The organism is Rathayibacter sp. VKM Ac-2856 (genome assembly GCF_013205055.1).
Taxonomy (GTDB): domain Bacteria; phylum Actinomycetota; class Actinomycetes; order Actinomycetales; family Microbacteriaceae; genus Rathayibacter.
In genome coordinates this window covers 224,013-335,822 of sequence record NZ_JABMLF010000001.1, presented here as the reverse complement: position 1 = coordinate 335,822, position 111,810 = coordinate 224,013, and the positions used below count along the sequence as shown (strand labels likewise).

Sequence of the window (111,810 nt, the reverse complement as noted above, 5' to 3'; positions counted from 1 at the left end):
GAGGCCATGTCGATGACGCCGGAGAAGGAGAGCGAGGCGGTGACGCCCACCCCGACGCCGACGAGCGCCGTGACGATCGGGAGCGCCGCGGCGACGAGCGAGCCGAGCATCACGATGAGGACGACACCGGCGAAGACGAGACCGACCGCCTCGCCGACGCCGAAGATCTGCGGGACGCCCTGAGCGAGGTCGGTCGCGAAGGTGACCTCGGCGCCGGCGACGGGCGCGGACTCGAAGTGGTCGATGACGCCCTGCTTGACCTCCTCCGGCAGCTCCAGGCGCGGCTCGGTGAAGGAGACGTTGACGATCGCGGTCGAGCCGTCCGCCGAGACGACGCCGATGCCGTCGGCGAGGGCGAGGAGCTCCTCGCCCTGATCGAGCGGGGCGACCCCGGCCTCGAGCTCCGTCCGGGAGGCGTTCAGCTCCGCCTGCTGCGCGTCGAGCTCGGCCTGCTGGGCGTCGAGCTGGGCCTGCTGCGCGTCGAGCGGCGCGAGCTGCGCGGGCCCGGCGCCGGCGGCGACCGCCTGCTCGCGCGCCGCGGTCAGCTGCTCCTGGCCTGCCGTGAGCTGCGCCTGCCCCGCGTCGAGCTGCGCCTGACCGGCGGCCAGCTGCTCCCGCCCGGCCTCGAGCTGCGCCCGCCCGTCGGTGAGCTGCTGCGCGCCGTCGAGCTGCGACTGCCGGGCGGCGAACGGATCGACGACCGCGGCCACGCCCTCGAGGTCGGCGGCCGAGGCGGCCAGCGCGGAGATCGCCGCCTCCTGCTCGGCGGTGAGGGCGGCGCCGTCGTCGCCGCGATAGACGACCGTGCCGGTGCCGCCCGCGGTGTCGGGCAGCTTCTCGGCGAGCTGGTCGGTGACGGCGCCGGAGGCGGTGCCCGGGATGTCGAAGCTGTTCGTCAGCGTGCCGCCCGCCGCGAGGAACGCGCCGACCGCGACGCCGAGGATCACGACCCAGGCGACGATCACCGCCCAGGCGCGGCGAGCGGCGACGGTGCCCAGTCGGAAGAGCAGGGAGGCCAAGGGGAGCTCCTATCGGGGTGCGCCTGACGAGAGGCTGCGGGCACGCGGGGTGCACGGCGGGGGCGGCGGTCCGTAGATCATACGGTACGTCTCGTCTACCGTCGCTGTACGCTCGACGCATGACGGAGCATCGGAGCGGACCGGTCCGCAGTGCCGCGGCCCGCGAGTCGGTCCTCGAGGCGACCGCGCGGCTGTTCGTCCAGCGGGGCTGGGACCACCTGACGATGGAGGGCATCGCCAAGGAGGCGGCCGTCTCCAAGCAGACGGTCTACCGCTGGTGGCCCTCCCGCGGCGCGCTGATCGCGGACTGCATGATCGAGGGCAGGCTCGTCGCGGTCGAGGTCGAGCTGCCGGACACCGGCGACCTGCGCCGCGACCTCTCGGGCTGGCTCGCGCCGATCCTGGAGCTGGCGGGCACGGAGCCCGGTGCGTCGCTCGTCCGGTCGCTGATCGCCGCCGGCGCGGAGGACGACGCCGTGGGGGAGCGGCTGGCGCGGGCGTTCGGGGTCGATCAGACCCTCGCGGACCGCTTCGCCAAGGCCGTCACGGCCGGTCAGCTCCCGGCCGACGCCCCGGTCGACGAGCTCGGGCTGTCGATCCTCGGGACGATCGTCCTGCCCGTCGTCGGCCGGCGGCCGCTCGACGCGGCGTCCGTGCTCGCGCACGTCGACTTCCTGCTGCGGCCGCGGGGCTGACGGGACGCGGAGGCGGGGCGACCCGCTCCGCTGTGCGCGGGAGCGGGTCGCCGAGGGGCCTGCGATCAGGCGCCGCTTGCGATCAGGCCCAGGCCCAGGAGGCGAGGACGGACTCGGCGACGGCCTCGCGCTGGTCGTCGTCCACGGTCGGGCTGAACGAGAAGGTGACGACGTAGGTCTGACCCTCGTCGGTCACGTAGTACTGCTCGACGGCGTAGGTCGCTCCGGACGCGGTGAGGTTCGCGCTCAGATGCGCTGACTCGGCGCCGGCCACGACGACGCGGTCGTTCGCCTCGACGTCGGTGGCACCGGCGCCCTCGAGCTCGTCCACTCCCGCCGACTCGACCTGCTCGGCCGAGACCTCGCCCGACGGGCTGAGCACGACGTTGACGTTGTCGGCGAAGCCGTCGGTGTCGGTGAGGTCGGCGGCGAGGGTGTCGGCGCCCATCGTCGCGGGGTCGGCGTCGGGGGCGCCCCAGCCCTCGGGGACGGAGTAGGAGTAGCCGTCGCCGGTGATCGTGTCGCCGGTCGCGGCGGCGGTGTCGATCTCGTCGGCGTCGCTGCCGGAGTCGGTGGCGCCGGGGGAGGAGCAGCCGGCGAGGAGGACGAGGACGGCGGCGGTGGCGCCGAGGCGGGCGGGGGCGCCGAAGCGCGCGAATCGAGACATCCCGCCAAAGTAGCGACGGCGATCGGGCCGCCGCATCCCCCGTGCCGGGGATGCGGCGGAGGGGTCCCGTCGGACCGGGGCCGCCGCCGACTACGCTGGGAGGCCATATGGCATCCGACAGCGAACCCTCCGTCACCCTCACCGATCCGCTCGAGGAGCGCCTGCGCGCCCAGGTCGCCCGCGAGGGCGAGCGCGCGGTCGCCCTCCGCTCGGCCGCGCTGCTGACCGGCGGCTACGAGGGCGAGGCGTTCCTGCTCACCGTCGGCGGCGAGCACGCGGCGGGCGTCCTGCAGGGCGCGCCCTCGCTCTACTGGCCCGAGCTGTGGGGCGCCCGCGCCCTGCTCTACGTCTGGGACGACACCGCGGCCGACGCGGTGCTCGCCGGGCTGGCGAACCCGGCCTGGCGCGTCCGCGAGATGTGCGCGCGGGTCTGCGCCGAGCGCGTGCTGGGCGGGCAGAAGAAGCTGGCGCGCCTCACCACCGACGAGCACGCGCGGGTCCGCGCGGCGGGAGCGCGGGCGCTGGTCGCCGCGGCGATCGCCGGGATCGGCTCCGGGCGCGACGCGAAGGGCGAGTTCGCGGCGAGCGTCGAGCAGACGCTGACGTCGATGGTGCGGGACCCGGACAAGGACGTGCGCCGCGACGTGCGCGCCTGCCTCGACCAGCTGCGCGACGCGCGCCGCTGACTCCGGGCGCGGCCCCGCCTCTCCGACCCGAGTCGAGGGCCTGCTCGCGCCTCAGCCGCCGACGTGGGAGCCGAAGCCGGACTTGCCGGTGCCGCCGAAGCCGCCCGCGAGGGTCGCCTTCGTGCCGGGCGCAGCTCCGGCGGGCGCCTTCTGCACCACGTCGGGCTGGGTGGCGCCGCGCGCGGCGAACCCACCGGTGGTGACCGGCGCCCAGCTCGTGGCGCGCGTGGAGTTCCAGCGCGAGGACGCGAAGATCAGCGGGCCCAGCCACAAGCCGCCCGCGTAGTGCCCGCGGTACTCGTCGGTCGCCTCGCAGAGCTGCTCGGGATCGTCGCCGACCTCCTCGCCCTCGGCCTGCAGCTGCGCGATCTGCTCGCGGACGTCGGCGAGGCAGTCCTCGCGGCTCGAGTACACCGGGCGCTCGGCGTTCTCCGGGATCACGTAGTCCTGGCCGTCCGCGCCCGTGGTGACGACGCCGTCGGTCGAGGGGTTCGCGGAGTTCAGCGCGGCCGCGAGACCGAGCACGCCGACGGCCACGACTCCGCCGATGACCAGGCCGCGGCGCTTCGAGGCGATGCCGCTGATCCCGACGTCGCCCGAGCGGCGCCGGGTGCGGGTGGTGCCGGCTGCGCTGTCCGTGCCGGCTGCGCCGTCGGCCGGGGCGTCCTGGGGACGGTCGGAGCGGTCGTCGGGGGTGGTCATCGGATCTCCTCGTCCTGCGGGCGGTTCTCCCGCGAGTCTTGGGGGCGGCCGGGCTCGGGGCGGCCGAACACGGGGCTGCCGGTGTCGGGGTCGTCGGCGGCGGCGCGGCCCTCCTCGATGAAGTGCGGCACGAACTCGGCCAGATCGCCGGTGATCGGCCCGCCGGTCTCGCGGACGTCGATGCCGGCCGGGGTCTCGCCGACGATCCAGCTGCCGATGACGACCGTGCGGCCGTCGAGGCGGGCCAGGTCGGCGAGGGCCTGATGCACGAAGCCCTCCTCGCCGTAAGCGCCGCCGTTCTCCGCCACGACCGCGCCGTCCGCGTCGAGGATCGTGACGTTCGCGCCCTCGCGGCCGAGCCGGGGCTTGCGGACCTGCGCCCGGCCGACGAGCGGCTCGACGGAGGCGGACAGCAGATTCGGGTGGTCGGGGAAGAGCTCCCAGAGCACCACCAGCAGCTGCTTGTTGCTGAGCAGCAGCTTCCAGGCCGGCTCGACCCAGCGGGTGCGCTCGCGGCGGTCGAGCAGGAGCCCGCCGAACTGCTCGCCGAGCATCCACTCCCACGGGTAGAGCTTGAAGATCCGCCGGATCGGCTCGCCGTCGGCGTCGACGAAGCCTGCGCCGTCGAGCTCGTAGCGGATGTCCTCGACGAAGATCAGCTTCGGGTCGAAGCCGGCCTGCGACGCGGTCTCGGCCATGTAGGCGACGGTGTCGGCGTCCTCGACGATCAGCTCGCCGTCGCCGGAGTCGTGCAGCGACGCGAGATGCAGCCGGGCGCCCTCGTCGACGCGCCAGCGGTCGACGCGGAGGTGACGCCACTGCTCGACGAGCTGCTCGTGCAGGCTGTTGAACTGGTCGGCCATCGGCCCGTGCGTCTCCTCGAGCCACTGCCACTGCGCGGCGGCCGTCTCGACCAGGGAGGTGGGGGTGTCGGCGTTGAACTCGAGCAGGGTCACCGTGCCGGCGCCGTCGTAGGCGAGGTCGAAGCGCCCGTAGACGGTGGGGTCGTCCTCGTCCCACGAGGTGCGGACGAGATCGTGGAAGCGCTCCGGGATGCCGAACTCGGCGAAGCGGCCGGTGCGGACGACGTGCTCGCAGGCCTCCATGCAGCGGTCGAACAGCTCCTGGGTCGCGCTCTCGAGCAGCTCGATCTCGGCGGCGGTGAAGCCGTACGCGGCGGACTCGTTCCAGTACGGCCGGCCGCCCTCGGAGGGGAGGTCGTAGAAGCTGAAGCCGACCTCGTCGCAGCGCGCACGCCAGTCGGGACGCGGGGTCTGGCTGTGTCTGCGCATGTGCGTCCAGTCTACGGCGAGGTCGCCCGCCCGACCCGGGCCGGGGCCTGGGTCGCGGGCGCCTCAGAGGTAGTCGACCCCGTAGAGGTCGTCGTAGTCGGGTGCCGCGTCGGTGTGCGGTGCGGTCGGCAGCGGGGCCTCGTCGTGCAGCTCCAGCACCACCGAGCTCGACGCGGTCAGCAGCACCTCGACGTGTCCGCCGAGCACCGTCCGCAGCGAGAGGAAGGCCGGGGCGGCGCGCATCGCCTCGAGGACGGCGCGCTTCGTCTCCTCCATCGTCGCGTCCGCGGCGAGCAGGTAGGTCCGCTCGGACACCGTCACCTGGAGCATGGTTCCCCCGTCTCGTGCGGCCTCGGGGCCGGAGTCCTCAGAGTACGGAGCGGAGCGGATCGGGATGACAGCGTTGACCGGCGGTCGGCGGTCGGGTAGGGCGCGGGGGTTCGGGCGGTGCCAGCGGGGGCCCGCCGGTGGCGGCCTCATGCGCTGTCCCGCCACTCGGGCCAGGGCGTGACGACGGTCATCGGGCCGCGGCCGATCGGCTCGCCGCCGCTGAGCAGCTCCGACAGCCGCTGGGCCGCTGCGCGGGCGATCGCCGCGCGGTCGATGGTGAGGGAGGTGAGACTCGGGATCATGGCGGCGCCGAGGCTCAGGCCGTCGATGCCGGCGATGCGGACGTCCCCCGGAACCTGCAGCCCGAGCCGGCTCGCCCGCTGCAGTGCGCCGAGCGCCATCATGTCGTTGAACGCGACGACGGCGTCGACCTCGGGGTGGTCGGCGATCAGCGCGCCGAACGCCTCGGCGCCGCCCGCGATGGTCTCGTCGCCGGCGGTGATCAGCACCGGCTCGCCGGGGGTGAGGCACTCCTCGAAGCACCGCCGCCGAGCGCTCGGGGTGTATGTGTCGGGATCTGCTTCGTCAGGATCTGCGTCGTCGGTATCCGCGTGGTCGATCATCGCGAGTCGGCGGGCCCCGCGCTCCCGCAGGCCGCCGACGAGCTCGCGCATGCCGGGGGCGAAGTCCACGGCGATCGCGTGCACGCCGGGCAGCTCCGCTGCGCGCTCGATCAGGAGGACCGGCACTCCGCGCGCCGCCCTCCGGATCGACTCCAGGTCCTCGCGGGCCAGGTAGCCGACGATCGCGTCCACCTGGGTGGCGAGGTCGGCGACGATCTGCCGCTCCGATTCGTTCGTCTCGGCGACCACGACGACCTGCCAGCCGCGGGCGGCGAACTCCTCCAGCAGGTCGGCGGCGAGGTCGGTGTAGTAGGGATTCCGCAGCGACCTGATGACCAGGCCGATCGCGATGCTCTTCTGCCGGGCCATGTTCGCGGCGAAGCGGCTGGGGACGTAGCCGAGGGCCTCGCTGACCGCGAGCACGTGGTCCCGCGTCGCCGCGCTGATCTCGGTCATCCCGTTCATCGCGCGGGTGACGGTCTGACGGGAGACGCCGGCCTCGCGGGCGACGTCGCGGATGGTGGCGCGGCGGGCGAGGGCGTCGGGTCGCGGAGGGAGGTCGGGCGACGACGGTGGGGCCGGCGACGGTGGGGCATCGAGGTGGTCCACGGTCGTCTCCTTCGGGTGATCGGCGGCCAGCGGAAGGCGGCGGGCGGCGCACGGGTACGGCGTGCGCGGCGCGTGCCTGGACCTGCCGACGGCGGCCAGCTTAGCGGGCAGGTGAACGGCGCCGTGACCGTTCACGGAAACGACGATGGAGTGCGCTGTCGAGGTCGTCGTCGCGTGGATCTCGATACGCGCTGCGCGCTACTCGACCAGCATGGAGCGCGTCGCGCCTGCTCTCACAGCACGGGGTGCGGCGCATCATGCTGATCGAGTAGCCCGCGGAGCGGGCGTATCGAGATCCACCGTCGTGCCGAGCGTGGGTCTCAATACGCGCTGCGCGCTGCTCGACCAGTAGGGAGGGGGCCGCTCGCATGGCGCGGCGCTACGCGCGGTGCGGGTACAGCGCGACGGCCGCGGGGTCGACCGTGAAGTCGACCTCGTCGCCGATGCCCGCGCCGAGAGCCGCGAGCTGCGCGGGGGACAGGTCGGCCGAGATCGCGGCGGCGCGCACGCGGACGAGGTCGCCGCGCCGCTCCAGGTCGCGGATGCGGGCGCGGAGCCGGTCCGGTCCCGGTGCTCGCGTGTCCGCCGGCCCGACCGACACCGCGGCGGGGCGGAAGGCGGCCGCGGCGCGCGCGCCCACCGGGACTCCGCTCGCGTCTGCGACCCGCAGCTCCAGCCCGTCGTCGGTGCGCAGTCCGGTGCCGGTCGCGACGCCGGTGAGCAGGTTGAGCGCGGCGAGCTCGGCCGTGAACGGGCTCTGCGGCCGCTCCAGGACCTCGTGGGTCGGTCCGTCCTCGATCACCCGCCCGCCGTGCAGGACGACGACGCGGTCGGCCAGCGTGTAGGCGTCGAGCACGTCGTGGGTGATCAGGATCGTCGTGCGCCCGGGCAGGACCCGGCGCAGCATCCGCCGCAGCAGTGGGGCGACCGAGACGTCGAGGGCGGCCATCGGCTCGTCCAGCAGCAGCAGCTCCGGACTCGGGGCCAGGGCCCGCGCGAGCGCCACCCGCTGCGCCTGGCCGCCGGAGAGCTCCGCGGGTCGGCGGCCGGCGAGGTCGGCGGCCTCCACGGCGTCGAGCCAGGTGCGCGCGATCGCGGCCGAGGCGGAGCGGCTCGCACCGGTGCTGCGCGGACCGAAGGCGACGTTGTCGAGGACGCTGAGGTGCGGGAAGAGCAGCGGGTCCTGGGCGAGCAGCGCGACGCTGCGCCGGTGCGGCGGCAGGTGCAGGCGCCGCTCGGTGTCGAAGAGAATCCGCTCGCCCGAAGCCGGCGTGCCCAGGGTCGCCCGGCCCTCGTCCGCGCGGAGTAGACCGGCGATCAGACCGACGAGCGTCGACTTGCCGGCGCCGTTGGGTCCGAGCACCGCGGTCGTCGTCCCCTCCGCCACTCGCAGCTCGACGTCGAAGTCCCGCGCGGAGAGTCGGGCGCGCACGTGCAGACTCATCGACCGGCTCCGACCCGGGCTCCGACCCGGGCTCCGACTCGTCCTGCGACCCGGGCCCCGCGCGGCCGCCGGTACGCCAGCCCGATCACGAGCACCGCGACGGCGACCAGCACCAGCGACAGGGCGACCGCGGCGTCCGGGTCGGTCTCGCGCTGGAGGTAGATCTCCAGCGGGAGCGTGCGGGTCACCCCCTGCAGGCTGCCGGCGAAGGTCAGGGTCGCGCCGAACTCGCCGAGCGCGCGCGCGAAGGAGAGGATCGCGCCCGAGAGCAGCCCGGGCAGGATCAGCGGCAGGGTCACCCGGCGCAGCACGGTCGAGGGTCGCGCGCCGAGCGTCGCCGCGACGCTCTCGTAGCGGTCGCCGGCCGAGCGGAGCGCCCCCTCCAGGCTCAGCACGAGGAACGGGAGCGCCACGAACGTCTGCGCGAGGATCACCGCGGCGGTGGAGAACGCGATGCGGATCCCGAGCGCCTCCAGGGTGCCGCCGAGCAGCCCCAGCCGCCCGAATGTGGCGAGGAGGGCGATGCCGCCGACCACCGGCGGCAGCACCAGCGGCAGCAGGACGAGGGCGCGCAGGAGTCCCTGGCCGGGGAAGGTCGTGCGGGCGAGCGTCAGCGCCATCGGCACGCCGATCAGCACGCAGAGCAGGGTGGCGGCCGCGGCGGTGCGCAGACTCAGCAGGAGCGCCGCGATCGAGGAGTCGGACGTGATCAGCGGGACGAACCCCGCCCAGTCGACGCGCGAGAGGATGCCCGCCAGCGGCAGAAGGACGAACGCCGCGCCGACCGCAGCGACGACGAGGACCCAGCGGGGGACTCCCGACGAGAGGGTCACGCCTTGCCGTTCGGCGTCTCCACGACGACCATCGTCGCCTTGACGATCGCGACCGCCGGCGTGCCGGGCTCGAGGCCGAGCTCGCGGACGGCCTCCGCCGACATCAGCGACACCACGCGGTGCGGGCCGCACTGCAGCTCGACCTGGGCCATCACGGTGTCCGAGACGACCGAGGTGACGATGCCGACGAAGCGGTTGCGGGCCGAGCGGCCCACCTCGCTGGGGTCGACGGGGAGGATCGCGTTCTGGCGGGCGAGGCGGGCGAGGTCGAGGCCGTCGACGACGCTGCGGCCCGAGGCGTCCTTGGTGCTGGCGAGCGTCCCGTTCTCGATCCAGCGGCGGACGGTGTCGTCGCTCACGCCGAGGTAGGCGGCGGCGTTGCGGATCCTGATCTGCGGCATGGTCAGGGGGCTCCGAATCCTGCGGCGGCGAGCACGGTCCGGCCCTCGTCGCCGGCGACGTAGGCGGTGAAGGCCGCGGCGAGCTCGGGGGCGGCGGAGCCGGCGACCGGGGCGATCGGGTAGGTGTTGACGGTCTGCGCCGACTCGGGGAACGGGATGCCGACCACCGCGTCACCGGCGGCAGCGACGTCGGTCACGTAGACCAGGCCCGCGTCGGCCTCGCCGAAGGTGACCTTGCCGAGGACGTCGGTGACGGAGGACTCCTCGCTGACCGGCTGGAGATCGACTCCGGTCGCGGTCTCGACCGCGGTGGTCGCGGCGCCGCAGGGTACCTGGGGGGCGCAGACGACGGTCTTCACCCCGTCGCGGGCGAGATCGGCGAAGGAGGCGATGCCCGCGGGGTTCGCCGGGGGGACGGCGATCTCGAGGGTGTTGGTCGCGAAGTCGACGGCGTCGCCCGCGATCAGACCCGCGTCGGTGAGCTTCGCCATGTTCTTCTCGTCGGCGGAGGCGAAGACGTCCGCCGGGGCGCCGTTGCTGATCTGGGTCACGAGGTCGGAGGAGCCGGCGAAGGTCAGCTCGACCGTGCTGCCGGGGTGCTCCTCCTCGAACGCGGTCGCGATCTCGGTGAAGGAGGCCTTCAGAGACGCGGCGGCGAAGACGGTGATCGACCCGGACGGCTCGGTGGACGGCGCGGCGGGTGACGCGCTGGTGGCGGCGGAGGCGGAGCAGCCGGTGAGGGCCGCGAGCACGGCCCCGGCGGCGAGGGCCGCGGTGGCGGCGCGGGGGAGTGGCATGGGGGACCTTCCGGCGGGCGCAGGCGGGGCGTTTCTCCGCAGGCGCGTGTGACTGCCCATGCTACAGCCGCAGATCCGGACGTCCATGCTGATCGAGTAGCCCACACAGCGGGCGTATCGAAATCCCGTGACCGGCAGGGGTGGGTCTCGATACGCCGCCTGCGGCGGCTACTCGACCAGCATGTCTCCGGGCCGCTTACGCGGGGAGGAGGTCCGCGTAGCGGGTGGCGGGGTCGAGGGCGAGGCCGGGCTTGACCGTGCGGGCGGTGTCGTCGGCGAGGACCTCGGTGGCGCCGGACTCGAGGCCGTCGAGGGCGGCCGTCACGATCGCCGCGGGGCTCGACTTGGCGGCGTCCGACCAGGAGGCCATGTCGGTGTCGACGAGGCCCATGTGCAGGCCGAGCACCTGGGTGCTCTGCGGGGCGAGGGCGAGGCGCAGCCCGTCCGTGACGCTCCACGCCGTCGCCTTGGACATCGAGTACGACTCCGCCCCCGGGAACGAGACGAAGGACGCCACCGAGAGGACGTTCAGCAGGGCGCCGCCGCCGGCCCGGCGCAGGCTCTCGGCGAAGGCGCGGGCGATCATCAGCGGTCCGTAGGCGTTGGTCTCGACGGTGCGGCGGATCTCGTCGAGGTCGCCGGTGAGGAAGTCGACGGTCGGCGCGATGCCGGCGTTGTTGACGACGATCGAGACGTCGCCGAGGGTCGCCGCGAGCTCGGCGATGCGCGCCTGGTCGGTCACGTCGAGCGCGATCGGCACGACGCCCGGCGCCGCCTCGATCGATGCGACGTTCCGCGCCGCGGCGTAGACGGTGCGAGCGCCGCGGGCCGTCAGCTGCCGGACGAACTCGGCGCCGATCCCGCGATTGGCGCCGGTCACGAGCACGACGGAGTCCTGGATCTGCATGGTGTGCCTTTCTGTAGCGGTCGATAAAGAACTGGTGCGACGCACGCTAGCACGTTCCGTAGCGACTGTTATAGATTGGGGGCATGGCAGGACGACCGAGGAGCTTCGACCGCGACGAGGCGCTGGACACGGCGATGCGCCGCTTCTGGAGCGACGGCTACGACGAGACGACGGTCGCCGTGCTGACTCGCGAGATCGGCATCTCGGCGCCGAGCCTGTACGCCGCGTTCGGCGACAAAGACGACCTCTTCCGCGCCGCCGCCGGCTGCTACGCCGATACCGCGGACGCTGCGCTCGCCCGGCTCCTGGACGCGCCGACGGCCTGGGAGGCGATCGCCGCCGTGGTGCGCAACAGCGCCCAGGGCTACTCCGACCCGGCCACGCCCTCCGGCTGCTTCGTGCTGAGCGAGCCGCGACTGGCGGAGCGGCGCCGGGCGATGGAGGGCGTCATCGCCGCGCGGATCGAGCGCGGCGTGGAGGAGGGCGACGTCCCCGCCGGCACCGATGCGGCCCGGACGGCCGCGTTCGTCGTCACCCTCCTCGGCGGCATGTCGACGCAGGCCCGCGACGGCGCGAGCGCCGAGCGCGTCGCCGGGATCGGCGAGCTCGCCCTCGCCGCGCTGCCCCGCCCGTGAGCCGAGTCCTCGAGGGCAGCCCCGCGCAGGAGCACCTGGCCGCCGCCGCCGAGCTCGCGCGCCGGCACCTCGGGCACCCCGAGCGCGCCGCGGCGCTCGACCTCCGCCTGCACCGCGTCACCGCGCCGACCTCGCTGGTCTACACCCGCTTCCCGCCGACGCTGAGCCTCGTGCTCTCCGGCCGCAAGCGCTCGATCGTCGGCGAGTCCGACGAGCAGTGGGGTGCGGGACGCTTCCTGATCACCCCGGTCGACCTGCCGGTGATCGCCGCCGTCGTCGAGACCGGCGAGCAGGGCGACTTCGTCTCGGCCAACTGGCATCTCGATCCGGTCCTCGTCGCCGAGGTCGCGGGACTCGTCCCGCGGCGACCGGCGCAGGAGCTCCCGCAGCGGATCGGCACGATCACGGTGGAGCTGGCCGACGCGCTGCACCGGTTGTTCCGGCTCCTCGACGCCCCGGAGGAGATCCCGGTGCTCGGGCCGGCCGTGTCGCGCGAGGTGGTGCTCCGCCTGCTGCAGAGCGATCAGGCGCCGCGCCTGCTCGCGGCGTCCTCGTCGATGCGCTCGGCCGCGGTCACCCGCGCCGTCGACGCGATGACCGGCTCCCTCGCGCACGGCTGGACGCTCGAGGCGCTGGCCTCGACCGCGCAGACGAGCGTCCCGACGCTGACCCGCCGGTTCCGCGAGCTGACCGGGATGTCGCCGCTGGGCTACCTGCGCCGGCTGCGGCTGGGCGAGGCGCGGCGCCTGCTGCTCGTGCGCGGCGAGACGGCGGCGGGAGCCGCGGCCGCCGTCGGCTACGCGAGTGCGTCGCACTTCGGCCGCGACTACCGCCGCGCCTACGAGACGACCCCCGCCGCCGACGCCGCCCTGCACCCGGGCAGGCTGGTGCAGATCGACTGACGCGCGCGGCGTCGGCGATCGGGTGTCAGCGCCGGGCGCCGACGATGCCGCCGTCGACCAGCAGGGTCGTGCCGTGCACGTAGGACGCCTCGTCGGTGGCGAGCCAGCGCACGGCCTGCGCGATCTCGTCCGGGCGTCCGGGGCGGCCGGCGGGGGTCGGGGCGGTCATCGCCTCGAGGATCGCCGACGCGTGCTCGTTGCCGGGGGTGAGGGTCGCGCCGGGTGCGACCGCGACGACGCGCACCCCGCTCGCTCCGTACTCCGCGGCCCAGGCGCGGGTCAGGTGGTCGAGCGCCGCCTTCGTCGCCGGGTAGAGGGCGGTGCCGAGCGTGCCGACGTGCCCCATCCACGAGGTGATGTTGATGATCACGCCGGTGCCGCGCTCGGCCATTCCGGGGGCGATCGCGCCGACCAGCTGGTGCGGGACGCGGATGTTGGTGACGAGCAGGGCGTCGACGTCCTCGTCGCTCAGCGCGGCGGTGGGGCCGACGGGGAAGACGCCGGCGTTGTTGACGAGCAGGTCGATCCGCCCGCCGAGCAGGCGCAGCGCCTCGGCGGCGGCGGCGCGGGTCTCGTCGGGCGTGCCGCCGAGGTCGGCGACGAGGGCGGAGGCGGTGCCGCCGGCCGCGGTGATCGCCTGCGCGACGGCCTCCGTGCGGGCACGGTCGCGGCCGTGCACGAGCACGTGGGCGCCGGAGGAGGCGAGGCGGTGTGCGACGGCAGCGCCGATCCCGCTCGAGGAGCCGGTGACCAGGGCGGTCCGGCCGGCGAGGCGGGTGTCGGTGGTGAGGTGGTCGGAGGGGGAGGAGACGGTGGTGTCGGTCATGGATCCAGCGTCGCGGCGCGGCCGGTCGGCGGGTGTCCCGATCGGATCGAGGGCTGTCGTGATCCGATCACGGCGGCGGACCTGCTGACGGCGCCGGATCTCGATGCGCCCCTGGCGGGGCTGCTCGACCGGCATGGTCGGGCGGCGCGGATCGATGGCGCTCAGAACGGCGCCGGCACATCGACGGAACGAGGTCGCGGGGGCGGGTCGGGCGGACGGACGGGCATCGGCGGCGGCAGGGTGCTGATCCTGCGTCCGGTCGGGGTCGTCCAGGTGACCGTCCCGTCCGCGGCGCTCTCGTACCTCCACCTGTCCCCGTGGCGCACGTGGTGATGCGCGGTGCAGAGGGTGACGAGGTTCTCGAGGGATGTCTCTCCGCCGTGGCGCCATTCGAGAGTGTGGTCGGCCTCGCTGGTGGCTGCCGGGCGGGTGCAGCCGGGGAAGCGGCAGGTCTGGTCGCGCAGCTGGAGGTGGAGGCGCATCTGCGGCGGCGGGACGCGCCAGGTCCGGCCGACGGAGGTGACGGCGCCGGTGTCCGGATCGGTGAGCACCCGGGTGAACGACGCCGCGGTGCGGATCAGCTCGCGGGCGATCACCGCCGGAACGGGTCCATAGCCGTCGAGGTCTGCGGGCTCGTCGTCGAGACCGGCGGCGGTGGACGCGGCGAGGGTGAGTCGCACCTCGGCGCGGACACCGGGGACGAAGGTCGGGTCCGGCGCGTGCCCGGTGTCGGGGGTCGTGTCGGGGGTCGTGCCTGGGGTCGTGCCGGCGATGTCGCCGTCGCAGAGCAGATCGATAGCCGCATCGGCGCGGAGGTGCTGGAGCGTGCGCCGGTCGCCCCCGTCGCGCAGGGTGCGGGCGATGCGGCGCAGCCGGTCGTAGGCGCCGGAGATGAGGGGTGCCGGGGCGTGGACGCAGAGCGTCGCCATCCCGTCGATGTCCGGCGTGACCCAGACGGCACGATCCTCGCGAGCACGGGCATGGCGTTCGGCGAGGGGCTGCTCGTGCAGCTCCTCGCGCCAGCGGCGGAGGGAGCGGCGCAGCTGCGTCGTCGTCATCGAGACGGCCGCGCGGGCGGCGCGCTCGTCCAGTGCCGCGCGGGACGCCTCGGGGAGGCTGCTCGCCGCTCTGCAGATCGCCTCACCCGCCTCCCAGAGGATCCGCGCGTCGCGCAGGAGGGCGCGGGTGAGCGGCAGGTGCTCCATCAGCAGCTGCGCGGTCTCGAGGCGGCGTGAGATCTCCGGCTCGGACACGCCCATCGCGGCCGCGAACTCGGCGCGGATGGAGCGCTCGACGAGGTCGCGGGTCTCGCTGCGGGACGCACCGCGGGCGAAAGCCTCCGGGACGGTGCGAGCGAGGCGGTGACCGCGGTGGAGCAGTTCCGCCGCCCTCAGGCGCGTGGGCGACGCCGCGCGCTCGGCGGCCGCGGCGTCGTCGCAGCAGTCGCGCACCTCCGCCAGTGCCGCTGCGTTGTCATCCTCTATCATACGCGTATTGAAGCAGGGACCACCGACGCACGGGCGGGGGTGGGGGCTGGTCGGGGACAGCGCCAGGAAGTCGGGGGCTGTGGAGGGGGCTTGCTCGAGAAGTTCGGCGGTGGTGGGTCTCGATACGCCGCCGGAGGCGGCTACTCGACCAGCATGGAAGGGGCCACTGGACGGGGTCGCTCGTTCAGCAGGGGTGCTGAGCGGATCCGGTGGACCGGAGCGGGCCGTCCGGCCGCGCGCTGTTGCGGCGTGCGAGGATGCGGCGTGCAGTGCGACGAGAGGCGGTGACGGCGATGACCGATCATGAACGTGCCGAGCCGGAACCGCAGGAGGTCCTGCACCGAGACGGCAGTCTCCGTGCCCGCGGGGCGACGCTCGAGGGCGAGATGCACGGCTACTGGGAGTGGTTCCGGCTGGACGGCAGCCGGATGCGGAGCGGATCGTTCGACCGCGGGCGCCAGGTCGGGGTCTGGACGACCTACGACCGCGCCGGCGCGCCGCACAAGGAGACCCGCTTCGGCGACTGACCGCTCCGGTCAGCGACCCGATGCCGCGGGTCCACCGCCGCGGTCGTCGTCCGCGGGTTCGGCGACCCGGATGATGCTGACGATCGGCATCGTGCCGGTGCGGACGAGCGGCTCCTCGGGGGTGGCGTCGCTGGAGAGGACGTCGATCGGGCGCGTGTCCGTGGAGGGGGCCTGCATCGAGTCGAGGTCCGCGGACGGCGCCTCCGTCGACCGCGACTCCGAGGACCGCGACTCCGAGGACCGCGACTCCGACGGCACTGCGTCCGGCGACAGCGCCTCCGACGACAGCGCTTCCGGCGACAGCGCGCCCGTCGACAGCGTGCCCGCCGACAGCGCCTGCTCGAGCCCGCGGTTCCGCACGCGGCGCGCGCGCACCGGCGCCACCGCCCGGACCACGGGGTTCCGCAGCCGCCGGTAGGCGATCCGCCCGAGCGTGACGCCGCCCGCGAGGCCGATCGCGATCATCCCCGCCTGCAGCAGCAGGTCGATGCCGCCCTCGGGGCCGCCGCCGGAGGTGAGGTCGAGCACGCCGCGGTAGAGGGTGAGGCCGGGCAGCAGCGGCACGATGCCGCAGGCGGTGGTGACCACCGCGGGCACCCGCCAGCGGTCGGCCAGGGTCTCGCCGAGCAGCCCGATCACGATCGCGGGCACCGCGCTGGCGATCAGCGGCGTGGCCCCCAGCCCGCCCAGGGTGTCGGAGGCGACCCACGCCCCCGCCCCGGTCAGCGCGGCGACCAGCGCCGGCCGCGGGGGAGTGTGCGAGGAGAGCGCCCAGGCTCCCGCCGCGATGCCTGCGCCGAGCACCTGCACGGCGGCGGGCCACGGCCGGGCGTACGAGTCGACCAGCAGCAGCTCGACGCCGAGGGTGCGCGCGCCGTCGAGCACCGCGGCGATGCCGACGACAATGCCCAGGGTGAGCAGCCCCACCTCCAGCAGTCGTCCGCCGGCGGTGATCGGGAACCCGTTGATCGCGTCGTCCGCCGCGCCGACGAAGGAGAGCCCGGCGAGCAGCACGACGACCCCCGAGGCGACCACCAGTGCCGGCGGCAGCACCGCGAACTCGACCGGCAGCCGCGGCACGATCGCGAGCAGCAGCACCGCCACGCCCGTCGCGATCGCGGCCCCGGCGATCTGCTGGAAGAACGCGGGCAGCCCCCAGCGCCCGAGCAGCTGGTTGACCGAGTCGATCGCGGCGGCCGTCAGCGCCGCCAGCAGGACGACGAGCGGTCCGCCGCCGAGCAGGATCGCCACGCCCGCGGCCATCACGGCGAGCGTCAGCGTGACCACGCCGCGCCGGTAGCGGTGCGGCTGGACCAGGATCGCGTCGAGCCGCTCGTGCGCGGCCTCGAACTGGTGGCGCGCCTCGTCCCGCGCGGCGGCCGACTCGACGGTGTCGGCGACCCGCACCTCCGGCGAGCCCTCCGTGATCGCGCCGACCAGCGCCGTCACCCGGGCCAGCCGCTCGTAGTCGGCGCTGCGGGAGGCGACCACCCGCAGCACGCTGACGCTCGGCGAGTCCTCGCTCCCGTCGTGCACGACCAGGATCGAGGTGAACGTGAGGTCGACCTGGACCTCGATGCCGTACGCCCGGCAGACCCGCTCGATGGTCTCGGTGACCTCGGCGGCCGCGGAGCCCAGCGACAGCAGGGTCTCGCCGAGCCGCACCGCGAGCTCGAGCACCCCGCGGACGGTCTGCTCGGCCAGGACGGCGCGCTGCGAGCGGCGGCTCACCGGCGCCGCGGGGCGCTGCCCGCTCAGCTTGCCGACGACCTGCTGGATCAGACGAGGAGAGCGCACCCTGAGAGCGTAGAGAAGTCCGGCGTCCTCGGGGGACCACCGCGTCCGGATCGCCTCGCCTGTTACCGGCCGGGAGGCCCGCCGGTCCGGCCTGCGAGGAGGCTCAGGATCGGCGTCGTGGCGACGATCCAGCCGTCACGTCACGCCATCGGGGCCGCTCGCGGCATCCGTTCGAGAGGGTGCTCCGAATGATGCATACACATTGACCTCACGACCGGAGCCCGCATGCTCGCCACCACAGCCCCCGCCGCCCGCCGCGCCGCCGCCCACCCGCGCGTCCTCCCCGCGCCGGCCCTGCCGCTGCTCCCGACCGACTCCGACCGGATGCTCGTCATCCGCTCGTCCTCGGGCGACGACCGCGCCTTCGCCGAGATCGTCCGCCGGCACACCTCGCTGCTGCGGGCGACCGCGATGCGGATCCTGCGCGCCTCGAGCGACGTCGACGACGTGGTGCAGGAGACGTTCGTCGCCGCCTGGACGCACATGGACAGCGTGATCGACGGGGAGACCATCGTCGGCTGGCTGCTCACCACCGTCCGTCGGCGCTGCTACGACAGGCTGCGCTCCGCCGATCACCGCCGCCGCGCGGAGCTGGAGCAGGACCTGCCCGAGTCGTTCGACCACTGCCCCACGGCGGTCTCGGAGCGCTCCGCCCTCGTCGCCGAAGCCCGCGCCGTGCTCGACCGCATGCCCGAGCTCCAGCGCCGCTGCTGGGAGCTGCGTCAGCTGCAGCAGCGCAGCTACGACGACATCGGCGCCGAGCTCGGTGTCAGCGCGACCGTGGTGCGCGGCCAGCTCTCGCGCGCCCGCCTGCTGATGGAGGCGACGCTCGCGCACTGGCGGTGATCAGCGGCGCGGCACCCGGCAACGAGGGGTCTCTGCCGCGAAGGACCCGGCGGCTAGCGTGGAGCGCATGGAACCCACGTCCTTCGCCGCCCTGCTGACCGGACTCCTGCTGAACCTCTTCTGGTTCGCGCTCGTGCTCGTCGCGATCTTCTTCGTCGTGCGCGCGGCGGTCACGAGCGCGCTGAGGCGGGCCGGGATCATCACTCCGGCGAGCGCCGCGAAGCTCGCCCGCGAGGACGAGGCGAACCGACGCGCGATCGACGACGATCGGCGCCCGGAGGCCTGACCGCCACCGCAACCCCGGCCATCGAGCGGGCTCAGGAGCCGAGGACCGCCAGCAGCGTCGACACGATCGCGCAGACCGCGCCGGTGCCGAGCAGGATCAGACCGGTCAGCCGCAGCGCGCGCACCGGATCCGCGCGGCGGTGCAGCCGGATCCGCTCCGGGTCCTCCTCGCGGTAGTAGACCTCGCGCTGATCCGAGCCCACAGGCGTCAGCGGATCGTCCGCGCTGAGCGGCCTCGACCGGACCTCGCCCGCGCGGGTGACCCAGTGCAGCGCGCGGGGCGGACCCTCCTCGAGGTAGGCGGTCGTCGTCCACCAGCGGCCGTCGATCAGCAGCCCGACGAAGGCCGCGAACAGGAACAGCAGTCCCAGCGGGATCGTGATGAGGGAGAGAGCCTCCAGGATCGTCTCCAGCACCGGGCGCCTCCCTCTCGGATCCGCTGACGAGCGTACCGGGCGCGGGCCCAGCCCGGCCGCCTGCTCGGCCGCGGGGCGCCGGCGACGTCGCTGAGCACGGATCCGGCGCCAGGGGGACCCCCTTGGAGGACGCGCCGGGCTCTTGCCACCCTGGAGCGCATGACCTCCCTCGCCTCGCGCCGCCGCCGTGCCCACCGCGGGTCCGCCCCGGTGGCCCTCCTCCGCGACGACTCCCTGTCGCTCCTGCTGCACGGCTACGGCTTCGGTGCACGCCTCTGGGCGGGCACCCGGGACGGGGCGCGCGCGGTCCCGCTGCGACTGCTCGGGCGCGACGCTCTGCTGGTGCGCGGCGCCGAGGCGGTCGACCTCTTCTACGACGAGTCGCGGATCGCCCGCCACGGAGCGATGCCCGGGCTCGTGCAGCGGACGCTGTTCGGCACCGGGTCGGTGCACAGCCTCGACGGGGACGAGCACCGGCACCGGAAGGCCGTCTTCGTCGACGTGGCGTACGAGGACGCGCAGGTCGAGCGGCTCGTCCCGCTGCTGAGGCGCGAGTGGCAGGAGGAGGTCGCGGCCTGGACGGCGGGCGGCACCCGGAGCGCGTACGACGCCGCGGTCGGGGTGTTCGGCCGGGCGGGCATGCGCTGGGCGGGCCTGCCCGGCAGCCGGGCCGCGAAGACCCGGTGGGCCGCGCGGCTGGCGCAGATCGTCAACGGCTTCGGCGCCCCCTACTCGCCCGAGTACCTCCTCGCCGCAGCGAACCGCCTGTGGTCGGACCGGCACGCCCGCCGACTCGTGGCCGCGGTCCGCGCCGGGGTCCTGCCCGCCGAGCCGGGCACCGCGCTGCACGAGTGGTCCTGGCACCGCGACCGATCGGGGAAGCTGCTGCCGGCGCGGATCGCGGGGGTCGAGCTGCAGAACAGCATCCGGCCGCTGATCGCCGTCGCCCGCTTCGTCGCCTTCGCCGCGAAGGAGCTGCACGAGCGGCCGGAGTGGCGGCGGCGCATCGCAGCGGAGGCGGAGGCGGAGAGGGCGGAAGCGGCCGCGGCGACCGGTCCCGGCCCGCTCGCGACCGCGTTCGCTCAGGAGATCCGCCGCACCGCCCCGTTCGTCCCGATGCTGCCCGGCTGGGCCCGGGAGGACGTGGAGCTCGACGGGCGGCGGCTCGAGGCCGGCGGGCGGGTGCTGCTGGACATCATCGGGACGGACACCGACGAGCGGTCCTGGAGCCGCGCGGACGACTTCGCCCCGGAGCGCTTCCTCGACGTCGAGGAGTACGAGGCGATCCCCGTCTTCGTCCCGCACGGCGGGGCGGGCGTCGCCACCGGCCACCGCTGCCCGGGGGAGAAGCTCGCGATCGCGGGGCTCGCACTCGCGATCACCGCGCTCAGCGACCCGCGCGTCGAGATCGCGGGCGAGGGACTCGACGTGAACCGGCGTCGCCTGCCGACGAAGCCGTCCTCGGGCGGCCGTGTCCGCGCGGCGGGCTCCGGGCCGCGCTGCCCGTTCCACTGACGCCGGTCCTGCCGAACCGCGATCCCCGGATCTGTCAACGTCCTCGACAGCATCCGCGGGCACTTCTAGCGTTTCCCCGATTCGAACGCGATGCCCGAACGCCGAGACGGGCCCGGTCAGGAAGGGAGCCGCCGTGAGCGATCCCGCCGACCCCGTCATCGACGAGCTGCTCGCCGCCCTCGCCCCGCCCGGCGGGATCCACGCCGGACTCGCCCGGCACGTCGGTCAGCAGCTGCGGAGCCTGCGCCCTGCGCCGGTGGACGGCGCCGCCCTCATCGCGCCGTACCTGCGCGGCGTCCCGGTCGACGGCGTGGCCGTCTCGACCCTCGGCAGCCCGTTCGGTGCCGAGACCGTCGCTGCCAGCGACAGCACCGCCGCCCGGCTCGACGCGATCCAGCTCGAGCTCCGCGACGGTCCGTGCTGGGCCGCCATCGCCGAGGGCGCCCCGGTCGCGATGATCGACTCCGCGACCGAGGACCGCTGGCCCGTCTTCAGCGAGGCCGTCGACGACATCGACGTGCGCGCGGTGTTCGCGTTCCCGCTGGTCTTCGCCGGCCTGCTGATCGGCGCCGTCGACCTCTACTCGCGCACGGCCGGGCCGCTCGGGGCCGGGGTGATCGAGGAGCTCTCCGCCGCGACGGCGCGCACGGCGCTCGGCGTGCTGAGCGCCGTGGTGCCCGCTCCGTCGCGCGCGGACAGCGGCGACGGCACTTCGCCGCGCACCCTCCACCAGGCGACGGGAGTGGTCGCCGCCCGCTATCACGTAGCGCTGCCGGACGCCCTGCTGCTGCTGCGGGCGCATGCGCTCGCGGATGCGCGGTCCGTGGTGGAGGTCGCGGAGGACGTCGTCTCGAACGCGGACGTCTGGGACCGCGCGCGCTGACCGGACTCGGCGATCATCCCGGCGATCCGGGCGCGCCGTCCCGCACGTTCCGGACGACGCGTGCCGGGGCCCCGACGACCACCGCGCCCGCTGGGACGTCCTTCGTGACGACCGCGGCGGCGGCGATGACGGCGTCGTCCCCGACCGTCACACCCGCGAGCAGCGTCGCCCTGGCGCCGATCCAGACGTTCGACCCGATGACGATCGGAGCCGGGTGCAGGTCGCCGCGCTTCGCCGGGTCGAGATCGTGGTTGAGCGACGCGAAGACCACGTCGTGCCCGACGAGGCAGTCGTCGCCGATCGTCACCCCGCCCTGATCCTGGAAGGAGCAGCCGGAGTTGAGGAACACCCTCTTGCCGATCCGGAGGTTGCGGCCGAAGTCCGCGTGCAGCGGCGGGAAGAGCGTCACCGACGGATCGATCGGGCGGCCGGTCAGCTGGGCGAGCAGCTCGCGCACCCGCTCGGGCTCGTGATAGCCGCTGTTCAGCTCGGCCGTGGTGCGCAGCGCGTCCTGACTGGCCGCGTGCATGACGGCGTGCAGCGGCGAGCCGCCCTCGATGGTCCGCCCCGCGTCGAGGGCGTCGAGCAGGTCGGAGAGATCCAGGGGCATGGCGTCGTCCTCACGTCGAGCGGATGGGGCGCGGTCGGCCCCGGTCGGCCCAGGCTAGGGGAGCGCGCGTTGCACCTGAGATGCCCCGGCAGGGCACCTCACGGGAGGCCTCGGTCTGCCCCTACTGTGGAGCGATGAGGCACCGTTCGGTCAGCGCAGCAGCAGGTCTCGTCCTCGTCGCGGCTCTCGCCGGATGCACCCCGCTTCCGGGCGAGGACCCCCGCATCACCCAGTGGCGCGCCGAGCGCCAGGCGGAGGCGGAGGCGGACGCAGACGCGGACCGCGACGTCGTAGCGGTCCTGTCCCTGCAGGCGGACGCCGCTGCCGACGGAGGCCGCGTCGAGGCCGTTCTCGCGCGCCCGGCCCTGCCGACCGCGATCACCCTCGAGTGCGTCGGCGACGGATCGATCGATCTCGAGATCGGCTCGCTGTCCACGGGATCCGGTGCGACGACGAGGACGACCACGACCCTCGACGCGATCGACTGCGCCGACGGCCCACTCGAGATCGATCCGGCATCCCTCGGTGAGAAGCCGATCTCGAGCGTCGACGCCATCGTGTCCGACGCGGACGGCGACGCGGTCTGGTTCCTCACGATCCGCGGGGACGTCGCCGCCTCCTGAGGTCGCCGCGGCTCCTCCCCAGGCCGCGCGTGATGCGAGGATGAGCGCATGGGGCGACGCGTGGGGTGTCTGGCAGGTCTGGCGATCGTCGTGCTCGCGGTGACCGGCTGCGGATCCGGCGGCTCCGATCCGTCTGCTGCCGGTGAGCTGATCGGCTGGGGAACGGTGATCGAGTCCGGGCCGGGCTCCGGAGTGCCGCAGCTGTGCCTCTCCGGCGTGGCCGAGTCGGCACCTCCTCAGTGCACGGGTGACGCGGTGGCCCTGATCGGACTGGACTGGGCCGCCCTCACCGAGGTGCCCGAGGTGGGCGGGACGCGCTGGTTCGACGGGACCTTCCACGGCACGTGGGACGGGTCCGCGATCACCCTGACCCGGCCCTTCGCGGTGGGGGACCAGACGGGCCTCGATCAGGACGATGCGGTCGCGTCCGCGGTCGGGTCGGCCGACTCCGCGACCCTCGCGCAGGCTCTCGAGGCGATCCGGGCGCGCTCGTCCGACGATCCGAACTACGTGAACACTGCGGAGTACGACGGCACCCTCCATCTCGTCGTCGTCCACGACGACGGCTCGATCCAGGCCGACCTCGATCGGGAGATCGGCCCCGGAGTCGTCGTGGTCCACTCCGCCCTGCGCGCAGTCTGAGGGGCGGCCGTCGCCCGGTCCTCCGCTGACCGACCACCGGAGTGCTGACCGACCACCGGAGTGTCGTGGGTTCTCCTAGGTCGCCAGCAGCGCCCAGCCGCCGGCCGCGAGGACGACGGCGACGAGCGCCACTCCCGCCCAGGCCCCGTCGACCGCTCCCGATGTCCCCCTCGAGAGTCGGATCGCTCCGAGGAGCAGGATCAGCCCGCCGCTGACGAAGGCGATCGAGAAGGCCAGCCGGTAGAGCTCGACCGCCGCGTCGGTGGTCGTCGAGCCGCCGTCCTGGAGCCGGACGCCCGACGCCGTGGCGAGGAGGAAGAACAGGAGGGGGAGGACGAGGAGCCCGGCCAGTCCGATCGTGTGCAGCAGGATCGGGACGGAGAGGACGTCCGAGGCCGGCCGCCGCTGGGGCAGCACCGGGTGAGGGTCCTCCGTCCGCCCCATCAGCGCGCGACGCTCTCGCCGAGCGGAGCTCCCCGCCGGTTCCGCCGGTCCTCGCGGATCAGGCTGACGACGCCCACCGCGAGCAGGATCCAGAGGACGACCTCGATCGTGGCGATGAAGGGGTCGCTCGAGCCCGTGTGCTCCTGGGGGACGGAGGTGGCGGGCACGTCCGCGCCGCTGCCGAGGTAGAGCACCCAGTCGGTGAAGGCGTGCACCAGCGCCGCGACCCAGAGCCGTCCGGTGACGCGGCGGATCCAGTAGTAGCCGGCGCCGACCACCGCGAGTCCGCCGACCTGGATCGCGAGGACCGCGGGCGGCGCTCCGGCGGCGATGCTGCCGGGGAGATGCGCGAGGGCGAAGACTCCGGCGGTGACGAGCAGCGTCACCAGCTCGCCGTGGCGGCGACGGACGGCGGTGAGCAGGACACCGCGAATGAGGAGCTCCTCGCCGAGGCCGACCAGCAGGGTCCCGAGGGCGACGACGGCGACGAGTCCGAGGGCGACGTCCGCCCAGGGCACGTCCGCGAGCTCGACGAGCGGCTCCACGATCGCGATCACGGGGATCGCGATGAGCCAGCGGCGCGGCGGCACGAGGGCGGGGGTGGGCCGCTCGCGCCACACCGCGGAGCCGAGCCCGGCGCGGTGCACGTAGAGCAGGAGGAGCGCGATGCCGATCGGCAGCGGGACGAGGTGGCCGAGCGCGAACTGCGCCGCCGGCTGGTCGTCGCCGACGAGGTCGCTGAGCACGGTCCCGAGGCCCCAGGCGAGCAGGACGTAGACGACGACGAGGAGCAGCGCCGCGCGCACGGAGCCGGCCCTCATGCCGTGCCTCCCGCGGGCGTTGCGCCGATCCGCTCCCGCGCCCCGCGGATCGCGAACACGACCAGGAGGATCGCGAGCACCCCCGCGAGCGGCTCGAGCAGGTTCGCGAGCCCGGACAGGGCGCCCGGCGTCCCCACTCCTCCGGCGAAGACCGAGAAGTCCCACAGTCCGTGCAGCAGCATCGGCCAGAGGAGCGAGCCCGTCACGCGGCGGAGGATGTAGAAGACGGTGCCCGTGCTGAAGGCGAAGCCGACCTGGAGGAGCGTGCCGCCCTCGTCCGCGCCGAGGGCCACGTTGGCGAGGTGCGTCAGGGCGAACAGTGCCGTCGTCAGGAACCACACCCAGCCCTCGGCGAGCCGCGTGCGCAGCGCCACCAGCAGGATGCCGCGGTTGACGATCTCCTCGGTGAAGCCGACCAGTGCGAGCACCAGGGATGCCGCGAGGAACGCTCCGCTGTAGGCGGGCCAGTCGGTGCCCGCGAGGTTCATCACCGCGGCGAGCGCCACCAGGGCGGGGAGGACGATCAGCCAGCGATGGCGGCTCCGCTCGCGCTCGCGCATCACCGGACGCCACCAGCCCAGCAGTGTGACGGTGACCGCCAGCAGAACTGTGGCGAGGATCAGCGACAGCCCCGCGCCGAAGAACAGGTTGCCCGCGCTGTCGCCCCACTCGTCGTAGGGCACTCCACCGGCGGCCTGCACGGCGACGACGAACGCGAGGTACCCCGCCCACACCGCCAGTCCGATCCAGAGGCGCGGGCGCACCCGCCCTGTCGTCGTGCCGTGTTCCGTCATCGTTCCGTCCCCCCGGGCGTGGCGCCGTACCCCGCACCTGCGCTCAGTCTCCCGCAGGACGGGCCCTTCCCGCGGACGACCGCGCGGTGGAGTCAGTGCAACGGGACGGCGGACGACCCTCCCAGGATCATCGACTCGCGCTCGAGACGCGCGGCTCGGCGCGCGGCCAGGGTGAGCAGCGCCAGGACCGCGGCGATGACCACCAGCGGCAGGAGGACGCGCAGGGCGGGGAAGCCCATCAGGACCGTCGCGCAGAGGACCTCGATCCCGATCAGCACGGCAGGCAGGCCCACGAGCAGGAGCACCGAGACCGCCGCCGCCGCACGGCCGCGCCAGGGGACGACGGCCAGGACGCCGAGTGCGGCGACCGGCCCGGCGGTCGTGAGGCCCGGGCCGAGCCAGCCGGCCGAGACAGCGACGAGCGCGATGCTCAGCTCGGCCGTCGCGGCGAGCAGGGCGGCGATCCGCGCGGCGCCTGTGCGGCCCGAGAGCGCGAGGCCGAGCGCCAGGACGAAGAGAGTGCCCGCGACGGGGACGGCGGGATTGGTGAACGGACCGATCGCACCGGGGTAGCTGACGCCGGGCGACCAGTTGACGGTGGCGTAGAAGACGGAGAACGCCGTCGCGAGTGCCAGGGGGACGATCGTCGCCGCGGATCCGCCCGGCGTCCGGCCGAGGCGGCGGCGCACCCCGCCGACGGCGAGAGCCAGCCGCTGCCCCGGACCGGGTCGCGACCGGCCGTCGGCGTCGGCCTCGTCGAGCAGGATGCCCAGCAGCACGTCGCCGTGCTCGCGTCGCCAGGCGGCCGGGTACCAGCGCAGCGCCCGGCGGAAGCGCTCGGCGCGCTGTCCGTCCTCGTTCGGGGTCATCCGGTTCTCCTCCGTGGGTCATCGAGTGCGGGGTCGTGGAGTGCGGGGTGGGCGTCGGCGGGGTCTCGGTCAGCGGTCGATTCAGGTGGCAGGGGCGGGTCTGACGCCGAGGCTGAGGTTCCTCCGCGCTCGTGCCGCACCCGCCTGCATCCGGGCGACCTCCGCGCCGAGGGCGGAGCGGCCCTCCTCCGTCAGCCGGAAGTAGCGCCGTACGCGCCCGTCCACCCGCTCGTCCCCGTCCGGGGTGATGAGCCCCTCCGAATCCAGCCGCTCGAGCGCCGCGTAGAGCGTGGTCACCCGGAGGTGCACGCGGGACTCCGACTGCATCTCGATCTCCTGCAGGAGCGCGTAGCCGTGGCGGCGCCCGAGTGCGAGCACGGTCAGGATCCAGAAGGTGCTCTCCCTCATCTCCGCTGCCATGACGGCGACGATACTCCCGCCAGTGGAGTATCTCGATCGAACCGGCCGATCGATGGAGAGAGTGTCGCGAGGCGTCCTGTGGAGGACGTCGGCTCAGTCGTGCCGACCGTCCGCCGCCGCTGTCGGAGCGGCGAGGAAGACGCCGCGCTGGACGATCAGTCGCCGCAGGTGGCGCTCGAGGACGAGCCGCTCCGCGAGGCGCCCGAGCACGCCGAGAGGAGCGCTGAAGACGAGGCGGTCGATCATCACGGAGCCGGAGCCGTCGGACTCGAAGCGGTGGTCGTGCCGGAAGGAGCGGAACGGTCCGCGGGTCTGCTCGTCCGTGAACGAGTGCGGCGCGTCGACGGCGGTGACGGCGCTGGTCAGCCGGAGCGGGACGCCGAAGTGCCGTGCCCGCCAGGTCACCTCCTCGCCGAGGCCGATCCTGCCGCTGACCACTCCGCCGATCGCGCGCTCACGGGACGCCGCCTGCGACTCGGTGTGCAGATCGATGCTGCGCGCGCGGTCGAACAGGTCCTGCACGGATCGCGGGGAGCGGGTGACGACCTCGAAGGACACGACCATGCGTTCGATGATGCCCCAGGCGATCCGCGGCGGCGCCCTGGCAGGATGCAGCAGATGGACGAGCCGGAGCGGGACGAGCAGGAGCAGAGCGAGCTGGACGGGCTGCGCCGGCGGGCGTACGGGCGGGGCGCCGGTCCCGCTCTCGACGCGCCGGGGTGGGCGCGACTGCGGCTGCTGGAGGAGCGCGCGGCTCCGACCGCGGTGTCGCGGCCCGCGGATCGCACGGCGGAGCCGGAACCGATGCCACCTGTCGAGTCGGCGTCCGCCGAGCCGACCTCCGCTGAGTCGGCGTCCGCCGAGCCGACCACCACTCCGCCTGCCGCCGTCCCCGTCCGCTCGGGCATGCTCCTGGCCGTCCTCTGGGCGCTGTCCCTCGTGGCGACCGCGGTCCTCGCCGGTTTGACGACGGCGTGGGCCACGAGCTCCACCGCCCGCGACACCGCAGTGCTGCCGCTCAGCGCGTCGGACCGCTGGACGGGCAGCGGCTTCGCCGACGTCGTCGCCACCGAGGACTTCTACGGCCTGACCTTCCTCCGCAGCTCGGGCGGCGGGCCGCCGGACGACCTCGACCTCTGCCTCGTCGCCGTCCCGACCGAGACGAGCGGCGGCGGGCTCGTCATCAACGGGTGCAGCGCCGGCTCCTTCCCGGCCGTCGCGCAGACGACGGTGCGGGCCGGCATGCCGGAGCCGCTGGTGACCGAGTTCGGCGAGGGGACCGGACTCCGCTTCACCCTGGACGGCGACACCGTCCGGGTGCGGCGGGACTGACGCACGCAACGGGCCGCGATGCCGAGGCTGCCGGGCCGTGAGTCAGGCGGTCCGCCGCCAGGCGTCCTCGCCCTGCGCGCGGCGCCACTGCTGGCGCGGGGCGTCCGCCTCGCGCGCCGCGTCGGTCAGCCACAGCGTGCTGTCCGGAGCCCAGCCGCCGATCACGGTCGCGTGGTCCTCGTCGATCGGGATCAGCCGGGTCGCGCCGGAGAGGTACCCGAGCGTGGTGAGGTGCGCCGCGTCCCAGTCCGCCGCGACGCGCTGCCAGTCCGGGACGAGCCAGCGGCCCTCCCAGCCGGTGACCCGGTACCAGTCGTGCCGGCGGGAGGCGGTGACCTCCGCCGGGCAGGCGCGGCAGAGTTCGGCCCAGTCCTCGGCCGACCCGATCTCGAGCGTGCGTCCGGCGCCCGAGACGGGGATCACGGTCGCGGCCTCGGGGCCGAGGGAGTCCTCGTCGAGCTCGAGCAGGTCGTCGATGCGGGAGCGGGTCTGCAGCAGGCGGAGGGGGAGCGACCACCAGGTACCCGACCAGTTCGCGGTCGGGTCGAGCGGGCGCTCGCGGACGGCGCGCTCCTCCTCCTCGCGGAGGGCGGTGCACCACTCCTCGAGCAGGGCGGCGGCGTCGGTCGGCAGCGCTCGCGCGGTGTCCGGGCGCCACTCGACGGCCCACTGCGTCGCGGCCGGCGGAGCGGACCGGTCGGCGATCAGCGGCGAGCGGAGCAGCAGCTCGGCGATGCCGGTCAGCGCCGAGCGGATCTCGGGGTGCCCGGCGAGGACGTCCTCCTCGTCCGGCTCCTGCCAGTACCGCGCGGCGTCGACGCTCCGGCGGAGCGCGCCGCGGACGGCGGCGTCGGACGGGATCGACGCGGTGCTCGGACTGGACGCCGCTGACCGAGCCTCGATCATCGCGGCGACGTCCTCCGCTGCGAGCTCTGTTCGCTCGTCGGTCTGCTCGTCTCCCGCAGCACCGTCCTCGTACAGGCGCACCACGGACGTCCCCTCGCGGGGCTCGGCGAACGCGACGCGGAAGGCCGCGGTGTGCAGCTCCTGATCGACCGCCGTCGCGTACTCCAGGCAGAGCCGTCTGCCCCGAGGTCCGTCGAGAAGGGTCTCCGCCGCTGTTCGCACGTCCCCACTATGCCGCGGCCGGTCGACGCAGCCCGGAGCGCGGCCGCGGCTCAGGCCGGGTTCATCCAGAACGGGGAGTAGTGGTAGCCGTCGGGGTCGTCGAACTGGCGCTGGTACATGAAGGGGTACTCGTCGGTGTCGCCGATCCGGCCGCCCGCCGCGCCTGCCCGCTCGGTCAGCTCGTCGACGGCCTCGCGGCTGCCGAGATCGAAGGACACCGTGATCTTCGAGGGCGTGTCCGGCCCGCCGATCAGCTCCTCGGTGCCGCCGACGCTCGCGTACATCTCGCGACTGCTGAGCATGACGAACTGACCGGGGGCGATCGCGAAGCAGGCGACGCTGTCGTTGGACATCTGCTCGTCGCGGGTCCAGCCGAGGGCGGTGTAGAAGGCGGCCGCTCGCTCGACGCTCGCGACGGGACAGGAGAGGTAGAGGCTCATTCGGGCAACACTGCCCAGGCGCGCTCGCCACCACAAGAGGCACGGGCGGAACGGCCCCGCCCCGCCCGCTGCCGCCGTCTGCGAGAGTGTTGACATGCCCTCGCCGCAGACCCTGACCGAGGAGGACCGCCGCCTCGTCGCCGCCTGGGCGGCCGACTGCGCCGAGCGCGTCCTGCCGCTGTTCGAGGCGGAGGCGCCCGCGGACGGCAGGGCTCGCGACGGCATCGCCCGGGCGCGGGCGTTCTCGCGCGGCGAGCTCGCTGCGGCCGGAGAGATCCGCCGCCGCTTCGAGGCGGGCCGCTCGGCGCAGTCCGCGACCTCGCCGGCGGCGAAGGCGGCCGCCTGGTCGGCGGGGCAGGCCTCCGGAGTCGCGCACATGGGCGCGCACGCCCTCGGTGCCGCTGCCTACGCGGCGAAGGCGGCCGAGCTGGCTGACCCGGGCCGCGGCGGCGCGGCCGAGATCGCCTGGCAGCGGGCGCAGATGAGCGCTCCGGTGCGGTCCGCCCTCCGCCGTCTCCCGCTGCTCGGCGAGGACTCCGCGGGCCCCCTCGGCTCGGGCCTGCTCGCCTCCGGCGCGCTCGGCGCCGCCATCCGAACCCTGCAGGAGGCTCTCGCCGAGCCCGACTAGCGCGCCCCGCGGCGCGCCGCCCTCCGCCCCGCGACCGGACCTGAACCGGCGTCCGATCGTCCTGCCGAGCCCGTATCGCGTCTCCTCACCAGCGGCCCTCCCGCGACTCGACGCGAGTGGGCCTCCGGCCGCCGTGCAGACCCCGCCCCGCGTCCACTCACGAGCATGTCTCCGTGAGTGGACGCGAACCCCTGCTGGTCGAGTAGCCCCGAAGGGGCGTATCGAGACCTACGCTGCACCGACCTCAGGAGCACCGCTCCGTCGCCGGCACCGACGCCACCGACAGGGCGAGGGCCGCGAGGATCTCGCGCCCGCCCGTCAGGCTCGCGTCGAGGACCACCTCGACCGCCGGCTCGCGTCCGTACGTGCTCGCCGTCACGAGGGCGGGATCGCTGTCGTCGATCGTCCAGTCGACGTCGCCCTCCGTGAGGCACTGTGCGGAGGGGGCGGGATCGGAGACACCGCAGCGCAGGAGGACCTGTGCCGGATCGCCCCACGCGCCCGTGCCCTGCGCATCCGTCTCCCGCTGGGGGAGTCCGGTGACGTCGGAGGGGAGCCGCGCCACGATCCCCGCGCAGCCGACCGCCGACGCGGTCGGAGCGACAGCCATCGGAACGGCGCCGCTGCAACCGGCTGCCGACAGGGCGACCAGTACGGCCACCGGCAGCAGTCGGCCGGGGCGAGCGGGGGAGCGGCGGTGCGGCGTCACGGCGTGAGCGCCGACCAGGCGCGGTTCCGGCATCTCGGTCCCCGGATCAGGAGACGGACGCGGTGGCGTCGACGGGCGGCAGGAGTCGCGCGCCCGAGTCGAGCACGCGATCGAGCCAGTCGCGCAGCAGCTCCCGCTCGGCCGGACGCAGATCGGCCAGGCGCGGTGCGAGCGCACGGACGGCCACGACGGCGGCGAGCGATGCGTCCTCCGCGGGTGACGGCTGCTCGGAAAGGATCCGGGCGAGGACCGCCTCGAGCGCGGACTCCGCGAGTCCGGGGTCCCGCTCGTCGTCCGGCTCGGACAGCAGAGTGGTGACGACGCCGACGCCGGCCGTCTGGATCAGCCCGACGGCCCGCTCCTCCGGCACGCGCAGGCGGCCCGCGGCGGCGACCCGGCCGACCCTCGCCTCGAGCACGCGCTTGCCGGACCGTGCCGCCGCTGAGGTCCCGGCGCGCGACGGGTCGCTGAGGAGCCGGAAGAGCGCGGGGTTGTCCAGCCCGAACTCGACCTGCGCGGCCCAGCCTGCGCGGAGATCGTCGATCGGATCGACGTCACCCGCGGCAGCCTCCGCGACGACGGCCGCCTTCTCCGCGACCCAGCTGGTCAGCACGTGCTCCGCGACCGCCTCGAGCAGGCCGTCCTTGTCGCCGAAGAGGCGGTAGATCGCGGGCGCCTGGAGACCGGCGGACTCGGCGACTCCGCGGGTCGTGACCGCGGCCGGGCCCTGCTCGCGGAGCAGGCGGGCGGCCGCGTCCACGATGCGGCCGCGGGTGTCGAGGGGGGTGGGAGCGTCGCTCATGGATCCACGGTATCGCACTCTTGCTATCGGCGATACTCCAGCGTTACTGTTCTCGAGGTATCACCGATACCACCGCTTCCTCCCCGCGAAAGGCATCCCATGATCATCGTCACCGGCGCTACCGGCGCCCTCAACGGAGCGACCGTCGACCATCTCCTCGATAGCCTGCCCGGCTCCGAGATCGCCGTCGTCGCGAGGGACACGGCGAAGGCCGCGCGCTTCGCCGAGGCGGGGGTGGAGGTGCGCAGGGGCGACTACGCCGACCCCGCGTCGCTGCCAGCCGCCTTCGACGGAGCGGACCAGCTGCTGCTCGTCTCCGCGAGCGACCCGCGCGCCGACGCCGTCGCTCTGCACCGGGCCGCCGTCGCGGCGGCGGTCGAGGCCGGGGTGGGGCGCATCCTCTACACGAGCCACCAGGGTGCGGCCGACGACACGCCCTTCGGGCCGGGTCGGGACCACGCCGCGACCGAGCGGATCCTCGCAAAGTCCGGCGTGCCGTGGACGTCGCTGCGCAACGGGTTCTACGCCCACAGCCTCGTGTTCTTCCTCGGCGACTGGCGCGCCACGGGCATCGTCGAGGTGCCCGCGGACGGCCCGGTCTCGTGGACCGCGCGGGAGGACGCGGCGGAGGGCGCCGCCCGCATCCTGCTGTCGGACGGCGCGCACGACGGACCGGTGACCCTCACCGCCGCGGCAGCGCTCACCTTCGAGGAGGTGACGGCCCTGGCCGCCGACGTCGTCGGTCGTCCGGTCGAGTTCCGGGTCCTCGGCGACGACGAGTGGCTGGCGCGGCGAGTGGCGGGCGGAGCCCCGGAGCCCCAGGCGCGCTTCCTGCTCGGCATGCACCGGGCAGCGGCGGCGGGCTTCTTCGCGGGGACCGATCCGACGCTGGCGCGCCTCCTCGACCGCGACCCCCGCACCGTCCGCGACCTCCTCGCAGATGACGCCCGCTGAGGCCCTCCCCGTCCGCGAGATGCCACCTGTGTGCCCGACACGCCGAGGAAGGCGAGCACAAGTGGCATCTCGCGGAGCGGGGGGAGAGGGAGGGGAAGGGGGTGCGGGAGTGGTCAGATGCGGACGAGCGTCCAGGCGTACTGCTCCAGGTGCACGGACTCGACGGGTCGGCCGGTCTGGAGGTCGGTGCCGGAGACGGTCACGTCCACCGGCTCGGTGCCGTGGTTGATCACCGTGAGCACGTCGCCGCGGCGGGCGGCCTCGACCCACGGGCTCGGGGTGCGCAGCACCGGCTCGATCCCCGCCTCCCGAGCCGCCCACTCCGTCACCGCGAGCATGCCGGCGTCGTCCGGGATCGTCGCCAGGTACCAGGCGGCACCCGAGCCGGTCCGCCGCTCGGTCAGTGCCGGCGTCCCCGCAGCCGGTCCGGAGGCGTACCGCCCCAGCACCTCGACGGGCCGCTCGTCCGAGGGATCCACGAGCACGCCCAGCTCCTCGGCGAGCAGCTCGCCGCGGACATTCCCGAAGGGAGTGTCGACCACGGCCGCAGAACCCTCCGCGACTCCGGCGAACTCCTGCACCGCCACACCGAGGATGTCGCGGAGACCCACCTGGAAACCGCCCTCGCGGAAGGCGTCGTCCTCGTCGACCACGTCGCTGAACACGGTGACCAGCAGTCGGCCGCCGCGCCCGACGAAGGCGGACAGGTTCTGCGCCGCCGCGTCGGTGAGGAGGTAGGAGTGGGCGAGCACCACCAGGTCGTACGCGGCCAGGTCCGCGGTCGGCAGCACGAGGTCGACCGCCAGGTTCTGCCGGTGCAGCGCCGAGTACCAGCGCTGGACGAGCTCGAGCAGGTCGAGCACCACGGGGTGGTCGGGGTTGCCGATCGCCCACCAGTTCTCCCAGTCGAGCACGAGCGCGATGCGGGCTCCGGAGCCGGTCGGCCCGGCGTCCGGCGACGACGCCCCGGACAGGTCCGGCAGCTCGCCGAGCACCCGGCCGAGTTCGACGACCTCGCGCCAGGTGCGCGTGGCGACGCCGGCCTGCGGCAGCATCGCCGAGTGGAACTTCTCGCTGCCGCGGCGCGACTGGCGCCACTGGAAGAAGAGCACCCCGTCGGCGCCGCGGCCGACCGCCTGCATCGAGAGCGCGGCCATCCGACCCGGCTCCTTCACGGCGTTCGACGGCCGCCAGCTGACGGCGCCGGTCGCCTGCTCCATCAGCAGCCACGGCACGCCCGGCTTGAGCGAGCGCATCAGATCCCGGGTGAACGCGGCCCCGCGGAAGGACTCCGGGTCGGCCGGATCGAAGTAGTTGTCGTCGCTCACGACGTCGACCTCGGCCGCCCACTTCCAGTAGTCGAGCGGCGGGAAGGCGCCCATGAAGTTCGTCGTGATCGGCTGGGTCGCGCCACTGGCGCGGATGATGTCGCGCTCCATCGTGTACAGCTCGAGCAGGGCGTCCGAGGTGAAGCGGCGGAAGTCGAGCAGACCGGTCGGGTTGTGGCTGTACGGGGCCTTCCGCGGAGGCACTATCTCGGCGAACGAGCCGTAGCGCTGCGACCAGAAGAACGTGCCCCAGCGCCGGTTCAGCGCGTCGATGTCGCCGTACTTCCGCTCGAGCCAGGCCCGGAAGGCGGCGGCCGCGTCGTCGGAGTAGTCGTAGTGCAGGTGGCAGGCGTACTCGTTGTTCACGTGCCAGAGCACGACGGCGGGGTGGTCGTGGTAGCGCTCGGCGATCGCCGTGACCAGTCGGGCGGCGAGTCGGCGGTAGTCGGGGGAGGTGGGGCGGTAGGCCTGTCGGCTCCCCGGCCAGTAGGTCGCGCCGTTCTCGTCCACCGGCAGGATCCCCGGATAGGTCGTGGTCGCCCACGGCGGGGGAGAGGCGGTCGCGGTGGCCAGATCGACGGCGACACCGTGCTCGTGCAGCAGATCGAGGACGCGGTCGAGCCAGTCGAAGTCGAAGGTCCGCTCGTCGGGCTGGATCCGCGCCCAGGCGAAGATTCCGAGGCTGACCGTCGTGACGCCGGCCTCGCGCATCCGCCGAGCGTCCTCCGCCCAGACGCTCTCATCCCACTGCTCGGGGTTGTAGTCGCCGCCGTAGTGGATCATCCGAGCAGGGGTCCTTCCGCGTTCGTGGAGCAGGTGGTGGTGCAGGTCGTCATCGAGCGCCCCCGGGCGATCATCGAGGGCTCGCCGTGCGGGAGAGCCGCACGGCGAGGGCCGCGAACACCGTGCAGCCGAGCGCGGGCACGACCAGCGGCGCGAGCTGCCAGGTCACCACGCCGGCGAGCAGCAGCGCCACCAGGAGGGCACCCGAACCGCGGAGATCGCGGCCGGCGAGGGCAGCCGCCTCGCGCAGCAGCGGCACCCAGTGCGACTCCGGCCGCCAGAGCGCCGACGCCGTCAGCACGACGACCAGCGCCGCGGCGAGCAGGGCCCCGCAGACCACGGCGACCGCGGTCGCTCCGGGCAGCGCGCCGCTCGAGGCGACCAGCAGGTCGAGACCGAGCACCGCCGTCAGCGCCAGGAGGGCGAGCCCGACCGGCAGTGCGCGGACGAAGCCCGTGCGGGCCTCCGCCAGCGCGGTCCGGACGGGCGACGGCTCGTCGAGCACGAAGCGGCGCAGGTGCCGGGCACCGACCGCGAGGGCGAGCGGCAGCGTCACGAGCGGCAGCGCGAGCAGCGTGACGAGGAGCCCGGTGAAGAGCACCTCCGCGAACAGCGCGAAGCGGTTCGCCGCACCCGGCCAGCGCAGCGCAGTGCCGTCGGCGGCGGCGGCGCGCGCCTCGCGCTGGGCCCGTGACGCCCGGCTCATCCCTTGAGGCCCTGGGTCGCGACCCCGTCGACCAGGAACCGCTGGAAGACGATGAAGAAGATCAGCACCGGCAGCAGCGCGAGCACCGAGACCGCGATCGTCGCTCCGTAGTCGGACGCCGAGGTCTGGTCGTTGTAGACGCGGAGGGCGAGCGGCAGCGGCTGCTGGTCCGGGGTGTTCAGGTAGAGCAGGGGACCGAGGAAGTCGTTCCAGCTCCAGATGAAGGCGAAGATCGAGGAGGTGATCAGCGCCGGGCGGATCAGCGGGATCGTGATCGAGCGGAAGATGCGCACGTGGCCGGCGCCGTCGATCCGCGCGGCCTCGTCCAGCTCGCGGGGCAGGTTGCGGATGAACTGCACCATCAGGAAGACGAAGAACGCCTCGGTCGCGAGGAACTTGCCGATCAGCAGCGGCCAGTAGGTGTCCATCATCCCGAGCGTGCGGAAGATCGTGTACTGCGGGATCAGCAGCACGTGCATCGGCAGCAGGAGCGTGCCGATCATCAGCGCGAAGTAGAGCGGACGGCCACGGAAGTCGAGGCGGGCGAAGGCGTACGCCGCCATCGACGACGAGATCACCACTCCGATGACCGAGCCGACCGCGAGGATCGTCGAGTTGAGGAAGAACCGCCAGAGCGGGACTCCGCCGACGCCGGCGAGCACCTTCACGAAGTTGTCGAGCGTCGGGTTCTGCGGCAGCAGCGAGGTCTGCCCGCCGAACTCGCTGTTCGGCTTGAACGCCGCGGCACCCATCCAGATCAGCGGGTAGAGCACGATCGCAGTGAGCACGATCATCGCGGCGATCCAGACCAGCGTCGCGGTCTTCGGGCGCTTGCGGCGCGGGCGCCGGCGGGGTGCGGGCTCGGTCAGCACCTGCGTGTCGGCCGAGGGGAGAGTGGTGTCGAAGGTCGTCATCGTGTGTCTCCCGAGTAGTGCACCCAGCTCTTCTGGGTCTTGAAGAGGACGAAGGCGAGGACGCCGACGAAGAGGAGGAGGACCCAGGCCATCGCCGAGGCGTAGCCCATCTGGTTGTTCGTGAACGCGCGGGTGTAGAGGTACACCGTGTAGAAGTTCGTCGCGCCGGCCGGACCGCCGGTGCCGTTGCCGATGATGTACGCCGAGGCGAAGACCTGGAAGGCGTTGATCATCTCGAGCAGCAGGTTGAAGAAGATCACCGGTGAGAGCATCGGCAGCGTGACGCTGCGGAACTTCCGCCAGGGGCCCGCTCCGTCGACCATCGCGGCCTCGTAGAGCTCGGCCGGCACCTGCTTGAGCCCGGCGAGGAAGATCACCATCGGGGCGCCGAACTGCCACACCGCGAGGATGATCATCATCGGCAGGATCAGGGCGGGCACGCCGACCCAGCCGCCGATCTCGATGCCGAAGATCTGCAGTCCCGAGTCGACGGGTCCGTCGGTCGAGAACATCGCGCGCCAGACGATCGCGATGCTGACGCTCGCGCCGATCAGCGACGGAGCGTAGAAGGCCGAGCGGAAGAAGCCCGTGCCCTTCGCGCTGTAGTTGAGCAGCATCGCCACGACGAGAGCGGCGGCCAGCTTCACCGGCGTGCCGACGAACACGTAGGCGAGCGTGAGCTGCACCGACTGGAGGAACCTCGGGTCGCCGAACAGGCGCTCGAAGTTCCCCGTCCCGATCCACTCCGGCGCCCGGAACAGGTTGTAGTCGGTGAAGGCGAAGTAGAGGGACATCAGCATCGGGCCGAGCGTGAGCCCGACGAAGCCGATCAGCCACGGCGAGAGGAACGCGTAGCCGGCCAGGGTGTCCCGCTTCGGTCGCCGCCGCGCCTGACCGCCGACCGGACGAGGAGTGCTCGTCCGGTCGGCGAGGGGCGTGACGCGACCGTCGGCGGCGGTGCCGCTCGGGGTCGACGTCGTCGTCATGTGATGCCTTTCCTGGCCTGGATGAAGGGGATCAGTAGGAGAGGGAGCGGATCAGTTCTGGAGGGTGACGTCGGTCTCGTCGAAGAACTGCTGGACCGCCTCGTCGACGCTCACGGCACCGAGGCCCAGGCTGGTGCCCAGGTCGAGGAAGTTCGCCTCGATGGCGCCGTAGCCGGCGACCGGCGCGGCCGGAGCCGTGCCGATGCGGTCCTCGACGGAGTCGAGGTAGTCGGCGACCTGCTTGTCCGGCCCCTCGAGGTTCGCACCCGCGAGCTGCTCGGAGGACGCGGGGATGCCCAGCGTGGCGCCGAAGATCTCGCCGACCTCGGGGCTGTTGATCAGGAAGTCGAGGAAGGTCGCGGCGGCCTCGGGGTGCTCGGTCGCCGAGGAGATCGCCTGCATCAGGCCGACCTTCTGGTACAGGTCCTTCGTGCCCTCGTCCGCGGTCGGGGGAGCGGTCATCACGATCTCGGACGCGCCGCTGTCGCCGATGTAGCCGCCGAGGAAGTTGCTCCAGCTCATCTCGCTGGTCGCGATGCCGGCGCCGAAGCCGGACTTGGGCAGCAGCTCCTGGAGACGCGCGGCCGGCACGCCGGTCGAGGTGCGCATCTCGTCGCCCTGCTCCCAGAACGCGGCGAGGTCGTCCTCGGTGAAGCCGAGCTCGCCGTCCTCGGTGAACAGCTCCTTGCCGTCGGCGCGCAGCTGCAGCTCGAAGTTCTGGATGCGGCCGGTGTAGTCGGTGCCGCCGTAGACGGCGCCGCCGGTCTTCGCGGTGACGTCCGCGACGTAGGCCGCGTAGTCCTCCCAGCTGCCGCCGCCGGCGTACGGCTCGACGCCGTTCGCGGCCAGCAGGTCCTGGTTCTGGAAGACCGCCCAGGCGCTGTAGCCGGTGGGGATCGCGTAGGTCGCGCCGTCGAGCTCGCCGGTCGCGAGGAGCTCCTCGGAGATGGTGGTCTCGTCGACCACGCCGCCGAAGTACTCGGACAGATCACCGAGCAGGCCGTTGTCGCCGTACTGGCGCAGGTAGGTGTAGTCGAACTGCATCACGTCGGGGAGTCCGCCGCCGGCCGCCTCGGTCTGGCGCTTCTCCCAGTAGCCGGGGTAGTCGGTGAAGGTCGAGTTGATGGTGATGTTCGGGTGCTCCTCCTCGAACAGCGCGATCGCCTGGTCGTAGCGGGCGGCGCGGTCGTCGTTGCCCCAGAACGTGTAGTCGAGGGTGATCTCCTCGTCCGGGTCCAGGGTGGCGGAGGCTCCGGAGCCTCCACCGGAGCAGCCGGTCAGTGCCAGTGCGGCCACGGCCACGGCGGCCACGGCCGAGTAGCGCATGCTGTGTGAGCGGAACATCGTCGTCCTTTCGAGAACATCATCGTTTCGAACCCCGAAGTGAAATGAAACGTTTCGGGAAAGCGTTTGCCCCAAAATACGTGGCCGGTCCGCGGGCGTCAAGCCGGGCCCCACGGCGGCGTCCGCGGGCGGCGCGGCGGCTGTGCGCGCACAGGGGCGGCGACTCAGTCGGCGGAGCGGGTCGAGGCGGCGCGGACCCCCGCCGTCGCGGCCGACCGGCCGCCCGAACAGCGCCGCGACTCAGTCGCGCTCTGCACACGGGGTCTCGATACGCCGCCTGCGGCGCCTACTCGACCAGCATGAGGCGCCGCACCCTGCTGATCGAGCGGCCCGCCTCGCGCGCCGCACCCATGCTGATCGAACAGCACGCATCGTGCGCCGCCCCATGCCGGCCGGTCAGCCTGCAGGGCGTGCCGCTCCATGCTGATCGAGTAGCCCGCGCAGCGGGCGTATCGAGATCCACCCCTGCCGGGCGAGAGCGCCCGCCCGCCCTCAGTCCGCCGAGCGGACCAGCACGCCGTCCACGACCGAGAGCACCGCCGCCCGCACGTGCGAGCGGCGCCGTGCCGCCGTCGGCGGCATCGACGCGAGCTCGCTGCCGTCCCAGCCCGGGTGCGTGAAGTACACGATCAGCGCGCGGTCCTCCCCGAGCGCCACCACGTCCGCGTGCCGCGCGACGACCGGCGCCCCGTCGAGCCGCTCCGGCGCCGTCAGGATCAGCCCCGCCCGCTCGCGCTGCCGCTGCCAGCCGCCGACTCCGTCCGGCGAGTGGTGCACCGCGAGCCCCCGCCACTCGTCCGTGACCAGCCAGTACCGCCCGCCGAGCGCCAGCACCTTCGGCCCCTCGTGCGCCCGGCCGCTCACCGCGACCCCCTCGACCCGCCACGACGCCGGATCACCCGGCTCGTCGCTGACCGCCACGACCGTCGTGGAATCGCGCCGCTCGTCCTTCGCGAAGAGCCGGTACCGCCCGTCCCCGGTGCGCGCCACGGCCGCGTCGATCACCCGGTCCGAGCCGAGGTCGATCTCGCCGAGCAGCCGCCAGGTCCGCAGATCCTCGCTCTCGAACTGCGCGATCGTCGCCCGCCCGGTCCAGTCGCCGGGGATCCCGTCGATCCGCGTGAGGAACATCTGCCAGCGGTCGCCGAGCCGGACGACGTCCGGCGCCCACAGCGTCGGCAGCTCCGCGGTCAGTCCGGCGTCGAGCCCGGGAACCGTGCCGCGGTACTCCCAGCTCGCGCCGCCGTCGCGCGAGGCCGCGAGGCCGATTGCGCTCCCGTGCACCCACTCCACGCCGGGCAGGTCGAGCGTCGCGCGCCGCTGCGTGTAGAACAGCAGCCACTCGCCGCGGAGCGTGTCGGCGACGAGCACCGGATCGGTCGGACCGTCGAACACGGGGTCGCGGTAGGGCTCGGCGAAGGCGTCCTCGCGCAGGGGCACCGGCTCGGTCATGAACGTCCTCCGGGGTCGGGTGCCGGCTCGAGCCGGCGCTGATCGGTCCGAGCACCCTAACCAGGAAAACGCTTGCCCACCACGATCCGACCCGGGTAGCGTCGGACGGGTCCCCGTCGGAGCGGTCGCTCCCGACCGCCCCGTGGACGCCCCGATCGGAGTCGACCGCCTCGTGAGAGAAGCCCGCGCCTCGCAGGCCCCGCTGCTGCTCGACCGCCAGCACCCGGGGCGCTCCGCCCTCCGGCTGCTCGGCCGCTACCGACCGCGCGTCGTGGTCGCCGTCCTCTTCTTCGCGGTGAAGGACACCCCGCTCTGGCTGCTCCCCGTGGTCACCGGCGCCATCGTCGACGTGGTCGTCGCAGGCGGGCCGGAGTCGACCCTCTGGCTCTGGGCCGGCATCGCCCTGATCGCGCTGCTGCAGAACTACCCCAACCACGTCATGTACACGCGGCTCTACATGAGCGCGGTGCGCCAGACCGGCACCGATCTGCGGAACGCCCTCGCCGCCCGGTTGCAGAACCTCTCGATCGGCTTCCACTCGCGGGCGAGCTCGTCGATCGTGCAGACCAAGGTCGTCCGCGACGTCGAGAACATCGAGGTCATGTTCCAGCAGGTCGGCCACCCGCTGCTCTCCGCGTCGATGGTCGCGATCGGCGCGATCGTGATGACCGCGATCGAGGTGCCCGCCTTCCTCCCCGTCTACGCCTGCGCGATCCCGCTCGCGGTGCTGCTGCGCGCCTTCCTCGGCCGCCGCTCGCGCCGGAGCAACGAGCAGTTCCGCCGCGAGGTGGAGCACTTCTCCGCCCGGGTCGGCGAGATGGCCACGCTCATCCCGATCACACGAGCGCACGGCCTCGAGCAGACCGCGGTCGCGCGGGTCGCGGCCGGTGCCGAGGGCGTCCGGTCGGCCGGCTACACCCTGGATCTGCTCAACGGCCGCTTCGCCTCGCTGTCCTGGGTCAGCCTCCAGCTGCTCGGCATCGCCTGCCTGGTGCTCGCGGCCTGGGTCTCGATCAGCGGCTGGCTCCCGATCACCCCGGGCCAGGTCGTCCTGCTCAGCTCTTACTTCGCGCTGCTCACGGGCGCGATGACCAACCTGCTGATGCTGCTGCCCGTCATCGCGCGCGGCACCGAGTCGGTCCGCTCGATCGGCGAGCTCCTCGAGGACCCGGACCTCGAGTCGAACGAGGGCAAGGCACCCGCGGGCGAGGTGCGCGGGCGGATCCGGCTCGACGACGTGACCTACCGCTACGGGGAGGAGAGCATCGGCGTCCGCGACATCGACCTGGACATCGAGCCGGGGACGACCGTCGCCTTCGTCGGCTCGTCCGGCTCGGGCAAGTCGACGATGCTCAACCTCGTGCTCGGCTTCCTCCGCCCGACCGGCGGGCGCCTCCTGCTCGACGGCGTGGACGCTGAGACGCTCGACCTGCGCACCTGGCGCCGCTCCGTCTCCGTGGTGCCGCAGGATTCGGTGCTCTTCGAGGGCTCGATCCGCGACAACGTCGCCTACGGCTTGACCGGTGTCGCCGAGGAGCGGGTCCTCGCCGCCCTGCGCGATGCGAACGCCCTCGAGTTCGTGCGCGAGCTGCCCGACGGCATCGACTCGGTGGTGGGGGAGCGCGGCGCCCGGCTGTCGGGCGGCCAGCGGCAGCGCATCGCCATCGCCCGCGCCCTGGTCCGCGACCCGCGCGTCCTGCTGCTCGACGAGGCGACCAGCGCGCTCGACCCGGAGTCGGAGGCGGCCGTCAAGGAGGCGCTGCTGCGCCTGATGCGCGGTCGCACCACCCTGGTCGTCGCGCACCGCCTCTCGACGATCCGCTCGGCCGACGTCATCGTCGTGCTCGAGCGCGGCCGCATCGTCGAGACCGGCAGCCACGAGGAGCTGCTCGCCGCGGGCGGGCGCTACGCCACCCTGCACACGGTGCAGGCGGGGCGCTGAGGCGAGCCCGCCCGCGCGGCCGCACTCCGCTCCATCTGAGAGGAATCGCTGCCGGGTCCTGGCAGATCCGACGGTCGCGTCCTACCGTGGCGGAGGAGGTCATCGTGGTCCGTTCTCGACACAGCAAGGTCCGTCTGCTCACCCTCTCCCTCGTCCTGGCGGGTGGTGCGACCGGTCTCGCCGGCTGCTCCAGCGCCTCGGATTCCGCAGCGGGGGGATCGTCAATTCCGCCGTCCGCGTCGGCGGCCGAGTCCGGCACTACCGCGCCGTCGTCACCGGCGCCGACAGCGACGGCCACCGCATCCACGACACCGGAACCCTCGGCGCCCGCTTCGGCCGAGGGCTGCGCTCCGAACGACACCGCGGTGCCGGCGGGAGCGACGACCGCCGAGATCGGCGATGTCGACGGCGACGGGCGCGCCGACCAGGGGTTCTACACGGAGACCGACGGATTCGCCTACGGCATCCGCACCGCGTCGGGCGCGACCGTCCTGCAGTCGGATCCGCTGGCCGGCCCCGGCGGACACCGCGGCTGGACGGTCGCGGTCGCCCCGGGTCTCGCCGCGACCGTGCTCGAGGACGGCCGGACGGCGGCGCTCCTCGCCTTCACCGACTGCGCCTTCGTCACTCCGACCGGCACCGACGGCGAGCCGTACACGTTCACGTTGGCCGGCTTCGGCGACGCCGGCACCGGGGTCGCCTGCGGCCCGGCCGACGCCCGCGGCGACCGCTCGATCGTGGGGCTGCTCGCCGAGCAGGGCGACAACGGCAGCTACTCGATCACGTCGACCACCGTGGAGCTGTCCGCCGACGGCCGCACGGCGACCAACGGGGCGGTCACGAGCGCGGGCGAGTCGCTCGCGGCGGACGACCCCGTCGTCGCCGCGGCGATGACGGCGACGTGCGACGGCGTCGCGTCGGTCGGAACCAGCGGGATGTAGACGCCTGGCCGACGCGAGTCGGACGGCCCGGGCCCATCACGGTCAGCGGAGCGTGATCGCGACCGGCGCGCTGACGGTGCTGTTCCCCGCGGCGTCGGTGGCACGCGCCGTGAGCGCGAAGGTGCCGTGCTTGCCGCCGGTGCGCGTGGTCAGCGACCAGGTGCGACCGTCGGTGCTGGTGCCGGCGCCGACCTCGGTGCCGCCGAGCAGGAAGGTCACGCCGATGACCGCGGTGTCGTCCGAGGCGACGACGGTGGCGGTGGTCGTGCCGCTGATCGTGTCGCCGGAGCGCGGCGAGGTGATCGTCACGGTCGGCGCGGAGCGGTCGGCGGCGGGCGCCGTCCTCCAGCTGGACGCGGTGGCGGTGGGCGACGGAGTCGCGGTGGTCGCGGGCGACGGAGCGGCCGATCGGGTGCGTGCCGCCGGTGCCCCTGCGGGCGCGGAGGTGGCTGGTCGCTGGGCGACCGGTGCCGTCGGAGCCGTCGGCACGGACGTCGTCGGAGCGGAGGCGGTCGGAGCGGAGGCGGTCGGAGCGGAGGCGGTCGGAGCGGAGGCGGTCGGAGCGGAGGCGGTCGGAGCGGACGTGGTCGTCGCGGTCGGCCTGGTCGGCGCCTGCGCCTGCGTCACGGCGGACCCGCCGGTCACGGACACGCCGTCCCAGATGCCGGCCAGGTACGCGGCGGTCGGCCGCGGAGCGAGAGCGTCCAGACCCGCGGCGGTCAGGGCGGAGAGGGCCGGATCGACGGAGAAGCCGCCGGAGCGCGCGACCTTGCCGCCGAGGGTGGTCGTGGAGCGGGAGACGCTGTCCCAGGTGGGCTGCAGCGAACCCGTGAAGATCGAGTCGGTCGAGTCCACGTCACCGCCGCCCCTGCCCTGGACGGCGCTGACGCTGCCCTTGCCGTTGATCGCGCCGGCGGATCCGGCCCCGCCCGGCAGGTAGGGGTAGCGCTGGGCCGCGACTCCGCCGCCGAGGATCAGAGCGTGGTCGAAGGCGACACTCCTCACGCCGCCGACGATGACGGCGCTGTTGTTGGAGCTGAACACGACGGTGTCGCGGACGGTGACCTGCCCGGTGATGCCGGCGCCCTCGATCTGGAGGCTGTCGGTGTGCGGACGCTCGGGGTGCGAGCCGCCGTACTGCGCGTCGAGGTAGTAGGACGGGGCGATGTAGTCACCGGCGACCAGCACGTCGCTCACCGTGTTCGGTGCGTACGCCTTGATCTGGGCGGAGTCGCCGCTCTTCAGCCGCGACTCCGGCTCGACGATCTCGAGGAGCTCCACGTCGCGCACCGGGATGCCGGCCGAGGCCGCCAGCCCGATCCAGTTGTTCGCGATCCGCAGCCAGGCGAAGGACGAGTGCGTCGCGCCCTTCACGTCGAGCGAGCCGATGTCGAAGCGCATCAGGCTGATGCCGGTGACGCCCTTGAGCGACCAGGCACCGCCGGTCACCGACTGGAAGCCGTCGCGCGCGGTGATCAGCACCTTGAGCGGCCCGTCGTTCGTGAAGCCGTCGAGGGCCGACAGGTCGTCGATCCGGCCGGGCGCCACGCGGACGACGGCGCCCGCGGCGATCTGCGCGGGGGTCAGCGAGTCGAGCGCCGTCCGGATCGCCGTGGCGGACGCGGCGACGTCGACGACGGTGACGCTGTCGGCGAGGCGGGCGCGGATGTCGGGCGTGTCCGAGGGGTAGTGCGTGCCGTCGGGCCCGAAGGTCGCGGCGCTCGCGGCAGACGCCGCGGCCGGCGCGGCGGACGCGGCAGGTGCGAGCGGGAACGAGGCGAGGGTGACGGCGACCCCCGCCGCGGCGGTGACCGCGAGGGCGCGGAGGACAGGGGAGGAGCGGCGGGCGGGCGCGGTGGCGGGCGTGGTGCGAGACATGGCGGTGTCCTTCGAGCAGTGAACGCGTCGCGTTCCGGGCGGGAGATCGGCTGCCGAGTCGCTCGATCCGATCGCGGTGCGGATCGGCGGAGCGGCGGCGCCCGGTCGAACCGAGGCGCTCGCTGAGCAGCAGTCGGAAACGTATGTCGGCACTTCGCTCACCCGGTAGAAAGTGGCACGGATAGTGCTGTTTGACCCGGAATGTCGTGATCGGGCGGCGGAGGAGGCCGGTCGGCGCTCGCGTTCAGCGCGCACCGGCCGCCGAGAACCGCTGCCGAACCGAGCCGGCGGGTGACCGCCCTCACCCGCCGGCTCGGCAGACCGCTTCTAGGAGGCGCTGCCGGTGGGTCGGCGACGGCGTCCGATCAGGACGCCGATCGCACCGAGGAGGGCGAGGACCCCTGCGACGGGCAGCACGGCAGCGGCGTCGCTTCCGGTGGAGGCGAGCTGCGCCGCCGAGGTCCGGGTCGATCCCGACGAGCCCGTCGAGGCAGCGGTGCCGGTGGAGGTGGTGGCCTCCGTGACCTGTCGGGCTGCTGCTCCCGCGACCGGGGCGGCAGCGGGCCGGGAGTCCGGACCGGCCGGGGCAGCAGCGGGGCCGACCGGATCCACCGGGGCGGGGGCCACGGCCGGGACGGCGAGGGCGCCGAGGACCTGCTCGGAGTAGTCGACGGCGGCCGGTGTGACGGCGCCGGCCCGCGCGTCGACGGAGATCGAGTGGTCGATCAGGTCGCGCTCGGACATGGTGGTCTCGAACACGACCGCGCCGGTCGCGCCGATCGGCAGCTCGGCGAGCTTCCGGCCGTCGGCGACTCCGACGTCGTGCAGGTCGACGGTGCCCGTGTTCGTGAGCGCGGCGATCCATCGCACCTTCGTGCCGGCGACGATCGGCTCGCCCTCCGCGGCCAGGAACGCACCGGTGACGGTCACGTCCAGGTCGGGCACCTCGGCGGCGACCGGAGGGGTCGCGGGGATGGGGAGCCTGTAGTCGTACGGCCCGAGAACGGAGATGCTCGCGCCGTCCGGAACGGTTCCCTGAGCGATCTTCGCAGCGGGTGTGACGTAGCCGTCCTGCACGGCGGCCCTTCGAGGCGGGGATCTTCTCGCTAGTCGGTGATGGCATTCCTCCGGCGGCGGCGACCCGCGAGGACGCCGAGGGCTCCGAGCAGGGTGAGGACGCCCGCGGCGGGAAGCACGGCGGCGGCGTCGGAGCCGGTGGAGGCGAGGTGGCCCGCTGTCGAGCGAGTCGATGCCGTGGCCGTCGCTGCTGCTCGGCCGGTGGAGGTCGCGACCTCCGTGGCCGGGCGAGCCGCTGCTCCTGCGAACGGGGCGGCCGTGGGCTCGGCGTCGGGCCCGACCGGGGTGGGGGTCGGTCCGACCGGGGTCGGCGTGGGTCCGACCGGGGTGGGCGTGGGGTCGATCGGGGTCGGAGTGACGGCCGGGATGGCGAGGGTGCCGAGGGTCTGCTCGACGTACTGGGTGCCGTCGGGCAGGATCGCCGTCACGGGGGCCGCGATGAAGATGGAGTGGTTGAACACGTCCCGCTCGGTGACGAAGCTCTCGTAGGTGAGTGCGCCGGTCGATCCGACGGGCAGCTTCGCGAGCGCCCCGCTGTCGGCGAGTTTGATGTTGCTGAGGTCGACGTTGCCCGTGTTCGTGACGGCGGCGATCCAGGTGACCTTCGTGCCGGCGACGACGGGCTCGCCCTCCTTGACGTCGAAGGTGCCGGTGATCTTCACGTCCAGGTCGGGCGCGGGGATGGGGATCGGGGGCTTCTCGGGGATGGGGAGCTTGTACTCGAACGCCGGCGAGACGACGATGCGCTGGCCGTCGGGGAGGGTGCCGCGCACGTCCTTCGACTCGGCCGCGATGAAGCCGTCCTTCAGGTTCTGCGCCGTGACGACGGCCTCGGTCGTCGTGAGGAGGAACGACTCGCCGACGGCGAGCTTGCGCCCGAGGACGTCCGTCAGGTTCACCCCGCCGGTGTTCTTCACGGTGTAGGCGAACGCGACGCGCGTGCCCTCCTTCACCAGCTCGCCCGGCTGCGTCTGGAACGTGCCGTCGATGGTCACCGTCACGCGCGGGGCAGAAGTGGGCGACGTAGTGGGATCGGGAGTCGGGGTGCCCGACGACGGTGGCTGCGACGGCCCGGTCGACGGGGTCGACGTGGGCGCGACGCCCGGGAGGGGGATCGACGCGTCGATGCGGGCGTCGATCCGGGCGCCCTGAGGTGTCCTTGCCGTGCCGGCGTATGAGTTCATCCATACGCCGGTCCGCAGGGTTCTGGCGTCGTAGACGTTCGTGTCAGTGAAGTCCTTGGACTCTCCAGGCGCCAGCTCGGGATCGTCGGCGAGAGTTGTATTGCCGTCGATCGCGACGATGAGCGGAACGTCACCGGTGTTGGTGAGGTGGAACGTGAATTCCACCAACGCTCTCTCTGTCAACGCGAACCCCGGGACCGGGGTGAACTTGGCAGTGATGGACCTCTTCAGCGAGGGGTGCTCGATGGCGTTCGGTGTCGAGGACGAGCCTGCCGTCGCCGCGGCGGTGCTCGGGGTGGTCGGCGCGTCCGCGGCGTGCGCGGCCGGTGCGGCGCAGCCGATCAGGCCGACCGTGAGGACGAGGGATGCCGCGACGTCGAGCGGCCTTCCGCTGGATCGGCGGGGACTGCGAGGTCCTGGTGTGCGTGCGTGCATCTGCAACTCCTGTGAGGCTGGCGGGCGAAGTGATCGGTATGAGCAAGAATCACTTATCGCGGCGCCGCAGGAGGTCTGACCCGTGGGGATGGCGCGCGACGTCGCATGAATGCGCGAGAAGGGCCGCCGTGCGCACTGCACGGCGGCCCTTCCGGGACAGGAGAACCTGCTCTAATCCGTGATCGCGCTCCTCCGGCGGCGGCGTCCGAGGAGGACGCCGAGGGCGCCGAGCAGCGCGAGGACGCCCGCGGCGGGGAGCGCGGCGGCGGCATCGGAGCCGGTGGAGGCGAGGTGGCCCACCGTCGACCGCTGGGACGACGGGACGGCGGACGCGGCAGCGGCCGCCGGGGTCGCAGCGGTGGAGATCTCGGTGGCGGGCCGGGATGCCGCGCCAGCGATCGGGGTCGCGGTCTGCTGAGCGTCGGGTCCGATCGGGACGGGGATCACTGCGGGGATGGCGAGGCTGCCGAGGGTCTGCTCGGTGTACTCGGTGCCGTCCGGCGCGGTCGCCGTCGCCAGGGCGGCGATGAAGATCGAGTGGTTGAACACGTCCCGGTCGGTGACGACGCTCTCGTAGGAGACCACCCCGGTCGATCCGACGGGCAGCGACGCGAGCGCGTCGCCGTCGGCGACCGTCACGTCGCGGAGATCGACGTTGCCGGTGTTCGTGACGGCGGCGACCCAGGTGACCTTCGTGCCTGCGACGACGGGCTCGCCCTCCTTCACGTCGAACGTCCCGGTGACCTTCACGTCCAGGTCCGGCGCGGGGACGGGGATCGGGGGCTTCTCGGGGATGGGGAGCTTGTACTCGAACGCCGGCGAGACGACGATGCGCTGGCCGTCGGGGAGGGTGCCGCGCACGTCCTTCGACTCGGCCGCGATGAAGCCGTCCTTCAGGTTCTGCGCCGTGACGACGGCCTCGGTCGTCGTGAGGAGGAACGACTCGCCGACGGCGAGCTTGCGCCCGAGGACGTCCGTCAGGTTCACCCCGCCGGTGTTCTTCACGGTGTAGGCGAACGCGACGCGGGTGCCCTCCTTGACGAGCTCGCCCGGCTGCGTCTGGAACGTGCCGTCGATGGTCACCGTCACCCGCGGGGCAGAAGTGGTCGGTGCCGTCGTCGATCCCGGCGTCGGAGCGACCGGCCCGCCGGTCGGCGCCGTGGACGGCTGACGCGCATGGTCGGCGTCCCAGGTGGGAACGGGCAGCCTGACGTCGATGCTCGCGTCGATCTGCGCGCCCGACGGGGTGTAGGCCACGCCCGCGTCGGTGTACTGGAAGGCGCCGCCCGGCAACTCGTATTCGTCGAGATTGTCGTCGTCGAGGATCTCCTTCGTTTCACCGACGGCGAGTGGGATGGAGGACTCGCGACCCCATTCGAGGGCGTCGAACACGACGGTCAGGGGCACGTCACCGGTGTTCGTGAGGCGGACCGTGAAGTCCGCCTTGTAGATGATCCCGTAGTCGACACCCCTGACGACTCCGATGAAGCGGGGCGTGAAGACGGCCGTGACCGTGCGCTCGAGGGCGGGGTGCTCGACGGCGTTCGGCGCCGAGGACGAGCCCGCTGTCGCCGCGGCGGTGCTCGGGGTGGTCGGCGTGTCCGCGGCGTGCGCGGCCGGCGCGGCGCAGCCGATCAGGCCGACCGTGAGGACGAGGCACGTCGCGACGTCGAGCGGTCTGCCGCCCGAACGGGCTGGGGCGTGCGGTCGTGAGGGGCGTGAGGGCATGTGCGACTCCTGGGTTGCGGCAGAGCAGGTCGAGTGACCTGAGCCAGCCTCACATCAGTGCTCCGCTGTCGCTCCTCCTCGCCGCTCCTTGGCGCGGGACGTCGCGCTCGGGGCGCGCACGAAGGGCCGCCCTGCGTGATGCACGGCGGCCCTTCGACGGGTGGGGTCCCTACTCGAGCGTCACGGGGACCGCGGTGCTCTCGCTCGTGTTGCCGGCCGCGTCCGTCGCCCGGGCGGTGAGCGCGAACGTGCCCTGCAGGCCCTGCGTGTCGGAGGTCAGAGACCAGGTGTCCTCGTCGGTCTGGACGCCGTCGCCGACCTCGACGCCCTCGATGAGGAACACGACACCGGTGACGCCGCCGTCGTCGGTCGCGGTCACCGTCGCGGTGGTCGTGCCGCTGAGGGAGTCGCCGGGCTCGGGGGCGGTGATGGCCACCTCCGGAGCGGTGTCGTCCTCGGCCGGGAGCTCGGGCTCCTCGGGCGCAGCCGGGCTCGTCGTGGGAACCGGAGCCGGAGCCGTCGGCGCGGGGGTGACGGGCGCGGGAGTGACGGGCGCGGCGGTGCTCGACGCGGTCGGACGGGGAGTCGCCGCGGGGCGGCCGGAGAGGTCGACGTCGTCCCAGATGCCGACGAGGAAGGCCGTGGTCGGGCGCGGGCTGCGGGCGTCGAGGTCGGCCGAGGTCAGCGAGCTGAGCGACGGCTCGACGGTGAAGCCGCCCGATCGCGCCGTCTTGCCGGGGAGGTTCGTGCGCGTGTCGGAGACGGCGTCCCAGCGGGGCTGCAGCGAGCCGACGAAGGTCGAACCGCTCGCGTCGACGTTGCCGCCGCCCGAGCCCTGGATCGCGCTGAGGCTGCCGGGGCCGTTCAGCGCTCCGGGTGCGCCGGCTCCGCCGCGGAGGAAGGGGTAGCGCTGCGTCGTGGTGCTGCCGCCGACGATGAAGGCGCCGTCGAACGCGACGTTCCGCACGCCGCCGATGATGACGGCGCTGTTGTTGGAGGCGAACACCGTCGTGTCGCGGACGGTGACCTGGCCGGTCACTCCGGAGCCCTCGATCTGGAGGGTGTCGGTGTGCGGGCGCGGCTCGCGGCCGGCGCCGTAGCGCGCGTCGACGTAGTAGGAGGGGGCGATGTAGCCGCCCTCGACCAGGACGTCGCTGAGGACGTCCGGTGCGTAGGCCTTGATCTGCGCCGAGTCGGAGCTCTTGACCATCGAGTCGGGCTCGACGACCTCGATCAGCTCGACGTCGCGGACCGGCAGTCCGGCCGAGGCGGCGAGACCGAGCCAGTTGTCCGAGATGCGCAGCCAGGCGAAGGAGGCGTGCGTGGCGCCCTTGACGTCGAGCGAGTCGATGTCGAAGCGCATCAGCGTGATGCCGGTGACGCCGCGCAGCGCCCAGTCGCCGCCGGTCACGGAGCGGAAGCCGTCGCGGGCGGTGATCAGCACCTTGACGGCGCCGCTGTTGGTGTAGCCGTCGAGCGCCGAGAGGTCGGCGATGCGGCCGGGGGCCACGCGGAGGACGGCGCCGCCCGCGATCTGGCGGGAGGTGAGGGAGTCGAGCGCCGCGCGGATGGCGGGGCCGGAGGCGGCGACGTCCACGACGGTGCTGCCGGCGGGGAGGCCGGAGCGGATGTCGGGGGTGTCCGAGGGGTAGTGCGAGCCGTCCGGGCCGGAGGTCGCGGAGGCGACGGCGGCGGAGGCTGCGGGGGCGTCGGCGACCACGGTCGCGGTGACGGCGACTCCGAGGACGGCCGTGACGGCGAGGATCCGGGCGAGGAGCGCCGTGGCGCGCGACGGGGGTGACGACCTGGGGGCGGGGGTTCTGGCCATGGGGAGGTTCCGATCGGGTCGGGCAGCGGGGGCGGGGTGCCCGGAGCGACTCGTGGCGGGGAGCCTCGACGCGCGGCGGAGAGAGCACTCGGGGGAGAGGGGTCTCGGAGTCCCGCGGCGGTGCGGTCCGGGCGGATGGTGCGGGGAGGGCAGGGCGGGTCGTGCGCGGAGGGGGGAGTGGGAGCGGCGGGGTGAGCGCGGCGGTCCCATGCGCAACTGTAGGGGGTCACCCCCGTCCGTGGGGCTCTGGCGCTGACGGGGCGGAGGTGCGTACTATGCGGCGGGTTCAGCGGGTGGGTCTCGATACGCCGCTGCGCGGCTACTCGACCAGCATGAAGGGGGCCGCTGCGCGGCTACTCGACCAGCATGAAGGGGGCCGCTGCGCGGCTGCTTGACCGGCATGGACGTGCGGCTGCTCGGGCGGCGGGGACGGTGGGCGGAACATGGTGATCGAGTAGCCCTCGCAGAGGGCGTATCGAGATCCGGGGGCATGGCGGGTGGGTCTCGATACGCCGCTGCGCGGCTACTCGACCAGCATGAACGGGGCCGTTTCGCGTGGGGCGGGGACGCCGACGGGCCGGCGCCTCGGGGGAGGGGCCGGCCCGTGGGCGTGCGGGGTGGGGCTAGCGGAGGGTGACCGTCACCGGGGCGCTGGCGGTGACGTTGCCGGCGGCGTCCGTCGCGCGGGCGGTGAGCGGGAAGGTGCCGCGCATGCCGCCGGTGCTGGTGGTCAGCGACCAGGTGCCGGCGCCGGTCTTGACGCCGTCGCCGACCTTGAGGGTGCCGATGTAGAAGGCCACTCCGGTGACGGCGGTGTCGTCGGTCGCGGTGACCGTGGCCGTCGTCGTCCCGCTGATCACGGCGCCGGCGGACGGCGAGGTGATCGCGACCTTCGGTGCCGTGGTGTCGGGGCCGGATCCGGTGCCGCCGTCCTCGTCATCGGGGTTCTGGGTGGGGAGCTCCGGCGTCTTCGTGGGTGCGGGCGTGGGCGTCGCGGTGGGCTCGGGCGTGGCCGTCGGCTCGGGGGTCGAGGTGGGCTCGGGGGTCGCGGTGGGCGTGGGCGTCGCCGTGGGCGTCGGCGTCGCGGTCGGGGTGGCCGTCGGCGTCGCGGTCGGGGTCGGCGTGGGCTCGGGCGTCGAGAGGTCGACGTCGTCCCAGATGTCGACGAGGCGCGCGGTGGTCGGGCGGGGGCTCATCGCGTCGAGGTCGTCCGAGGTCATCGAGCTCAGGGTCGTGTCGAGGGTGAAGGAGCCCCGGGTCGCCGTCTTGCCGGCGATGTTGGTGACGGTGTTCGTCACCGTGTCCCACTTGGGCTGCAGCGAGCCGGCGAGCATCGAGTCGGACGCGTCGATGTTGCCGCCGCCCGAGCCCTGCACGGCGCTCAGGCTGCCGGCGCCGTTCAGGGCGCCCGGGTAGCCGGCGCCGCCGCGGAGGAACGGGTAGCGCTTGGCGGCGAGCGGGCCGCCGACGATCAGCGCCTCCTCGAAGGACACGTTCGGCACGCCGCCGAGGATGACCGCACTGTTGTTGGAGGAGAAGACGACCGTGTCGCGGAGGGTGATCTGGCCGACGACGCCGCCGCCCTCGATCTGCAGGCTGTCCGTGTGCGGCCGCGGCGGGTTCGAGCCGCCGTAGGGGGAGTCGATGTAGTACGACGGGGCGATGTAGCTGCCCTCGACGAGGACGTCGCTCATCACGTCGGGCGAGAACGCCTTGATCTGCGCGGAGTCGGCGCTCTTCAGCATCGAGTCGGGCTCGACGACCTCGATCAGCTCGACGTCGCGCACCGGGATGCCGGAGGACGCGGCGAGCCCCAGCCAGTTCTTCTTGATCCGGAGCCAGGCGAAGGAGGCGTGCGTCGCGCCCTTGACGTCGAGCGAGTCGATGTCGAAGCGCATCAGCGTGATGCCGGTGACCGAGCGCAGCGTCCAGTTGCCGCCGGTGACGGACTGGAAGCCGTCGCGCGCGGTGACCAGCACCTTGGTGCTGCCGGTGTTCCGGTAGCCGCTGAGTGCCGAGAGGTCGGAGATGTGGCCGGGGGCGACGCGGACGACGGCGCCGTCCGCGATCTGGGTGCGGGTGAGCGAGTCGAGGGCCTTGCGGATCGCCGTGCCGTTGGCGGCGGCGTCGACGACGGTGTAGTCGGAGACTCCGGAGCGGATGTCGGGGGTGTCCGAGGGGTAGTGCGTGCCGTCGGGTCCGTGGATGCCCGAGCTCTCGGCGGCCGACGCGACCGCGGCACCCGGGATCGACAGGCCGGTCGCGGCGATCGCCACGGCGGCGGCGATCGCGAGGAGGCGGGCGAGGTCCTTGGGGCGGCGGGTGCGGGGCGGTGCCGTTCTGGAGCGGGTGGTCCGGGCCATGTGGTGTCGTCCGATCGACTCGTGCTGTGAGTGGGGGAGTCGCCCGGAGCACGTCGACGAGGGAGCCTCGAAGCGGGCGGCGGATCGGGTCCGCTCCTCGCGAGGAGAGGGACCGAAGGACGCGTCGCTGCGTTCCGGGCGGAGTGCGGCACTGCCGCGGTGACGCCGCCGCGGCAGAGCCGGGTGGCTGTGCAGCGGGTGGTCGGGTGGGCGCCTCGCGCGTCTCCCGGGGGAGGGCTCACGGCGTGCTCTCGGACGTCCTCCGGGTGGTCCTCGGGAGCGGCGGTCGAGCCTGTGGAAGGGTTCAGGGGCCCTCCAGCTTCGTCAGGATAGGCAACATCCGTGAGGTAGCACGTCACCCCGAGGGGGGTCGGGCCGTCGGAGAAGCACTCACCCTCCGCGCGGCGTCGGCGTCAGCGCAGGGAGTCGAGCACCAGCGCGGCCGCGCGGGCGACCAGGGCGTCGTCGTACTCCGCCTCCGGGTCGGTGCGAGCGGTGAGCACGGAGAGCACGATCGGGGCTCGGCCCGGCGGCGTGACGACGGCGATGTCGGTGCGGACGCCGCCCGCTCCGCCGGACTTGTCGGCCACGATCCAGCCCTCGGGCGCCCCGGCGCGGATGAGCGCATCGCCGGTGGCGTTGCCGCTCATCCAGTCCACGAGGAGCGCGCGGTCCTCGGGGGTCAGCGCGTCGCCGAGTGCGACGGCGGTGAGGTCGGCGGTGGCGGCCGCGGGGGTCGTGGTGTTGGCGGTGCTGCCCGGTGTCACGGTGTTGAGCGCCGGCTCCTCGTCGACGACGTCGGTCGTCGCGTCGCCCAGCTCCTCGAGGACTCGGTCGAGCGCAGCGGGGCCGCCGAGGCGGTCGAGCACCAGGTTGAGGGCCGTGTTGTCGCTCTGCCGGACCGCGGCCTCGGCGAGCCGCGCCAGCGGCAGTCCGGTGCCGATGCTCTCGCGGGTGACGGGGGAGTAGCCGGCGGCCTCGACGTCGGCGGCGGTCCAGGTGACGACCTCGTCGCGCTCGGCGGCGGGGACGGTGCGGAGGAAGGCGGCGGCGGCCAGCGCCTTGATGCTCGACGCGTAGCCGAAGCGCTCGTCCTGCCGGTGCTCGACGCGGCGGCCGGTGCCGGTGTCGACGGCACTGACGCCGATGCGGGCGTCGAACTCGGCCTCGAGGGCGGTGAGGGCGGCGGAGAGGTCGATCGGACGCGGGGTGGGTGAGGCCGTGGGGGAGGAGGTGGCCGGCGGAGTGGCCGGCGCAGAGGACGGTGCCGTGGCGGACGGAGTGGCGGGTGCGCTCGGGGAGGCGCTGCCGGAGAGGGCGAGCGCGAGGAGGCCCGCGAGGACGAGGGCGGACCGGGCGGGGGACCCGTGGCGGCGGCGGTTCACATCGCCGAGTAGATCACGACGAAGGCGACCGCTGCCGCCGCCGTGACCGCGAGGGCGGCGAGGGCGATCGGGAGCCGCGGACGCCTCCGGACCACCGCGAGGACGAGGAAGCCGGCGCCGAGGACGATCTCGAGCCACCAGTAGAACGGGCTCGTGGTGTCGGCGACGTTCTCGAGGGCCCAGACGCCCTCACCGATCAGGACGCCTGCGAGCGGTGCGACGGCGAGGACGCGCCACGGCGTCGATCCGTGCCGGGTGAGCGCGGCGGCGGCGCCGAGGATCGGGCCGGCCGGCACGGCGAGCAGCCAGAACACGTCGGAGAAGGGCGGCGAGTAGCCGAAGCCGCGGGCGGCGGTCACGAGGTCGTAGCCCTCGAGCAGGGCCCAGAAGGCGAGGAGTCCGAGCGCCGCCGCCGCGACGGGCCGGGCGCCGCCGATCCGGACCAGGGCGAAGACCAGCATCGACCAGCCACCGGAGGAGTTGGCGAAGGAGTTCACGGGGCCGGGCAAGGACCCCTGCAGGAGGCTGGTGAGCCCGCCGAGGACGAGGCCGCCGAGGAGCGCGACGAGGACGGCGCGGAGCAGGCGCGGGCGGGGGGCGGCGGGGGGCATGGGTCGAGTCTCGGCGGTGACGGGGGGCGGAGGTATGGGGGATGTCCCTGGTTGTGGGTGGGGGGATCTCGATACGCGCCCGGGGGCGCTACTCGATCAGCATGGACGCGGAGGATCTCGATACGCGCCCTGCGGGCGCTACTCGATCAGCATGGAGGGGCGCCGTTCGAGCGGCGTGGGAGGGGCGGGCTGGAGGACGCGGGGCGGGTCTGGGAGGCTGGCGGCATGGCTTACACCGTGGCCCTCGGCGTCCTTCCGCGCCGCACGCTCGAGAGCGTGGGGGCCGCAGGTCCCGCGACGTCGTTCGAGGAGGCGACGAGCGCGATGGCCGCGGCGCTGACCGCGGCGCAGGTCGGTCCGCACGTCGTCTTCGCGGATCCGCTGTTCGGTGAGGCGGCGAAGACGGTGGTGGGCGACGCGCAGCTGTACCTCGTGATCCTCGGCGGGACGGCCGACCAGTACGTCGTGCAGGCGATCGGACCGCAGGAGCGCCTCCGCGTGCAGTTCGCCGGCGAGCTGGTGGAGGACAGCGGCGCTCCGCTCGACGCGGAGGCGGCCCTGGCGGAGACCGACGACGCCGAGGACGCGCACATCGCGGTGCTCGAGCGCCTGGTCGGCGCGTCGTTCGCCGAGGTCCAGCGCGCCGGATTCCACGCCGTCGAGCAGGCCGAGCTCCCCTTCTGAGCGGCGACCGGCTCGGCATCGAGCCCTGACAGCACGCCGGGGCGGGTGCTGGTCGACGTCGTCGTGCGCGAGCTGCGGCCGCAGGAGCCCTGGGTCGCCGCGCTCAGCCGCGGTCGGGGCGCAGCTCGCGGCTGATCGCGCGCAGGCCCGTCTCGAGGGCCTCGAGCTCCGCGAGGGACAGGCGGGAGAGGACGTCCTCGCCGAGCTCGGGGCGGGCGGCCATCAGCTGGCGGACGACGGCGCGGCCGAGGTCGGTGGCGTGGATGCGGCGGACGCGCTGGTCGGCGCGGTCGGTCTCGCGGACGACCAGGCCGCTCGCGGTGAGGCGGTCGACGAGCTTGGACATCGAGGGCATCGAGACGTCGAAGCTCTGCGCGAGTCCCGCGCCGGTCGCGCCCTCCTCGGTCGTGACGATCACCGACAGGGCCTTCAGCTGCTGGATGGTGAGTTCGGTGGTCAGCAGCGGGGCGAGCACGCGGGGGATCGACCGGACCGTGATCGCGATCGAGAGCCGCTCGATGTCCGAGAGGGCCTGGGCACGGGGATCCATGGGTCCACCGTAGGACTCGGCGGATCCCCAGGACGAATACTTAGCTTCGAGCTAACCTTCGAGGACAGCAAGAACCGATCCGGAGTCGTGTCGGCGCCCGCGGGGGAGTCCCGCCGCCGTGCCCTCCGGGGTCCGCAATCGCGCCGATGCGCGTGACGAGAGCGAGCACGCATGACCGACAGCATCCCGAGCCCCGACGGCATCCCGAGCCCCGACAGCATCCTCGGCCCCGACGACGAGCGCCGCCTCGACGCCGCGCGCCGGACGTACCGCGCCGAGCGCGACCGCCGGGCCCGGCCCGACGCGGCGACCCAGTACCGGCGCGCGGCGGGGGAGTTCGGCTACTACGCGAAGGACCCGTACACCGAGCGGGTCGAGCGCGAGCCGGTGACCGACCGCGTCGAGGCCCTCGTGATCGGCGCCGGCTTCGGTGGCCTGCTCACGGCGTCGCGGCTGCGCGAGGCGGGCGTGGAGTCTCTCCGCCTCATGGACGAGGCGGGCGACGTCGGCGGCACCTGGTACTGGAACCGCTACCCGGGGGTGCGCTGCGACGTCGAGTCCTCCGTCTACCTGCCGCTGCTCGAGGAGGTCGGCACGATCCCGTCCGAGCGCTACGCGCCGGGCGAGGAGATCCGCCGGCACGCCGTCGCGATCGCCGAGCACTACGGTCTCTACCGCGACACCCTCTTCCAGACCCGCGCGACCGGGCTGACCTGGGACGAGGACGCGGAGGAGTGGCTCGTCGAGACCGACCGCGGCGATGCGTTCCGCGCCCGCTTCGTGGTCACCTCCTCCGGCACCCTCACCCAGCCGAAGCTCCCCGGCATCCCGGGCATCGAGACCTTCCGCGGCCACACCTTCCACACGTCGCGCTGGGACTACGGCTACACCGGCGGCACCCCCGGCGGCGGCCTGACCGGCCTCGCCGACAAGCGGGTCGCCGTGGTCGGCACGGGAGCGACCGGGCTCCAGGTGATCCCGCTCGTCGCGCAGGACGCCCGCGAGCTGATCGTCTTCCAGCGCACGCCCTCCACGGTCGACGTCCGCGACAACCGGCCGACGGACCCCGAGTGGGTCGCCTCGCTCCGCCCCGGCTGGCAGCGCGAGCGGATGGAGAACTTCCTCGCCGTGCTCGCCGGCGAGCCGGTGGACGAGTCGCTGGTGCAGGACGGCTGGACGACGACCGTCGAGCTGCAGCGCCAGATCCTCTCCGGCGCGGTCGATGCGACGCTGCCCGCCGAGGAGCGCGAGCTGCGCGACGAGCTGGCGGACCTCGACACGATGGACCGGCTCCGCGCCCGCGTCGACGCGGAGGTGCACGACCCGGCCACCGCCGCGGCGCTCAAGCCCTGGTACCGGTACATGTGCAAGCGCCCCGGCTTCAGCGACATCTACCTGCCCACCTTCAACCGGCCGAACGTGCGGCTCGTCGACACCGCGGACACCGGCGGCATCACCCGGATGACCGAGACGGAGGTCGTCGTGGGCGACACCGCCCACGAGGTCGACTGCGTGATCTTCGCGACCGGGTTCGAGGTGGGGATCTCCGGAGTGATGTCGGGCACGCTGCCCGTCGTCGGCCGGGGTGGCCGGACGCTCCTGGAGGCGTGGGCGCGCGGACCGCGGACCCTGCACGGCTTCTCGTCGCACGGCTTCCCGAACCTCTTCCACCTCAGCGGCATCCAGAACGCCAACTCGGTCAACTTCGCGCACATCCTGCTCGAGCAGGCCGAGCACATCGCCGCGGTCATCGCCCGCGGTCGCGAGGTGGGCGCGCGGTACCTCGAGCCGAGCGCCGAGGCGGAGGACGCGTGGGTGCGCACCGTGCAGGAGACCGCGGCCGACACCCGGGCCTTCCAGGCCGAGTGCACGCCCGGCTACTACAACGGCGAGGGCACCCGCTCGATCGGCGGCGCCACCTACAGCCCGGGACCGATCGCGTTCCACCGCCTGCTGCGCGCCTGGCGCGAGGACGGGATGGACGACGTGCTGGTCGGCGCGCACGCGGGAGCCTCCCGATGAGGCGGCGGGTGATCGCCGTGCCGGTGCTGCTCGCGGGGGCGCTCGCCGGCTGCACCGAGACGGCGGACCCGGAGGCCGCGCCCTCCGACCCGACCGGCTCCGTCGTCACCGCCGAGCGCGTGCTGCAGGTCACCGAGGTGCACGAGGCGACCGGCATGACGCTGCTCGAGGGGCCCGTCTTCGGACCCGACGGCGGCCTCTACGTCGTCGACGTCACCGCCCCACCCGGCGCGGGCAAGGTGCTGCGGATCGACCTGGACGAGGAGAGCGTCGAGCAGGTCTGGACCGACGACGCCTCGGCGCTCACCTCCGCGCAGTTCCACCCGGAGGACGGCCGGCTGTACGTGACCGACTTCCTCAGCGGCTCCGTCCGGAGCATGACCGCCGACGGCGAGGACGTCCGCGACGTCGTGACCGGACCGGTCGACGGCGTGCCGATGCAGCCGGACGACATCGCGTTCGGCGAGGACGGCGCGCTCTACGTCACCGACGCGGCCGGGGCGCAGGACCCGTACTGGGACGCCTCGGGCCGCGTGGTCCGGGTCGACCCCGCGACCGGTGCGGCGTCGGTGCTCGCGAGCGAGCTGCCCTCGCCCAACGGCATCGCCTTCTCGCCCGACCACGGCGAGCTGTGGGTGAGCATGAACACGGGCAACCGGATCGACCGCCTCACCCTGAGCGCGGACGGCACCGAGGTCGCCACCGCCTTCCCCGCGGTGCACGCCTCGCCCGGCGTCGGCCAGCTCGACTCGATCGCCGTCGACGCCGACGGGAACCTCTACGTCGGCCTGCACAGCCGCCCGGAGATCCTCGTCCACGACACCGACGGCGCGCTCCTGCGGACGATCTCGGTCCCCGAGGACGAGGCGACCGGTCTCGGCTCCGCGACGAACATCGCCATCGAGCCCGGCACAACGAACGCCTACGCGACGATCAGCGGCCCGGACGGCGGCTTCGTCTACCGCTTCGACGCCCTCGCCGACGGCGTCCCGCAGTGATCCCGGCTCCCGCGCGCCACTCCCACCATCCCCACCCCTCATGAAGGAGACCGGAACCATGACCGTCCTCACCTCGAAGAACACCGTCCAGGAATGGCTCGACGACGCCGTCGGCGGCCCGCTGCTCCGCGGGATCCTGGCGCAGGGCGGCCGGTCCGCCGACGACCTGCGCCCGGCGGCCGGGCTCAGCCTCCGCACCCTCGTCGAGCTCGGCGGCGGCAGCTTCCCGCAGGAGCTCGTCGACACGCTCGTCAGGCAGGCGAACGACGGAGTGCTGCCGCCCGAGGAGTCGGACGAGCCGGCCCAGGCCGCGTCGGGCCGCTTCTCGGGCCGGACGGTCGTCGTCACCGGCGCCGGCTCCGGCATCGGCCGGGCCACCGCGCGGCGGATCGTGCGCGAGGGCGGCCGCGTGATCGCCGTCGACGTCGTGCCGGCCGGCGTCGAGGCGCTCGCCGAGGCGTCCCCGGAGGGCTCCGTCGTCACGGTCGTCGCCGACATCACCTCGGCCGAGGGGGTCGCCGCGATCGTCGCGGCGGCCGGAGCGAGCATCGACGGCCTCGCGAACATCGCCGGGATCATGGACGGCATGACCCCGCTGCACGAGACGGAGGACGCGCTCTGGCGCCGGGTGTTCTCGGTCAACGTCGACGGCACCTTCGCGCTCAGCCGCGCGGTCCTCCCGCTGATGCTCGAGGCCGGTCGCGGCGCGATCGTGAACGTGGCGTCGGAGGCGTCGCTGCGCGGCAACGCCGCCGGCACCGCCTACACGGCGTCCAAGCACGCGGTGGTGGGCATCACGAAGTCCTCGGCGTTCCTCTACGGCCCCGCCGGCATCCGCACGAACGCGGTCGCTCCGGGCCCCACGGCGACGGCGATCGAGGGCACGATGTCGAGCGCGTTCGCGCAGGAGCGCCTCGCGCCGTTCTTCGCGCTGATCCCGCAGGTGGTCTCGGCCGACACGATGGCGGCCTCGATCACCTGGCTGCTCAGCGACGACTCCGCGAACGTCAACGGCGTCGTCCTGGCGTCGGACGGCGGGTGGTCGGTGCAGTAGCGGGCGACGGGCGGGCCGCTACCCCGCGGCCGCGCGTCGGACCGCGTCCAGGGTGTCGAAGACGGCGGCGGTCTCCTCGAGCGTGTGCAGGGGATGCTCGAGGAGCCCCGCGGCGATCGCGCGGGTGACCTCGCGGAGCATCGGGACGTAGCCGTGGCCCTCCCGCGCGACCTCGATCCGGCGGGAGGTCGGCCCCGCCGGGCCGTAGCCGTTCACGGTGAGGCCCGACGCGAACCAGAAGCCGGGGTCGAGGCCGATCCAGCCGGTGCTCCCGGAGACGGTGGCGGTGCCGGCGAGGAACTCGACCATCGAGCTCGCGCCCTGCGCGAACCGGCCGCCCCCGTACTCGAGGGTGAAGTGCGTGCTGAGCTCGATGCCGAGGGGATCGATCACGCCGCGGGCGGTGACGCTCTCCGGCTCGCCGAGCATCAGGTGCGCGAGGGTGACCGGGTAGATGCCCTGGTCGAGGAGGGAGCTGCCGCCGCGCTGCCAGCGGCTGGAGCCGTCGCGCGGGAACGGCGCGCCGAACGCCGCCTGCACGGCGCGCACCTCGCCGATCTCCCCGGAGTCGACGATCTCGCGCACCAGGGCCGTCAGCGGGGTGAACCTCATCCACAGGGCCTCCATGAGGAAGACGCCCGCCTCGCGCGCGATCGCGGCCAGCTCGCGCACCTCGGCCGCGTCGAGGCCGAGCGGCTTCTCGCAGAGGACGTGGCGCCCGCGCTGCAGCGCCTCCTTCGCCAGGGCGAAGTGCGTGACGTGCGGGGTGCCGAGATAGACGGCGTCGAGGTCCGCGTCGAGCATCGCCGAGTAGTCGCTGAACCGGAGCGGGATCGTGAACTCGTCGCCGAAGACCGCGGCGGCGGCCTCGGTGCGCGACGCGACGGCGAAGAGCTCCGCGCCGTCGACGAGGGCGAGGTCCCGCGCGATCTGCTGCGAGATCGGCCCCGTCCCGGCGACGCCCCAGCGGACGACGGACCTCATGTCGTCCTCCTCCGCTGAGGCATCGGCTCAGGCCGCCGGGATCTCGAGCAGCCGGACGCGTACCGCCGTCACGCCGTGCGCGCCGAGGATCATCAGCCGCTCGTCGCCGTTGAGGATCCGGCCCTCGACCCACTCGCCGTCCTCGAGCCGCAGCTCGCGGAGGCTGTCGATCTCGACCTCCACGCCGTCGCGGCTGAAGTCGATCATCGTCTGCTGGCCGACGGCGAGGTACTCGAGCGGACCGGTCTGCAGGACGATCCCGAAGGCGCGGGCATCGGCCGGCGAGGGCGCGTGCGCGGTGGGCAGGTTCTCGTCGGGCAGGGGAGCCGGCTCAGGCAGCCGGACGCCGACGTCCAGGAGCAGGGTCGCCAGCATGCTCGGTGCGCTGCGCGCGACGACGGTCATCCCTCCGATCTCCGCGGTGAGCGACTCCGTTCCGGCGTCGAGCGCGAAGCCGATGATCCGGTCGTCGCGCTGGGCCTCGAGGATCTGCGGGGCGAGGGCGAGCAGCTGCCGGAAGGCGCCGTAGAGCTGGCTGCCCTCGCGGACGTCGTCGACCCCGAACACGTGGTAGCCGAGGGCGTCGAAGCCGCCGATCGCGCGGAAGGCGTCGCCCGCGAGGACGCGCGCCTCGGGGATGAAGAGCGGGTTGTCGGGGGCCGAGTACTCGCGCATCACCGGCTCGCTGTTCTGGACGTAGATGTCGGGCGACACGAAGTCGAGGGCCGGCCCCGCGACCCGCCACACACCCCGCATCCGCGCGGTCGGGCCGCCGCTCGGGTACTGGCCCGGCGAGTCCTGACCGGGCTGCGGGCCGAGCCACGCGTTCGCGTAGGCGGGCAGGGCCTTGACCGCCTTGCCGGCCGCGGCGAGGGTGCCGAGGTAGCTGCCGTAGCCCCACGACATGAAGACCTCGTCCGCCACGGGGTCGTCGTCGCCGAAGCGCTCCTGCCAGGAGGAGCCGTCGGGGCGGGAGCGCTGGAAGAGCGCGACGACGTCGTCGTGGAAGCCGCCGGGCTCCGCCGAGACGGCCTCGACCAGGGCGGTGGGGACGGGGGAGAGCCAGGCCTCCTGCGCGGCGCCGGAGAGATCGCGGCTCGCGCCGAGCAGGCCGACCTCGTTCTCCACCTGCATCATGATCACGGTGTGGGCCTCGTCGATGCGGGCGAGGTGCTCCATCAGCGCGGTGTAGGCGGTCCGGTCCGCGCGGCGCAGCTCGTCGGAGAACACCGAGAGCCCGGGGCGGGGCATCGAGCCCTCGTAGGTGAGCGGCGCGCGCATCGGCGTGGGGCCGCGGTCCGAGCGCTCGAACCGCGTCGTGTCGGCGCGGACCCAGGTCGGGGCGTAGGTGGAGAGGGCGTTCTTGAAGGCGCCGAACCAGATCAGCACGAGACGCACGCCCGCGGACCGCGCGCCCTCGAGCAGCGCGTCGAGGACGGCGAAGTCGAACTCGCCCTCGACGGGCTCCACCTGGTCCCAGCCGATCGGGGCGACGATCGAGCTCACCCCGGACGCGCCGATGGTCGACCAGATCGCCGCCATGTGGCGGGGGTCGGAGGGGCTGGAGTTGTGCAGCTCCCCGCCGAGGCAGAGGAACGGCGCGCCGTCCACGATCAGCTGGACGGGGCGGGCGGAGCGGTCGAGGCGGGGCAGGTCGGTCACGGGGGCTCCGGGGGTGGGGGCGGTCATCGGCCGAGCTCCTCGGCGATGCGGCGGGCCCCGCGCACGGCGAGGGCGACACCGGTGAGGGTGGGGTTGCAGGCGGTCGCGGTCGGGATGACGCCGTTGCCGGCGACGAAGAGCCCGGGGTGTCCCCAGACCTGGCCGGTCGGATCGCAGACGGAGGTGCCGTCGTCGGTCTCACCCATCCGGACGCTGCCCTGGTAGTGCAGGGAGGCGCCGGCCGGGAAGAGGCGCGGCTCGTCGCCGAGGGGGCGGCCGACGGCCAGAGCCGCGGCGAGGATCGACTCGCGGGCCCGCGCCTGCGTCTCCCGGTCCTTCTCGGTGAGCGTGTAGTGGATCCGCAGTGCGGGCATCCCGTACTCGTCGGTCTCGTCGTCCGAGAACGCGACGCGGTCCGAGGCCTGCAGGTCCTTGGCGCAGAACCAGCCGAGCCCGACGATCGAGCCGGGGATCGTCTCGAAGTCGAGCGGGACGGGGGAGGCGTCCAGCTGCATGACCTGGCCGTGGAAGGGGTGCTCGTCGGTGAAGGGCACCCAGGACACGCCGCTCTGCGCGGTGATCGCGGTGTCCGAGCCGGAGGCGGTGGGGACCTCGGGCACGTCGGTGAGGATCGCGCCGTGGACCATCTGGGGCTGGTCGTTGAGGTAGCGGCCGAGCGCCTCGGGGCGGACGCCGGAGGCGTGCAGCACCTGGGGCGTGCGGAGGCTGTCGGCGGCGACGACCACGAAGCGGGCGGCGACGTCGTGCTCGGTGCCGGTGCGCCGGTCGCGCACGGTGACGCCGGATGCGGCGCCGTCCTCGGTGAGGACGCGGGTGACGAGGGACTCGTCGAACAGCGTGAAGCGCTCGTTCTCGCGGGTGGCGTCGCCGAAGACCACGTCCGAGCCGGACCAGATCAGCGCTCCGTCCTCGGTGCGGCGGACGGCGAGCGGCATCGGCTGCACCCGCCGGTCGGCCGCGCGGCCCCGGTCGAGGGCGGCGGAGAGCCGGGCGCGCACGTCGCCGGCCAGCGGAGCGTCGCCGAGGGCGTCGGCCGTGACGGAGAGGAGTCGCTCGGCCTCGTCCAGGAGCTCGTCGAGGTCGGGCAGGAACGCGATCCGCTCGCTGTCGCCGGGGCGCGGGCAGGCGCCGGTCCAGTGCGCGGCCATGCCGCCGACGTTGCTCGACATCGCGGCGGCGGGGAGGCCGTCCTCACCGGGCTGCTTCCAACCGTCGGCCAGGAGGAAGGTCCCGGCCCGCTGCATCCGCGCGGCGTCGGTCGCGTAGCCGTCCAGGGTGTCGGTCGACGTCTCGCCCTGGGGACGGGGTCCCTCCGATCGGCGCTGCGCTCGCGCGCGCTCCTGCAGATCGGCGATGTTCTTCACGTGCGTCCCGGGCGGGTCGCTGATCGTCGGCCCGACCTCGAACAGGGCGATCGAGGCCCCGGGGGAGCGCTCGCTCAGGATGCGGGCGTAGGCGGCGCCCGCCGGCCCGCTTCCGATGATCGCGACGTCCACCCTGTCCGGGTATCCGCGGGAGTCGTTCGTCCTGTCCGTCATGTCGAGCCTTTCGGAAGCCGTGCCGACGAGCCGGTCGAGCCCCATCGGTCGTCGACCAACTTATGTGCGATTCGCACCTAAGCGCAAGAGCCGACCCCGTTTTCCGGCCGGATCCGGCGCCGCGACGGCCCTGTCGCGACCTACCGCGGATGCAGCACTTATGCTCGGAGGGAACCCAGGAGGACGCAGTGACCGTGGACACGACGACGACGACGCCCGCGGAGCACGCCGCCTCCCTTCTCGGCGGCTTCGACGTCCCCGCCGGCTCGGTCGCCCCGGCCCTCGAGGCGGCTCCGCTCGCGGCGATCATCGAGCTCGTGCGCACCGGCCGCGCGGCGACGCGGCCGGAGCTCGTCGCGGCGAGCGGCCTGAGCCGGAAGATCGTGACCCAGCGCGTCGAGCAGGCTCTCGCGCTGGGACTGCTGGGCGAGGGCGGGCTGGCCCCGTCGGAGGGCGGCCGCCAGGCCCGGACGCTGCACTTCGCCGCCGACGCCGGGCACGTCTTCGCCGCGGTGATCGGCGCGTCCGAGTTCACCGTGGCCGTCTCCGATCTCTCCGGCACGCTGCTCGCGACCGGGCACGAGGACTGGAGCGTCGCGAACGGCCCGCAGGAGACCCTGGAGCGCGTGCGCCTGCAGTTCGAGCGGGTCGCCGCGAGTGCCGGGGTGTCGCGGCCGTGGGGGATCGTGATCGGCGTCCCCGGCCCGGTGGAGTACGGCTCCGGGCGCCTCGTCGCGCCGCCGATCATGCCCGGCTGGCACGACGTCAACGTGCGCGCGTGGTTCCGCGACCACTACGACGCCCCGGTCTGGGTCGACAACGACGTGAACCTGATGGCGCTGGGCGAGTGGGCGGCGGGAGCGCACCGCGACGGCCGGGACATGCTGTTCGTGAAGGTGGGCACGGGCGTCGGCGCCGGGATGATCATCCGCGGGCGCCTGATCCGCGGCGAGCGGGGCGGCGCCGGCGACATCGGCCATGTGAAGGTGTCCGACGACCCCGCCGCGGTCTGCCGCTGCGGTCGGGTGGGCTGCCTCGAGGCCGTCGCGAGCGGATGGTCGCTCCTCCACGCCGCACAGGATCGCGCCCGGGAGAGCCCGCTCCTCGCGGAGGTCGTCGACCGGGGCGACGCCCTCGCTCTCGGTGATCTCGGGCGAGCCGCTCTCGAGGGCGATCCGCTCTCGATGGAGCTGCTGACGAGCGCGGGCCGCATCGTGGCCGGGGTGGTCGCGAATCTCGTGAACGTGCTGAACCCGGGGGTCGTCGCGATCGGCGGCGGCGTCCTGCGGGGCGGCGAGTACTTCGTCGATCTGGTGACCGACGCCGTCCGGTCCGGCTGCACCGATCTGGTCGCCGAGCGCCTCGTCATCCGCGCGGCGAGCCTGGATCAGCTGGAGGGCGTCACCGGGGCGGCGCTGCTGGCGATCGAGAACGTGCTCGCCCCCGCCGGCCTGACCCAGTGGGTCGGCGAGGGCGTGCCGTTCGGCCACGCGACGGCGCTGCAGCGCTACGCCGGGGCGTTCAACTGACGGTCGTCTCCTCGAGCTGCTCGACGGGGAACGGCTCGGCGAGGAACGGCTCGGCGAGCGGCTCGTCGGATCCGACGTACCTGAAGGCGGTCAGCTCGGCCGTTCCGACGCCGGCCTCGATGCCGATGAGGCGCCCGGTCATCCCGCCCGCCACCTCGGTGGAGAGGTAGCGGCCGTCGGCGCGTCCCGTCTCGGTGACGACCCCGTCCACGACGACGCCGCCGACCACGTGGTCGGGGCCGCGCGCCTCGAAGAAGCCGCCCTCGACGGGGAGCGTGCGGATCTCGTACTCGGCGCCGGCGATCGACGCCCGCTCGTCGAGGACGACGCGGTGGCCGCCGACCACGAGCACGGTCCTCAGGCGATCGCCCTCGAGCTCGAGCCGGAACCGGTGGCGGCGGTCGATCCGCAGCGTCAGAGCGGCCTCGCCGGTCGTGGTGAGGGCGGCGCGGGCGGCGAAGAACAGCCGGTCCTGCCGGCGTCCGACGAAGACCTCCTCGCTCCCGGAGGCCGTGAGCGTCCATCCGCGGTCGGAGGACTCGACCACGTCGGCGGGGAACACCTCGTCGCCCACCCAGGTCGGCGGCAGCGCCTCGCCCCGCACCAGGGTCTCCCGGCTCGGCTGCGCGGGCTGCTCGATCGGCTCCCCGACGACGGGCCAGCCGTCGACCCACTCGACGGCCGAGGCGAAGGTCTCCCGGCCGAGGACGTGCCACTCGGGGCTGCTCCCGCGGGGCCGGACGGCCAGGTAGACGAGCGCCCACACCCCGGGTGCGGTCTCGACCAGTTCCGAGTGCCCGGTGCTCTGCACCGAGGACGACGTCCCGCGCCTGGTCAGGATCGGGTTGGTGGGAGCACCGGTGAAGGGTCCCGACGGGGACGGGCCGCGGGCGATCGAGACGGAGTGCCCGCGCTCGGTGCCGCCCTCGGCGATGAGCAGATACCAGTGCCCGTCGTGCTCGAGCAGGTGCGGCCCCTCCGGGAACTTCCCGCCGGTGCCCGACCAGAGCAGCCGCGGCTCGGTCAGGACCTCCCCGGTGGCGGGGTCGATCTCGACCTGGACGATCCCGGTGCGACCCGCGTAGGTCACGTAGCAGGTGCCGTCCTCGCCCCAGGCGATGTCCGGGTCGATGCCGTCGATGCCCGGGATGCGGATCGCCTCGGACCAGGGGCCGGCGGCGTCCTCGGCGGTGACGAGCACCTGCCCCTGCTCGTCGGCGACGTTGGTCGTGATCATCCAGAAGCGTCCGTCGTGGTGGCGGAGCGTAGGCGCGAAGATCCCGCCGGAGGGCCCGGTCCCGGTCAGGGGCAGCTGGTCCGGGCGGTGCAGGGCGTGTCCGACCAGCGTCCAGGTCCGGAAGTCCGTCGACGCGTGGATCGGCACTCCCGGCGCGTACTCGAAGGTCGAGTTCGCGAGGTAGGCGACGCCGTCCACGACGCAGACCGACGGATCCGGGTGGAACCCGGGGACCACGGGACGCTGGTCGGACGCGGTCATGCGGTGAGCCGGTCCTCGATCGAGTGCAGCAGGGCGTGCTGGCGGCGGACCTGCTCGATGGAGCGGTAGGGGAGCCGGTCGCCCTCGTACTCGCTGGAGAGGTAGCCGGACCACTCGTTGTCGATCAGGGTCCGCATGATCTCCTCCCACGGGATCTGCTGGTCGACGAGGTCCTCGTCGATGTCGAAGAACTTCGTCTGGATGAAGGCGGTGTAGGGCAGCACCTCCGCGAGGTCCGACATCGGGACGGCGAGGGGCTTCCGCCAGCCCTCGTCGACGGCCTCCTCGCTCAGCCCGTCGTGCTTCGCGGTCGTGATGGTCCGCTGGAAGATGCCGGTGTCGAGCATGAGCCGGAAGTTCGGCGAGCCGGTGCGCTCGATGAAGGCGAGGTACTCGTCGACCACCGGGTGCTTGATCGGGGTGGGCGCGTGGATCTCCGGGCAGATGATGAGCCCGAGCTCGTGCGCGAGGTCGAGGTTGCGCTCGACGACCTCCTCCCAGATGGGGTGCGGCGTGAGGTCCATCGCGATGACGCCGATCTTGGGCCGGATGGTGGTGAAGCCGAGCGTCGACGCGAGCCGGAGGTCGGCCGCGAGCATCCGTGCGCCCTGGTCGGCCGAGAGGTCGCGGTCGCGCCACAGCCGGGAGTCGATCCACGAGCCGTAGTTCGTCGGCTCGAGGCGGTACGACTCCAGGAGGCGCTGCCACTCGTCGATCCACGCGGTCCCCGGAGTCGGGTACCCGCTGATGTTGCCCTCGCCGAGGATCTCGATGCCGGTCGCGCCGAGGTCGGCGATCTCGGCGAAGGCGTCCTCGAGGGTGAGGACGGTGTTCATGTCACCGGTGTAGCTGTACAGGGACACCCCGTACTTCAGTGCAGCGCTCATGCGACGATCGTGACCTTCCGCTCGGAGTGGAACACCGACGGCTGGAACTCCGCCGGAATGTAGGGGGCGTGGATCGCGATGTCCACGGCGAGGTCGTGCACGCCGACGGGGAGTCCGCCGGGGTGGGGGACCGTGATGGTCGCGACCTCGTCCAGCTGCCAGCGGACCTCGGCATCGGTCGCGCGGAGCTCCTGGATGCTGAACTCGCGGCCCTGGAGGGTCCAGCGGGGGACCTCGCGGTCCCAGGACAGGTCGCCGACGGTGACGTCGACGCCGTCGATCAGGCTGCCCCAGACGCCCCGGTAGTTGGGCATCCGCAGCGTGAACTGGAAGCCGGTGACGGCACCGTCCTCCTCGATGTTCCGGACGCCCCGGGTCTGGATGAGCTCTCTCTCGAGCATGGTTCTTCTCCTGATCTGTGCAGAGGACCGCTCCGAGCGGGCGGTCCCGATGACGTGTTCGACGGCCGGTCAGGCCGTGATCGGGGCGTCCCCGGGAGCAGCCTTCTGCTCGTCGAGGAAGCGGCGGCGCTCCGAGCGGCGCTGGGCCTGCCGGGCGGGGTCCGGCACCGGCGCCGCCAGCAGCAGCGCCTGGGTGTAGGGGTGGACCGGACGGGAGGTCACCTGGTCGACGTCGCCCGACTCGACGATCTCGCCCCGGCGCATCACAGCCACGCGGTGGCTGATGTGCCGGACCACGGCGAGGTCGTGGGTGACGAAGAGGTACGCGACCCCGGTGCGCTCCTGGATCTCGATGAAGAGGTCCAGCACCCGCGCCTGGGTCGAGAGGTCGAGAGCGCTGACGGGCTCGTCGCAGACGATGAGCTTGGGGTCGAGGCAGAGGGCCCGGGCGATGGCGATGCGCTGGCGCTGGCCGCCGGAGAACTCCCGCGGGTAGCGGCCGGCCGCGTCGGCAGGCAGGTGCACCTGGTCGAGCAGCGCCGTGACGCGCGTCCCGGCGTCCTTCCGGGTGGAGCCGGAGACGAGCAGCGGCTCGGTGAGGATGTCGCTGACCGTCATCGCGGGGTTCAACGAGGTGTACGGGTCCTGGAACACCACCTGCAGGTCCCGGCTGAGACCCCGACGGGCGTTCCGGCCGATCCTCGTGATGTCCGTCCCCTCGAACCGGACGCTGCCCTCGGTGATCGGCGCGAGCCCGAGGACCGCGCGGCCGAGCGTGCTCTTGCCCGACCCCGACTCGCCGACGAGGCCGACGGTCTCGCCGGGGGCGATGGTCATGTCGATCCCGTGCAGGGCGCGGAAGGCGGAGCGGCGGCCCAGGCGGCCCGGGTACTCCACGACCAGGTCCTTCACCTCGAGGACCGGGGTGCCGGCGGTGCCCGACGCGGGCTTCTGCGTGGTCATGCCGGGGTTCCGTCCGTTCCGGTCGCGCGGGTCGTCGCGCTGATCGGAGTCCGCAGCGGGGCGTCCTCGAGCATCGCGGCGAGCAGCGTCTTGGTGTAGTCGTGTCGGGGAGCCGAGAAGAGGGCGTCGGCCGTCGCGGCCTCGATGACCTCTCCGGCCTGCATCACGGCGACCTTGTCGCACAGATCGGCGACGACGCCGAAGTTGTGGGTGACGAGGAGGACGGCCATCCCGCGCTCGGCCTGGAGGCTGCGCAGCAGGTCGAGGACGTCGGCCTGCACGGTGACGTCGAGCGCGGTGGTGGGCTCGTCCGCGATGAGCAGGTCGGGGTTGCAGGAGACGGCGCCGGCGATGAGGACGCGCTGCGCCATTCCTCCCGAGATCTCGTGCGGGTACGAGTGGAAGACGCGCTCGGGATCGCGGATGCCGACCCGGTCGAGCAGCTCCAGGGCGGAGGTGCGCGCGGCGCTGCTCGAGAGTCCGAGGTGGTGCCGCATCGGCTCGGTCAGCTGGAACCCGAGGCGGAACGACGGGTCGAGGTTGCTCATCGGCTCCTGCGGGATGTACCCGATGCGCTTCCCGCGGATGCTGTTCCGCTGGGCGGCCGACATCGAGAGCAGGTCGAGGCCGTCGAAGGTCATCCGGTCCGCCGTCATCCGCGCCTGGCGGGGGAGGAGGCCGAGGAGGGAGAAGGCGGTCTGCGACTTCCCCGATCCGGACTCGCCGACCAGGCCGAGGATCTCACCGCGCTTGAGGGTCAGGGAGACGCCGCGGACGACCTCGGACTCGCCGCCCTCGGCGCGGGGGTAGGCGACCCGCAGCTCGGAGAGCTCCAGCAGGGAGTCGCTCGTGCCGATGGCAGTGGGCACGGTGATGGGGTTGTAGGTCCGGATGGCCGCGGTCGGCGGGACGAGGGCCGCCGCGGAGCGCGAGCGCTTGGCGCGGACCGTGCCGACGTCGGACAGCGCATCGCGCAGGCCGTTGCCGAGGATCGAGAACGCCATGACCGTCAGGATCAGCGCCGCGCTCGGCCAGATCAGGAGGATCGGTGCGTTGTAGACGTTCTGCGCGGCGTCGTTGAGCATCAGCCCCCAGCTCGCCCGGTCGCTGGAGCCGAGCCCGAGGAAGGCGATGCCGGCCTCGATGCCGATGCCGGCGCTCGCCAGCAGCGCCGCCTGGACGATGGTCGGCTTGACCACGACGGGGAGGATGTGGCGGCGCAGGATCCGCGAGTCGCGGAGCCCCGAGACCTTCGCGGCGTCCACGTAGAGCTCCTCGCGGACTCCGCGGACCGAGGTGCGCACGAGCTGGTAGACGGCGGGGGCGATCAGCACCCCGAAGACGGCGAGGGCGAGGAAGGTGCTCCGGCCGACCCTGGCCAGCACGACCAGCAGCACGATGATCGCGGGCAGCGAGAGCAGCGCTCCGGCGATCCAGGAGGTGACGCCGTCGATCCAGCCGCGGTAGTAGCCGGCGGCGAGGCCGGTCGGCACGCCGATGGCGAGGGCGACGCCGACCACGATCAGGCCGCAGAGGATGCTGGTCTGCGCGCCGTAGAGCAGGCCGGCGAGGATGTCGCGTCCGACGCCGTCGGCGCCGAGCGGGTGAGCCGCGGTGAAGGGCGGGGCGAGGACGTCCGCGAGGCGCGACTCGACCGGGTCGTACGGGGTGAGCAGCGGAGCGCAGATCCCGAGGACGACGACGGCGAGGAGGAAGAGGACGGAGACGACGGCTCCGGGGTCGCGCAGCAGGCGGGGGAGGAATCCGCGGCGGACGGGCCGCGGTGCGCGGCGCTGCCGGACCGGTCCGGTCGTGACGAGGCCTTCGGTCATGAGACACGCACCTTCGGGTTGAGCCAGCCCTGCGCCAGGTCGACGAGGAGATTGACGAGGACGACGAGGACGACGGTCACGATCACGACTCCGAGCACGATCGGCAGGTCGCCACGGCTGGCCGCGATGTTGGCGGAGGTGCCGATGCCCGGGATGTTGAAGACCTTCTCGACGACGACCGAGCCGGAGATCGCCACGATGAACATCAGCGAGAGCGTCGTGAGCGAGGGGGGAGCCGCGTTCCGCAGAGCGTGGCGGAACAGGACGCTGCCGGCGGGCAGACCCCGTCCCCGGAGGGTGCGGATGTAGTCGAGCCGAAGGACGTCGATCATCGAGCCGCGGACCTGGAGGGCGACGGCGGCGATGGAGCCGACGGCGAGGGCGATCACGGGGAGCACGATCGAGGCGGCCCAGCCCGAGGGGCTGCTCGTGAACGAGGTGAACCCGGTGGCCGGGAAGACGCGCAGCTGGACCGCGAACAGGAAGGCGAGGATCAGCGCCACGAGGAAGTTCGGGATCGCCTGCACGAAGGTGGAGACGAGCTGCAGGCCGCGGTCGATGAACCCGCCGCGCACGGCGGCGGAGGCGCCGATCAGGGTCCCGACCAGGGCGGTGACGAGCACCGAGCCGAGGACGATCGAGAGCGTCGCGGGGAGCGCCTGCCCGAGGAGGACGGTGACGGGCTGGTTCGAGAACCAGGAGACGCCGAGGTCTCCGCGCAGGGCCGACAGCAGCCACTCGCCGTAGCGGGCGAGGACCGGCTGGTCGAGTCCGAGCTCGGCCCGCTTCGCGTCGACCTGGGCGGCCGTCGCGACCGGTCCGAGGACCTGGCGGGCCGGGTCCTGGCCGGCGAGGTTCAGGAGGAAGAAGGTCGCCGAGGCGATCACGAAGAGCAGGACGAGTCCGGCGCCGACGCGGCGCAGCAGGAACATCAGCATGGGACGGCTCCAGGGTCGGAACGGAAGGGGGAGGGGGCCGGCGCCCGCGAGGGCGCCGGCCCGTCCGTCAGGACGCCGGGGCGTAGTTCCAGAGGGGGATGGAGGTCAGGTACTTCTGCGGCGTGATCGAGATGCTCGACGAGGTCGCGTAGACGTTGTTCTGCTGGGCGTAGGGGGCGTACCAGGCCTGCTCGACGATGTAGGAGTTGAGCTCCTTGAAGGTCGCGTCCTGCTCGTCGCCGGTCTGCGTCTGGGCGGCCGTGATCAGGTCGTTCACGGTCGCGTCGTCGGTCTTGAACGTGTTCCAGACGGACTGCGAGGTCATGGAGAGCTGGGCGACGTCCCACGGGCGGAAGGTGTTCAGGCCGAAGATCGCGGCGGGGTACTTGGCCGAGAGCAGGTCCGAGATGAAGGTGGCGCCGTTGACGGGCTGGTACTGGGGGCGGATGCCGATGGCGGTCAGCGCCTCGGTGACGGCTGCCTGCTGGGCCGGGAAGACGACCGAGACGTCGGGCATCGGGAGGTCGAAGCCGTCCGCGTAGCCGGCCTCGGCGAGGAGCGCCTTCGCCTTGTCGACGTCGTAGGGGTAGACGTCCTCGAGCGCGGGGTCGTACGCGGCGCTGTCGGCGCTGAACATCTGGTCCGTCGCGGTGGCCTCTCCGCCGAAGACCTGGTCGGCGAAGGCCGAGCGGTCGAGCGCGTAGTTGATGGCCTGGCGCACCCGGACGTCGCCGAGCGCGGGGACCAGGGTCCCGGCGCGGTCGAAGAGGAAGAGGCCGCTGGTCGTGTAGGCCGGCGCGGCGGTCGTCTTCAGGCCGGCGGACTCGAGCCCGGCGACCTCCTTCGCGTCCACGACGCCGGAGTCCAGCTGACCGGAGCGGAGGGAGTTGATCACCGACGTCGCGTCGTTGTAGACGGTCACCGTGACGGAGTCGTAGGGGTAGGCGTCCTTGTCCCAGTAGTCCTCGTTGCGGTCGTAGACGTAGGTCGTCCCCGCCTGGCTCTGAGCCTCGTCGTACTCGTAGGGGCCGGATCCGACCGGCACGGTGGCCAGCTCGGGGGAGCCGAGGGCCGCCGGGCTGGCGAGCATGCCGGCCGTGCCGCCGAGGTTGCTCAGCAGCGACGGGTCCGGCGCGGTGAGGGTGATGGTGAGGTGCGTGGCGTCGACCACGTCGACGGAGGAGAGGAAGCGGAGCTGGCCGCCGGACTCGCCGGACTGGGTCCGAGCGGAGTCGAGGTTCTGCTTCACGGCGTCCGCGTCGAGGGCGGTCCCGTCGGTGAAGGTCACGTCGTCGCGGAGGGTCAGGCTGAGGACCGTGTTCGTGTCGTCGTAGCTCCACTCGGTCGCGATGTGCGCGCCGGGCACGCCCTCGTCGTCGTTGCGGAAGAGCGAGTCGTAGACCGGCTCGAGGGCGATCGTCACCGGGCCGGTCCCGAAGACGCCGGGAGCGAAGGACTCCACGGCGGAGATGGTGGACAGCCGGAGCGCGGCGGTCGAGCCGGAGCCGTTCCCGCCGCCCGTCTCGGCTGAGCAGGCGGACAGTGCCAGGGCGGCGATCGCGATCGTCGCGACGGCGATGGGCTTGCGCATGGTTCTCCTCGTCATTGAAGGGATGTTCTGCCCGTTCCCGCGGCACTGGGTGGCGGGTACCGCGTCGCTGTCGGGCTCAGACGGTCGGGATTCAGGGGGCGGTGTCCAGGGACGTCCCGCGTGTGAGTCGATCTTTTACCGGGAGCCGGTCTAAGTCAAGCGATTCGGTCGAACTTCTGTGCAATCGGCACAGAAGGGTCAGGCGGAGAGCTCCGACCGCGGCGACACGGAGCTCAGCAGGCGGGGCAGCTGGTCCCGGGTGAAGAGCTCCTCGAGCGCGAGCTGGATCGCGCCGGTGACGCCGCCGGAGTTCTCGTCGAGCACGGGGAGCTCGACGAGGAGGTCCGCGGCGGCAGCCGGCAGGATCCGCGCCTCCAGCGCGCGACGCAGCGGCGCCAGCGCGAGATCCCCCGCGCGGGCGATCCCTCCGCCGATGATGAGCAGTTGAGGGGCGAAGAAGGCGACGACGGTCGCCATGCTGCTGCCCAGCAGGGCGGAGGTCCGCTCGAGGAGCTCGACGGCGGCCGGGTCGCCCCCCTCCGCCGCGGCGGTGACGTCGATGGGGCGCACCTCGCCGTTCGCGGCGAGGGCCCGGGCGAGCATCGGACTGCGCCCGCTCTCGGCGAGGAGGCGGCCGTCGCGGGCGATGGCCCAGCCGCTGGTGATCGCCTCGAGGCAGCCCACGCGGCCGCACCGGCAGATCACGTGGCTCGCCTCGGCGACCGCCGTGTGGCCGATCGCCCCGGCGAGCCCGTGGGCGCCCCGGTAGAGCTGTCCGTCGACGATCAGCGACGCGGCGCAGCCGACCCCGAACTCGAAGTAGATCGCGTTCTTCGCGGTCCTGGCGGCGGGGTTCGACCGGGTCTCGGCCAGGGCCAGGAGGTTCACCCGGCTGTCGACCCAGACCGGGACGTCCCACTCGTCCTCGAGCACCGCGCGGACCGGGTGGTCCTCCCAGCCGGGCAGCATCGGGACACCCACGGTCGTGCCGGTGTCGAAGGCGACGGGACCGGCCATCCCGGCGGCGACGGCCAGCAGCTCGCCGGCCCAGTCGCGCTGCTCGAGCAGCTCGTTGGCCAGCGCCCGCACCCGGGTGAGGACCGCCTCCGGGCCGTCGGCGACGTCGATGGTCTCGTGGCGGGAGCCGAGGATGCTGCCCGTCAGATCGGCCGCCGCGACGAAGAGGTCGTAGGCCGTCACATCGATGCCGATCACGAAGCCGGCGTGCGGGTTCAGCTGCAGGCGCCGGGGCGCGCGCCCGCCGGTCGAGGGCGCGAGCCCGCCGGTGACGAGCAGCTGCGCCTCCTCGAGCTCGGTGACCCGCTCGGCCACCACGCTGCGGCCGAGGCCGACCCGATCGGTGAGCTCGCCCTGCGTGAGGGCGGGCTCGGAGCGGATCGTGGCGAGGACCGCCGCCAATCCCGTGAACCGCTCTGCAGCCATGCGAGTCCCTTCGACGATTCGACACTGAAGACGATCCTTAGGCTATCGTCCTTTTGCGGTGACCGGACGAAGTCACTCATCAGCGCTGATGGCAAGGAGATCACGATGGCCAGGGATTCGCAGAAGGCGTCGGACGGTGCGGTCTTCCGCGACCTCAACGGCAACGGGGTGATGGACCCCTACGAGGACGCGCGCCTCACCCCCGAGCAGCGCACCGACGATCTGCTGCCCCGGCTGTCGCTCGCCGAGAAGGCGGGCCTGCTCTTCCACACCGTGATCTCGGCGCTCCCGGCCGGCGACCACGACTCGATGGACCACTTCCTCGGCGGCACGCACCGCGAGGTCGTCGGCTCGCGGTTCCTCAACCACTTCAACCTCGGGCGCATCGACGACCCGGTGGAGACGGCCGCCTGGCAGAACGCGCTGCAGGAGCTGGCGGCCGCGGCTCCGCACGGCATCCCGATCACCTTCTCGAGTGACCCCCGCCACGGCTTCGCGGAGAACGAGGGGATGGCGTTCCGCGCGGGCGCCTTCTCGGAGTGGCCCGAGTTCCTCGGGCTCGCGGCCCTCGGCGACCCGGAGCTGGTGCGCTCCTTCGCCGAGACGGTCCGCGAGGAGTACGTCGCCGTCGGCATCCGCGCCGCCCTGCACCCGCAGGTCGACCTGGCGACCGAGCCGCGCTGGGCCCGCCAGCTGCAGACCTTCGGAGCGGACTCCCGCCTCGCCTCCGAGCTCGTCGCGGCCTACCTCGCCGGGATGCAGGGGGACGTCCTCGGCCCGGACAGCGTGGCGTGCACGACGAAGCACTTCCCCGGCGGCGGACCGCAGAAGGACGGCGAGGACCCGCACTTCCCCTACGGCCGCGAGCAGGTCTACCCCGGCGGCCGGTTCGAGGAGCACCTCGCGCCGTTCCGCGCCGCCATCGCCGCCGGCACGAGCGCGATCATGCCGTACTACTCGCTCCCGTCCGGTCTCGTCCTCGACGGGGAGCCGGTCGAGGAGGTCGGCTTCTCCTACAACCGGCGGATCATCACCGGCCTGCTCCGGGAGGAGCTGGGCTACGACGGGGTGGTCCTCACCGACTGGGCACTCGTCACCGACATCGAGATCGGCGGCCTCGGCTGGCCCGCGAAGGCCTGGGGCGTGGAGCACCTCTCCCGTTCGGAGCGGGTGCTCCGGATCCTCGAGGCGGGTGCCGACCAGTTCGGCGGCGAGGCGTCGCCCGATCTCGTCGTCGAGCTGGTCGAGAGCGGCCGCGTGTCCGTCGACCGCCTCGACGCGTCCGTCCGGCGGCTGCTCCTGGTCAAGTTCCGGCTCGGCCTCTTCGACGACCCGTTCGTCGACGAGAGCCGCGTCGCCGAGCGCGTCGGCGCGCCTGCGGCCGTCGCCGCGGGCCGTCGCGCGCAGTCCCGCTCCGTCGTCGTCCTCGAGAACGACGGGGTGCTGCCGCTGGCCCGGGGGCGGCGCCTGCACGTCGTCGGCGTCGATCCCGCCGTCGCCGGCGAGTACGGCGAGGTCGTCGACGACCCCGCCGACGCGGACCTCGCGATCGTGCGGCTCGCAGCACCGTTCGAGCCCCGGTCGCAGTACTTCCTGGAGGAGCAGACCCACCAGGGGTCGCTGGACTTCCCCGCCGAGGTCGTCGACCGGGTGCTCGGGCTCGCGGCCGGCCTGCCCGTCCTCCTCGACGTCCACCTCGACCGCGCGGCGATCCTGACGCCGTTCTCCGGCGCCGTCGCCGCCCTCACCGCGGGCTTCGGGGTCTCGGACCGCGCCCTGCTCGACGCCCTCGTCGGCGACGTCGCGCCGGAGGGCCGGCTCCCGGTCGAGCTGCCGCGATCGATGGCGGCCGTCGAGGCGAGCCGGCCGGACGTGCCCTCGGACACGGCCGACCCGCTCTTCCGGCACGGGGCAGGACTCGCCGTCGGCGGGTCGGACGGGCCGTGACCGCTCCGGCAGGGGAGCACCGTCCGCCCGGTTCCGGCCCGGGCGCTGCGGCCGCGCTGTGGGAGGGCTTCCTCGCGCCGAGCGACGACGCCCGCCCCCGGGTCTGGTGGCACTGGATGGACGGGAACGTCGACCCGGAGGGCATCCGGCTCGACCTGGAGTGGCTGCAGCGCATCGGCGTCCGCGGGGTGCAGATGTTCTCCGGCGGCATGGGCACCCCGCTCGTGGTGCCGGCCGAGGTGGCCTACGGCTCGCCCGAGTGGACGCGCGCCGTCGCGCACGCGTCGCGGCTCGCGCACGAGCTCGGCCTGGAGTTCTCCACGACGACGTCGGCCGGCTGGAGTGCGGCCGGCGCGCCCTGGGTCACGGCACGGGACGCGATGAAGAAGATCGTCTGGTCGGAGACGGACGTCGAAGGACCGGGACCGGTCGAGGTGCGCCTGGCCGACCTCCCGGACGTCGCCGGACCCTTCCAGAGCCTGCCGTCGGGTGCGCAGTCGCCGGATCGGCGCTTCGCGGAGCAGTGGGCCGTCGTCGCCGTGCCGCTCGACGGGCTCGCCGCGGCCCTCCGGCCCGAGCACGTCGAGATCGTCGCGGGCGAGGATCGCCGTCGGGCGACCACCGACCTCCGCGCCCTGGACGCCGCCGCCGGGATCGTCCTCGATCTCTCGGACCGCGACGGCGTCCCCGCCATCGAGTACGGCTTCCCCGCGCCGGTGACGGTCGCCGCGCTCATGCTCGGCCTCCTCGCTCCGCGCGGCTTCGGAGCGCCGCCGCCGCCCGCCGTCCACCTGGAGCTGCTCGAGGGCTCGGCGTGGCGGCGCGTCGCCACGGTCGAGCCCGTCGAGCGCCCGGCCGCGCGCGGGGTCCCGGTGCGGACCGTGACCTTCGACGCGGTGACGGCCGAGCGCTTCCGACTGGTGGTCGAGCCGGGCACCGGCTCGGCCCTGCCCACGCTCGCCCCCGGGGTGCGGCCGCCGGCGCTGCCGCCGATCCGGCCAGAGGTCACGGTCGTCCAGGCCGCGCTCTTCAGCGGCGTCCGCGTCCACGAGGCGGAGCTCAAGGCCGGGTTCGGCGCCGCTCCGGACTACTACGCGCTCGAGCGGCCCGGCCGGGGGAGCGCGATCGATCCGCTCGACGTGATCGACGTGACGAGCAGGGTCGACGAGTCGGGTGTCCTGCGCTGGCAGCCGCCCGCGGGGCGCTGGCGGATCCTCCGCTTCGGTGCGTCGCTCACCGGTGCGACGAACGGACCCGCCCCGGCGGCGGCGACCGGTCTCGAGGTCGACAAGCTCGACGGGGACGCCGTGCGCCGCTACCTCGACGAGCACCTCGCGCTGTTCGACGGGGTCGCGATCGACGCCCTGCTCAGCGACAGCATCGAGTCCGGCGCGCAGAACGTGAGCGTGCGCTGGCGCGAGCGCTTCCGCGAGCTGCGCGGCTACGACTGCACGCCCTGGCTCCCGGCGCTCGCGGGCCACCCGGTCGGCGACTCCGACCGCACCGACCGCTTCCTCTTCGATCACCGGCGGACGATCGCGGACCTCGTCTCGAGCGAGTACTACGCGACCGTCGCCGACGTCGCGCACTCCCGACGCGCGCTGCACTACGCGGAGGCGCTCGAGGACAACCGCCCGCAGCTGGGCGGGGACCTGCAGATGCGCCGCCACGCCGACGTCCCGAGGGGGGCGATGTGGGTCTTCGACGCCGGGGACGAGCCGGACCCCACCTTCGTCGCCGACCTCCGGGGCGCCTCCTCGGTCGCGCACGTCTGGGGCAGGTCGCACACCGGAGCGGAGTCGATGACGGCTCTCCGGCGCCCCTGGAGCGACACCCCGAGACGCCTGAAGCACGTCGCGGACCTGGAGCTCGCCCTCGGTGTCACCCGCTTCTGCGTGCACACCTCGCCGCACCAGCCGTCCCAGGTCGCCCCGCCCGGGATCCCTCTCGCGCCCCAGCTCGGCCAGGCCTTCACCCGCCACGACACCTGGGCCGGTGAGGCCGGGCCCTGGATCGACTACCTCGCCCGGTGCTCCTGGATCCTGAACCAGGGCGTGCCGGCGGTCGACGTCGCGGTCTTCCTCGGCGAGGAGGCGCCGCTGACGGCCCTCTTCGGCGCCGCCCCGGACAGGACGCTGCCGCCGTCGATCTCCGCCGACTACGTCGACCTCGAGGCGCTCGAGGAGCGGATGACCGCCGCCGACGGCGACCTCGCCGCCGGGGACGTGCGATACCGCGCACTGGTCCTCGGCGGATCGAGCGAGCGGATGACGATCCGCGCGCTGACCCGGATCGGCGAGCTCGCCCGGGAGGGAGTGACCGTCCTCGGAGCGCCGCCCGCGTGCTCGCCGTCCCTCGCCGACGACCCAGCCGAGTTCGAGCGCCTCCGCGACGCACTGTGGGCTCTGCCGACCGTGAGCGCCGCCGCGGTCCTCGCCGATGCGGTCCGCTGCGCGCTCGGACCGGAGGACCTGGCCCTGGACCGCGACGATCTGCCGCGCCTGCGCCGGCGGGTCGGCGACCTGGACGTGCTGTTCGTCTCGAATCCGCACCCTCGTCCGGTGACGGTCACCGGCACCTCCCGGCGCGCGTGCCGCACCGTCGCCTGGGACCCCGTCGCCCTCACCCGGACCACGGTCCTCACCGGTGCGGGCGCCGCCTCGCTCGATCTCGCGCCCGCGCAGTCGATCCTCCTCGTCTCGGGGGAGGACGCACTCGGCGACGCTATCGCGAGCGGCTCCGGGGACGAGGGCGTCCGCCACGAGCTCGACGGGCGGTGGACCCTCGACGCTCCGGGACGCGGGACGGTCGCCGTCGACGGCGCTCCGCTCCCGTGGACCGGGCTCGGACCCGCCTGGACCGGCTTCTCGGGGACCGCGGTCTACCGGACGACCTTCGAGCTCGCGGCGGTGCCGGAGACCGCGTCGCTCCGCTTCGCCGACGTCGCGGACCTCGCCCGGATCGTCGTGAACGGCGTCGACTGCGGACTGCTGTAGACGGCCCCCTGGCGCCTCGACGTCTCGTCCGCGCTCGTGCCGGGGACGAACCGTCTCGAGGTGCGGGTGACGAACGCCTGGATGAACCGGCTGATCGAGGAGGCGGGTCACCCCAGCGGGCAGCTGTTCGCGCCGGCGGCGGGCGTCTACCGCGCCGACGCCCCTGTCCGGCCGTCCGGGATCGCCGGTCCGGTCGCCCTCCACTGCGCCTCGAGCGGCTGACCGGCGCTCGACCGGCACCGTCCTCGGGAGCCCCCGCCCCGATGCCCCGCCACCCTCCGCCTGCTGCTCGCCGCCGTCTCCCCGCCGCCGTCTCCCCGAAAGGACGCGCACCGACATGTCCCACGCTCCGCTCCACTCCGCCCCGCCGACCGAGGGGACCGCGAGCCTTCTGACCGTGGTCGAGCTCGTCCGCTGCGGGACGGCGCTGACCAGGCCGCAGCTCCAGGCGGCGACCGGACTGAACCGGGCCGTCATTGCGCAGCGCGTCGAGCAGGCGAAGCGGCTGGGCTACCTCGAGGACTCGCTGCTCGCCCCCTCCACCGGCGGCCGAGCGCCGCGGACCCTGCGCTTCCGCGCCGACGCGGGGGTCCTGCTCGTCTGCGTGGCGGGGGAGCGGCAGCTGCACGCCGGGATCACCGATCTCGACGGAGTCGTCCTCGCGAGCAGCCGGCGCGATCGCGAAAGCGACCTCGGCCCGCGCGGCACGGTCGACGCGGCGGCGGCGATGCTGGAGGAGCTCCTCGAGCGGCACGGCGCCCGCTCCCGCGTCTGGGGTGTCGGGATCGGGCTGCCGGGCCCCGTCGACTCCGCCACCGGACGGCCCGCCGCTCCGCTGCCGACGTCGCGCCGGGACGACATCGATCTCCGCTCCGCTCTGGTCGAGCGCTTTCACGCTCCCGTCTGGATCGACGGCACCTCCCGCCTGCTCGCCCGCGCGGAACGGCGGCACCGCCGGTGGGGAGCGGACGCCGACCTCCTCCTCGTCACGATCGGCACGGGGATCACCGCCGCCCTGCTCTCCCGCGGAGTGCCGCACCGAGGCGCCGCGGGAGCGGCGGGCGACCTCGGCCACGTGCGCATCCCGACGGGGACGCACCGCTGCCGGTGCGGCCGGACCGGGTGCCTCGAGGCCGAGGCGGGGGGCTGGGCGCTCGTCCGCGACGCGCACGTCGCCCTCGCGCAGGGGCGCGGCTCCGTCCTCACCGGTCACCGGGACGGGCTCGGCGGGCTCGCACCCGTCGACCTCGCGATCGCCGCACGGGAGGGCGACGCCCTGGCGCGAGAGCTCCTCGAGCGCTCGTCCGTCCTGATCGGCGAGGCGATCGCGCCGCTCGTGAGCGTCCTGGCCCCGACGGCCGTCGTCGTCGGCGGAGCCGTGGCCTCGGCGGGCGAGCTGTACCTCGCCGGCGTCCGTCGCTCGGTGCGGCAGCTGGCCACGCCGACGGCCACTCGGGACCTGCGGATCGCCCTCTCCCTCGACGGTGAGGACGGGCCTCTGGTCGGGGCAGCGGAGACGGTCCGCGACCAGCTCTTCGAGGTCTCGTTCCCCCGGTGGATCGGCCAGGGCGCCCCGCCCGTCGCCGCCATGGATCCGACGGGCTGACCGCTGGATCCGTGGCGGCGCCGCTCGCGCTCCGCGGGGAGCCGACGGTAGACTCGTCTCCGGACCGGTGACGTCACCGGGCGGTCGCACTGCGATCCAGGCTGGAAACCTCCGTCGATGACACCGGAGACCAGCCCATGACCCTCGAACGACTCGACTTCCGCGCGCTCTCGGTGCTGACCTCGGTGGTGAGCGTCAATCTGCTCGGCATCCTCGACACCACGATCGTGACCGCCGCGATCCCCTCGGCCGCGGCCGAGCTGGGGCTGGACGACGTCGGGCGGCAGTGGGTGGTCACCGCCTACGCGCTCGCCTTCGGCGCGGCCCTCCTGATCGGCGGGCGGATCGCCGACTACTGGGGGCGCAAGCGCACCCTGGTCACGGGCGTCGCCCTCTTCTGCGCCGCCAGCGCCTGGGGAGGGGCCGCCCAGACCGGGCTCGAGTTCGTCCTCGCGCGTGCCACCCAGGGCGTGGGCGCGGCCCTGATGGCGCCGGCCGCCCTCTCGATCGTCACGCTGGCCTTCCCGACCGGGCGGATCCGGGCGATCGCCTTCGGGATCCTCGGGGGAGTGGCCTCCAGCGGAGCCGCTCTCGGGCTCATCCTGGGCGGGCTGCTCACCGAGACGGTCGGCTGGCGCTGGTGCCTGCTGATCAACGTCCCCGTCGGCGTCCTCGCGATCGTGCTCGCGATCGGGACCCTCGAGGAGAGCCGCGTCGGCGGGCGCCGCGGCTACGACGTCGCCGGAGCACTCCTGATCGCCGCCGGGCTCTCGCTCACCGTCTTCGGGCTGACCGGACTCGGCGGCGGGCGACCGGAGCCGCTGACGATCGCCGCCCTCGCCGCCGGCGCTGTCCTGCTCGCGGCGTTCGTGCTCGTGGAGAGACGGGTCGCCTCGCCGGTCCTGCCCCTCGGCATCCTGCTGGACCGGTCGCGGGGCGGGGCGCTCCTCATCCAGATCTGCGCCGGGACGGTCATGGCGGCCGTCTCGCTCTACGCGACGCTGCACCTCCAGCAGGTGCTCGAGGTGGGGCCGCTGCTGTCCGGGCTGGCGATGCTGCCGCTGGCCGTCGGGATCGCGGCGGGCATCCCGGTCTTCGTCCGCGCCAGCACCCGCCTCGGCCTGCGCTGGACCCTCGTCATCGCCTCCGCCGTCGCCGCCCCCGGGGTGCTCCTGCTCGCGACGATCACCGTGGGCGGCTCCTACTGGACGCAGCTGCTCCCCGGCCTCGCGCTGATGGGCGTCGGCATGTCCGGCGTGTTCGTCGCCGCGCAGAACCTCGCCCTGCTCGGCGTCGCGCGCGACGAGGCGGGCGCCGCGAGTGCCGCGTCGCAGGCCGCGTCCCAGGTCGGAGGCGCGCTCGGCCTCGCTCTGATCACGAACCTGTTCCTCGCCGTCTCCGGTGCGGCCGGCACGGCGCCCGACCTCGTCCGCGGCTTCGCCGGCGTCTTCGTCGCGTGCGCCGGCGTGATGGCGGCCGCCGCGCTGATCGGCGTGCTGCTCATCCGCCGCGGCGCCGCCGCGCCGGCGCGCCCGCGCGACCCCCAGCTGGTCGAGTAGCGCGGCGCGCGCCCCATGCTGGTCGAGTAGCGCGCAGCGCGTATCGAGACCCACGTATCGACGACGGTGGATCTCGATACGCCCTCTCCGAGGGCTACTCGATCAGCATGCTGCGGACGCCCTCTGCGAGAGCGGCTCCACCAGCACGGAGCGGAAACATGCTGGTCGAGTAGCGCGCAGCGCGTATCGAGACCCACGTACGAACGACGGTGGATCTCGATACGCCCTCTGCGAGGGCTACTCGATCAACATGAAAAGGACGCCCTCCGAGGGCGGCTCGACGACCATGAATCGGGCGCCCTCTGCGAGGGCGGCTCCATCGCCATGGAGCGGAAACATGCTGGTCGAGTAGCGCGCAGCGCGTATCGAGACCCACGCGCCGATGACGGTGGATCTCGATACGCCCTCTACGAGGGCTACTCGATCAGCATGAAGCGGGCGCCCTCCACGAGGGCGGCTCCATCAGCAAGGAGCGGACGCTTTCTGCGATGGCGGCTCCATCGGCAGGGGGCGGACGCACGGGAGCGCCGCACCCACCCTCCAGGCCGGTGCGGCGCTCCCGCGGTCGATGGGCGGCGCGTCAGCCGCGACCCTGCACCTTGTAGGGGTTGAGCAGGGCGTCCTTGATCTCGTCGGGCACGCCCTCCTCCGTGGCGCTGGGGCCGTCGGCCGGCGGGAAGGACTCCGTCATCGACATCGGCATCGCGCTGTTGCGGTAGAAGTTGTTCGAGCCGAGCGAGGGCTTCCAGGTGTTCGGCTCCCAGTCCGGGACGTAGTTGCGGTAGCCGCCGGTGTTCATCTCGATGCGCAGCGTCGACGGGTCGCGGAAGTAGAGGAAGTTCTGCTCGCCGATGCCGTGGATCGAGGGGCCGTACTCCATCGGCACGCCGTTCTCCATCAGGATGTCGGCCGCCTGCAGCAGGTCCTCGCGCTGGTCGACCCAGAAGGCGTAGTGGTTGACGCGGCCGGGGCGCGAGGAGCCGTCGAGGACGACGCCGAGGTCGTGCGACTTCTCGTTGGTGGTGAGCACCGAGAAGACCGAGATCGGCGCCTCGTCGAGGACGGTGCGCGCCATGATCCGGAAGCCGAGCACGTCGTTGTACCACTTCGCGAAGCCGTCGACGTCGCGCGAGGCGATGGTGACGTGGTCGAGCTGGCGGGGCGCGCCGAGGTGGCGGCTGCGGCGCGAGGGGCGGTCGGGGTAGATCGAGGCGGCGTCGCCCTCCGCGCGGAAGTGCTCGACCTCCCAGTGCAGGGTCATCGAGTGGCCGTAGGGGCCGACGAAGCGGTAGGCGCGGCCGATGCCGGCGCCCTCGAACCACTCGCCCGCGGAGCCGGCCTCCTCGATGCGGCGCGCCGCCTCCTCGAGGGCCTCGGCGCTGGAGGTGCGCCAGGCCATCGTCTCGAGCGAGGGCTCGTCGCCGGCGACGATCACCACGCTGTAGCGGTAGTAGTCGCCCCAGCAGCGCAGGTAGACGGCGTCGTCGGTGCGGTCGACGACAGTGAGGCCGACCTGCTCCTCGTAGAAGCGCACGCTGGCCTCGACGTCGGGGGCGGTGATCGTCACGAACGAGAGGTGGGAGAGCAGCTTGATCATCGTTGATCCTTTCCGGGGACTCGGGCGGCCTCGACGTGCCGCGCTCCCCACTCTCGCGACCGCCGCGGCATCCGGGAACCTGATCTTCCCTATCGTCGGCATCAGCGGGAGTGATGCCCGCGGGCATCCACCGCATGGATGCACGGCATCGCGGAATCGTTCTGGCGGATCACCTCGCTCGGGGTCAGAGTGAGGGAGCGGCGACGTCGCCGCAGGACCGGAAGGACCGTCACCGATGACGCTGCGACCCGAGGACGCCCACGTCCGCTTCGGCCTGGTGCGCTACCGCGCGACCGCCGGCACCACGACCGCCGCCCCTGGCACGACCACCACCCCCGGCACGACCGCCGCCGACACCGCCGACCTCGGCGTCGTCTCCGAGGGCCGCGTGCACCGCGTCGACCTCGCGCAGCTCGGCGCCGCCGACGTCAACGACGTCTTCGCCCGCTGGGCCGAGCTCGAGCAGGCGGTCCGCGCGATCCCCGGGCACTCCGAGGGCCTCGCCCTCGACGAGGTCGAGCTGCTCGCCCCGGTGCTCCCGCGCCAGCTGCTGCAGACCGGCGCCAACTACCGCACGCACGTGATCGGCCTCGTCGTCGGCCACCGCTCGCCGGACGACCCGCGCCCCGTCGAGCAGGTCCGCGAGGAGGCGGCCGCGATGATGGACGCCCGCGCCGCGCACGGCGAGCCCTACTTCTTCATCGGCCTGCCGCAGACCGTCGTCGCCGCCGACTCCGACCTGGTGCTGCCCGCCGCGAGCGAGCGCCACGACTGGGAGCTCGAGCTCGCCGTGATCATCGGCACCCCGGCGTTCCACGTCGCCCCCGAGGACGCGCTCGACCACGTCTGGGGATACACGATCGTCAACGACGTGAGCACCCGCGACCTGATCTTCCGCAAGGACATGCCCGAGATCGGCACCGACTGGTTCCGCGCGAAGAACTCGCCCGGCTTCAACCCGACCGGCCCGTTCGCCGTGCCCGCGTCCGAGTTCGGCGACGGCCCGTTCGAGCTGCGCCTCGACGTCAACGGCGAGACCATGCAGGACGCCGACACCGGCGATCTCCTCTTCGACATCCCGCGGCTGATCTCCGCCGCCTCGCAGACCATTCCACTGCTCCCCGGCGACCTGCTGCTCACCGGCAGCCCGGCCGGCAACGGCCAGGCCCGCGGGATCTTCCTGAAGGCGGGCGACCGCCTCGAGGGCTCGATCACCGGCCTCGGCACGCAGCGCTTCACCTGCGTGGCGGAGCAGCGATGACCACGCCGCCGCTTCCGACCACGCCGCCGACCGCGGCGACGCCGCCCACCCGCGACCCCGCCGCCCTCGACCGCAGCGACCCCGCCACCGAGGTCGCCCGCTCCGCCGAGGCGCACCGCAACTGGGGCCGCTGGGGCGAGGACGACCGGGTCGGAACCGCGAACCTGATCACCGACGAGCGCCGCCTCGCCGCGGCCCGCCTGGTCACCCGCGGCGCCGCGTTCAGCCTCGCCCAGCGCTTCGACTCGGAGGGCCCGCAGAACGGCTGGCGCCGGCGCACCAACCCCGTGCACACCATGCTCGACACGGGCCTGGACGCCGAGTTCGGCGACCAGGGCTTCCCGCACGGCATCGGCGGCGCGGACGACGTGGTCGCCATGCCGCTGCAGGCCTCGACGCAGTGGGACGGCCTCGGCCACATCTTCGACCGCGGCAAGGCCTGGAACGGCCGCGCCGCAGGGAAGGTCGTCACCAGCGAGGGCGATCGGCTGACCGGGATCGAGCACGTCAGTGCGCTCCTGAACGGCCGCGGCGTGCTGCTCGACGTCGGCAGCGCGATCGGCGAGGGCGGCGAGCTGCCCGACGGCTACGGCATCACCGTTGAAGACCTCGAGCGCACGATCGCCGCGCAGGGACCGAGCTCCGCGGTCGGCGAGGGCGACCTGCTCCTCGTCCGCACCGGGCGGCTGTCCCGCGCCGTGCGCGAGGGCTGGAACGGCTACGCGGGCGGACCGAGCGCGGGCCTCTCCTTCACCACCGCCGGCTGGCTCCGCGAGCGCGACGTCGCCGCCGTCGCCACCGACACCTGGGGCTTCGAGGTCCGGCCGAACGAGTTCGACGACGCCTTCCAGCCGCTGCACCAGGTCGCCATCCCGAACATGGGCCTCACCATCGGCGAGATGTGGGACCTCGACGCCCTCGCCGCCGACTGCCGCGCGGACGGCGTGTGGGAGTTCCTCCTCGTCGCCGCCCCGATTCCGTTCACGGGCGCCGTCGGGGCTCCGGTCAATCCGATCGCCCTGAAGTAGCTCCTCTTCTCCCGGCGCTCGTCGCCGCCATCTTCCGCATCAGCCCCACTTGAAGGAGCAGGCCATGCCCGCACTCTCCTCCGTCGGCATCGTCGGGGCCGGCTTCGCCGGTCTCGCCGCCGCGATCCTCCTGCGCGAGGGAGGGGTCGACGTCGACCTCCTCGACTCGCGCGACGGCCTCTCCGACATCGGATCCGGCATCACCATCCAGGGCAACGCCTGCCGCACCCTCGCCCGACTGGGCGTCTGGGACGAGGTGCTCTCGCGCTCCTACCCCGCGGACGTGCTCGGACTGCGCGCCCCCGATCCGCAGTCGACCGTGGTCGCGCTGATCCCTGACGCGAAGACCGGCGGCCCCGATTTCCCCGCGACGATCGGCATGTACCGGCCGGAGCTCGCGCGGATCCTGCTCGCCCGCGCCGAGGAGCTGGGCGCCCGGATTCGCTGGGGGACCCGCGTGGACGCGCTCGAGGACCACGGCGACGCCGTCTCGCTGCACTCGACCGCCGGCGGGGAGCGCGTCACCGACCGCTACGACCTCGTGATCGGCGCGGACGGCCTGCACTCCGCGGTCCGCTCGATGATCGGCATCGAGACGACGCCGCAGCGCAACGGCATGGGCATCTGGCGCGCCTTCGTGCCGCGCCCGGCCGAGGTCACCCACACCGACCTCGTCTACGGCGGCCCCTGCTACATCGCCGGCTACTGCCCGACCAGCGAGGACCGGATGTACGCGTACCTCGTCGAGGACGCGCAGGAGCGCCAGCTGCTCTCGCCCGAGGAGCAGGTCGCCACGATGAAGCAGCTCGCCCAGGCCTACCACGGCCCCTGGGACGAGGTGCGGGACAGCATCGACGACGACTCCCGGGTCAACTACACCTGGTTCACCAGCCACCTGATCGACGGCCCGTGGAACCGCGGCCGCGTGGTCGTCATCGGTGACGCCGCGCACAGCTGCCCGCCGACCGTCGCCCAGGGCGCCGCGATGGCGCTCGAGGACGCGCTCGTGCTCTCGGAGCTGCTGCTCGCCGCCGACACGGTCGACGACGCGGTCTTCACGGCCTTCACGGACCGCCGCCTCGACCGCGCCCGCCAGGTCGTCGAGGCCTCGGTGCAGCTCTGCGACTGGCTGTTCGCGCACGACCGCGACGCCGACGTCCCCGGGCTGATGCGCCGCGTCGCCGCCGTCGTGGGGCAGCCGGCATGAGCGTCGTCGACGTCCACGCCCACGTCCTGCTGCCCGGGCTGCAGGCCGCCGTCGCCGCCCGCGACCCCGAGGGCATCGCCGCCGCGCAGGCCCTCGAGGCGCGCCGCCAGGGTCCGGAGTCGCTGGCCGTCTCCGGCGGGATGATCCGCTCGCGGTTCGAGCGCCTCACCGTGCTCGAGCGCCGCCTCGCCGACATGGACGAGGCCGGCGTCGACGTGCAGATCGTCTCGCCGTCGCCCTCGCACTACTACCCCTGGGCCGACGCAAAGCTGGCCGCCTGGTCGGCGCGCGAGGCGAACCGCCTGGTCGCCGAGCTGGTCGCGCAGGCGCCCACGCGGCTCCGCGGGCTCGGCCTGGTCGCCGCGCAGCACCCCGAGCTCTGCGTCGAGCTGCTGGACGACGCCCTCGCGCAGGGCCTCGCCGGCGTCGAGATCTCGTCCACCGCGAACGGCGTCGAGCTGTCGGATCCGCGCCTCGATCCGTTCTGGGCCCGCGCGGCCGAGACCGGCGCCGTGCTGTTCCTGCACCCCTTCGGCTGCACCCTCGACGAGCGGATCGACCAGCACTACCTGTCAAACATCGTCGGCCAGCCTGCCGAGAACGCGATCGCGCTGTCGCACCTGATCTTCGGCGGCGTCCTCGACCGCTTCCCGGGCCTGCGGATCGTCGCCGCGCACGCCGGCGGCTACCTGCCCACCTCGATCGGCCGCAGTGACCACGGCTGGCGCGTGCGCCCCGAGGCCCGCTCGTGCGAGCACCCGCCGTCGAGCTATCTGCGCCGGCTGTGGTTCGACTCGCTGACCCACTCGCCGTCGCAGCTGCGCGCCCTCGTCGAGGTCGCCGGGGCGGACCGGGTGCTGCTCGGCTCGGACTACCCGTTCGACATGGGGGTCGAGGATCCGGTGGGGGCGGCGCGCGAGGCGCTGGAAGGTGCTGCCCTGGAGGCCGTGCTGGGCGGGAACGCCGCTGCGCTCTTCGGCGTCGAGGCGGTGGCGCCGTGAGGCTCGCGCGCTGGGTCGGGGCCGACGGGACGCCTGCGGAGGGACTCGTGGTCGAGGACCGCGTCGTCCCGTTCGTCGACGGACTGACCGTGCTGGAGGTGCTGCGCGGCGGACTGCCCGAGGCGCTGCGCCGCGGCGACGCCCTGGTGTCCGGGGCGGGGGAGGAGCTGTCGGCCGTCCGCCTGCGCACCCCGCTCGATCCGCCGAGCATCCGCGACTTCGTGGCCTTCGAGGAGCACGTCGAGGGCGTCGTCCGCAGCGTGGACTCGTCCGAGGGCGTGGTGCCCGAGTGGTACGAGGCGCCGACCTTCTACTTCACCAACCCGCACACCGTGCTCGCGACCGGCGAGCAGCTCGTCCCGCCGGCGACCGAGCGCCTCGACTTCGAGCTCGAGGTCGCCGCCGTGATCGGCGGGACGGGCCCGTCGCGCTCCCTCGACGCGGCCGCGGCCCACGAGCGGATCTTCGGCTACGCGGTCTTCAACGACTGGTCCGCCCGCGACATCCAGGCCCGCGAGATGAAGGTGCGGCTGGGGCCGTGCAAGGGGAAGGACTTCGGGAGCACGCTCGGGCCGTGGATCACGACCGCGGACGAGGTCGCGGGGCGGCACGACGCCGACGGCTTCCTGGACCTGACGATGACCGTTGTCGTGAACGGGGTCGAGATCGGCCGGGACACGCTCGCGGACATGGGCTGGCCCTTCGCGGAGCTGGTGGCGTACGCGTCCCGCGACTCGCGGCTGGTGGCGGGCGACGTGCTCGGGTCGGGGACGGCCGGCACGGGCTGCCTGGCGGAGCTGTGGGGACGGGCGGGGGAGCTGACGCCCCCGCCGCTGACATCCGGCGACGAGGTCACGATGACGGTCGAGGGCCTGGGCACGATCTCGACGGTAGTCGGCACGCCGCTCACGGTGCCGCCGCTCGTGCGCGCCCGCCCGCGCCCCGGCTCACCGGCCGCACGCGCCCGCCGGAGCTGACCCGCGCTCCTGCGCTCCGGGCGACCTCGCCACTGGCCCATTTCTGCTGCTATTCAGGCATCAGAGCAACGGAGACTGTCCAATCGAGGAGTATCGACATCCGCAGCGGCGACGAATGGACGCTGGTCCCGCTCCGCTCGGCTGATTCGTAGTGCCCCGCGCCGGCGCCCCGGAGCCAATGACCATCCGTATGTCGGCCAGGGGTGGAGCGACGTTCGCGGCCCAGGCCTGCTTCGGCACGCTGCTGGCGTTGACGACCATCCGCATGTGCAATAGCAAGAGCACGAGCCGGTGCAACTCCGTCGCACCCTCTGGCACATCCCGTGCCGTCGGCGTTGCCTCGCCGCCGAGCTGCCACGGCATGACGTTCCGTACCAGCGTGCGATTTTACGGCCCGACTCGTCATGTGGCGACCGCAGCGTGGCAGCAGCCGGATCTTCGTTGTCGACAGAGGACATGACGAGCCGCGGAACGCCGCAAACAGCGGAGGTTGACTGCGTTCGAGTAAGTGAGGAGTCGAGGTAAGCCGAAGAGTCGCGCCTTGAGCGCATGTTGAGCGAAGTTCATTCTGCGATTGCAGTTTTAGCGCCCGCGAGACTTGCTATGCATACGAGACGTTGTGATCATCGTAGACACAGCAAGGTCTATTCTTGGTGCGGCCGCCGGTCGTCAGACACCCAAAATGGGCTTTAGCATCTGGTCGATATGAGAAAAACCAACAATGAGCAGTCGGCTTTATCTTCCACCGATCAAAGTAATGAACAAAGGATGTTCAATTGGTAACAAAGTCGACAAAAACTAAGAAATGGAATGCTTGGGCGGGAACACGCCGCGATTTGCGACTACTACTTGAGTCGATCGACAAGGCAATTGAACCCGCAGTGAAGCGTTTGGTTGAGGCAGATCAACGTTGGCCGGCAGAGCGTCTAGCGAGCGCCGAAAATGATCTTGTCCGTGCGACGAGAGAGCTTGAGTCAGTTGAACAACGCGTCACCGAAGCAACCGAGGAGTACGACTCGGACGATGCTGGTGCGACGGTCCCCCCAATACTTGCGTACATGCGCAAGGAAGTTATCGAATCGACGAAAGGAGTTAAAGCCAAGCGCGTTCAGGTGACTGACGCACAGCAGGCCCTCGAGGATGCGGGCACTTTGGCTACCGAAAAGTATTCCATTGGTGTGAGAATGTATACGCCTACCGGAAGCGTAGAGCATCGCGGTGACGTAGAAATGCTCGCGGGTAAGTTTGACTCACGGACTCTTGGGAGTTTTGTCATCACAGGCCCAGATGCTTACGGCAGTGATGAGAAAATAATCGTAACAGTCACGCGCTCCGAACTTCAACTATCCGTAGGAGGTCCTGAAGACTGGACGACATCGACGTTTGCGTCCATCTCTGAGGAAATTTCCAAATCCGTGGCGTGGTGGAGCCGCATTCGAGGAATCTGGGGTTCTATGGCGACGGTTCTGGCCACATCGATTTTAGGCGCTACCGCCCTGCATGCTGTCGCTCCCGATAGTGAATCTGGGCTGATCCTTACTATCGCAATTTGGCTAGTCGTTCTGACTTCGGGAGTCTGGGGTCAGTTCATCATTAGACGGATAGTCCCCACATTTGAGGTAACGGACGGCGGGTCAAAGCCGAAGGGGGCTGCGGCACTCGGCGTTCTGGGAGTGCTATTGCTTGAAATAGTTGTCGGTGTTCTGATAAATGTCTATGTCTAATGGCTAGCAAACCGCACTTGAGATTTACGTCGCTGAAACGAAAAGTATTCGTCGTGATTCCGCTGCGATTAGCTAAATGCGGGTCAAGGCGACCAATCGGGTGACTATCAGCATGCGTCGAAACGTCATATAGAACTGAGTAGGATTCAGGCGAGACGCAACGTCTAAATTGCACTGCAGTACGTACCAGAGCTCTCGGCGGCAGAGTTCGGAGCCAGCTTCAGCTAGTGTAGATCCGTGATCGAAGCGCAAAAGCAAGAATCTTTCGTATATTTCGACGGCGACGATGTTGGCGCAAAGATCGAGCTTTGTCTTCTGAGTGATGATGTTGAAGCAGCAGCCGCAATCAGCACCAGTGTTTCGGACGCTCGCATGGAACTCTCTAGGAAGCTACAAGTTCGGTTCGATGCCGAACTCATTTTTTCTGCTGGCGATGAAGTCCTCGCTCGGCTTTCTGAGATCGTGGATAACGATATATTCGATCAACTTCGCTTAGCCTTTGCGGCTCGGTCTGGAATAAGTATCTCTTGCGGGGTCGGGCGAAGTGCGAGCGAAGCTTCGCTTAATCTGCGACTCGCAAAGCTGCAAGGAAAAAATCAAACCTTTGGCGGACGAGATGTATGAAAAGCTCGTAATTTTGGCAAGCTCACAGAGACCAGACGTCTATTTCAACATAATCGCGCATAATGCGCTTCTGGGTGTAAGAGAGTATGTGATTGCGACGATCAGCGGGAGTCATGGGCAAACTTCTGCAGAGCGAGCTACAGAACTACAAATTGATCTGACCTCCTTCGTAGCCGCCTTGAAGGACTCGCGGTACCTTGCCGCGTCTGATGCCACTGTAGAGCCCTCTGCTCTGAAACGACCGAGTAGAATGAGTAAGTTTTTCCGCAAGATCGAGTGGGGATCATTAGAATTTACTTTCATCTCGGTCGAGCAAGACGATCTCGAAGGCTTTCTTCGAAAATACTGGTCGGACCGCACAGCGTTTGACGTCACGGCGTGCAAGAATACTGCGTTAGCTGGGGCCGTCGCGTGGATTGTTTCACGAGGTGGTTGTCCCATCTATTCCTTAGAGATGTTGAAAAATCTCAGCTTCGGCGAGGAGGATCTCTTACCGAATCTTGAAGTTCAGGATTTTCAATACATCGATCTTTCGCACTCTCGGTTGATTCGAGGAGCCACTCGTAGAATCAACAAAGGAACAATACATCGGCGCCGATTTTGGATCATATCGGCTGGGAGCGCGGTTGCAATCGGTAGCGTAACCTACTTCGCCCCTGAGCAGTTTGCATCATCGGTTTTGGCCGCTGCCGCTTCGCTCGCGACGATCATCTCTACAGTTGCCGTTCTTGTGCGAAACCCCGACCAGTAAAGCCACTTCATGTCTGCTGCAGCGCACAAAGGTCGCCGCAATCTCTGTCCCGTAGAAAAATTCACTTCAGTGCATCAGGCGTTATTAATAGCGTCATCACTCGCCGTCGACGCTCCGGCCGTGCCGCCGGAACTGCTGCCGCATCCACTGGTGGCCCGGGTCGTCGTTGTGCATCGGGTGCCACCAGAGCGCGCCGGAGAGGCGCAGCGCGTCGAACGGCAGGGGCAGCACGCGCAGGTCGCCGGCGGCGAGCATCCGGTCCGCCAGCCGCTTCTGCACGATGCCGATGCGGTCGGTCCCGACGATGAAGTACGGCAGCGCCAGGAAGCCCTCGACCACCACGTCCACGCGCGGCTCGATGCCGATGGTCTCCAGCTGCCGGGACGCCGCGGTGAAGGCGCTGCGCGTCTTGTAGGTGAACACCCACGGCAGCCGGTGCAGGTCCTCCAGCGTCAGAGCCTCGCCGACGGTGTCGTTGCCCGACCAGATCACGGCCAGCCAGTCGTCCTCGTAGAGGTCCATCGAGGGCAGGTCGCTCGCGAAGCCGCGGGGGAGGAGCATCCCGTCGACGTTGCGGAGGGTGTTCATCGGGTCCTCGACGATCGCCGGGTTGTGCAGGGCGAAGCGGAAGCGGACCTGCGGGGCGCTCTCGCGGACGGCGAGGGAGACGCAGCTGCCGACGATGGCGAACGCGTAGTCGGAGCCGTAGAGGCTGAACTCGCGCGAGGAGGTCGCGGGGTCGAAGAGGGCGGCGGTCGAGAAGACCGAGCGGGTCGCCTCGAGCGCCGAGCTGGTCTGATCGATCAGGCGGATCGCGAGGGGAGTCAACCGGTAGGTGTTGCCGACGCGGGTGAGGATCTCGTCGTCGAAGTGGATCCGCAGCCGCGCGAGGGAGGCGCTCACCGCCGGCTGGCTGAGGCCAAGACTCTGGGCGGCGCGGGTGACGCTGCGCTCGGAGAGCAGGGCGTCGAGCACCACCAGCAGGTTCATGTCGGGGCGCGGACTCATCCGCCCGGTGCTCATGCGCGCACGTCCGGTGCCCACGATCGGGTGCTCACGATTCCTCCTCGGGGCGCATCGATGCGCCGAGCCCACGGTAGCGCGGGGTTCCTCCCGCGGGCGTCGCGCCGGTCCCGCGCCCCGGACGGAGCGGACGGGGCCGGGAGGACGGCGGCGGCGAGCCCGTGCGCATCCACCGGGCGGAAGCGCGTCATCACCGATCGCGTCTTCGCAGGAGCTCCGCATCTGACGAGGATGAGGGGAGCCCAGCTCGACCGGAGGATCGCCGATGATCACCACCCACCCCCGCCGCGCCGTCGTGGTCGGCTACGCCCGCACCCCGTTCGCCCGGTACCTCGGCCGCTTCGCCGCGCTGCCGGCGACCGCGCTCGGAGCGCACGCCGTCTCGGCCGCGCTCGAGCGCTCCGGCGTCGCGCCCGAGGACGTCGAGGTCGTGCTGATGGGCCAGGTGCTGCAGGCCGGCGCCGGGCAGAATCCGGCGCGGCAGACCGCCCGGGGCGCGGGGATCCCGCTGCACGTCCCGGCGATGACGCTCAACGCCGTCTGTCTCTCCGGGGCGGAGGCGGTGGCGGACGCCGCGCGGCGGATCGTGCTCGGCGAGGTCGACGTCGCGGTGGCCGGCGGGCAGGAGTCGATGTCGCTCGCCCCGCACGTCTGGACGGGCTCGCGGCAGGGCCGCCGCTTCGGCGAGGTCACGATGCTCGACACGATGGAGCACGACGGCCTGAGCGACGCGTTCGAGCGCCGCTCGATGGGCGCCTCCACGGAGGAGGAGAACGGCCGCCTCGGTCTCGGCCGCGCCGAGCAGGACGCCTTCGCCGCCGCCTCGCACTCGCGCGCCGCCGCCGCCGCGGACGTGCTGGCCGAGGAGATCGCGCCGGTGACCACCCCGGGCCGGGACGCCTCCGTGGTCGCCGCAGACGACGGAGTCCGTCCCGAGACCACCGCCGAGCGCCTCGCAGCGCTCCGCCCCGCCTTCGCCGCCGACGGCACGATCACGGCCGGCAACTCCTCGCAGATCACCGACGGTGCCGCGGCCCTCGTGCTGATGGAGGAGGGGGAGGCGCGCCGCCGCGGACTCCGCCCGCTGGCCCGGATCGAGGCGGCCGCGATGGTCGCCGGGCCGGGGCTCACGCTGCACTCGCAGCCCTCGGCCGCGATTCTCCGCGCGCTGGAGCGGACGCCGTGGGGAGCCGCCAACCTCGCCGCGGTCGAGATCAACGAGGCGTTCGCGGCGGTGGCGGTGCAGTCGGCCGCCGACCTCGGCGTCGATCCGGCGATCGTGAATCCGCACGGGGGAGCGATCGCGCTCGGCCACCCGATCGGCGCGTCCGGCGCGCGCATCGTCGGGCACCTCGCCCGGCGGCTCGCGGCGCTCGGGCCGGGTTCGGTCGGCGCGGCGGGCATCTGCGGCGGCGGAGGGCAGGGCTCGGCGCTCGTCCTCTCCGCGGTGGGCTGAGCCGTGGCCGCGCCGATCTCGGTCGCGGGCCGGCTGCTGTCGATCCTGGACGTCTTCGCGCAGCCGGACGCGCGCGCCTCGCTCTGCCTGTCGGAGATCGCGGAGCGCGCGGAGCTGCCGGTGTCGACCACGCACCGGATGCTCGCGGAGCTCGTCGAGTGGGGCGGGCTGGTCCGCCGCGACGACGGACGGTACACGCTGGGCCTGCGGCTCTGGGAGCTGGGGACGCGGGTGCCGGCGACGCGGTCGCTGCGGGCGATCGCGCTGCCGTTCCTCGAGGACCTCTACGAGGCGACGCATCAGCACGTGCACCTCGCGGTGCTCGACGGAGCGGAGGCGCTCTACATCGAGAAGCTGTCGGCGCACCGGGCCGTGCCGGTGGTGTCGAGCGTCGGGGCGCGGCTGCCGCTGCACTGCACCGGCGTCGGGCTGGTGCTGCTCGCGCACGCGCCCGCCGACGACCTGGACGCGTACGTCGCGCGGGATCTGCCGCGCTTCCTGCCGCGGACGGTGACCTCGCCGGCGGCCCTGCGGCGGCGGCTCGCGGAGATCCGGCTGAGCGGCGTCGCGCACTCGTCGGAGGAGATGACGGCGGGGACGAGCTCGATCGCCGCCCCGGTCCGCGACCGCGCCTCCCGCGTGGTCGCCGCGCTGTCGATCGTCACCGGCTCGGAGCCGCGGCAGGGCGACCTGCTCGAGCGCGAGGTGCGCGCCGCGGCGGCCGGGGTGAGCCGCGCGCTGGGGTACCGCCGGTCGGTGGTCGCGTGAGCGACGCTCCTCCCCAGGGCGGGGATCGCGAGTCCTTTCCACTGAGTGGAAGCAGCGCTCCCCGCGGGGCCGCCGGTGCGGAGCATGGTGGTGTCCCTGTCACCGTCGCGAGGAACCCCGTGCCCACTCACTCCACTCAGGTCGCCGTCATCGGCGCCGGGCCCGCGGGCCTGCTCCTCAGCTGGGCGCTCCGCCGCGCCGGCATCGACTCGGTCGTCCTCGAGAACCGCTCGCGCGACTACGTGCTGTCGCGGATCCGCGCCGGCGTCCTCGAGCAGAGCTCGGTCGATGTGCTCACCGGCCTCGGCCTGGGCGAGCGGATCGCGAGCGACGGGATGCGCCACCGCGGCATCTACCTCCAGGGCCCCGACGCGCAGGGGGTCAGCCGGCGCCACCACGTCGACTTCGAGGAGCTGATCGGCCGGACGGTCACCGTCTACGGGCAGCAGGAGGTCGTCAAGGACCTGATCGCCGCGCACGAGGCCGAGGGGACCGACATCCGCTACGGCGTCTCCGACGTCGAGCTGCACGACCTCGACGGCGAGCACCCCGTGGTGACCTACTCCCTCGACGGGCAGGAGCAGCGCCTCGAGGCGGAGTACGTCGTCGGCGCCGACGGCTTCCACGGCATCAGCAGGCCCAGCATCCCCGAGCGCGCCGACCTCGACCGGAGCTACCCCTACGCCTGGCTCGGCGTCCTCGCGGACGTCGCGCCGTCGACCGACGAGCTGATCTACGCCCTGCACGCCGACGGCTTCGCGATGCACTCGATGCGCAGCGGCTCGGTCTCGCGGCTCTACCTCCAGGTCGACCCCGACGACGACATCTCCGCGTGGCCCGACGAGCGGATCTGGGCGGCGCTGCAGACGCGCCTGGGCGTCGAGGGCTGGACGCTGCAGGAGGGGCCGATCACCGAGAAGTCGATCACGCCGATGCGCAGCTTCGTCTCGTCGCGGCTCGCGCACGGCAGGCTGTTCCTCGTCGGCGACGCGGGGCACATCGTGCCGCCGACCGGTGCGAAGGGGCTCAACTCGGCGATCGCCGACGTCGTGCTGCTGGTGCGCGGGCTGATCGCCGCGGCCGGGGGCGACTCCGCGCTCCTCGACGGCTACGAGGCCGCGGCGCTCTCGCGGCAGTGGCGGGTCCAGCAGTTCTCCGTCTGGATGACCGAGCTGCTGCACCGCCCGCCGGTCACCGTGAGCGGCGAGTTCGACTTCCACGCGCAGCTCGGCCGGCTCGACTACGTCGTCGACTCGGTGCACGCCCGACGCTCGCTCGCCGAGCAGTACACGGGGCTCCCGCTGTGAGCGCGCCGCTCGGCCAGGCCGAGATCTCCGCCGAGATCGCCGAGGTGCAGGAGGACGCGCGCCGCCTGGTCCTCGGGGGCGGAGCGCCCGAGCTGCACCCGCGCCGCGACTACCCGCCGTACCGCAGCACGACGCTGCGGCACCCGACCCACGAGCTCGTGCGCGCCGACCCGGAGGAGATCGAGCTGACCTCGCCCGCCTTCGGCCACACCGACGTCGACGAGTACGAGAGCGACCTCACCATCCAGCACACCGGCGAGCCGCTGGGCGAGCGGATCACGGTGTCGGGTCGCGTGCTCGACGGCGACGGCCGCCCCGTGGCCGGCCAGCTCGTCGAGCTGTGGCAGGCGAACGCGTCGGGGCGCTACGTGCACAAGCGCGACAAGCACCCGGCCCCGCTCGATCCGAACTTCACCGGGGTCGGCCGGCTGATCACCGGCGCCGACGGCGGCTACCGCTTCACGACGATCAAGCCGGGCGCCTACCCGTGGCGCAACCACCGCAACGCCTGGCGCCCCGCGCACATCCACTTCTCCTTCTTCGGCACCGCGTTCACCCAGCGGCTGATCACGCAGATGTACTTCCCCGGCGATCCGCTGTTTCCGCTCGACCCGATCCTGCAGTCGATCGCCGACCCGGCCGCGCGCGAGCGGCTGGTCGGCGCCTACGACCACGACAGCAGCACGCCCGAGTTCTCGCTCGGCTACCGCTGGGACGTCGTGCTCACCGGCTCTCGGGCGACCCCGCTCGAGGCGGAGGACGAGCATGTCTGAGCCGCGACCCCTCGTGCAGACGCCGTCGCAGACCGTCGGTCCGTTCTTCGGCTACGCCCTTCCGTACGAGGGCGGGCCGGACCTGGTCGCGCCGTCGCACCCGGCCGCGATCCGCTTCCGGGGCACGATCACCGACGGCGCGGGGGAGCCCGTGCCCGACGCGGTCGTCGAGATCTGGCAACGCGACGCGACGGGGAGCATCGCCCGCGCGAAGGGGAGCCTCCTCCGCGACGGCATCGCCTTCACCGGCTTCGGGCGCACCGCGACGACGCGCGCCGGCGACTACGCCTTCACCACGGTGCGGCCGGGGGCCCCGGAGGGGACCGTGCCGTTCATCGTCGTCACCGTCTTCGCCCGCGGGGTCACCCACCACCTGAGCACCCGCGCGTACTTCGCGGGGGAGGGCGCCCACGATCCGCTCCTGCGCTCGGTCGACCCGGCCCGGCGGGGCACCCTGCTCGTCGTCGAGGAGGGCGCCTCGACCGGCGTCCCGGTCGTGCGCTTCGACATCCGACTCCAGGGCGACGGCGAGACCGTCTTCCTCGACCTGACCGGCGGACTCGATGGCTGAGCGGCGGAGCCTGGTCGACCCGCTCGCCGCACCGGAGATCCGCGCTCTGACCGGTGACGAGGCCCTGCTCGGCGCGATGATCGACGCCGAGCTCGCCCTCGTCGCCGCGCTGGCCGCCGAGGGCGTCGTGACCACCGACCTCTCCGCGCACGCGGACGCCATCCGCGCCGCCGTCATCGACCAGCTCGAGGCGATCGCCGACGAGGCGCGCGCGGGCGGCAACCCGGTCATCCCGCTCGTCCCGCGCCTGCGCCGCGCCGCCGAGGACGCCGTGCACGGCTCCGGCGACGCCGTCCACCTGGGGGCGACCAGCCAGGACATCGTCGACACCGCGGTCATGGTCCGCGCCGCCGCCGTCCTCGAGCGCCTCGACGCCGAGCTCGTCCGGCTCGGCTCGGCCCTCGCAGACCTCGCCGACGCGCACCGCGGCACCACGATGGTCGGCCGCACCCTCGGGCAGCACGCCGCGCCCACCGTCTACGGGGCGGTGGCGGCGGAGCGGCTGGGGGCCGTCACCTCGGCGCTCGCCGCGGTCCGCCGCGTCCGGGCGTCGCTGCCCGCGCAGCTCGGCGGAGCGGTCGGCACGCTCGCCACACTGGTCACGGTCGTCGGCGAGCGGTCCGGCGCGGCCGACGCCGTCGAGCGCACGCTGCGGATCGTCGCCGGCTACTCCGCCCGGCTCGGGCTCCGCTCTCCGGTCGCTGTCTGGCACACCGACCGCACCCCGGTGGTCGAGCTCGCCTCCGCCCTCGGCCTCGCCGCCGGAGCCGCCGGGGCCGTCGCGCTCGACGTCACCGTGCTCGCGCGCACCGAGACCGCCGAGCTGGCCGAGCGGCTCGGCGAGGGCGAGGGAGGCTCGTCCGCCATGCCGCACAAGCGCAACCCCATCGGCGCGGTGCTCGTCGTCGCGGCCGCCCGGCAGGTGCCGGGACTCGTCGGCGCGCTCTACTCCGCACTCGCCGCGGAGGACCAGCGCCCGAGCGGCGCCTGGCACGCCGAGTGGCGGCCGCTGCAGCAGCTGCAGGAGGTGGCGCTCGGCGCCGTCACGGGCGCCGCGGACCTCGCCGCCTCGCTGGAGGTGCGCGCCGAGGCGATGCGCGAGCAGCTCGTCGCCGGCGACGGCTCCGCCTTCAGCGAGGACGTCGCCGCGCTGCTCGGCGAGCGACTCGGCCGGACGGAGGCGTTCGCGCTGCTCGGCCGCGCCTCCCGCGAGAGCACGGCGACCGGCCGCCCCCTCCGCGTCGTCGTCTCCGGTCTGCTCGGCCCGCTCGGCGACGACGCCCTGCAGGAGCGCGTCGCCCGCGCCTTCGAGCCGTCGCCCTCGCCCGGAGTGACGGGGCCCTGGATCGACGCGGCGATCGCCCGCTTCACCGCGGTCCGCGACTCCGCGACCACCGACTCCACGACCACCACCGACCGAGAGGACGCCCGATGACCGTCCCTGTGCTCGCGGGCCTCACCACCGCGACGACGTCCGCCCGCGCCGACCCGCCGCTGCTCGTGCTCGGCCCCTCGCTCGGCACCACGACGCGGCTCTGGGAGGCCTGCCTCCCCGAGCTCGCGCGCGACTTCCGCGTGCTGCGCTTCGATCTGCCCGGCCACGGCCGGAGCCCCGCGACGACCGACCCCTTCTCGATCGCGGAGCTCGCCCGCGCAGTGCTCGTCCTCGTCGATGCGGCCGGCGGCGGCGCCTTCCACTACTCCGGGATCTCGCTCGGCGGGGCGATCGGCCTCCAGCTCGCGGTCGATGCTCCCGAGCGGGTCGCCTCGCTCGCCGTCGTCTGCTCCGCGCCCCGCATCGGCTCGCCGGAGGGCTGGGCCGAGCGGGCCGCCCGCGCGCGGAGCACCGGCACCGCCTCGCTGGTGACGCTGAGCGCCGAGCGCTGGTTCGCCCCCGACTTCCTCCGCCGCGACCCGGACGCCGCCGGCGCCGCACTCGGCGAGCTGGTCGACGTCGACGACGAGTCCTACGCCTTCTGCTGCGAGGCGCTCGGCGCTCCGGGCGACCGCGCTCTCGCGAGCGATGTGCTCCTGGTGGCGGGCGAGCTGGACCTCGCGATGCCCGCCGCGAGCATCCGCGAGCAGGCCGCGGCGATGCCCCGCGCCCGCGTCGAGGTGCTGGAGGGCGTCGCCCACCTGCCCGGCTACGAGGCCCCCGCGCGGCTGAGCGCTCTGATCATCGGCAACGCCTCGGCGGGCACGACGACCCGGCGGGCCGTCCTCGGCGATGCCCACGTCGATGCCGCGTCCGCGCGCATCACCCCCGAGACCGCGGACTTCCAGGAGTTCCTCACCCGCTACGCCTGGGGCGAGGTCTGGACCCGGCCCGGACTCGGACGGCGCGAGCGCAGCATCATCACGCTCGCCGCGCTGGTGAGCCTGCGCGCCGAGGACGAGATCCCGATGCACCTGCGCGGCGCACTGCGCAACGGCGTCACCCGCGCCGAGATCGCGGAGGTGCTGCTGCACACCGCGCTCTACGCCGGGCTGCCGGCCGCCAACGCGGCGTTCGCGCGCCTGCGCGAGGTGCTCGCCGACCTCGACGCCGCGGAGCCGGGTCCCGCGCCGCGAGCGACCCCCACGACCACGCACGACGACGAAGCAGGGGACGGACGATGACGGTGGACAAGAGCCGAGCGAGCGCGGCGGAGGCCGTGGCCGACATCCCGGACGGCGCGTCGATCGCGGTGGGCGGGTTCGGCCTGGTCGGCGTGCCGATCGTGCTCATCCGCGCGCTGCTCGCGCAGGGCACCCGGGGCCTCTCGGTGGTCTCGAACAACTGCGGCGTGGACGGCTGGGGGCTGGGCGAGCTCCTCGCCGCGGGCCGGATCGACCGGGTCACCGCGTCCTACATCGGCGAGAACAAGGACTTCGCCCGCCGCTACCTCGGCGGCGAGCTCGAGGTCGAGCTGACCCCGCAGGGCACGCTCGCCGAGCGCCTCCGCGCCGGCGGCAGCGGCATCCCCGCCTTCTTCACCGCGAGCGGCGTCGGCACGATGGTCGCCGAGGGCGGGCTGCCCTGGCGCTACGGCGCGGACGGCAGCGTCGTCGTCCGCAGCGACCCGAAGGAGGTGCGCGTCTTCGACTCGCTGGGGACGCCGACGCAGTACGTGCTCGAGGAGGCGATCGTCACCGATTTCGCCCTCGTCCGCGCCGCCCGGGGCGACCGGCACGGCAACCTCGTCTTCGCCCGGTCGGCGCGCAACTTCAACCCGCCGGCCGCGATGGCGGGCCGGCTGACGATCGCGGAGGTCGACGAGCTCGTCGAGCCGGGCGAGCTCGACCCCGACGACATCCATCTGCCCGGCATCTACGTCGACCGGATCGTGCAGCTCTCCGCCGAGGAGGCCGCCGATCTGCCCATCGAGAAGCGCACCGTGCGCAGCCGCACCCCGCGAGAGGAGACCCGCGCATGATTCCGCTGACCCGCGACGAGATGGCCGCCCGAGCCGCGCTCGAGCTCACCGACGGCGCCTACGTCAACCTCGGCATCGGCCTGCCGACCCTCATCCCCAACCACATCCCCGACGGGGTGTCGGTGATCCTGCACTCCGAGAACGGCGTGCTCGGCGTCGGCCCCTACCCCTGGGAGGGCGAGGAGGACCCGACCCTGATCAACGCGGGCAAGGAGACGATCACGGTGAACGCCGGCGCCAGCTACTTCGACTCGGCGCAGAGCTTCGCGATGATCCGCAGCGGTCGCGTCGACGTCGCCGTGCTCGGCGCGATGCAGGTCTCGGTGCACGGCGACATCGCCAACTGGGCGGTGCCCGGCCGGATGGTCAAGGGCATGGGCGGCGCGATGGACCTCGTCCACGGCGCCGACCGGGTGATCGTGCTGATGGAGCACGTGACGAAGACCGGCGAGCACAAGATCGTGCCCGAGTGCCTCCTCCCGCTCACCGGCCGGCGGGTCGTCGACCGGATCATCACCGACCTCGCCGTCATCGACGTCACGGAGGAGGGCCTCGTCCTGCGCGAGACCGCGCCGGGCGTCTCGGTGGCCGAGGTCCAGGAGGCGACCGGCGTCGCGCTGATCGTCGCCGTCGCGGAGCCGGCGCTATGACGCAGCTGCGCGAGGTCGTCGTCTGCGAGCCGCTGCGCACCCCGATCGGGCGCTTCGGCGGCGGGCTGCGGAGCGTCGCCCCCGCCGAGCTCGCCGCCACCGTGCTGCGCGCGCTCGTCCAGCGAGCGGGCCTCGACGGGGGAGACGTCGACGACGTCATCCTCGGCCAGGGCTACCCGACGGCCGAGGCCCCGCCGATCGGCCGCGTCGCCGCCCTCGACGCGGGCCTCCCCGTGACGGTCGGCGGATCGCAGGTCGACCGGCGCTGCGGCTCGGGCCTCCAGGCCGTCCTCGACGCGGCGATGCAGATCCAGACGGGCGTCAGCGAGCTCTGCCTGGCGGGCGGCGTCGACTCGATGAGCCGGGCGCCCCTCTACACGGTCGACGGCCGCTGGGGCGTCCCGGGCACCGGCGGCCTGCAGCTGCACGACGCGCTCGGCCGCGGCCGCGAGACCGCCGGCGGCCGCGAGCACCCCGTTCCCGGCGGGATGATCGAGACGGCCGAGAACCTCCGCCGCGAGTACGGCATCCCGCGCGAGGAGCAGGACGCCCTCGCGCTGCGCTCGCACCGTCGGGCCGTCGCCGCGACCGAGGCGGGGCTGTTCCGCGACGAGATCGTCCCGGTGTCCGTCCCCGGGCGCCGCGGGGCCGTCACCCTGATCGATCAGGACGAGGGCCCGCGCGCCGACACCACGCTCGAGGCCCTCGCCCGGCTCGCCCCGGTCCGCCGCGACCTCGACGACGCGGCCACGGTCACCGCCGGCAACGCCTCCGGCCAGAACGACGCTGCGGCCGCCTGCATCGTGACGACCCCCGAGCGCGCCGCCGAGCTCGGCCTGCGCCCGCTGGTCCGGCTCGTCTCGTGGGCCCGCGCCGGCGTCGAGCCCGCACGGATGGGCATCGCCCCCGTCGCCGCGACCGCCCGCGCGCTCGAGCGCGCCGGCCTCACCCTCGCCGACATGGACCTGATCGAGCTCAACGAGGCCTTCGCCGCGCAGGTGCTCGCGGTCGGCCGCGAGTGGGGCTTCAGGGACGAGGACTGGGAGCGGACCAACGCCCTCGGCTCCGGCATCTCGCTCGGCCACCCCGTCGGCGCCACCGGCGCCCGGATGCTCGCCACCGGCTCCCGCCACCTCGCCCGCACCGGCGGCCGCCACCTGCTCGAGACGATGTGCATCGGCGGCGGTCAGGGACTCGCCGCCGTCTGGGCGGCCTGCGAGTAGCCGCCCCGCCCCCGCCCGCCGTCACCCCGCCGTCACCCCGCCGCCGCGCTCCGCTCCCGGCGGAGCGACCACACGTTCCGGCTCGCCGAGCGCTCGTACTCGAACGTCGTCACGAGGGCCTGGATGAGCGCGAGCCCGCGCCCGGACTCGGCGAGGGCGTCGGGCATCTCCCGCGGCGCGGTGTCGATGCCCGGCGGGTCGGCGGTGTCGACGAGGAGCGCGCGCAGCGACACCTCGTCGACGGTGACGCCGAGGGTGCAGACGATCGTCGTCGGCGAGGAGGCGTGCTGCAGCACGTTGCCGGCGAGCTCGACGACGGCGGTCTCGAACGCGAAGCGGTCCATCGCCTCGACGTCCGGCCGCTCCGCCCACAGCTCGGCGAGCATCGAGTGCACGACGTCGACGGTGTCGGGAGGACTGCGAAACAGGACGCTGCGGTCAGTCACGGTACGCGTCGCCGGCCGTGTCGAACCGGGCGAGCACGCGATCCAGGTTGGAGAGCTGCAGCACCATCATCACCTGGGCGCTGGGCGCGGCGATCCGCAGGTCCCCGCCGGCCTGCCGGGCGGTCTTGAGGCACGCGACGAGCGCGCCGAGCCCGGAGGAGTCGAGGAAGTCGACGGCGGCGAGGTCGACGACGATGCGGGCGCCGCCCTCCTCGATCGAGCGGCGGACGGTGTCGCGCAGCAGCGGCGCGGCGACCATGTTGAGCCGGCCCGACGCCGTGACGACGGTGACGTCCGGGTCGATCCTCGCGGTGGTGAACGTCATGCGTGCTCCTTCTGTGCGACGGGGGAGGGTGCGGCGTCGAAGCCGCGGAAGGCGACGGCGCGGAAGAGGACGCTGAGCACGACCAGGTCGAACACCGCCCAGGCGATGTTGACCCCGGTGCCGATCAGCTGCGCCCCGTCGACGACGAGGTGGATCACGCCGACGACGACGGCCACGACGAGCAGGATCATCACGACCAGCTGCACGCGGATGAGCCGCCACGGGATCGCGGTCGACTCCTGCCGGGTCTTCGGCGTCACCGCGAAGCCGAGCGGGATGCGCAGCAGCACGTTGTTCACCGCCGTCGAGCAGGCCTCGATCCAGACGGGGAACAGCGCGAGGCTGTACTGCTGCCCGCGCCAGGTCGGCGTGCCCTTCGCCGCCACCAGGAAGAGTAGCTGGTTGATGATCATGAAGGGGATGAAGCGCACGAAGAAGTCGGCGGCGAGCGAGTCGACGGGCAGGATGCCCAGCACCAGGAAGACGATCGGCGCCGCGAAGTAGACGACGGCCGCGTAGCCGCTGAGGTAGCTCCACATCGTCGCGAAGTACATCAGGCGCTGCGGGATGCTGAGCGCGCGCTGCAGCAGCGGGTTCTCGCGGAGGAACACCTGCATCGTGCCCTGCGCCCAGCGCAGCCGCTGCGTGAGCATCGTCCCGACGTCCTCCGGCGCGAGGCCGTCGGCCAGCAGCTCGTGGTGGTAGACGGTGCGCCAGCCGAGACCGTGCAGGCGCATGCAGGTCGCCATGTCCTCGGTGACCGAGATCGTGGCGAGCGGCATGATCGGCTGGGCCTCACCCGGGCGGTCCACCGTGATGCTCTGCAGGACGGCCTGCACCGATTCGAGCGCGTTCAGCGGCGAGAGCTCGCGGTCGGCCAGCGTCGAGACGATCGCGTCGAGGTCGACGACCACGTCCGAGGACGCGCCGCCCTCCGAGCGGGTCAGCGCCCGGATCTCGGCCAGATCGCTCTCGAGCCCGGCGACGTCGGAGGCCACCAGCGAGTAGCTCGCGGCGTCGACCCGGCGGTGCAGCTCGTAGGTGACCGTGCCGATCGGCGCGCCGCCCGCGACCGCGGCGCGCGCCTCGCCGATCGCGCCCGAGACCTCGTCGAGCGCGGCCTTCACCGCGGGATCGGCCGCCGCCGGGTGCGAGCGCGCCTTCGCGACGACCCGCGAGGCCGTGCGGAGGGCCGTGCCGATCCGCCGGTCGAGCTCGCGGACGTAGCCGACGATGCCCAGCTGCATCAGCGCCTCCCGCCGCAGCACCGCGTTCGAGCCGCAGAAGAACGCGGCGTTCCAGCCGTCCTTGCCCTGCTGGATCGGCCCGTAGAAGAGCGGCGCCTGGCTGCCGAGCGGATCGCCGGTGGCGACGTTCGAGAAGACCTGCGGGGTCTGCACCAGGGCGACCTTCTCGTCGCGGAAGTAGCCGAGGGTGTGATCGAGGATCTCGGGCCGGGGGATCTGGTCGGCGTCGAGGATGAGGACGAACTCGCCGGTCGTCAGCTCGAGCGCGTTGTTGAGGTTGCCCGCCTTCGCGTGCCGCGGCCGGTCCTTCCAGTCGGAGGAGCGCGTGATGCAGCCCAGACCCGCCTCCTCCGCTGCCGCCCGCATCTCGGCGCGGTCGCCGTCGTCGAGCACCCAGGTCTCGTGCGGGAAGCGGATCGCCTGCGCCGCGAGCGCCGTGGCCATCACGAGCTCGATCGGCTCGTTGTAGGTGGTGATGAAGACGTCGACGGTGGCGTCGGCGGCGGGCGGCGGGGGAGCCGGCCGCCCCTTCGCGCGCCACATGGTCATCCCGAACAGGCAGACGTCGATCAGGCTGTAGGTCTCGGCCAGCACGAGCGGCACGGCGATCCACCAGGCGTCCCAGTTGAGCGAGAACAGCCACCGCCAGGCGACGTAGTTGACCCCGAGCAGGACCGTGAGCACGACGATCACGCGCAGCAGCAGCATGCGCCCCGGCGAGGTGAGCGAGCTCTCGGTGCCCTCGCCGGTCGACGGCCGGCTCATCGCGGCACCACCGCGAAGAGGAAGCGCGTCCTGACCATCAGCCACAGCAGGCCCAGGACGAGGACGTAGGCGAGCGAGTTCACCACGGGATTCCCTTCGCGCAGGATCGGGACGTTGGCGATGACGAGCACGAAGGCGACGTGCATCACGAAGACGTAGAGGGTGGCCTGCCCCAGCGGCACGAGGAACCAGCCGATCAGCCGGTGGATCGGCCGCCAGAGCACCGTCAGCGCCGCGTAGCCGGTGACGACGACGAGGAGCACGTTCAGCACCCGGCCGGGATCGAGCGTCGTGCGCTCGAAGGCGGCGGAGTAGACCTCCGCGAAGGTATTCGCGGGGACCAGTCCGAGCCGGAGGTCGAAGGTGCTGGAGAGGTAGGGGTTGTTCCAGGACAGGATCGCGAGGCCCGCGGTCGCCATCACGCAGACCGCGAGCACGATGCGGCCGAGGCGGGTCGCGAACCACGCCACGATCTCGCGGCGGTGGAAGCCGGCGACCACTCCGGTGACGAACAGCGCCTGCCAGCTCAGCAGCGGGAACGAGTCCTCGAACTGCGACGGCAGGACCCGCAGCCGCAGGAAGGCCTGCACCGCGTAGACCGCCCACGACACCAGCAGCACCGGCAGCCAGCGCCGCCGCGAGAGGGCCCACAGGATCAGCGGCGAGACAGCGAGCATCACGACGTAGAGGCCGAGGATGTTCACCTGCCACGGGCCGAGCCGGAGCGCCGCGAGGTCGACGACGATCGACGGGTCGGCCGGGTAGCGCAGCAGGCTCCCGATGTTCTCGTAGAGGTCGTAGACGCGGCCGGTCGCCTCGCTGCCCGCGGCCCCGGTGCCCTCGTCGATGTAGGTGGTGGCCGGCGTCGATCGGACGGCGTCGATCAGGCTGACGAGGCCGACGACCAGGGTGACGACCAGGGCCGTCAGGTAGAGGGTCACCGCCCGGCGGCCGGTGCGCAGCGTCACCTCGCCGATCCCGCCGCCGAGCACCTTCGGCCGGTGCACCAGCCCCAGGACGGCGCAGGAGAGGAGCACGAACAGCTCCGCTCCCGACACCATCCCGATCGCCTCCTGGGTCGCGTTCTGCCAGATCGAGACCAGCGCGAGGTGGTTCACCACCACGAAGACGACCGCGAGGCCGCGGAGGAGGTCGATCCGCAGATCGCGGCTCGGCGGGCCGTCGTAGGAGAGCGCGGTGCCGCGGCGGCGCGACAGGCCCCAGGCGGTGGCGCCGGCCGCGACGAGGAGGGTGAGCGCGACGACGATCCACGCCGCGGTCCCGCTGATCGTGCCGCCCGTCGCCGGTCCGAGGGCGGATCCCGTGAACGGCGCGTAGACCGGCCCCGGGACCAGATCGCTCGACTCGACGTCGGCGGCGAACGCGGCGGCGATCTCGTCGGAGCCCGAGACGCGCCAGTCGATGACGACCTCGCCGACGACCGGGCGGGTCGCGGCCGAGTCCCGCCAGAGCACCACGTCGAGCAGCGGGTACGCCTCGTCCGAGGCGGCGGCCATGACCTGCCGCCACCAGGCCTGCTTGACGGCGAGCTCCTCGGGCCCGCCGGCGCCGGGGCTGTAGAACGCCGCCGTCTCCAGCAGCAGCGGGGTGCCGGTCGCCTCGGCGTACTCGCCGTAGAAGTCGAGGTCGCCCGCTCCGCCCGGCCCACTCAGGGCGGCGGCCAGCTCGCCGGCGCCGGGGAGGGCGTTCCGCGGCGCGCCGCCGCCGCTGGGGTCGTGGTAGGCGGCGAGGCCCACCCGGTCGACGACGTCGTCGCCGGGGTAGTAGGGCCGGTAGGGGTCGTCACCCGGACCGAGCAGGCCGTCCCCGTCGGTGTCGAGCGCAGCGGAGTCGGCCGGAGCCGCGGGGGCGAAGGGATAGGCCCCGCCGGCCGTCGGCGACCAGACCACCACCGCGTCGGGCAGATCGTCGTGGAGCACCCGTGCGAAGATCCGGAAGGCCGCGACGTACTCCTCGGGCCGCTGCCCCCAGGAGACCCAGGTGCTGTTCATGTCCGGCGCGAAGCGCACGAACAGCGGCAGTGCCTCCCCGGCGCGGGCGCGGGCGAGCGCCGCGACCGCCTGCTCCGCGTCGCCCCGGCCGAAGTCCGCCAGGTCGCCCTCCGGCCGCAGGGTGATCGCGGCGAGAGCGCCCTCGCCCTCGGCCTGCCGCAGGAACTGGGCGAGGTAGGCCGCCTCGGTCCCGCCGATGGGCAGCGGGGCGGAGTGCTCGAGGACGGCGGACGAGCGGCCCAGCCGGTCGGCCTGGGCCGCGGCGCTGTCGACGCTCCAGTCCAGGCTCGAGCCGAGGTACGCGCCGGACTCGGGGGAGAGGACGGAGACGGCCGCCGGCTCGTCCGCCTCTGCGGCGGCGGCGGGGGATGCGGCCGCCCCCGCGAGCAGTGCGGCGCTCGCGAGCAGGGCGAGGAGTCGTGAGGCGAGTCCCAGGGCCCTCGACGAGGTGCGTCGCCGCGCACCGCCGCCTCGCGCTCGACCCCCTGCGGTCCGCTGCTCGTTCGTCATCGTGCCCCCTCGACCAGGAGGATCCGGGGTGCCCCGGCCCCTCCTGGTCACGACCGTAGTGGTGCGGCGGCGACCCTGAGAGCCACCTGACAGCCCTCGCCGAGGATGACCCGCGGACGGGGGTGGCGGCCGCGCGACAGGGTGTCCCGACGGCGACCGGACGCCAGGCCGCCGCCGCACTCGCCCCGCACGGCTCACACCGCGCGATAGGCCGCCGTCGTGGTCGTCCGCAGGCCGCTCGTCTGCGCCGTGACGGTCGCGGAGCCCGCCGCGATCGTGCTCTTCCCCGTGGGGAAGGTGCGCGACGTCGTGGCGCCCGCGGCGAGCGAGCTGACGGTCGAGGTGCCGTAGGGCGTGACGATCGTCACCTGCGTCGACGTGGTCCCCGTGTTCTTCACGGTCACCGTCACCGAGACCATCCCGGACGCCTTCTGCGACAGCGCCGTGGCGGTGACCGAGGGCGGCTTCGCGACCGTGGCGCGGGGGAGGGCCACCGCGGGGAGCCCGGAGACGCGGGCGGAGAACGAGACGCTGCCGGTCGTGGTGCCGGTGCGGATCGACGGGAGCGCGGCCGCCCCCGTCGCTCCGGTGACGACGGTCGCCGCCCGCGTGCCGTCGACGAAGGTGGCGGGGCCGGTGATCGCGAACGCGATCGGCCGCCCGGCGAGGGCGCCGCCCCGGGCGTCGCGCGCGGTCACCCCGGAGGCGAGGTCGCGCGTCGAGGAGGTGGCCACCGTCGTGGCGGTGCCGCGGACGGCGAGCGACGCGGTCGGCGGGACCCCGTTCACCGTCACCTCGGCGACCCCGGTCGATCCGCCGTAGTCCCAGCCGCCCCAGGCCTGGAAGACCGTCCGCAGAGCCGTCGTCGCGACCGGCGCGAAGCTCACGGGGTTGAGCACGTCCCGCTCTCGGCCCGCCGCACTCGCGCCCGGCACCGGGGTCCAGGCCCCGGTGTCGCCGTCGAGGTAGTCGACCCGCCAGGAGCGGGCCGGGATCAGGCCCTGCTGAGCGCCGTCCGCCGCGTCGCTCGCGAAGCGCACCGCGGCGGAGTCCACCGTCACCGTCGCCGGCCAGCTGAGCTCGAGCCACTGCTCGCCGACCCGGGGCCAGGAGCTCCAGGCCGAGCCGGTGTCGCCGTGGGCCGCCGCGCCGGCGGAGGACCAGTCGGAGCTGTAGGACGCGGACACGGACGCGGAGCGGCTGATGTCGCCGACGTACTG

The 111,810-nt window shown here is 73.1% G+C and carries 103 protein-coding genes (2 of these 103 running past the window's edge); 44 read left to right on the top strand and 59 right to left on the bottom strand.

Annotation, left to right across the window (positions count from 1 at the left end):
• Positions 1–1,019 carry the 5' end (the start) of an MMPL family transporter gene (locus tag HQQ82_RS01590; RefSeq protein WP_173231349.1) on the bottom strand. It extends 1,474 nt beyond the left edge of the window, so 1,019 of the gene's 2,493 nt are visible here — the first part of the coding sequence; its start codon is at positions 1,017–1,019; its stop codon lies off the left edge, out of view.
• A gap of 119 nt (positions 1,020–1,138) precedes the next feature.
• On the opposite strand from HQQ82_RS01590, the gene HQQ82_RS01585 reads away from it, so the two are divergent.
• Positions 1,139–1,714, top strand: coding sequence for a TetR/AcrR family transcriptional regulator (locus tag HQQ82_RS01585; RefSeq protein WP_173231348.1), 576 nt, complete (start codon positions 1,139–1,141; stop codon positions 1,712–1,714).
• Positions 1,715–1,796: 82 nt separating this feature from the next.
• On the opposite strand, the gene HQQ82_RS01580 is transcribed toward HQQ82_RS01585, so the two are convergent.
• The gene (locus HQQ82_RS01580; protein ID WP_173231347.1) at positions 1,797–2,381 is read right to left on the bottom strand and encodes a hypothetical protein; all 585 of its coding nucleotides are present in this window, start codon (positions 2,379–2,381) and stop codon (positions 1,797–1,799) included.
• 107 nt (positions 2,382–2,488) lie between these two features.
• Between HQQ82_RS01580 and HQQ82_RS01575 the strand changes: the two genes are divergently transcribed.
• On the top strand, positions 2,489–3,067 hold the full coding sequence (locus HQQ82_RS01575; protein WP_254071161.1) for a HEAT repeat domain-containing protein: 579 nt from the start codon (positions 2,489–2,491) through the stop codon (positions 3,065–3,067).
• Between the two features lie 51 nt (positions 3,068–3,118).
• On the opposite strand, the gene HQQ82_RS01570 is transcribed toward HQQ82_RS01575, so the two are convergent.
• The 9 genes from HQQ82_RS01570 to HQQ82_RS01530 all read right to left on the bottom strand — a co-directional run bounded on the left by HQQ82_RS01570 (position 3,119) and on the right by HQQ82_RS01530 (position 11,005).
• Positions 3,119–3,769, bottom strand: a complete 651-nt coding sequence (locus HQQ82_RS01570) for a hypothetical protein (protein ID WP_173231346.1) — start codon at positions 3,767–3,769, stop codon at positions 3,119–3,121.
• Positions 3,766–5,061: a glutathionylspermidine synthase family protein gene (locus HQQ82_RS01565; RefSeq protein WP_173231345.1), complete on the bottom strand. Its 1,296-nt coding sequence runs from the start codon at positions 5,059–5,061 to the stop codon at positions 3,766–3,768. The genes HQQ82_RS01570 and HQQ82_RS01565 overlap by 4 nt, the downstream gene beginning before the upstream one ends.
• A gap of 63 nt (positions 5,062–5,124) precedes the next feature.
• On the bottom strand, positions 5,125–5,391 hold the full coding sequence (locus HQQ82_RS01560; RefSeq protein WP_216848137.1) for a hypothetical protein: 267 nt from the start codon (positions 5,389–5,391) through the stop codon (positions 5,125–5,127).
• 146 nt (positions 5,392–5,537) lie between these two features.
• Positions 5,538–6,623, bottom strand: coding sequence for a LacI family DNA-binding transcriptional regulator (locus HQQ82_RS01555; RefSeq protein WP_173231343.1), 1,086 nt, complete (start codon positions 6,621–6,623; stop codon positions 5,538–5,540).
• Positions 6,624–7,002: 379 nt separating this feature from the next.
• The gene (locus HQQ82_RS01550) at positions 7,003–8,067 is read right to left on the bottom strand and encodes a sulfate/molybdate ABC transporter ATP-binding protein (protein WP_173231342.1); all 1,065 of its coding nucleotides are present in this window, start codon (positions 8,065–8,067) and stop codon (positions 7,003–7,005) included.
• Complete coding sequence (locus HQQ82_RS01545) at positions 8,064–8,900, bottom strand: ABC transporter permease (RefSeq protein ID WP_173231341.1); 837 nt, start codon at positions 8,898–8,900, stop codon at positions 8,064–8,066. The genes HQQ82_RS01550 and HQQ82_RS01545 overlap by 4 nt, the downstream gene beginning before the upstream one ends.
• Positions 8,897–9,301 (bottom strand): molybdopterin-binding protein, encoded by a 405-nt coding sequence (locus tag HQQ82_RS01540; protein ID WP_173231340.1) that lies wholly within the window; start codon positions 9,299–9,301, stop codon positions 8,897–8,899. The genes HQQ82_RS01545 and HQQ82_RS01540 overlap by 4 nt, the downstream gene beginning before the upstream one ends.
• 2 nt (positions 9,302–9,303) lie before the next feature.
• The gene (gene modA, locus HQQ82_RS01535; RefSeq protein WP_173231339.1) at positions 9,304–10,098 is read right to left on the bottom strand and encodes a molybdate ABC transporter substrate-binding protein; all 795 of its coding nucleotides are present in this window, start codon (positions 10,096–10,098) and stop codon (positions 9,304–9,306) included.
• A gap of 196 nt (positions 10,099–10,294) precedes the next feature.
• Positions 10,295–11,005, bottom strand: a complete 711-nt coding sequence (locus HQQ82_RS01530) for an SDR family oxidoreductase (protein ID WP_173231338.1) — start codon at positions 11,003–11,005, stop codon at positions 10,295–10,297.
• An 83-nt stretch (positions 11,006–11,088) separates the two neighbouring features.
• Here HQQ82_RS01530 and HQQ82_RS01525 point away from each other — a divergent pair, with 83 nt between their 5' ends.
• Positions 11,089–11,640: a TetR/AcrR family transcriptional regulator gene (locus tag HQQ82_RS01525; protein ID WP_173231337.1), complete on the top strand. Its 552-nt coding sequence runs from the start codon at positions 11,089–11,091 to the stop codon at positions 11,638–11,640.
• The gene (locus HQQ82_RS01520; protein WP_367947764.1) at positions 11,637–12,542 is read left to right on the top strand and encodes an AraC family transcriptional regulator N-terminal domain-containing protein; all 906 of its coding nucleotides are present in this window, start codon (positions 11,637–11,639) and stop codon (positions 12,540–12,542) included. The genes HQQ82_RS01525 and HQQ82_RS01520 overlap by 4 nt, the downstream gene beginning before the upstream one ends.
• A 25-nt stretch (positions 12,543–12,567) precedes the next feature.
• Here HQQ82_RS01520 and HQQ82_RS01515 read toward each other — a convergent pair whose 3' ends face one another.
• Complete coding sequence (locus HQQ82_RS01515; RefSeq protein WP_173231336.1) at positions 12,568–13,368, bottom strand: SDR family NAD(P)-dependent oxidoreductase; 801 nt, start codon at positions 13,366–13,368, stop codon at positions 12,568–12,570.
• Between the two features lie 161 nt (positions 13,369–13,529).
• On the bottom strand, positions 13,530–14,855 hold the full coding sequence (locus tag HQQ82_RS01510) for an HNH endonuclease signature motif containing protein (RefSeq protein ID WP_173231335.1): 1,326 nt from the start codon (positions 14,853–14,855) through the stop codon (positions 13,530–13,532).
• Positions 14,856–15,148: 293 nt separating this feature from the next.
• Here HQQ82_RS01510 and HQQ82_RS01505 point away from each other — a divergent pair, with 293 nt between their 5' ends.
• Positions 15,149–15,382, top strand: a complete 234-nt coding sequence (locus HQQ82_RS01505; RefSeq protein WP_173231334.1) for a toxin-antitoxin system YwqK family antitoxin — start codon at positions 15,149–15,151, stop codon at positions 15,380–15,382.
• A 9-nt stretch (positions 15,383–15,391) separates the two neighbouring features.
• On the opposite strand, the gene HQQ82_RS01500 is transcribed toward HQQ82_RS01505, so the two are convergent.
• Positions 15,392–17,179, bottom strand: a complete 1,788-nt coding sequence (locus tag HQQ82_RS01500) for a threonine/serine exporter family protein (RefSeq protein ID WP_173231333.1) — start codon at positions 17,177–17,179, stop codon at positions 15,392–15,394.
• Positions 17,180–17,404: 225 nt separating this feature from the next.
• Between HQQ82_RS01500 and HQQ82_RS01495 the strand changes: the two genes are divergently transcribed.
• The gene (locus HQQ82_RS01495) at positions 17,405–18,025 is read left to right on the top strand and encodes an RNA polymerase sigma factor (protein ID WP_173231332.1); all 621 of its coding nucleotides are present in this window, start codon (positions 17,405–17,407) and stop codon (positions 18,023–18,025) included.
• Positions 18,026–18,092: 67 nt separating this feature from the next.
• On the top strand, positions 18,093–18,311 hold the full coding sequence (locus HQQ82_RS01490; protein WP_173231331.1) for a hypothetical protein: 219 nt from the start codon (positions 18,093–18,095) through the stop codon (positions 18,309–18,311).
• 31 nt (positions 18,312–18,342) lie between these two features.
• Here the strand turns inward: HQQ82_RS01490 and HQQ82_RS01485 are convergent, their stop codons facing one another.
• Positions 18,343–18,726 (bottom strand): hypothetical protein, encoded by a 384-nt coding sequence (locus tag HQQ82_RS01485; RefSeq protein WP_173231330.1) that lies wholly within the window; start codon positions 18,724–18,726, stop codon positions 18,343–18,345.
• A gap of 159 nt (positions 18,727–18,885) precedes the next feature.
• Here HQQ82_RS01485 and HQQ82_RS01480 point away from each other — a divergent pair, with 159 nt between their 5' ends.
• Together HQQ82_RS01480 and HQQ82_RS01475 are read left to right on the top strand one after the other, a co-directional pair.
• On the top strand, positions 18,886–20,241 hold the full coding sequence (locus HQQ82_RS01480) for a cytochrome P450 (protein ID WP_173231329.1): 1,356 nt from the start codon (positions 18,886–18,888) through the stop codon (positions 20,239–20,241).
• A gap of 133 nt (positions 20,242–20,374) precedes the next feature.
• Complete coding sequence (locus HQQ82_RS01475) at positions 20,375–21,124, top strand: GAF domain-containing protein (protein ID WP_173231328.1); 750 nt, start codon at positions 20,375–20,377, stop codon at positions 21,122–21,124.
• Between the two features lie 13 nt (positions 21,125–21,137).
• Here HQQ82_RS01475 and HQQ82_RS01470 read toward each other — a convergent pair whose 3' ends face one another.
• The gene (locus HQQ82_RS01470; protein ID WP_173232276.1) at positions 21,138–21,728 is read right to left on the bottom strand and encodes a DapH/DapD/GlmU-related protein; all 591 of its coding nucleotides are present in this window, start codon (positions 21,726–21,728) and stop codon (positions 21,138–21,140) included.
• A gap of 140 nt (positions 21,729–21,868) precedes the next feature.
• Here HQQ82_RS01470 and HQQ82_RS01465 point away from each other — a divergent pair, with 140 nt between their 5' ends.
• Together HQQ82_RS01465 and HQQ82_RS01460 are read left to right on the top strand one after the other, a co-directional pair.
• Positions 21,869–22,357: a hypothetical protein gene (locus tag HQQ82_RS01465; RefSeq protein ID WP_173231327.1), complete on the top strand. Its 489-nt coding sequence runs from the start codon at positions 21,869–21,871 to the stop codon at positions 22,355–22,357.
• Between the two features lie 48 nt (positions 22,358–22,405).
• Positions 22,406–22,999, top strand: a complete 594-nt coding sequence (locus HQQ82_RS01460; RefSeq protein WP_173231326.1) for a hypothetical protein — start codon at positions 22,406–22,408, stop codon at positions 22,997–22,999.
• A 75-nt stretch (positions 23,000–23,074) separates the two neighbouring features.
• On the opposite strand, the gene HQQ82_RS01455 is transcribed toward HQQ82_RS01460, so the two are convergent.
• The 6 genes from HQQ82_RS01455 to HQQ82_RS01430 form a co-directional block, all read right to left on the bottom strand.
• Positions 23,075–23,416 carry a hypothetical protein gene (locus HQQ82_RS01455; protein WP_173231325.1) on the bottom strand — a complete coding sequence of 114 codons (342 nt, stop codon included), beginning with the start codon at positions 23,414–23,416 and terminating at the stop codon, positions 23,075–23,077.
• A gap of 26 nt (positions 23,417–23,442) precedes the next feature.
• Entirely contained in the window at positions 23,443–24,264 is an 822-nt protein-coding gene (locus HQQ82_RS01450; protein ID WP_173231324.1) for a CPBP family intramembrane glutamic endopeptidase, read from the bottom strand.
• Entirely contained in the window at positions 24,261–25,058 is a 798-nt protein-coding gene (locus tag HQQ82_RS01445) for a CPBP family intramembrane glutamic endopeptidase (protein ID WP_173231323.1), read from the bottom strand. The genes HQQ82_RS01450 and HQQ82_RS01445 overlap by 4 nt, the downstream gene beginning before the upstream one ends.
• Positions 25,059–25,150: 92 nt before the next feature.
• Entirely contained in the window at positions 25,151–25,927 is a 777-nt protein-coding gene (locus HQQ82_RS01440; protein WP_173231322.1) for a hypothetical protein, read from the bottom strand.
• An 81-nt stretch (positions 25,928–26,008) separates the two neighbouring features.
• Positions 26,009–26,347 (bottom strand): PadR family transcriptional regulator, encoded by a 339-nt coding sequence (locus HQQ82_RS01435; protein ID WP_173231321.1) that lies wholly within the window; start codon positions 26,345–26,347, stop codon positions 26,009–26,011.
• Between the two features lie 93 nt (positions 26,348–26,440).
• A complete protein-coding gene (locus HQQ82_RS01430; protein WP_173231320.1) occupies positions 26,441–26,911 on the bottom strand; it encodes an SRPBCC family protein in 471 nt (156 codons plus the stop codon).
• 54 nt (positions 26,912–26,965) lie between these two features.
• On the opposite strand from HQQ82_RS01430, the gene HQQ82_RS01425 reads away from it, so the two are divergent.
• On the top strand, positions 26,966–27,679 hold the full coding sequence (locus HQQ82_RS01425) for a hypothetical protein (protein WP_173231319.1): 714 nt from the start codon (positions 26,966–26,968) through the stop codon (positions 27,677–27,679).
• A gap of 42 nt (positions 27,680–27,721) precedes the next feature.
• Here HQQ82_RS01425 and HQQ82_RS01420 read toward each other — a convergent pair whose 3' ends face one another.
• Together HQQ82_RS01420 and HQQ82_RS01415 are read right to left on the bottom strand one after the other, a co-directional pair.
• A complete protein-coding gene (locus HQQ82_RS01420; protein WP_173231318.1) occupies positions 27,722–28,807 on the bottom strand; it encodes a hypothetical protein in 1,086 nt (361 codons plus the stop codon).
• Positions 28,808–28,857: 50 nt separating this feature from the next.
• Positions 28,858–29,247: a VOC family protein gene (locus tag HQQ82_RS01415; RefSeq protein ID WP_173231317.1), complete on the bottom strand. Its 390-nt coding sequence runs from the start codon at positions 29,245–29,247 to the stop codon at positions 28,858–28,860.
• Between the two features lie 94 nt (positions 29,248–29,341).
• Here HQQ82_RS01415 and HQQ82_RS01410 point away from each other — a divergent pair, with 94 nt between their 5' ends.
• A complete protein-coding gene (locus tag HQQ82_RS01410; protein ID WP_173231316.1) occupies positions 29,342–29,875 on the top strand; it encodes a putative immunity protein in 534 nt (177 codons plus the stop codon).
• A 244-nt stretch (positions 29,876–30,119) separates the two neighbouring features.
• Here HQQ82_RS01410 and HQQ82_RS01405 read toward each other — a convergent pair whose 3' ends face one another.
• Both HQQ82_RS01405 and HQQ82_RS01400 read right to left on the bottom strand, forming a co-directional pair.
• Complete coding sequence (locus HQQ82_RS01405; RefSeq protein ID WP_173231315.1) at positions 30,120–30,485, bottom strand: DUF3515 family protein; 366 nt, start codon at positions 30,483–30,485, stop codon at positions 30,120–30,122.
• 145 nt (positions 30,486–30,630) lie between these two features.
• On the bottom strand, positions 30,631–31,386 hold the full coding sequence (locus HQQ82_RS01400) for a TetR/AcrR family transcriptional regulator (protein WP_173231314.1): 756 nt from the start codon (positions 31,384–31,386) through the stop codon (positions 30,631–30,633).
• A gap of 99 nt (positions 31,387–31,485) precedes the next feature.
• On the opposite strand from HQQ82_RS01400, the gene HQQ82_RS01395 reads away from it, so the two are divergent.
• Positions 31,486–32,340, top strand: a complete 855-nt coding sequence (locus tag HQQ82_RS01395; protein ID WP_173231313.1) for an NAD(P)H-binding protein — start codon at positions 31,486–31,488, stop codon at positions 32,338–32,340.
• Positions 32,341–32,453: 113 nt separating this feature from the next.
• Here HQQ82_RS01395 and HQQ82_RS01390 read toward each other — a convergent pair whose 3' ends face one another.
• The 6 genes from HQQ82_RS01390 to HQQ82_RS01365 form a co-directional block, all read right to left on the bottom strand.
• Complete coding sequence (locus tag HQQ82_RS01390; protein WP_173231312.1) at positions 32,454–34,451, bottom strand: beta-galactosidase; 1,998 nt, start codon at positions 34,449–34,451, stop codon at positions 32,454–32,456.
• A 70-nt stretch (positions 34,452–34,521) separates the two neighbouring features.
• Complete coding sequence (locus HQQ82_RS01385) at positions 34,522–35,157, bottom strand: hypothetical protein (RefSeq protein ID WP_173231311.1); 636 nt, start codon at positions 35,155–35,157, stop codon at positions 34,522–34,524.
• Complete coding sequence (locus HQQ82_RS01380; RefSeq protein ID WP_173231310.1) at positions 35,154–36,071, bottom strand: carbohydrate ABC transporter permease; 918 nt, start codon at positions 36,069–36,071, stop codon at positions 35,154–35,156. Before HQQ82_RS01380 ends, HQQ82_RS01385 begins: the two co-directional genes overlap by 4 nt.
• Positions 36,068–37,057, bottom strand: a complete 990-nt coding sequence (locus HQQ82_RS01375; protein ID WP_173231309.1) for a carbohydrate ABC transporter permease — start codon at positions 37,055–37,057, stop codon at positions 36,068–36,070. Before HQQ82_RS01375 ends, HQQ82_RS01380 begins: the two co-directional genes overlap by 4 nt.
• A gap of 51 nt (positions 37,058–37,108) precedes the next feature.
• Positions 37,109–38,401, bottom strand: a complete 1,293-nt coding sequence (locus tag HQQ82_RS01370; RefSeq protein WP_254071160.1) for an ABC transporter substrate-binding protein — start codon at positions 38,399–38,401, stop codon at positions 37,109–37,111.
• A gap of 492 nt (positions 38,402–38,893) precedes the next feature.
• A complete protein-coding gene (locus tag HQQ82_RS01365; RefSeq protein WP_173231308.1) occupies positions 38,894–39,853 on the bottom strand; it encodes a glycoside hydrolase in 960 nt (319 codons plus the stop codon).
• 172 nt (positions 39,854–40,025) lie between these two features.
• On the opposite strand from HQQ82_RS01365, the gene HQQ82_RS01360 reads away from it, so the two are divergent.
• Entirely contained in the window at positions 40,026–41,795 is a 1,770-nt protein-coding gene (locus tag HQQ82_RS01360; protein ID WP_367948275.1) for an ABC transporter ATP-binding protein, read from the top strand.
• Between the two features lie 365 nt (positions 41,796–42,160).
• The gene (locus HQQ82_RS01355) at positions 42,161–42,736 is read left to right on the top strand and encodes a hypothetical protein (protein ID WP_173231306.1); all 576 of its coding nucleotides are present in this window, start codon (positions 42,161–42,163) and stop codon (positions 42,734–42,736) included.
• 42 nt (positions 42,737–42,778) lie between these two features.
• Here HQQ82_RS01355 and HQQ82_RS01350 read toward each other — a convergent pair whose 3' ends face one another.
• The 8 genes from HQQ82_RS01350 to HQQ82_RS19685 all read right to left on the bottom strand — a co-directional run bounded on the left by HQQ82_RS01350 (position 42,779) and on the right by HQQ82_RS19685 (position 55,225).
• Complete coding sequence (locus HQQ82_RS01350; protein WP_173231305.1) at positions 42,779–44,614, bottom strand: Ig-like domain-containing protein; 1,836 nt, start codon at positions 44,612–44,614, stop codon at positions 42,779–42,781.
• 327 nt (positions 44,615–44,941) lie between these two features.
• Positions 44,942–45,691 (bottom strand): LPXTG cell wall anchor domain-containing protein, encoded by a 750-nt coding sequence (locus HQQ82_RS20475; RefSeq protein WP_173231304.1) that lies wholly within the window; start codon positions 45,689–45,691, stop codon positions 44,942–44,944.
• 29 nt (positions 45,692–45,720) lie between these two features.
• Positions 45,721–47,040 (bottom strand): LPXTG cell wall anchor domain-containing protein, encoded by a 1,320-nt coding sequence (locus tag HQQ82_RS01340; RefSeq protein WP_173231303.1) that lies wholly within the window; start codon positions 47,038–47,040, stop codon positions 45,721–45,723.
• 441 nt (positions 47,041–47,481) lie between these two features.
• Positions 47,482–49,038 (bottom strand): LPXTG cell wall anchor domain-containing protein, encoded by a 1,557-nt coding sequence (locus HQQ82_RS01335; RefSeq protein WP_173231302.1) that lies wholly within the window; start codon positions 49,036–49,038, stop codon positions 47,482–47,484.
• Positions 49,039–49,207: 169 nt separating this feature from the next.
• Entirely contained in the window at positions 49,208–50,866 is a 1,659-nt protein-coding gene (locus HQQ82_RS01330) for an Ig-like domain-containing protein (RefSeq protein WP_173231301.1), read from the bottom strand.
• 623 nt (positions 50,867–51,489) lie between these two features.
• Positions 51,490–53,229, bottom strand: coding sequence for an Ig-like domain-containing protein (locus HQQ82_RS19480; RefSeq protein ID WP_216848135.1), 1,740 nt, complete (start codon positions 53,227–53,229; stop codon positions 51,490–51,492).
• A 413-nt stretch (positions 53,230–53,642) separates the two neighbouring features.
• Positions 53,643–54,614, bottom strand: a complete 972-nt coding sequence (gene bla / locus HQQ82_RS19690) for a class A beta-lactamase (protein ID WP_173231299.1) — start codon at positions 54,612–54,614, stop codon at positions 53,643–53,645.
• On the bottom strand, positions 54,611–55,225 hold the full coding sequence (locus tag HQQ82_RS19685) for a DUF6518 family protein (RefSeq protein WP_173231298.1): 615 nt from the start codon (positions 55,223–55,225) through the stop codon (positions 54,611–54,613). The genes bla and HQQ82_RS19685 overlap by 4 nt, the downstream gene beginning before the upstream one ends.
• Before the next feature lie 225 nt (positions 55,226–55,450).
• Between HQQ82_RS19685 and HQQ82_RS01305 the strand changes: the two genes are divergently transcribed.
• Positions 55,451–55,909 (top strand): hypothetical protein, encoded by a 459-nt coding sequence (locus tag HQQ82_RS01305; protein WP_173231297.1) that lies wholly within the window; start codon positions 55,451–55,453, stop codon positions 55,907–55,909.
• Between the two features lie 103 nt (positions 55,910–56,012).
• Here the strand turns inward: HQQ82_RS01305 and HQQ82_RS01300 are convergent, their stop codons facing one another.
• Positions 56,013–56,459, bottom strand: coding sequence for a MarR family winged helix-turn-helix transcriptional regulator (locus HQQ82_RS01300; RefSeq protein WP_173231296.1), 447 nt, complete (start codon positions 56,457–56,459; stop codon positions 56,013–56,015).
• A 171-nt stretch (positions 56,460–56,630) separates the two neighbouring features.
• Here HQQ82_RS01300 and HQQ82_RS01295 point away from each other — a divergent pair, with 171 nt between their 5' ends.
• The 3 genes from HQQ82_RS01295 to HQQ82_RS01285 are packed head-to-tail and all read left to right on the top strand — an operon-like array spanning position 56,631 to position 60,533.
• Complete coding sequence (locus tag HQQ82_RS01295; RefSeq protein ID WP_173231295.1) at positions 56,631–58,481, top strand: NAD(P)/FAD-dependent oxidoreductase; 1,851 nt, start codon at positions 56,631–56,633, stop codon at positions 58,479–58,481.
• 8 nt (positions 58,482–58,489) lie between these two features.
• Positions 58,490–59,479, top strand: a complete 990-nt coding sequence (locus tag HQQ82_RS01290; RefSeq protein ID WP_216848133.1) for an SMP-30/gluconolactonase/LRE family protein — start codon at positions 58,490–58,492, stop codon at positions 59,477–59,479.
• A gap of 58 nt (positions 59,480–59,537) precedes the next feature.
• Positions 59,538–60,533, top strand: coding sequence for an SDR family oxidoreductase (locus HQQ82_RS01285; RefSeq protein ID WP_173231293.1), 996 nt, complete (start codon positions 59,538–59,540; stop codon positions 60,531–60,533).
• 18 nt (positions 60,534–60,551) lie between these two features.
• On the opposite strand, the gene HQQ82_RS01280 is transcribed toward HQQ82_RS01285, so the two are convergent.
• Genes HQQ82_RS01280 through HQQ82_RS01270 form a run of 3 tightly spaced genes read right to left on the bottom strand, consistent with a single transcriptional unit; the run spans position 60,552 to position 64,738 of the window.
• Positions 60,552–61,517: a Gfo/Idh/MocA family protein gene (locus HQQ82_RS01280; RefSeq protein ID WP_173231292.1), complete on the bottom strand. Its 966-nt coding sequence runs from the start codon at positions 61,515–61,517 to the stop codon at positions 60,552–60,554.
• A gap of 27 nt (positions 61,518–61,544) precedes the next feature.
• Positions 61,545–63,206, bottom strand: coding sequence for a DUF5597 domain-containing protein (locus HQQ82_RS01275; RefSeq protein WP_173231291.1), 1,662 nt, complete (start codon positions 63,204–63,206; stop codon positions 61,545–61,547).
• The gene (locus HQQ82_RS01270) at positions 63,203–64,738 is read right to left on the bottom strand and encodes a GMC oxidoreductase (RefSeq protein ID WP_173231290.1); all 1,536 of its coding nucleotides are present in this window, start codon (positions 64,736–64,738) and stop codon (positions 63,203–63,205) included. Before HQQ82_RS01270 ends, HQQ82_RS01275 begins: the two co-directional genes overlap by 4 nt.
• 188 nt (positions 64,739–64,926) lie before the next feature.
• On the opposite strand from HQQ82_RS01270, the gene HQQ82_RS01265 reads away from it, so the two are divergent.
• Complete coding sequence (locus HQQ82_RS01265) at positions 64,927–66,267, top strand: ROK family protein (protein WP_173231289.1); 1,341 nt, start codon at positions 64,927–64,929, stop codon at positions 66,265–66,267.
• Here HQQ82_RS01265 and HQQ82_RS01260 read toward each other — a convergent pair.
• The 8 genes from HQQ82_RS01260 to HQQ82_RS01230 form a co-directional block, all read right to left on the bottom strand.
• Positions 66,260–67,765 (bottom strand): glycoside hydrolase family 43 protein, encoded by a 1,506-nt coding sequence (locus HQQ82_RS01260; protein WP_173231288.1) that lies wholly within the window; start codon positions 67,763–67,765, stop codon positions 66,260–66,262. The genes HQQ82_RS01265 and HQQ82_RS01260 overlap by 8 nt on opposite strands.
• On the bottom strand, positions 67,762–68,652 hold the full coding sequence (locus HQQ82_RS01255) for a sugar phosphate isomerase/epimerase (protein ID WP_254071158.1): 891 nt from the start codon (positions 68,650–68,652) through the stop codon (positions 67,762–67,764). Before HQQ82_RS01255 ends, HQQ82_RS01260 begins: the two co-directional genes overlap by 4 nt.
• Positions 68,649–69,053, bottom strand: a complete 405-nt coding sequence (locus HQQ82_RS19680; RefSeq protein WP_254071157.1) for a DUF6379 domain-containing protein — start codon at positions 69,051–69,053, stop codon at positions 68,649–68,651. Before HQQ82_RS19680 ends, HQQ82_RS01255 begins: the two co-directional genes overlap by 4 nt.
• Before the next feature lie 69 nt (positions 69,054–69,122).
• Positions 69,123–70,016: an ATP-binding cassette domain-containing protein gene (locus HQQ82_RS01250; protein ID WP_173231287.1), complete on the bottom strand. Its 894-nt coding sequence runs from the start codon at positions 70,014–70,016 to the stop codon at positions 69,123–69,125.
• Complete coding sequence (locus HQQ82_RS01245) at positions 70,013–71,848, bottom strand: dipeptide/oligopeptide/nickel ABC transporter permease/ATP-binding protein (protein WP_173231286.1); 1,836 nt, start codon at positions 71,846–71,848, stop codon at positions 70,013–70,015. The genes HQQ82_RS01250 and HQQ82_RS01245 overlap by 4 nt, the downstream gene beginning before the upstream one ends.
• The gene (locus HQQ82_RS01240) at positions 71,845–72,786 is read right to left on the bottom strand and encodes an ABC transporter permease (protein WP_173231285.1); all 942 of its coding nucleotides are present in this window, start codon (positions 72,784–72,786) and stop codon (positions 71,845–71,847) included. The genes HQQ82_RS01245 and HQQ82_RS01240 overlap by 4 nt, the downstream gene beginning before the upstream one ends.
• Before the next feature lie 67 nt (positions 72,787–72,853).
• On the bottom strand, positions 72,854–74,377 hold the full coding sequence (locus HQQ82_RS01235; RefSeq protein ID WP_173231284.1) for an ABC transporter substrate-binding protein: 1,524 nt from the start codon (positions 74,375–74,377) through the stop codon (positions 72,854–72,856).
• Positions 74,378–74,575: 198 nt separating this feature from the next.
• Positions 74,576–75,820, bottom strand: coding sequence for an ROK family transcriptional regulator (locus HQQ82_RS01230; RefSeq protein WP_173231283.1), 1,245 nt, complete (start codon positions 75,818–75,820; stop codon positions 74,576–74,578).
• A 105-nt stretch (positions 75,821–75,925) separates the two neighbouring features.
• On the opposite strand from HQQ82_RS01230, the gene HQQ82_RS01225 reads away from it, so the two are divergent.
• The 5 genes from HQQ82_RS01225 (at position 75,926) to HQQ82_RS01205 (ending at position 83,928) form a co-directional block, all read left to right on the top strand.
• Positions 75,926–77,767: a glycoside hydrolase family 3 protein gene (locus HQQ82_RS01225; RefSeq protein WP_173231282.1), complete on the top strand. Its 1,842-nt coding sequence runs from the start codon at positions 75,926–75,928 to the stop codon at positions 77,765–77,767.
• A complete protein-coding gene (locus HQQ82_RS01220) occupies positions 77,764–80,763 on the top strand; it encodes a glycosyl hydrolase (protein ID WP_173231281.1) in 3,000 nt (999 codons plus the stop codon). Before HQQ82_RS01225 ends, HQQ82_RS01220 begins: the two co-directional genes overlap by 4 nt.
• 36 nt (positions 80,764–80,799) lie before the next feature.
• Positions 80,800–80,985, top strand: coding sequence for a hypothetical protein (locus HQQ82_RS01215; RefSeq protein WP_173231280.1), 186 nt, complete (start codon positions 80,800–80,802; stop codon positions 80,983–80,985).
• 115 nt (positions 80,986–81,100) lie between these two features.
• On the top strand, positions 81,101–82,369 hold the full coding sequence (locus tag HQQ82_RS01210) for an ROK family protein (RefSeq protein WP_173231279.1): 1,269 nt from the start codon (positions 81,101–81,103) through the stop codon (positions 82,367–82,369).
• 137 nt (positions 82,370–82,506) lie between these two features.
• The gene (locus tag HQQ82_RS01205; protein WP_173231278.1) at positions 82,507–83,928 is read left to right on the top strand and encodes an MFS transporter; all 1,422 of its coding nucleotides are present in this window, start codon (positions 82,507–82,509) and stop codon (positions 83,926–83,928) included.
• A gap of 580 nt (positions 83,929–84,508) precedes the next feature.
• Here the strand turns inward: HQQ82_RS01205 and HQQ82_RS01200 are convergent.
• Complete coding sequence (locus HQQ82_RS01200) at positions 84,509–85,525, bottom strand: VOC family protein (protein WP_173231277.1); 1,017 nt, start codon at positions 85,523–85,525, stop codon at positions 84,509–84,511.
• A 235-nt stretch (positions 85,526–85,760) separates the two neighbouring features.
• On the opposite strand from HQQ82_RS01200, the gene HQQ82_RS01195 reads away from it, so the two are divergent.
• From HQQ82_RS01195 to HQQ82_RS01160, 8 genes are all read left to right on the top strand, one after another.
• Positions 85,761–86,786 carry a fumarylacetoacetate hydrolase family protein gene (locus HQQ82_RS01195; protein WP_173231276.1) on the top strand — a complete coding sequence of 342 codons (1,026 nt, stop codon included), beginning with the start codon at positions 85,761–85,763 and terminating at the stop codon, positions 86,784–86,786.
• Positions 86,783–87,814: a cyclase family protein gene (locus HQQ82_RS01190; protein WP_173231275.1), complete on the top strand. Its 1,032-nt coding sequence runs from the start codon at positions 86,783–86,785 to the stop codon at positions 87,812–87,814. Before HQQ82_RS01195 ends, HQQ82_RS01190 begins: the two co-directional genes overlap by 4 nt.
• Positions 87,815–87,878: 64 nt before the next feature.
• The gene (locus HQQ82_RS01185) at positions 87,879–89,021 is read left to right on the top strand and encodes an FAD-dependent monooxygenase (RefSeq protein ID WP_173231274.1); all 1,143 of its coding nucleotides are present in this window, start codon (positions 87,879–87,881) and stop codon (positions 89,019–89,021) included.
• Entirely contained in the window at positions 89,018–90,022 is a 1,005-nt protein-coding gene (locus HQQ82_RS01180; protein WP_173231273.1) for an amidohydrolase family protein, read from the top strand. The genes HQQ82_RS01185 and HQQ82_RS01180 overlap by 4 nt, the downstream gene beginning before the upstream one ends.
• Positions 90,019–90,999: a fumarylacetoacetate hydrolase family protein gene (locus HQQ82_RS01175; RefSeq protein ID WP_173231272.1), complete on the top strand. Its 981-nt coding sequence runs from the start codon at positions 90,019–90,021 to the stop codon at positions 90,997–90,999. The genes HQQ82_RS01180 and HQQ82_RS01175 overlap by 4 nt, the downstream gene beginning before the upstream one ends.
• Positions 91,000–91,775: 776 nt before the next feature.
• A complete protein-coding gene (locus HQQ82_RS01170) occupies positions 91,776–92,723 on the top strand; it encodes a hypothetical protein (RefSeq protein ID WP_173231271.1) in 948 nt (315 codons plus the stop codon).
• A 237-nt stretch (positions 92,724–92,960) separates the two neighbouring features.
• On the top strand, positions 92,961–93,347 hold the full coding sequence (locus tag HQQ82_RS01165; RefSeq protein ID WP_173231270.1) for a mCpol domain-containing protein: 387 nt from the start codon (positions 92,961–92,963) through the stop codon (positions 93,345–93,347).
• Positions 93,340–94,098 carry a hypothetical protein gene (locus tag HQQ82_RS01160; RefSeq protein ID WP_173231269.1) on the top strand — a complete coding sequence of 253 codons (759 nt, stop codon included), beginning with the start codon at positions 93,340–93,342 and terminating at the stop codon, positions 94,096–94,098. Before HQQ82_RS01165 ends, HQQ82_RS01160 begins: the two co-directional genes overlap by 8 nt.
• A 96-nt stretch (positions 94,099–94,194) precedes the next feature.
• Here the strand turns inward: HQQ82_RS01160 and HQQ82_RS01155 are convergent, their stop codons facing one another.
• Positions 94,195–95,106 (bottom strand): LysR family transcriptional regulator, encoded by a 912-nt coding sequence (locus HQQ82_RS01155; protein WP_254073000.1) that lies wholly within the window; start codon positions 95,104–95,106, stop codon positions 94,195–94,197.
• 280 nt (positions 95,107–95,386) lie between these two features.
• On the opposite strand from HQQ82_RS01155, the gene HQQ82_RS01150 reads away from it, so the two are divergent.
• From HQQ82_RS01150 to HQQ82_RS01105, 10 genes are all read left to right on the top strand, one after another.
• Positions 95,387–96,577 (top strand): acetyl-CoA C-acyltransferase, encoded by a 1,191-nt coding sequence (locus HQQ82_RS01150; protein ID WP_173231267.1) that lies wholly within the window; start codon positions 95,387–95,389, stop codon positions 96,575–96,577.
• A gap of 3 nt (positions 96,578–96,580) precedes the next feature.
• Entirely contained in the window at positions 96,581–97,345 is a 765-nt protein-coding gene (locus tag HQQ82_RS01145) for an IclR family transcriptional regulator (protein WP_173231266.1), read from the top strand.
• Positions 97,346–97,464: 119 nt separating this feature from the next.
• Positions 97,465–98,652 (top strand): 4-hydroxybenzoate 3-monooxygenase, encoded by a 1,188-nt coding sequence (locus HQQ82_RS19675; RefSeq protein WP_173231265.1) that lies wholly within the window; start codon positions 97,465–97,467, stop codon positions 98,650–98,652.
• Positions 98,649–99,425 carry a protocatechuate 3,4-dioxygenase subunit beta gene (gene pcaH, locus HQQ82_RS01135; RefSeq protein ID WP_173231264.1) on the top strand — a complete coding sequence of 259 codons (777 nt, stop codon included), beginning with the start codon at positions 98,649–98,651 and terminating at the stop codon, positions 99,423–99,425. The genes HQQ82_RS19675 and pcaH overlap by 4 nt, the downstream gene beginning before the upstream one ends.
• A complete protein-coding gene (pcaG, locus tag HQQ82_RS01130; RefSeq protein WP_173231263.1) occupies positions 99,418–99,996 on the top strand; it encodes a protocatechuate 3,4-dioxygenase subunit alpha in 579 nt (192 codons plus the stop codon). Before pcaH ends, pcaG begins: the two co-directional genes overlap by 8 nt.
• Positions 99,989–101,431, top strand: coding sequence for a lyase family protein (locus HQQ82_RS01125; RefSeq protein WP_173231262.1), 1,443 nt, complete (start codon positions 99,989–99,991; stop codon positions 101,429–101,431). Before pcaG ends, HQQ82_RS01125 begins: the two co-directional genes overlap by 8 nt.
• Positions 101,428–102,615: an alpha/beta fold hydrolase gene (locus HQQ82_RS01120; RefSeq protein WP_173231261.1), complete on the top strand. Its 1,188-nt coding sequence runs from the start codon at positions 101,428–101,430 to the stop codon at positions 102,613–102,615. The genes HQQ82_RS01125 and HQQ82_RS01120 overlap by 4 nt, the downstream gene beginning before the upstream one ends.
• Positions 102,612–103,412 carry a CoA transferase subunit A gene (locus HQQ82_RS01115; RefSeq protein ID WP_216848130.1) on the top strand — a complete coding sequence of 267 codons (801 nt, stop codon included), beginning with the start codon at positions 102,612–102,614 and terminating at the stop codon, positions 103,410–103,412. The genes HQQ82_RS01120 and HQQ82_RS01115 overlap by 4 nt, the downstream gene beginning before the upstream one ends.
• Complete coding sequence (locus HQQ82_RS01110) at positions 103,412–104,062, top strand: CoA transferase subunit B (RefSeq protein WP_367947849.1); 651 nt, start codon at positions 103,412–103,414, stop codon at positions 104,060–104,062. Before HQQ82_RS01115 ends, HQQ82_RS01110 begins: the two co-directional genes overlap by 1 nt.
• Complete coding sequence (locus HQQ82_RS01105; RefSeq protein WP_173231258.1) at positions 104,059–105,285, top strand: acetyl-CoA C-acetyltransferase; 1,227 nt, start codon at positions 104,059–104,061, stop codon at positions 105,283–105,285. The genes HQQ82_RS01110 and HQQ82_RS01105 overlap by 4 nt, the downstream gene beginning before the upstream one ends.
• A gap of 32 nt (positions 105,286–105,317) precedes the next feature.
• Here the strand turns inward: HQQ82_RS01105 and HQQ82_RS01100 are convergent, their stop codons facing one another.
• From HQQ82_RS01100 to HQQ82_RS01080, 5 genes are all read right to left on the bottom strand, one after another.
• On the bottom strand, positions 105,318–105,731 hold the full coding sequence (locus tag HQQ82_RS01100; RefSeq protein ID WP_367947758.1) for an ATP-binding protein: 414 nt from the start codon (positions 105,729–105,731) through the stop codon (positions 105,318–105,320).
• A complete protein-coding gene (locus HQQ82_RS01095; protein ID WP_173231257.1) occupies positions 105,724–106,056 on the bottom strand; it encodes an STAS domain-containing protein in 333 nt (110 codons plus the stop codon). Before HQQ82_RS01095 ends, HQQ82_RS01100 begins: the two co-directional genes overlap by 8 nt.
• A complete protein-coding gene (locus HQQ82_RS01090; protein ID WP_173232273.1) occupies positions 106,053–108,011 on the bottom strand; it encodes a glycosyltransferase in 1,959 nt (652 codons plus the stop codon). The genes HQQ82_RS01095 and HQQ82_RS01090 overlap by 4 nt, the downstream gene beginning before the upstream one ends.
• A gap of 53 nt (positions 108,012–108,064) precedes the next feature.
• Positions 108,065–110,590 (bottom strand): OpgC domain-containing protein, encoded by a 2,526-nt coding sequence (gene opgC, locus HQQ82_RS01085; protein ID WP_173231256.1) that lies wholly within the window; start codon positions 110,588–110,590, stop codon positions 108,065–108,067.
• Between the two features lie 194 nt (positions 110,591–110,784).
• Positions 110,785–111,810 carry the final stretch of a hypothetical protein gene (locus tag HQQ82_RS01080; protein ID WP_173231255.1) on the bottom strand. 1,245 nt of this gene lie beyond the right edge of the window, so the window shows 1,026 of its 2,271 coding nt (coding positions 1,246–2,271); the start codon falls outside the window, past its right edge; the stop codon is at positions 110,785–110,787.

What these genes read in the sequence shown, in the direction of transcription:
- HQQ82_RS01510 (WP_173231335.1), bottom strand. Translation starts at nt 14,855, where the DNA reads ATGATAGAGGATGACAACGCAGCGGCACTGGCGGAGGTGCGCGACTGC.
- HQQ82_RS01305 (WP_173231297.1), top strand. Translation starts at nt 55,451, where the DNA reads ATGGCTTACACCGTGGCCCTCGGCGTCCTTCCGCGCCGCACGCTCGAG.
- HQQ82_RS01185 (WP_173231274.1), top strand. Translation starts at nt 87,879, where the DNA reads ATGCCCGCACTCTCCTCCGTCGGCATCGTCGGGGCCGGCTTCGCCGGT.
- HQQ82_RS01350 (WP_173231305.1), bottom strand. Translation starts at nt 44,614, where the DNA reads ATGTCTCGCACCACGCCCGCCACCGCGCCCGCCCGCCGCTCCTCCCCT.
- HQQ82_RS01365 (WP_173231308.1), bottom strand. Translation starts at nt 39,853, where the DNA reads ATGACCGAGCCGGTGCCCCTGCGCGAGGACGCCTTCGCCGAGCCCTAC.
- HQQ82_RS01570 (WP_173231346.1), bottom strand. Translation starts at nt 3,769, where the DNA reads ATGACCACCCCCGACGACCGCTCCGACCGTCCCCAGGACGCCCCGGCC.
- HQQ82_RS01195 (WP_173231276.1), top strand. Translation starts at nt 85,761, where the DNA reads ATGACGCTGCGACCCGAGGACGCCCACGTCCGCTTCGGCCTGGTGCGC.
- HQQ82_RS01190 (WP_173231275.1), top strand. Translation starts at nt 86,783, where the DNA reads ATGACCACGCCGCCGCTTCCGACCACGCCGCCGACCGCGGCGACGCCG.
- modA (WP_173231339.1), bottom strand. Translation starts at nt 10,098, where the DNA reads ATGCCACTCCCCCGCGCCGCCACCGCGGCCCTCGCCGCCGGGGCCGTG.
- HQQ82_RS01230 (WP_173231283.1), bottom strand. Translation starts at nt 75,820, where the DNA reads ATGGCTGCAGAGCGGTTCACGGGATTGGCGGCGGTCCTCGCCACGATC.
- HQQ82_RS01380 (WP_173231310.1), bottom strand. Translation starts at nt 36,071, where the DNA reads ATGACGACCTTCGACACCACTCTCCCCTCGGCCGACACGCAGGTGCTG.
- HQQ82_RS01120 (WP_173231261.1), top strand. Translation starts at nt 101,428, where the DNA reads ATGACCGTCCCTGTGCTCGCGGGCCTCACCACCGCGACGACGTCCGCC.
- HQQ82_RS01330 (WP_173231301.1), bottom strand. Translation starts at nt 50,866, where the DNA reads ATGGCCAGAACCCCCGCCCCCAGGTCGTCACCCCCGTCGCGCGCCACG.
- HQQ82_RS19480 (WP_216848135.1), bottom strand. Translation starts at nt 53,229, where the DNA reads ATGGCCCGGACCACCCGCTCCAGAACGGCACCGCCCCGCACCCGCCGC.
- HQQ82_RS01480 (WP_173231329.1), top strand. Translation starts at nt 18,886, where the DNA reads ATGACCTCCCTCGCCTCGCGCCGCCGCCGTGCCCACCGCGGGTCCGCC.
- HQQ82_RS01245 (WP_173231286.1), bottom strand. Translation starts at nt 71,848, where the DNA reads ATGACCGAAGGCCTCGTCACGACCGGACCGGTCCGGCAGCGCCGCGCA.
- HQQ82_RS01540 (WP_173231340.1), bottom strand. Translation starts at nt 9,301, where the DNA reads ATGCCGCAGATCAGGATCCGCAACGCCGCCGCCTACCTCGGCGTGAGC.
- HQQ82_RS01425 (WP_173231319.1), top strand. Translation starts at nt 26,966, where the DNA reads ATGGACGAGCCGGAGCGGGACGAGCAGGAGCAGAGCGAGCTGGACGGG.
- HQQ82_RS01125 (WP_173231262.1), top strand. Translation starts at nt 99,989, where the DNA reads ATGGCTGAGCGGCGGAGCCTGGTCGACCCGCTCGCCGCACCGGAGATC.
- HQQ82_RS01430 (WP_173231320.1), bottom strand. Translation starts at nt 26,911, where the DNA reads ATGGTCGTGTCCTTCGAGGTCGTCACCCGCTCCCCGCGATCCGTGCAG.
- HQQ82_RS01490 (WP_173231331.1), top strand. Translation starts at nt 18,093, where the DNA reads ATGGAACCCACGTCCTTCGCCGCCCTGCTGACCGGACTCCTGCTGAAC.
- HQQ82_RS01235 (WP_173231284.1), bottom strand. Translation starts at nt 74,377, where the DNA reads ATGCGCAAGCCCATCGCCGTCGCGACGATCGCGATCGCCGCCCTGGCA.
- HQQ82_RS01465 (WP_173231327.1), top strand. Translation starts at nt 21,869, where the DNA reads ATGAGGCACCGTTCGGTCAGCGCAGCAGCAGGTCTCGTCCTCGTCGCG.
- HQQ82_RS01440 (WP_173231322.1), bottom strand. Translation starts at nt 25,927, where the DNA reads ATGACCCCGAACGAGGACGGACAGCGCGCCGAGCGCTTCCGCCGGGCG.
- HQQ82_RS01115 (WP_216848130.1), top strand. Translation starts at nt 102,612, where the DNA reads ATGACGGTGGACAAGAGCCGAGCGAGCGCGGCGGAGGCCGTGGCCGAC.
- HQQ82_RS01150 (WP_173231267.1), top strand. Translation starts at nt 95,387, where the DNA reads ATGATCACCACCCACCCCCGCCGCGCCGTCGTGGTCGGCTACGCCCGC.
- HQQ82_RS01095 (WP_173231257.1), bottom strand. Translation starts at nt 106,056, where the DNA reads ATGACGTTCACCACCGCGAGGATCGACCCGGACGTCACCGTCGTCACG.
- HQQ82_RS01090 (WP_173232273.1), bottom strand. Translation starts at nt 108,011, where the DNA reads ATGCTGCTGCTGCGCGTGATCGTCGTGCTCACGGTCCTGCTCGGGGTC.
- HQQ82_RS01250 (WP_173231287.1), bottom strand. Translation starts at nt 70,016, where the DNA reads ATGACCACGCAGAAGCCCGCGTCGGGCACCGCCGGCACCCCGGTCCTC.
- HQQ82_RS01435 (WP_173231321.1), bottom strand. Translation starts at nt 26,347, where the DNA reads ATGGCAGCGGAGATGAGGGAGAGCACCTTCTGGATCCTGACCGTGCTC.
- HQQ82_RS01505 (WP_173231334.1), top strand. Translation starts at nt 15,149, where the DNA reads ATGACCGATCATGAACGTGCCGAGCCGGAACCGCAGGAGGTCCTGCAC.
- HQQ82_RS01580 (WP_173231347.1), bottom strand. Translation starts at nt 2,381, where the DNA reads ATGTCTCGATTCGCGCGCTTCGGCGCCCCCGCCCGCCTCGGCGCCACC.
- HQQ82_RS01225 (WP_173231282.1), top strand. Translation starts at nt 75,926, where the DNA reads ATGGCCAGGGATTCGCAGAAGGCGTCGGACGGTGCGGTCTTCCGCGAC.
- HQQ82_RS01285 (WP_173231293.1), top strand. Translation starts at nt 59,538, where the DNA reads ATGACCGTCCTCACCTCGAAGAACACCGTCCAGGAATGGCTCGACGAC.
- HQQ82_RS01260 (WP_173231288.1), bottom strand. Translation starts at nt 67,765, where the DNA reads ATGACCGCGTCCGACCAGCGTCCCGTGGTCCCCGGGTTCCACCCGGAT.
- HQQ82_RS01565 (WP_173231345.1), bottom strand. Translation starts at nt 5,061, where the DNA reads ATGCGCAGACACAGCCAGACCCCGCGTCCCGACTGGCGTGCGCGCTGC.
- HQQ82_RS01415 (WP_173231317.1), bottom strand. Translation starts at nt 29,247, where the DNA reads ATGAGCCTCTACCTCTCCTGTCCCGTCGCGAGCGTCGAGCGAGCGGCC.
- HQQ82_RS01155 (WP_254073000.1), bottom strand. Translation starts at nt 95,106, where the DNA reads ATGAGTCCGCGCCCCGACATGAACCTGCTGGTGGTGCTCGACGCCCTG.
- HQQ82_RS01550 (WP_173231342.1), bottom strand. Translation starts at nt 8,067, where the DNA reads ATGAGTCTGCACGTGCGCGCCCGACTCTCCGCGCGGGACTTCGACGTC.
- HQQ82_RS01255 (WP_254071158.1), bottom strand. Translation starts at nt 68,652, where the DNA reads ATGAGCGCTGCACTGAAGTACGGGGTGTCCCTGTACAGCTACACCGGT.
- HQQ82_RS01575 (WP_254071161.1), top strand. Translation starts at nt 2,489, where the DNA reads ATGGCATCCGACAGCGAACCCTCCGTCACCCTCACCGATCCGCTCGAG.
- HQQ82_RS01295 (WP_173231295.1), top strand. Translation starts at nt 56,631, where the DNA reads ATGACCGACAGCATCCCGAGCCCCGACGGCATCCCGAGCCCCGACAGC.
- HQQ82_RS01240 (WP_173231285.1), bottom strand. Translation starts at nt 72,786, where the DNA reads ATGCTGATGTTCCTGCTGCGCCGCGTCGGCGCCGGACTCGTCCTGCTC.
- HQQ82_RS01405 (WP_173231315.1), bottom strand. Translation starts at nt 30,485, where the DNA reads ATGGCTGTCGCTCCGACCGCGTCGGCGGTCGGCTGCGCGGGGATCGTG.
- HQQ82_RS01160 (WP_173231269.1), top strand. Translation starts at nt 93,340, where the DNA reads ATGTATGAAAAGCTCGTAATTTTGGCAAGCTCACAGAGACCAGACGTC.
- opgC (WP_173231256.1), bottom strand. Translation starts at nt 110,590, where the DNA reads ATGACGAACGAGCAGCGGACCGCAGGGGGTCGAGCGCGAGGCGGCGGT.
- HQQ82_RS01410 (WP_173231316.1), top strand. Translation starts at nt 29,342, where the DNA reads ATGCCCTCGCCGCAGACCCTGACCGAGGAGGACCGCCGCCTCGTCGCC.
- HQQ82_RS01530 (WP_173231338.1), bottom strand. Translation starts at nt 11,005, where the DNA reads ATGCAGATCCAGGACTCCGTCGTGCTCGTGACCGGCGCCAATCGCGGG.
- HQQ82_RS01395 (WP_173231313.1), top strand. Translation starts at nt 31,486, where the DNA reads ATGATCATCGTCACCGGCGCTACCGGCGCCCTCAACGGAGCGACCGTC.
- HQQ82_RS01525 (WP_173231337.1), top strand. Translation starts at nt 11,089, where the DNA reads ATGGCAGGACGACCGAGGAGCTTCGACCGCGACGAGGCGCTGGACACG.
- HQQ82_RS01495 (WP_173231332.1), top strand. Translation starts at nt 17,405, where the DNA reads ATGCTCGCCACCACAGCCCCCGCCGCCCGCCGCGCCGCCGCCCACCCG.
- HQQ82_RS01200 (WP_173231277.1), bottom strand. Translation starts at nt 85,525, where the DNA reads ATGATCAAGCTGCTCTCCCACCTCTCGTTCGTGACGATCACCGCCCCC.
- HQQ82_RS01205 (WP_173231278.1), top strand. Translation starts at nt 82,507, where the DNA reads ATGACCCTCGAACGACTCGACTTCCGCGCGCTCTCGGTGCTGACCTCG.
- HQQ82_RS01180 (WP_173231273.1), top strand. Translation starts at nt 89,018, where the DNA reads ATGAGCGTCGTCGACGTCCACGCCCACGTCCTGCTGCCCGGGCTGCAG.
- HQQ82_RS01300 (WP_173231296.1), bottom strand. Translation starts at nt 56,459, where the DNA reads ATGGATCCCCGTGCCCAGGCCCTCTCGGACATCGAGCGGCTCTCGATC.
- HQQ82_RS01445 (WP_173231323.1), bottom strand. Translation starts at nt 25,058, where the DNA reads ATGACGGAACACGGCACGACGACAGGGCGGGTGCGCCCGCGCCTCTGG.
- HQQ82_RS01280 (WP_173231292.1), bottom strand. Translation starts at nt 61,517, where the DNA reads ATGAGGTCCGTCGTCCGCTGGGGCGTCGCCGGGACGGGGCCGATCTCG.
- HQQ82_RS01335 (WP_173231302.1), bottom strand. Translation starts at nt 49,038, where the DNA reads ATGCCCTCACGCCCCTCACGACCGCACGCCCCAGCCCGTTCGGGCGGC.
- HQQ82_RS19685 (WP_173231298.1), bottom strand. Translation starts at nt 55,225, where the DNA reads ATGCCCCCCGCCGCCCCCCGCCCGCGCCTGCTCCGCGCCGTCCTCGTC.
- HQQ82_RS01370 (WP_254071160.1), bottom strand. Translation starts at nt 38,401, where the DNA reads ATGTTCCGCTCACACAGCATGCGCTACTCGGCCGTGGCCGCCGTGGCC.
- HQQ82_RS01270 (WP_173231290.1), bottom strand. Translation starts at nt 64,738, where the DNA reads ATGACGGACAGGACGAACGACTCCCGCGGATACCCGGACAGGGTGGAC.
- HQQ82_RS01400 (WP_173231314.1), bottom strand. Translation starts at nt 31,386, where the DNA reads ATGAGCGACGCTCCCACCCCCCTCGACACCCGCGGCCGCATCGTGGAC.
- HQQ82_RS01390 (WP_173231312.1), bottom strand. Translation starts at nt 34,451, where the DNA reads ATGATCCACTACGGCGGCGACTACAACCCCGAGCAGTGGGATGAGAGC.
- HQQ82_RS01450 (WP_173231324.1), bottom strand. Translation starts at nt 24,264, where the DNA reads ATGAGGGCCGGCTCCGTGCGCGCGGCGCTGCTCCTCGTCGTCGTCTAC.
- HQQ82_RS01560 (WP_216848137.1), bottom strand. Translation starts at nt 5,391, where the DNA reads ATGCTCCAGGTGACGGTGTCCGAGCGGACCTACCTGCTCGCCGCGGAC.
- HQQ82_RS01515 (WP_173231336.1), bottom strand. Translation starts at nt 13,368, where the DNA reads ATGACCGACACCACCGTCTCCTCCCCCTCCGACCACCTCACCACCGAC.
- HQQ82_RS01385 (WP_173231311.1), bottom strand. Translation starts at nt 35,157, where the DNA reads ATGAGCCGGGCGTCACGGGCCCAGCGCGAGGCGCGCGCCGCCGCCGCC.
- HQQ82_RS01460 (WP_173231326.1), top strand. Translation starts at nt 22,406, where the DNA reads ATGGGGCGACGCGTGGGGTGTCTGGCAGGTCTGGCGATCGTCGTGCTC.
- HQQ82_RS19680 (WP_254071157.1), bottom strand. Translation starts at nt 69,053, where the DNA reads ATGCTCGAGAGAGAGCTCATCCAGACCCGGGGCGTCCGGAACATCGAG.
- HQQ82_RS01375 (WP_173231309.1), bottom strand. Translation starts at nt 37,057, where the DNA reads ATGACGACGACGTCGACCCCGAGCGGCACCGCCGCCGACGGTCGCGTC.
- HQQ82_RS01585 (WP_173231348.1), top strand. Translation starts at nt 1,139, where the DNA reads ATGACGGAGCATCGGAGCGGACCGGTCCGCAGTGCCGCGGCCCGCGAG.
- pcaG (WP_173231263.1), top strand. Translation starts at nt 99,418, where the DNA reads ATGTCTGAGCCGCGACCCCTCGTGCAGACGCCGTCGCAGACCGTCGGT.
- HQQ82_RS01275 (WP_173231291.1), bottom strand. Translation starts at nt 63,206, where the DNA reads ATGACCGCCCCCACCCCCGGAGCCCCCGTGACCGACCTGCCCCGCCTC.
- HQQ82_RS01105 (WP_173231258.1), top strand. Translation starts at nt 104,059, where the DNA reads ATGACGCAGCTGCGCGAGGTCGTCGTCTGCGAGCCGCTGCGCACCCCG.
- HQQ82_RS01210 (WP_173231279.1), top strand. Translation starts at nt 81,101, where the DNA reads ATGTCCCACGCTCCGCTCCACTCCGCCCCGCCGACCGAGGGGACCGCG.